Here is a 113,190-nt window from a genome sequence, read left to right as displayed (position 1 = left end):
CGCGGTCGTCACCTCACCCTCGGCGACGCTCGCCTTCGACTCGTCGTCGCCGGCGCGCAGGGCCACCTCGCCCCGGCCGCCCGCGGCCGCGGTCGAGAGGTACGTCGCGGGCGCGCCGGGCATCGCCGAGGGGCACACGACGGAGGCCGTGCTCAGGGACGTGCTGGTCGGCGGGTGGGAGTCCGAGGACTGCTCGTCGGCATGGACGAGCAGCAGGGAGGCCACGACGAGCAGCGGCAGCAGCAGGGCGAGCACCGTCGGCGTGTCGAGCTGGAGCCGGCTGCGCGAGGACCGGCGCCCGGGCGTGGTGCTGCTCATCGGCGTCGCCTCCGTTCACTGGTCGGTACGCAGTTCACCGCGATCACCACGAGCAGGATCGCCTGGAGCACGAGCAGCCCGATCCGCAGCCAGGAGCGCGGACCGTCGACCGCGTCCGGGTTCAGCGCGCGGTCCACCTGCCAGGCGCGGGTCGAGCGGTCCTCGGCGCTCGCCTGGGCGAGGCCTCCCGTGGCGTCGAGCGCGGAGGCGACGTCGCCGTCCGCCGGCGACGGCAGGACGACGTACTCGATGCCTCGTTCGGCGAGCAGGTCCACCACCGCGGGCGTGGGGCGCGACACGAGCGCGCGCACGGCCCGGGTGAAGCCGCTGTCCTCGGCGGAGAGGGCGATGACCTCGTCCTCGCCGAGCGTCACGCCGTCCCCGCGCCGGACGGTGTAGGTCAGGCCGCGGTCGACGTCGCCGCGGATCACGAGGATGCCGTGCTCGTCGCCGAGCATCGAGCTCTGGACCATGTAGGCCGGGATCCCCTCCCCGGCGGTCTCGTCGAGGCGGTCGTGGCCGCCGACGACGAACCAGCCCAGTCCGACGAGCGGGACGACCGCGGCGACGGCGACCACGGCGCCGCCGACCCACCGGCGCCAGGTGGCGACACCGGTCTCGCCGCGCTCGGTGCGGCCGCGGCCGAGCAGGCCGCCGGCGACCATGCTCTGGGCGCCGATCGAGGCGGCGACCACGAACGCGCCCTGGATGACCACCACGAGGAAGCCGAGACCCGCTCCGGTGCTCGTGGCGGCGAGGTCGAGGGTGAGGCTGCCCCAGACGACGGCGGTGACCGCCGCCACGGCGGCGACGATCCAGCAGACCAGCACCGGGATCCGGGTCGAGCGGGGCACCAGCGCCAGCACGGCCAGCACCGCGAGCACCACCCCCGGCCAGGAGGGCGCACCGAGGTCGCCGATCCGTCCGGCCAGCAGGTCCAGCGTGTCGACAGCGGCGACCGGCAGCCGGCCCGGCTCGAGGAAGAGGGCCTCGCCGGCCCCGTGCTGCAGCGCCGGCAGCCACCACGGCAGCAGCAGGAGCGGCACGGCACCCAGGGCCGCAGCGGGCGGACCCCAGGCCGAGCGGTCCCTCAGGGCCGAGCGGACCACGACGCCCGCGGCGGCGGTCACCACCAGGCCGAGGACGACCGCGAAGAACCACAGCCCGGGCGCGAACGCGGTACCGAGCGCGAGCAGCAGCGCCGTGCGCCAGGCAGCCCGCCAGCGCCGGTCGGCCTCCGGGTCGGCGAAGCCGAGGGCGGCATGGGCCAGCCAGGGCAGCACCGCGGCCACGGTGACGGCGCCGAAGCGCCCGTCGCCCCACGCCCCGCTGACCACCGGCACCAGCGCGTAGGTCGCCGCACCCCACAGCAGCAGCCAGCGGGGGGAGCCGGCCGGTGAGGCCAGTCGGCCGGCGACGCGCAGGAAGCGCCAGGCCCCCCACAGGCCGAGCGGCACCACCAGCACGAAGAGCGCCGTGACCACCGTTGACGGGCTGCCGCCGAGCAGGGTGGCGAGGGCCGCGAAGGGCAGCACGTACGCCGGTGCCGGGACCGCGGTCCCCTGCCCCAGCGGGTGCCACGACTCGGTCCACAACCCCCACCAGTCCCCGGCACTCGCCGGCACCGGTGACAGCCCGCCGCCGGCGAGGGAGTCGAAGGCCGAGCGGGCACCGACCACGGCCAGCACCACGAAGAGGGAGACGGCGATCGCCACCGGGTTGGTGAGGAACCGCGCCACGATCCCGGTGTCGTCGCCGAGCACGTCCTCGTCGTCCGGGTGGGCCGGACGACGGACCGCCGCCTGCGGCTGCGCCTCTGCCTTGGCGGCGCGGCGTCGCTCGGCGACGTCCTGCGCCTGGTTGGTGGCGGCCGAGAGCAGGTCGCCGAGGAAGTCGAGCCCGTGGCGGTAGGGCAGCCACGGTGGCGCGAGCAGCGGTCGTACGTCGGCGGGCGGGACCACCTGCCGCCCCTGTCGCGAACGACGGGCGGCGAGGATCTCGCGCGGCCTCCCGTAGAGCGACACCAGCGCCGCGAGCTCGTCGAGGGCCTCGCCGACGGAGCGCACCAGCAGGAAGCCGATCATCCGCAGGATGGTGCCGACGCCGAGGCGCAGCAGCTGGAAGGGCAGCGCGCGGGCGCGCGAGTTGACGAGCAGCGTGTAGAGCGCCGCCCGACGCTCCTGGTAGTGCGTGTGGCGGCCGGTGAGCGGCGTACGCCGGAGCCCGCGGTGCGCGGCCTCGGCGTGGAAGACGACGGCCTGGGGCACCACCAGGGTCTGGTGGCCGGCGGCCGCGGCGCGCCAGCCGAAGTCGAGGTCGTTCCCGAAGATGGGCAGCTGCTCGTCGAAGCCACCGAGCTCCTCCAGGACGCGGCGCCGCACGAGCATGCCGGCGGTGTTGACCGCCAGCACGGGACGAACCTGGTCGTGCTGACCCTGGTCGTACTCGCCGCGCTCGAGACCGGTCTCGCGACGACCGGTGCCGGAGATGGTCACCCCGAGCTCCAGGAGCCGCTTCAGCGAGGGCCACTCGCGCAGCTTCGGGCCGAGGACGTCGGCGTCCGGGTGCTCCTCGGCGGCCGCGAGCAGCGCGGCAAGGGCCCCGGGGTCGGGGTTCGAGTCGTCGTGGAGGATCCACACCCACTCGCAGTCCGCGCCCGAGGCGGTGAGCTGCTCGAGGGCGAGGCCCACGGCCCGGGGGAAGGAGGTGGAGCCGGGAGCCCGCACCACCTCACCGAAGGCGGACTCCAGCAGGGCGGCACTGCCGTCCTTGCTGCCGGTGTCCACCGCGACCACGCGCTCGACCGGAGCCACCTGGCTGCGCAGACCCTCCACCACGGCAGGGAGCCAGCGCTCCCCGTCATGGCTGACCAGCAGCGTCGCGACCGTCGTATGCACGACCAAGCACCCTAACGGCCGGGCCGTGCAGCGGGGTCGGCCCGGGTCGACCCGGACCGCCGCGTGTGCGCCCCGTCACCGGGACGCCCCCCCTACACGCTCAGACTGCGCGCTTCTTCAGCTTGCGGCGCTCTCTCTCGGAGAGACCACCCCAGATGCCGAAACGCTCGTCGTTCATCAGTGCGGACTCCAGACACTCGTCGCGCACTTCACACGTCAGGCAGACCTTCTTGGCCTCCCTGGTTGACCCTCCCTTTTCGGGGAAGAACGCCTCGGGGTCCGTCTGCGCGCACAGCGCGCGGTCCTGCCACCCCGCTTCTTCGGCGTCCCCGTCGAGGAGAAAGAGTTCTCTCACGGCACTCGCCCTTTCGACCCGGTACTGCACCCATCCCACCCGTGGCCCCTCGCGGGCCGAGATCCCTATCGGAAGAAACCGGGAGGACCTGCGAAGAACACTGTGGGAATTACATGCCTGTCGTACCCCTGAAGTCAAGCGGCGATCTGGTATGAGGAGCAACCACCCGAACGTGCTATTGCCGAAGGGCCCAAGGTCCTCGTGCGCCAAGATAGGCACATGCAGAAAATCACGGTGCTCTCCGGGGGCATGGGGGGCGCGAAGTTCCTCCAGGGGCTCCTGCACGGCATCTCGACCGGCGTCCTCCCCGGCGTGGCCGACGACGCGACCGTCACCGTCGTCGCCAACACCGCCGACGACATCTGGGTGCACGGCCTCAAGGTCTGCCCGGACCTCGACACGGTGATGTACACGCTGGGCGACGGCATCGACCCCGAGCGCGGCTGGGGCCGACGCGACGAGACCTGGAGCGTGCGCGCCGAGCTCGCGGAGTACGGCGTGGAGCCGACCTGGTTCGGCCTGGGCGACCGGGACGTCGCCACCCATCTCGTGCGCACCCAGATGCTCGACGCGGGGTACCCGCTCTCGGCGGTCACCGAGGCGCTCTGCCGACGCTGGCTCGGCGCGGTCCCGGGCGTCCGCCTGCTGCCCATGACCGACGACCGGGTGGAGACCCACGTCGCGATCGCCGACCCCGACTCCCCCAGCGGACGACGGGTGGTGCACTTCCAGGAGTACTGGGTGCGCCTGCGGGCCCAGGTCCCGGCCGAGACCGTGCTGGTGGTCGGTCTCGAGGACTCGAGCCCCGGGCCCGGTGTCATCGACGCGATCACCGACGCCGACCTCGTCGTGCTGCCGCCGTCCAACCCGGTCGTCTCCGTGGGGACCATCCTCGGAGTCCCGCGGGTCCGCGAGGCACTGACCTCGACCCGGGCCCCCGTCGTGGGGCTCTCCCCCATCGTCGGCGGCGCCCACGTCCGCGGGATGGCCGAGCAGATGCTGACCTCGATCGGGGTCGAGGTCAGCGCCGCGGGCGTCGGCCTCCACTACGGCGCGCGCAGCGACGGCGGGGTCCTCGACGGCTGGCTCGTCGACGAGCGGGACGCCGAGCAGGTCCCGCGGCTCGCCGCGGCCGGGCTCGCCTGCCGCGCCGTACCCCTGATGATGACCGACCACGACGCGACCGCGGCGATGGCCGCAGAGGCCGTCGCCCTGGTCACCGGATGACGCGCGGCAAGCACCGTCTGCTGACCGTGGTCGCCCCCGACGGGGTCCCCGAGGTGCGTGCGGGCGACGACCTGGCCGGGCTGCTCCTGCCCCTGGTCGAGCTCGCCGACGGTGACGTGGTGGTGGTCACCAGCAAGGTGGTGAGCAAGGCCGAGGGCCGGGTCCGACCGGGCAGCCGCGAGGACGCCCTGCCCGGTGAGACCGCCCGCGTGGTGGCCCGTCGCGGGCCGACGACGATCGTGCGCACCCACCACGGACTGACCATGGCCGCGGCCGGCATCGACGCCTCGAACGTCGAGCCGGGGACCGTCGTGCTCCTGCCGGAGGACCCCGACGCCTCGGCCGCGAAGCTCCGGGCCGCGCTGCACCACAGCGCCGGCGTCAACGTGGGGGTGGTGGTCACCGACACGGCCGGCCGCGCCTGGCGCGAGGGGCAGACCGACATCGCGGTCGGGGCCGCCGGCGTGCTGGTGCTCGACGACCACGCGGGCCGGGTCGACGCGCACGGCAACTCCCTGGCCGTCACCGCGCCCGCGGTCGCCGACGAGATCGCGGGCATGTGCGAGCTCGCCCAGGGCAAGCTCGGCGGCCGGCCCTTCGCCGTCGTCAGTGGCCGACCGGACCTGGTGCTGCCGGTGGGCGAGGACGGCCCCGGGGCCGGCGCCCTCGTGCGTCCCGAGGGGTCGGACCTGTTCGGGTACGGCGCCCGCGAGGCCGTCCTGCGCGCCCTGCGCGCCGATCCCGCCGACCGTGCTCCCTTCGGCGACCCGGCTCCCGCCGCGGACCTCGTCGCCGCGGTGCACGCGACCCTCGGGCCGGAGGTCGCGGTCATCGACGACGGCCGCGGCGGCCTCGTCGTGCAGCCGGGCCCGCGGGGCCCCGGAGCCCTGCGCGCACTCGCGTTCGCGCACGGCTGGGAGGCGGTGACGGAGGCCGGCGACGACGAATCCTCCGGTCGGGTCGGGTTGCGCCCGGCCAGTCCGTAGACTCTGCCGTCGAACATCGCCGGACCGCCCGCACGACCCCGAGGAAGCCGACCCGTGGCCAAGAAGCCCGCCAAGTCCGACCGCCAGGCGGTCATCGACCAGATCCGCAAGAAGCAGAAGGGCGATGAGCGTCGTCGCGGTCTCGCGATCGTCGGTGTCTGCGTCCTCATCGCGGTGCTGATCGTCGGCGCCGCGGCGTTCAAGCCGATCAAGGACTGGTACGACAACCGGAAGTTCGACAACGTCGCGCTCGCGGACATCGGCTCCCCGGCGTCGAGCTGCCAGAAGGTCGTCACCAAGAAGGCCAACGGCAACCAGGACCACGTCCCCACGGGCACGAAGGTCGACTACAAGCAGGCGCCTCCGGCCTTCGGCGCGCACTGGAACCAGGCGGGCGTCGCGCCGGCGCCGATGGAGCGCAAGCTCTACACCGACGACCGTCCCGAGCTCGAGTCGCTGGTCCACAACCTCGAGCACGGCTACACGATCCTCTGGTACGACAAGACCGTCGCCGACGACGACGGCGCCATGAGCGACCTCCGGGCCATCGCCAGCAAGTTCGAGGGGACCTCGAACTTCCGCGACAAGTTCATCGCGGCGCCATGGACGTCGGCCGACGAGAACGGCAAGACCTTCCCCGACGGCCAGCACGTCGCCTTCACGCACTGGTCGGCCGGCGGCACCGGTCAGTCCGACGCCTCCAAGCAGGTGGGCGTGTGGCAGTACTGCTCCGGCGTCAGCGGCGCGGCGCTGCAGACGTTCATGGACAAGTACCCCTACTTCGACTCGCCCGAGCCCAGCGCGATGTGATCGCCGGGCGCTCGCCCGACGACGAACAAGCAGCACCGGACGCCGGTCGCGCGACCTCCCTCAGCCCGCCCCGGGCTCAGGTGAGGTCCGTGCGGCCGGCGTCGTGCAGCCCGGCCACCACCTGCTTGACCTCCTGCGCGCGGGCCCGGGTGGTCACCAGGACTGCATCGGGGGTGTCGACGACCACGACGTCCTCGACTCCGACCACGGCCACCATCCGGCCGGACCGCGGCACCACCAGGCCGCTGGACGCGACCGCCTGCACGAGCGCGCGGTCGCCGAGGACCGTCGTACCGTCGCCCTCGCCGAGCAGGCCCGCCAGCGAGTCGAAGTCGCCCACGTCATCCCAGTCGAACGACGCCGGCACGACCGCGACCCGGCCGGCCTCGGCGGCGGGCTCCGCCACGGCGTGGTCGACGGCGATCCGCGGCAGGGTCGGCCACGTCTCCTCGAGACGTGCGGGATCGGCGGCGATCGCGCGGAGCGCGGCGGCGAAGTCCGGGTGCCAGCGCCCCAGCAGGTCGAGCAGCACCGTGGGCCGCACCACGAACATGCCGGCGTTCCACCGGTAGGCGCCGGTCGCGAGGTACCGCTCCGCCACCTCGGTCGACGGCTTCTCGACGAACGCCTGGACGCCCCGCACCCCCGGCAGGCCGGGCAAATCATCGGGACCGACGTGGATGTAGCCGAACGCCGAGGAGGGTCCGGTCGGCTCGATGCCGAGCGTGACCAACCAGTCCCGGCGTGCGGCCTCGACGGCCCGCGCCACCGACGTCGCGAACGCCTCGACGTCGGCGATCACGTGGTCCGCGGCGAACGAGCCCATCACCGCGTCCGGGTCCTCGCGCTCGAGCAGCGCCGCCGCGAGCCCGATGGCCGCCATCGAGTCCCGGGGCGAGGGCTCGGCGAGGACCGCCGTGGGGCCGAGGCCGGGCAGCTGCTCGACCACGGCGGCGCGGTGCGCCCGCCCGGTCACGACGACGAACCGGTCCTCCGCCATCGGCGCCAGCCGGGCCCAGGTCTCCTGCAGGAGCGACATCCCGCTGCCGGTCAGGTCCTGGAGGAACTTGGGTGAGGCGGCCCGTGAGAGCGGCCAGAGCCGCGTCCCGGCCCCGCCGGCGGGGATCACGGCCCAGAAGTGGTCGAGGGACCCGGTGGCAGCCATGGGCGCAGCATAGGTGGCCCCTACGCTCGTGCCGTGACCACCTTCAGCGCGCTGCTGTCCACCCTCCTCCGCGCCGAGCCCGGTCGACCCCTGGTGACGTGGTACGACCACGCGACCGGCGAACGGGTCGAGCTGTCGGTGACGACGTACGCCAACTGGGTGGCCAAGGCCGCCTCGCTGCTCGTCGAGGAGCACGACCTCGAGCGGGGCCAGGGCCTGCACCTGGATCTCCCCACACACTGGCTGGGGCCGGTCTTCCTCGGCGCCGCCTGGACGGTGGGCCTGGTCGTGACCGGGCCCGACGAGGCGGACGCGGTCGTCTGCGGCCCCGACGGTCTGGCGACCTGGGGGCCGCGCGCGGCCGACCTGCCCGTGCTCGCCTGCTCGCTGCTCCCGATGGGCGTGCGGTTCGCCGAGCCCCTGCCCCCCGGCGTGCACGACGTCGGCGTCGAGGTCTGGTCGCAGCCCGACGCCTTCACGCCGTGGGACCCGCCCGGCCCCGAGGACCCGGCACTGCCGGGCGTCTCCCAGGCCGAGCTGTGGCGAACGGCCGCCGCCGGGAGTCTCCTCACCGACGGCGGCCGTCTCCTGTCGGAGGCGAACCCGGCTTCCCCACCGGGGATCGCCTCCTTCGCGGAGCCGCTCGCACGCGGCGGCTCCGTGGTCCTGGTGTCCCACGCCGACCCGGGGCGGCTCGAGGCGACCTACGTCGCCGAGCGCGCCACGGCTCGCTTCCCTTGATCGTGGGCCAGGCTCCGGACCGGATCATCCGGCCAGGTCGTAGGCCCCCATCCCCTCGCCCAGGAACCGGCGCGGCGAGAAGCCCGTGGCGGTCCCCGGGATGAGCCACAGGTAGCCCGTCTTCCGGGCCCGGACGATGAGGTCCGGGTGCCCGGTCAGGCCCACGTCGCTGACCCCGACGACCCAGTCGTACGGCGACAGGTCGAGCCCGAGCGACTCCGGGCTCGTGAGGCCACCCGGCCCGTTGCCCGGGAACAGCGTCAGCTTCGACCCCTGGCGGAAGAGGCTGTCGGGAGCCCCGTCCCGGTTCCAGCGACCGACCGCAACCTGGCTGCCGGCCGCGATGCTGCCGTGGGCGACGTAGCTCGCCGCGAGGCCGTCGACGCCGTTGCCGGGATAGATGCGGATCGCGCCGCCCCGCGGCTGGCCCATCAGGTCCGGCCACCCGTCACCGGTCATGTCACCGACCGCGGCCAGCAGGCCGACGTCGCCGAAGCCCTTGCCGATCACGACGGCCTTGGCGAAGTGGCCCTCGCCGTCCCCGAGGCGCAGCTTGAGGTTCCCGTGGGCGTGGGTGCGCAGGATGATGTCGCCGTGCCCGTCGCGGTTCCAGTCGCCGGCGTTGAGCACCAGGTCGGCACGGCGCAGGCTCGCGCCCGTGACGATGGGCCGGGCCAGCTCCACCGTGCCGGCGTTGACGAGCAGCACCGGTCCCGCGCTGGTCCGGGCGACCAGGTCCGGATTCGCGTCGCCCGTCAGGTCGACGGCGGTGACACCCGTGGCGGCGGCGACGCGCGTCACCTCGCCCACCGGGTGGCCGAAGGTGCCGTCGGCCATCCCGGGCCGGATCACGGCGGGCTTGCCCTTCTTCGCCGCCAGGAGATCGGGACGACCGTCGGCGTTGAAGTCGCCGAAGCCGGTGAGCGTGGAGTACCCACCCCAGGCGCCCGGCAGCTGGACGGGCTTGCCCAGCCCGGTCCCTCCCGTGCCGGGGACGCGCCACAGCCGGCCGTCCCGGTCACGGGCGAGGAGGTCGGCGTGCCCGTCACCGTCCACGTCCCCGGTGGCCGCCAGCGCGTCGTAGCCTGCCCAACCCTCGGCCAGGACCTCCCGGCGGAACGCCCCGTTGCCGGCGCCGCGGTAGAGCTCGAGCCGTCCGTCGGACGTACGCCGCGCCACCAGGTCGTTGCGACCGTCGCCGTCGAGGTCACCCACGGCCGTGACGAGGTCCCGACCGACCAGCTGGTCGCTCGCCTTCACCGGGGCTCCGAAGCCCCCGGCTCCGTCACCGGGCAGGACCCGGGAGGATCCGTCGGACGAGCGTGCCACCAGGTCGCCCTTGCCGTCACCGGTCACGTCCGGAGTGGCGACCAGCGAGTCGCCGTCCGGGACGGCCAGCGCCGTCGGCGTCTGGAAGCCCGTCATGCCCCCGGTCGGGAGGATGACCGCCCGGCCGTCACTGGCGCGGCGCACGATCAGGTCGGGGTGTGACGTCGAGGCCAGGTCGGACTCCAGCTCACGCCCGGACCACCCTCGCTGGGCGGCCGCGGCGAGCTCACGGATCCGGGGCACCTTGGCGTAGAGGTAGCGGCCGGGGCAGGCCGTCTGGCCGGCGTCCCGGTGACCGTTGATCGCCTCGAACCGCGACGGGCCGACCTGCTGGCTGGTCGACGATGCGTCGACGCCGTGCAGCGAGAGCTTCCAGGCGAACAGCGCGCCGTACGCCTGGACCATCGCCTGGGAGGGCTGGTGGATGTCGTAGTTGCCGATCGCCGACATGGCGAAGGAGTAGTCGTTGTAGTTGAGCGTGTGCGCGCCCACGACCGGCCGGTCGATGCCGCCGTACCGTCCCTCCCAGATCCGCCCGAAGCGGTCGACGAGGAAGTTGTAGCCGATGTCGCTCCAGCCGCGCGAGCGCGTGTGGTACGCGTAGATGCTGCGGATGATGCCCGGCACCTCGGCCCGCGTGTAGTCGTTGGCGTTGACCGTGTGGTGCACGAAGCCGGCGTGCACCTCGAAGTAGTGCAGGGAGCTCTTGTCGCGCAGCGACTCGTCGGCGCCCCACTGGGCACGGGAGTAGATGACCGGTTTGGGGGTGTAGACCGCGGCCTGCAGGTCGAGCGCGTCGGTGCTGCCGTCGTCCGACGTCACCGTCGCCTGGGGCGCCGCTCCGGGCGATGCCACCTCGGGGGCCGCCGGCGCGGTGGCGCCGTCCGTCGCGCCGGTGTCTAGCGCCGGGGCCTCGGACTCGCTGTGGGAGGCCTTGCCCGGGTCGACGACCGCCATCTTCATGTCGGCCGGCATCTGTCCGTGCACCGCCTCGGCGCGCACCTGGACCTGGTCGACGTCCCCCACCAGCAGCGCGTCGGTGCCGGGCCGTGCGTGGCGCGCCTCGGCGCTGCCCGGGTCCGGCCCGTGGTCGGCGTCGTAGGCCAGCTTCATCCAGTCCGACCACTCCTCGCCGGTCCGGGTGCGGACCTCGAAGCTGAGGTCGGACTCGGGAACGTCGACACCGTGCTCCCAGGTGACACCGACGGCGCCGTACCCCACGACCGCCTGGGGGCGGCTGGTCAGCTCGGAGCTGCCCGGCAGGGAGCCGACCCGGGTGCGCGCCTGGAGGTGCGCGGCGTCGACGCGGGCTCCGGGGGGCGCGGTCAGGGAGTACTCCGTGACCGTCGGGTCCACGACCTGCGTCGGCACCACGGACTTGCGGGTCTGGGCGCGGGTGTACGCCGCGAACTCGGCCGCCACCGGACCGCGGGCCGCTGCGCCGGCCGAGGCCGACGGGGACTCCCGGACGACGTCGAGGGTGACCACGCTGGCGGCGGGGGTCAGGGCGGCGAGGACGACTCCGAGGGCCAGGATCTGCTGGCACGCGGTGATGAAACGCGTCTTGCTGGGTGGCATCGGCGGCAACTCTCAGTGCGGGGGAAGATTCACACGTTGCGCAACTTTCACATGAGTCACAGGGACCACGGAAGAGAAACTGAGTAACTACAACGGTGTAATTTCCACTCGACACGCCGTCGAATGCGAGATTTGTCAAGTCGAGGATGCACCAGCCGGGGCTCCCCCGTACGCAGGACACGCCAGGACGCCGGAACGCCGAGCCGGCGCAGGCTCGTGGTGAGCCTGCGCCGACTCGGCGTCCGTCGTCAGGTCCGGGTCAGATGTCGGCGCCCAGGTCCTCGTCGGAGTCCTCGGCGTCGTTCTCGTCGGGCTCGTTCTCGGTGCTGTCGTCGTCGTACTTGAGGTAGCGGATCCCCTCGTCCACGTCGCCGTCGAAGCCCACGCGGCCCTTCTCGAGCACGATCACGCGGTCGCACATCTTGCGGACCGAGCCGGCCGCGTGGCTCACGTAGAAGAGCGTGCGCCCGCTGTCGCGGATCTCCTTCATCCGCTCCATGCACTTCTTCTTGAAGGGCCGGTCCCCCACCGCGAGCACCTCGTCGGCCAGGAAGATGTCGGAGTCGACGTGGATGGCGACCGAGAAGCCGAGCCGCGCGAACATGCCCGAGGAGTAGTTGCCGACGGGTGCGTCGAGGTGCCGCCCGATGTCGGCGAACTCCACGATGTCGTCGAACTTGCGTCGGGTCTCCTGCTCGCTCATCCCGAGGATCGCGGCGTTGAGGTAGACATTCTCGCGCCCGGTCAGCTGCGGGTGGAACCCGGCACCGGTGGCGATCAGCCCGGCGATGCGCCCGCGCGTCATCACCGCTCCCTCGTCGGGTCGCATGATCCCGTTGATCAGCTTCAGGAGCGTGCTCTTGCCGGAGCCGTTGAGCCCCATCAGACCGATCGACTCGCCCTGCTGGACGCTGAACGAGACGTCGTCGAGGGCCTTGAAGTCGTCGCTGATGTCGTGGCCCTTCACCATGGCGACGGTCATCTGCTTGAAGGTGCGGTGGTAGCGCAGCGTGAACGTCTTGCTGACGTTCTCGACCACGATCGACTCGGTCACGACAGTCGCTCCGGAATCCGGTTCTGCAGGCGGGTGAAGACGATCTGGCCGATCACCAGGATCACGAGCGAGGAGAAGACGGCCATCACTCCGTGCTGGAACAGGTTCGCAGGCAGGTCGGTCTTCGCAGTCTCCGCGGGATCGGAGGTGGTGCCGACCCAGAAGGCACGCTGCATGAGGAGCACCGCGTCCGCGATCGGGTTCGCCAGGTAGGCGTCGACGTGGCCGTTGAACCGGTCGTAGACCTTGGTGTACGGGTAGATCATCGGCACGCCGAACCGCACGAAGTTGGTCAGGATGCTGACCGCGCTCGCGAAGTCGCGGAAGAACACGTTCGCGGCCGCGAACAGCAGCGACAGCCCGGTGCCCAGCAGCATGATGATGAGCAGCGCCAGCACGACGGCGACCATGCCCATCGGATCGGGCGACCAGCCGTAGAACAGGCAGGCGACCACGAGGATCACCAGCTGCGGCCCGACGTGGTAGAGCGAGACGAGCATGGACGCGACCGGGAACATCTCCCGCGGCATCGCCATCTTCTTCACCAGCGACTTGTTGCGCACGATCGAGCGGGTGCCCGCGTTGAACGTCTCGGTGAAGAAGTGGACGACGATCAGGCCCGCGAAGATGTGGATCGCGAAGTTCTGGACGTCCTTGTGCAGGTTCAGGATGAAGCCCATCACGAACCAGTAGATGAAGAACTGGGTCAGCGGGTTGATGTAGGACCACAGCAGACCCAGGAACGAGCCCTGGTAGCGCGCAGCGATCTCGCGCCGGACGAGCAGCTTGAGCAGGTAGCGGCGGCGGAAGACCTCGAGCAGCCCCTGGTTGGCCGAGGGGGCGGTCAGCGGTGCGTCGACGACCCGGGCCGTGCTCACGGCCTCACTCATCGAGCGTCCTCCGGGGCCGGCGACGCCTCGGACTGCGTCCAAGGCTGGAGAGTCGCGTCCCACGCTTCCGGCGAGGTGATGTCGCCGAGCCGGGCCCGGTACTCCTCGGCGAGGCGCGGCCACTCACGACGCAGCCGCTCGTGGAGCTCGATGGTCTTGAGGGTCAGCTCGCGGAACCGCTCCGGGTCGCGCTGGTAGAGCGCGGCCGAGGTGCCGTCGTTCATCGAGACCACGGCGGAGTCGTAGCGGGCCAGCCGGTACCACTTGGCGTCCATCGCCTTCACCTCGGCCTCGGGGAACTCGCGCGCGAGCTCGCGGGTGGCCTTGAGCTGCCGGATCGGCGCCAGGCCGGCGGTCACCAGCTGGGAGAGGCGGCTCGGGACCTCGGCGTCGTCCTTGCCCCGGCGCGGCGGCTTCTTGCGGCGCACCGGCGGGAACGCGTCGGGGTCGGCCTCCAGCCGCGCGTCCGTGAACTGCTTGCGGAACGCGTTGACCTCGGCGAGCTTGGTGGGCAGGTCGCGGTGGAGCTGCTCCGGGCCGGCCAGCACGTCCTCGAGGGCCAGGTGGCGCAGCTCGACCGTGGAGTACTGCATGGACACCAGGTGCTTGATCTGGTGGTTCAGGCTCTCCCGGATCATCCGGCCGCCCTTGGGGTACGGCGAGTGCAGCAGCGCCGCGACGAAGCGGTTGCGGTGATGGAAGTAGGCCTGCCAGTCCAGCGCGTCGTTCTTGTCGGTCCACGGCACGTGCCAGACCGCTGCGCCGGGGAAGGTCACCGTGGGGTAGCCGGCCTCCTTGGCGCGCAGGCCGTACTCGGAGTCGTCCCACTTGATGAAGAGCGGCAGCGAGAGTCCGACGTCCGCGAGCACCTGACGCGGGATCAGGCACATGAACCAGCCGTTGAAGTCCACGTCGACCCGCTTGTGCAGCCAGCGCGTCGACCGCAGGTTGCGGGCCGCGAAGTCCCAGTCGGGGAGCACGTCGGGGGGCGACTGCCACCAGAAGCGCCACGGCTGGATGATCTCGCCGAAGCTGTGCAGCCGCGAGCGTGAGAAGAGGCTGAACATGTGACCGCCCACGATCGTGGGGCGGCGGGCCAGGTCGCCGAACGTGATCGCGCGGATGATGCCCTCGGGCTCGCAGACGACGTCGTCGTCCATCATCATCGCGTAGTCCGCGGTGCCCTTGCGGACCGACTCGAGCTGGCCGCGGGCGTAGCCGCCCGAGCCCCCCAGGTTGCCCTGCTCGAGGACCCGCAGCGTCGAGCCCAGCAGGGCCTCGGCCTTCGCGAAGTCCGGGGAGTCGACGACCTTCTGGGTGCCCTGCTCCATCACGAAGACGGTGTCGAGGTAGGGGCGCAGCTGCTCGTCCTCGCCGAGCTGCGCGAGCAGCTTGGCGCAGAAGTCGGGGCGGTTCATCGTGGTGATGGCGATGTCCACGACGCCGTGCCGGGCCCGGTCCTCGGGCACGTCCGCGACCCATTCGGCCGACTCGACGAGCACGTCCTCGACGCCGGCGGTGACGTCGTACCAGTACCACCCGCCGTCGACGAACGGCTTGAGCGAGAGGTCGAAGGCGAAGGTGCCCTCCACCTCCGAGCCCGTGGTGGCCGAGTCGACGCGCTGGGAGCGGCCGTTCGCCATCGACTTGTAGACGGTGACCGAGGCCCCCCGGCCGACCAGCTTCACGGTCAGGGTGACGTCGGTGACGACCGTCCACCGGCGCCAGTAGCTGGCCGGGAACGCGTTGAAGTAGGTGCCGAAGGACAGCCGCTCCCCCACCGGGACGCGCAGGCAGGTGCGCGACTCGACCTGGTCGGGGTGGATGCGGGCTCCCGACGAGACGTTCTGCCGCAGCGCGGCGGCGTTCATCTCCTTGGCGTTGCGGTTGGCGCCGATCTCGTACTTGTCGGCGTCGAGGACCGCGGGCTCGGGGTCGACGTACAGCGGGAAGACATCGGTGTCACGGTCCAGCGGCAGGACCTGTCGCTGGAGCAGTCGGGTGGTCATTCTTCAACGCCTCCGCTCTGGAGGGCCGCGCCTTCGACGAAGTGCGGCTTGAGCTTGTTCTCGAACATGGACAGCGCCGAGCCGATCGCCATGTGCATGTCGAGGTACTTGTAGGTGCCGAGGCGGCCGCCGAAGAGCACCATCGGCTCCTTCTTCGCGAGCTCTCGGTACTTCAGCAGCTTCTCCCGGTCCTCGGCGGTGTTGACCGGGTAGTAGGGCTCGTCGTCGTCCTCCGCGAAGCGGGAGTACTCGTGGACGATGACGGTCTTGCCCGAGATGTAGGTGCGCTCGGGGTGGAAGTGCTTGAACTCGTGGATGCGGGTCCACGGCACGTCCTGGTCGTTGTAGTTCATGACCGCGCAGCCCTGGAAGTCGTCGACCTGCTTGACCTCGGCCTCGAGGTCGACGGTGCGCCAGGACAGCCGGCCCTCGGAGTTCCCGAAGTACTCGTCGACCGGACCGGTGTAGACGATCGGGACCTTGCCCTTGAGCTCGTCCGCGACGTCGAAGAAGTCCGTCTCGAGGCGGACCTCGATGTTCGGGTGGTCGGCCATCTTCGTCAGCCAGGCGGTGTAGCCGTCGACGGGCAGGCCTTCGTACTTGTCGTTGAACCAGCGGTTGTCGAAGTTGTAGCGCACCGGGAGCCTGGTGATGATGTCGGCGCCCAGCTTCGTCGGGTCGGTCTGCCACTGCTTGGCGGTGTAGCCCTTGATGAAGGCCTCGTAGAGGGGGCGGCCGATCAGGCTGATCGCCTTCTCCTCGAGGTTGGTCGCCTCGGAGGTCTCGATCTCGCTGGCCTGCTCGGCGATCAGGGCGCGCGCCTCGTCGGGGGTGTGGGACTTCCCGAAGAACTGGTTGATCAGGCCGAGGTTCATCGGCAGCGAGTAGACCTGGCCGTCGTACTGCCCGAAGACCCGGTGCTGGTAGTTGGTGAACGAGGTGAACCGGTTGACGTACTCCCAGACCTTCTCGTTCGAGGTGTGGAAGAGGTGCGCACCGTAGACGTGCATCTCGATGCCGGTCTCGGGGTCGGCCTCGCTGTAGGCGTTGCCGCCGAGGTGGTGGCGCCGCTCGAGCACGAGGACACGCAGGCCCAGCTCGGTGGCGCACCGCTCCGCGATGGTCAGTCCGAAGAAGCCGGAGCCGACGACGACGAGGTCGGGGGTGGACTCGGACAAAGACAAGGGGTGAACTCCTGACGGTTGGCGCGGCGGCAAGTCTAGCGACGCGGGGCCGGGCCCTCGGGGACGCGACGCATGGTCCGCGCCGACCCCATGGCCCGGATCACATTGCCCGCCTCCGCGCGTCCCCCGCGCACCGGGCTGAGCAGGACCACCACGGCGGCGATCAGGTAGGGCTTCAGCCTCACCAGGACGTTCTCGCCGTACCGGAAGTGGACCACGAAGAGGTTGCGGAACATGTAGAACCCCTTCCAGCCGGCGAGGTCGTGCTGCTGGTCGAAGTCGAGCTGGCGCACCAGCACGGCGTCGCGGATGCCCCAGATCCGGAACCCCGCGCGGCGGGCGCGCACAGCGAAGTCGGCGTCGTCGTAGAAGATGAAGAACGACGCGTCCGGGAACCCGATCGCGTCGACCACCTCACGGCGGACCATGAAGCCCTCGAAGGCGACGTTCTCCAGCTCGACGCGCTCGGGCATCGCCGCCCGGGTGCCGAAGTCGGTCTCGACCATCCCCGTCTTGGGCTTGATCGCGAGCGGGTTGTGCAGGTCGAACCGGGTGGCGGCCTTCTCGACCAGGTGACCGGCGGTGTCCTCGCGGACCGCCATCAGGCAGGCCTCGTCCTGGGCCATCAGCACCTCGAGGCAGGTCGGGGTCGGGACGACGTCGTCGTCCATCAGCCAGATCCGGTCGTGGCCGGCCTCGTAGGCCTTCTTCATCCCGAGGTGGAAGCCACCCGCTCCGCCGAGGTTGTCCTCGCTGTGGGTGACCCGCAGCGGCAGGTCGTCGCGGTGCAGCACCTCGGCGGTGTGGTCGGTGCTGGCGTTGTCGATCACGTAGACGGCGTCGACCGGCCGGGTCTGCGCGACCAGGCCGTCGAGCATCCGGGTCAGCAGGTCGGCGCGGTTGAAGGTCACGATGACCACCGCGACGCTCTCGCGGGCCCTCGGTGCGCCGAGGGCGGAGTCGTCTCGCTGGGTCATCGCAGGAACCTCTCGTGGCCGGTGAAGTCGCCGCGCAGCCCCGCCACCATGGCCCGGGCGCTGAGCAGCAGGCGGGCCGCGGACGGGCGGGTGAACGTGTAGAACCACACGGTCTTCGCCACGAACGCGAGGGCGTGCGGCCAGCCGCGGTACTCGCGCAGGTTCAGCAGGTTGTTGCGGGCCATGCAGTAGTGCTTGAGGTCGCTGGGGCTGTGGTTGTACGTCGTACGGCCGAACATCATCGGCGTGCCGAGCTCGCCCACGCTGGGGTGCCGGACCCGTGCGTCGACCACGGTCGCGACCCGACCTCCCGCGCGCTCGGCGCGGAGACGGTACTCGTGGTCGTCGCCCCAGATGAAGAACTCCGCGCGCGGCAGGCCGATCCGCTCGACGAGCTCGCGGGTGACCAGGACGCCGTTGAACGGGATCACCACGTCGCGGATCACCCCGTCGGTCGCCGCGGCCGTGACGTCGGCCATCCGGTGCACGACCCGGGTTCCGCCCGGCAGCCGGATCGGGAAGACCAGCCGGTCCGGCTCCGCCTCGTCCACCACGACCGGGCCCCAGAAGTCCAGGTCCCCGCTCCGGGTCAGCAGCGTGGCCAGGCACTCGGGATCGGGCAGCCCGTCGTCGTCCATTAGCCAGGCCAGGTCGGCACCTCGCTCCATCGCCCAGGCGAGCCCGTCGTGGAACCCGCCGGCACCGCCCCGGTTCTCGTCGAGGGTCCGGCCGAGCACCCGGGCACCCACCTGCGGCTCTCCGCCGGCACCCAGCGAGGCGAGCCAGTCCCCCGTGCCGTCGGTGGAGGCGTTGTCGACGACGAGGACCTCGTCGACCTCGGGCACCGTCCGCAGCCGCTCGAGCAGGCGCTGCAGCAGCTCGAGCCGGTTGAACGTGACCACCACGGCGACGATGCGGCGCGCGGGTCCGGTCGGGGGCTCGGTCACGGCCCACACCCTAGGCGGCGCGCCCCCGCCGGCACGAAACCACCCGCACCGGACCACCCCAGGCAGTGGTCGAGGAGCGAGCGCCAGCGAGCGTCTCGAAACCACCCCCCATCAGTTCCGAGGCGCTCGCTCCTCAACCACCGACAGCACCCTCCGGTTCCGAGGCCACCGACGGCGCTCCCCCGCTCTGGGGCAGGGGCAGGGCGTCACGCGTGGCTGGACGGGTTCAGCAGGCCGACTCGAGGTCCTCGGCCTGGTTCGCGGCGTACCCGTCGCTGAGCGAGCCCACCGAACCGCCGGTGACCACGCCGTTGCCGCCGCCGGAGCGCTTGTGCGGCTTGCCCGACTTCGGGGCGGTGCCCTCGGCCCGGTCGATCGCCTCGGTGACCTTCTTCTGGATCAGCGCGATGTCGGGATCGGCCGTGTTGATCATCGGCGGCACCAGCGACAGCGTCGAGATCTTCTGGCCCTTGGCCTTGAGCGCCAGCGCCATGAACCGGTCGACCTCGCTGGCGGGGATGTCGGTGGAGATCATCGCCGAGGAGGCGTCCGCGATCTTCTCGAAGTTGCGCACCGCCACCTGCGGGCTGACCTGGTCCAGCATCGCGCTCATCACGCACTTCTGGCGGGCCATCCGGGAGTAGTCGTCGGAGCCGTCACGGGCCCGGGCGAACCACAGCGTGTCGTGGCCGTTGAGCTTGCGCACGCCGGGCTGGATGTAGCCGGTGACGTCGGAGCCCAGGCCGCCGACCGGGATCGGCGCGCGGACGTTCAGCGTGACGCCGCCGACCGCGTCGACGAGGTCCTTGAACCCCTCGAGGTTGACCATCGCCCAGTAGTTGATCTTCAGGCCGGTGATCCCCTCGATGCCCATGATCGTGGCGTCCACGCCCGGGTTGTCGGAGTCCGGGAAGAGCTCGGTGTGGTCGCCGGCCCAGGTGCTGACCCCGTTGAGGTAGTCGGCGTCGAACCCGTGCGGGAACTGCTTGTGCATCACCGAGCCCTCGACGAACGGGAAGTTCGTCATGTTGCGCGGGAGCGAGATGAGGACGGTGCGGCCGGTGTCCTCGTCGATGCTGGCGATCGTCATCGAGTCCGGACGCAGGCCCCAGCGGCCGGCTCCGGAGTCACCGCCCAGCAGCAGGACGTTGTAGCGGCCGTCGTGGGAGTCGCTCACCGCGCCGTTGCCGAACATGCTGAGCATGAAGTCGCGCTGCACCCCGACCAGGTGCGCGCCGAAGAGGAGGCTGCCCGCGACCGAGAGGCAGAGGACGCCGTTCACTCCGACCACCGCTCGGCGGTGGTTCATGGCCAGGGTCAGCGGCTGACCGATCCGCCACGCGTCGACGAACAGGGCCGCCCAGCCGATCGCCCCGACCATGAGGCCGAGGCGCAGCAGGCCGAGCATCATGGTGTTCGAAGCCAGCCAGAAGGCGAGCTCGTGCCACATCAGGCCGACGAGCACGGTCATCACGAAGGCGGCGCAGAGCGCCAGCCAGATGCGCAGCGCGATCCGGCCGACCTTGCGGTTGCCCGCGACCAGCTGGGCGGAGCCCGGCAGGACGAGCGTCATGACCATGAGCGCCATCGCGCGGCGGAAGCGGACCCGGGCCGCCCGCTCGTCGGTGCTGGAGCGGGTGGGGCTCTGGCGGTCGTGCAACCCGGGGGAAGAGACGGGTGGCATCGAATGCCTCTCTGCTGGTGGTGCTGGGGTCGGGGACCCCTGGGGAAGGGTGGTGCTGCCCGCCAGTATCACCAGCCACAGGCGTCACAGTCCGTCACGACGCGCCGGAGGACCGCCCCTTCTCGATCTCGTGCCGCTTCGCGAGCCGGTGGGCCCGGCGGATCTCGGCCTCCCGAAGCCGGCGCTCCTCGTCGGGCGTCTCGGGCAGCAGGCCCGGCACGGGACGGGCCCGCCCGTTGGGGTCGACGGCCACGAAGACGAAGTACGCCGACGCGACGTGGAGCGCGTGGGCGTCGGGATCGTTCCACGGCTGGGTCTCGACGCGTACGCCGATCTCCATCGACGACCGGCCGGCCCAGTTCACCTGGGCGAACGTGCGCACGATGTCCCCGACGTGGACGGGCTCGAGGAACGCCATCTCGTCCATCGCCGCGGTCACGGCCGGACCGCCGCTGTGGCGTTGGGCCACCGCCCCGGCGGTCGAGTCGGCGAGCTTCATGATCTCGCCGCCGTGGATGTTGCCGAGCAGGTTCGCCTCGTTGCTCGAGGTGATGATCGCGAGCGACACCCGCGCGTAGGACGGGGGCAGTGCGCCGAGGGTTCCGGTGGACATGCCTCGCACGCTAGCGGTCCGGCGGGAGCGCCTCGTCGAGGGACCGTCGCAACCTGTTCCACTGCCGGGCCCACGCCTGCACCGGCGCCAGCGAGCGCTCGAGGACCGCGAGCTGGTCGTCGAGCACCGCGAGCTCGGCCTGCAGCGCCTGGATGCTCAGCCGCTTCGCGTGCACCTCCCGCACCAGCACCTCCACCTCGGCGGTGACCGGCGGCATCTGGTCGGCGAGCCGCCGCAGGGTGGTCAGCATCCGGTTGACCGTGGCCGGCACCGGAGCCGGGAGGGCGCCGATCGCGGTCCCTCCCACACTCGCCCCGACACTCGCCATCGCCTCCACCACGGCGCGGGTGCTGTCGACGAAGGCGTCGACGGTGCTGTGGAGCAGCCCGTGCTGCCCGGCGTCGGTCGGAGGCACGCAGCTCACCCGGCCTGCGCGAGCTGCAGGAGCGAGTCGATCTCGGCGCCGTACGCGACCAGCAGCTCCTCGGGGTGCTCGATGGTGCCGGCGTCGACCTTGAACCCCACGTGCACGTGGCCGTCGTAGGTGAAGATGCAGGTGCCGAGGGTCTGGTTCCCCGACTCGGGCGCCCAGCCGAGCATCGAGTCGATGCGGGTGCCCGCGAGGTACCGCGGTCCACGCGGACCCGGCACGTTGGTGGTGACCCCCGTGGCCTTGTCGGCGAAGAAGTCGACGAGGTAGCGCTCCAGCTCCTTGCCGGTCCGCCCGATCCCGCGGATCATCCCGAAGGTCAGGGAGGCCTCCGGGGAGTGCTTGATCTCGTCCATCCGGCGCTTGGTCTCGGCGAGCCGGGCGAACGGGGTGTCCAGGCCGGACGGCAGCTCGAGCAGCACCAGCGCGAAGCGGTTCCCCAGCTCCCGCGGGAGAGGCTCGTCCAGGGGTCGCACGTTGACGGGCACCATCGTGGGCAGGTCGGTCACCGCCCCGTCGTGGTCGCGGAGGTACGTCGCCAGCGCGCCGGCGAGGGCGGCCACGAGCACGTCGTTCACGGTCGTCCCGGTCCGGTGTCCCGCGGTGGCCACGGCCGCGAGCGGGATCGGGGGCGCCCAGACCACACGCTTGGTGACGCCGGGCGTGCCGTTCACCGCCGAGGCGGGGTTGCGGGTCAGGGTGAGCTTGGCGGCGATCGTGGTGGTCCGGCGCGCCAGGGTGAAGGCGTCCTCGGCGAACGACGGCGACAGCAGGTGCGGCAGGTCCAGCAGCGCGCCGCCGGCGGCGCCGACCGCGGACCCGACCAGGTGCGCCGCCGAGCCGACCGGCCCGTCGTGCCGCGACTCCCCGAGCAGGTCGTCGTCGGGCGGCGACGCATCCGGCCCGGCGTCGGTCATCGACAGCAGCACGCGCATCAGCGCGATCCCGTCCGCGAGCGCGTGGTGCAGCCGGGAGTAGAGCGCCGAGCCGCCTCGGTAGCCGTCGATCAGGTGCATCTCCCACAGCGGGCGGTCCCGCAGCAGCGGGGTGCTGACGTAGCCGTTCACGTGGTCCGACAGCGCCGCGTCGTCACCGGGCGGCGGCAGGGTGAAACGGCGCAGGTGGGTGGTCACGTCGAAGTCGGGGACGTCCTCCCAGTGGGGCGTGCCCAACGGCACCCGCGAGAGGACGGGGCGCTGCCCGAACACCGGGTAGCGGTCGAGCACCCGGGTCCGCATCACGTCGGCGAAGCGGTCCCAGTCCACCGGACCGGCACAGGTCATGAGGCTCTCGATGACCATCAGGTTGTCAGGCCGGTCCATGTTGAGCCAGATGGTGTCGACCGGGTCGATCGCCCTGCGCACGTCGGTCCCGGTCAGTCGGAGGAGCCCGGCTGCCGACCCTCCTCGGCCCGTCGTTCGTCCTCCGCCGCCCGGTGAGCGTGCCTGGCCTCGCTGCTCAGGTAGCGGTTCAGTCCGGCCCACAGCCTGGCCCGGTCGGCGCTGCTCCTCGTGGAGGCCGTTTCGCGTGCCTCCTTCTCGGTCCGCAGACGCTCCAGGTCACTCATCGTCGCTCCTCGTGTCGGCTCCCCCTGCACCTCCACCGTCCCGCCGGCACCGCGACGTCCACAGGGCCTTTGGGCCCGCGCGGCGGGTACGTCCGCCCCGGGCGGGCAGGACCCCCGGGGCGGAGGCTGGTCCGGTGGAGCGACTCACCCCGTTGGCCGATGCGTTCCTCGAGGCCGAGGACGTGGACCCGGGCGCGTCGCTGGCCATCGGGTCGCTCGCGATCTTCGAGGGGCCGGCGCCCACCTTCGAGGAGGTCGTCGACGCGATCGGCGGACGTCTGCCCCTCATCCCTCGCTACCGCCAGAAGCTGCGGACGGTTCCCCTGGGGCTCGCGCCGCCCGCCTGGGTCGACGACCCCGACTTCGACATCCGCGAGCACCTCCGCCCGGTCGCCGTCCCCGCTCCCGGCGGTCCCGCCGAGGTGGGTGAGCTGATGAGCGAGCTGATGTCGGTCCGGATGGACCGCAGCCGGCCGCTCTGGGAGTACTCGTTCTGGGAGGGCCTCCCCGACGGGCGGTGGGCGCTGCTCTCGAAGGTCCACCACAGCGTCGTCGACGGCGTCTCCGGCACCGACCTCTACCGGCTGCTCCTCGATCCCACACCCACGCAGCGCCCCTCGGTCCCGGACGGCTGGGACCCGGACCCCGAGGAGCCGCTGGGTCGGTGGACCGCCGAGGCGTTGCGCGAGCTGGTGACCTCCCCGCTGCACCTCACCGGGGCGCTGGCGCACGCCGCCCGCACCCCGCGCCGGATGGTGCGTACGACGGCACGCACGGCGACCGGGCTGCTCACCCTCAGCGGCGCCCTGCGCCCCGTGCACGCGACCTCGCTCAGCGGCCCCCTCGAGGGCGGCCGACGCTACGCGTGGACCACGGTCCGCCTCGAGGACCTGCGCACGGTCGGCGCGGCGTACGACGCCACGATCAACGACGTGGCGCTCGCCATCGTGACCGGAGGCTTCCGGCACCTGCTCCTCACCCGCGGCGAGGCACCGGACGCCCACGCGCTGCGCTCGCTGGTCCCCGTGTCGACGCGCAAGCCCGGCGAGGAGTCGATCCCCGACAACCGGGTCTCGCTGATGCTGCCGTTCCTGCCCGTCGACGTGGCCGACCCGGTCGACCGGCTGGCCGTGATCCGGCGCCGGATCCGCGGGCTGCGCGGCCACCACGAGCCGGAGGCGGGGACAGGGATCACCACAGCTGCCGAGCTGAGCCCCTTCCCGTCGGTCTCGTGGGGCCTGCGGCTGGGCTGGCGGCTGCCGCAGCACACGATCAGCACGGTGACCACCAACGTCCCGGGTCCCCGCACCCCCCTCTACGCGCTCGGGCGCGAGCTGATGGAGCTGCTCCCCTACGTGCCGATCGCGGACCGTGTCCGGGTCGGCGTGGCCATGTTCTCCTACCGGGACAGCCTCACCTTCGGCGTGACCGGCGACCTCGGCACCACCGCCGACCTCGACGTCCTCACCACGGGCGTCGACGAAGCGCTCGCCGAGCTCCTCGACCTCGTCCGGCGTGCCGGATGACACGGCGGTGGAGGCGCTCGCGATAGCGTCACCCGCATGGCTGACCGACCCCGCGGGAAGGACCGTCCCGACGACGGCTCGCCCGAGTTCAACTGGCTCTACGGCGGCAAGGGCTCGTCCGGCGACGACGACGCCACCCGAGCGGTCCCGCGTCAGCCCCGGCCCGAGGAGACCCGGGTCATGCCCACGGTGCCCCGCCCGGGCAGCACCTCGAGGCCTCCGGCCTCACCTCCCCCGCCCCGGCCGCCGGCCCCGTCGCGGGGTCCGTCCGGAGGGTCGGGACGAGGTCCGTCCCGCCGGCCGCGCTTCCGGGCGCGCTGGCTCCTGGTCCTGCTGCTGCTCTGGGTCGTCTGGCTGGTGGCGGTGCCGCTCTTCGCGTGGTCCAAGGTCGACAAGGTCGAGTTCGAGCCCAGCGGCGACCGTCCCGACGACCAGCCGGGCACGACGTACCTCATGGTCGGCAGCGACTCGCGTGCCGGGCTGAGCCCCGAGGAGCGCAAGGCGCTGGGCACCGGCAACGCCTCGGGCCAGCGGACCGACACGATCATGCTGCTGCACACCGGCAGCGGACCCAACCTGCTCATGTCCATCCCCCGCGACTCGCTGGTGGACATCCCCGGGCACGGCACCACCAAGATCAACGCGGCCTTCGCCTTCGGTGGCCCCAAGCTCCTGGTGAAGACCGTGGAGAACGCGACGGGCATCCGCATCGACGACTACGTCGAGATCGGGTTCGGCGGCGTCGTGGACGTCGTCGACGCGGTCGGCGGGGTCGAGGTGTGCCCCCAGACCGACATGAAGGACAAGCTCGCGAACCTCGACATCAAGAAGGGCTGCCAGGAGGTGGACGGCGCGACCGCTCTCGGCTACGCCCGCTCGCGTCACACCGACGCACGGTTCGGCGACATCGGGCGCGCCGCCCACCAGCGCGAGGTGGTCTCCGCGGTCGGCAAGAAGGTCGTCTCGCCCTGGACGGTGCTCAACCCGTTCCGCTACTGGAGGATCAACATGGCGGCGCCCGACTCCTTCGCCTTCGGCGAGGGCACCAGCCCGATCCGTGCGGCCATGTGGGTGACCGCGATGACCCGGGTGAACGGCGACAAGGGACTGACGTGCGGGGTGCCGATCGCCGACCTGGCCGTGCACTGGGACCCCGAGCGGTCGAAGCAGATGTTCGGCTACATCATCAAGGACAAGACCGACGAGATCCCGGACTCGCTCTGCACGCCGACCGGGACGCCGAAGTGACGGCGTACGAGACGCTGCTGTGGGAGGTCGACGCCGACGGCGTCGGCACCCTCACCCTGAACCGCCCGGACGCGCTGAACGCCTTCGACCTGACGATGGCGCGTGAGCTGGAGCGGTTCTTCCTCACCGACGCCCGGGACGACGCCGTGCGCGCCGTGGTGGTGACCGGGGCCGGGCGGGCCTTCTGCGCCGGGATGGACCTCTCCGCGGAGGGGAACGTCTTCGGCCTGGACGAGTCCGTGGCCCCGACGCCGGCGGACCTGCGTGCGCACCTGACCGAGGAGCCGTTCCACGACGGAGTGCGGGACACCGGCGGCCGGGTCACCCTCGCGATCCATGCGCTGCCCAAGCCGGTGCTCGCCGCGATCAACGGACCGGCCGTGGGGATCGGGGCGACGATGACGCTCGCCATGGACCTGCGGCTCGCCTCGACGCGGTCCCGGATCGGCTTCGTCTTCGGCCGGCTCGGCATCGTCCCGGAGGCGGCGTCGAGCTGGTTCCTCCCCCGCATCGTGGGGATCCAGCAGGCCCTCGAGTGGATCTACTCCGCCGAGGTCCTCGACGCGGAGACGGCCCTGGCGGGCCGTCTCGTCCGCTCGCTGCACGAGCCGGAGGAGCTGCTCCCCGCCACGCAGGAGCTGGCCCGGTCCTTCGTGGTCGAGCGCTCCCCTGTGGCACTCGGCCTGGCCAAGCAGCTGCTCTACCGCAACAGCGCGGCGGCGGAGCCGCTGGAGGCGCACCTCTCCGACTCGCTGGCGATGTTCTGGACCTCGATCGGCGACGGCAAGGAGGGCGTCGCCGCTTTCCGCGAGAAGCGCAGCCCGCGGTTCACGGGCCGCGCCTCCGAGCTGCCGACGATCTTCTGAGCGGCCTCAGGCGGCGGGAGCGGTCTCCTCGTCGAGCCGCTTGCGCAGGCGCGTGAGCAGCCGCGACAGCAGGCGCGACACCTGCATCTGGGTGACGCCGACCTCGGCGCCGATCTCGGCCTGGGTGGCGCCACCGAAGAAGCGCATCTCCAGGATCCGGCGCTCGCGCGGCGTCAGGCCGGTGAGCACCTTCTTGAGCGCGACGCGCGCCTCGGCGCTCTCGAACGCCGGGTCCAGGTCGCCCAGCCGGTCCACCGGACCGCTCTCCCCGTCGGCGAGCGGGGTGTCCAGCGAGACGGGCGCGAAGCAGCCGTTGGCCGCCAGGGAGTCCAGGACCAGCTCGAGGTCGACGCCGAGGTGCGCGGCGATCTCGCTGGGTCGCGGGGAGCGTCCCAGGCTCTGGAACAGCTCACCTTCGGCCGCGGTGATCTTGGTCTGCAGCTCCTGCACGGAGCGGGGCGGCCGGATCGTCCAGCCGAAGTCGCGGAAGTAGCGTCGGATCTCGCCACGGATCGTGGGGACCGCGAAGCTCAGGAAGTCGCTGCCGTGCGAGGGGTCGAACCCCTGCACCGCCTTGACCAGGCCCAGGTTGGCGACCTGGTCGAGGTCGTCGCCGGCGATGCCGCGGCCGTGGTAGCGACGCGCGATCTCACCTGCGACCTGCATGTTGAGCCGGATCACCTCGTCGCGGAGCGTGGTGCGCTCCTGCTCCGAGGATGCTGCGGCGGCCTCGGCGAGGAGCCGGGCCGTCTCGGCGCGCCGGTGGGCGCGGGCGTTGCTGGCCGGCGACGTGTCAACGGCGTCGGCCGGGGAGTCAGCGTGCGATGTCGCGACATGCCCCATCAGGACACACCTCCGATTGGAGTTGTCTGACGTGGCACGTTGTCTCGACCACTGTTCCCGATCGTGGCATGTCGCGAACATCCCCACAACACCCGCCGGGGTGAGGGAGCTCGGACGCCCTCGACAGGAGGAACACCCGGTTCTTACCCGCCGTCCCGAGCCTCAAACCGGCCGATTTCAGGGCTTTCCGGAGACACTCTCCCCAGCACCACGGTGGATCCTGTAGACGACTGCCGCGGCGACGTCGGCGACCCGCACGTTGGTGTCGTTGGACATCTTCACCAGCCGACGGAACGCCTCTTCGGCGCTGCAGCCGACCTGCGCCATCACGATGCCCTTCGCCTGGTCGATGGTCGCGCGCGAGGACAGCGCCTCACGCAGCTGCTCGATCTCCTCGGCCATCGCCTCGAGGTCACCGGCGGCGATCACCAGGGACCTGACGACCTCCTCGTTGGCCTCGTCCTCACCCTGGTGCCGGGCCATCGCGGCCCCGCGGGCCTCGAGGGCGCGCAGGGCGCTGGGACGCAGACCGGTCACGTCGTCGACGCGCAGCAGGATGCCGACGACGTCGTCACCGTCGTGGACCGGCGCGCCCACCGGCACCCAGTGGCGGGTGCGGTAGCGGGGCGGCTCCTGCTCCAGCAGGTCGTAGCGCAGCACCCCCAGGTGCAGCGGCCGCCGGGTCTCCAGCACCCGCTCGAAGGACGCCGCCAGCACCGGCTGGCCACCGGCCTCGGGGTTGTCCGGGAAGGCCTCGAAGAGGTTGATCGAGACCAGCTGCTCCTCGGACCGGTCGGTCACCCGCAGGTAGGCCGGGTTCGCGGCCCGGATGACGTAGTCGGTGTCGAGCAGGACCGCCGGGGCGCTGAGGGCGTCGAAGGCGCGGCTCCCCTCGAGGACCCGCGACCGACGGCTCACTCGGGGAGCCTTCGTGTCGAGATGAGGCGTTCGGCGACGACGTGCAGCTTCAGGTTGCGGTCCTGGGAGTAGCGGCGCAGCACCGCGAAGGCCTGGTCGGCATCGATCGCGAACCGCTCCATCAGGATGCCCTGCGCCTGGCCGATGAGTCGGCGGGCGTCGATCGCCCGCCACAGGTTGGCCGTGTCACGGGCGGACGCGAGCGCCACGGCGGCGTGCCGGGCGAAGATGTGGGCGACGTCGCGGTCCTCCTCGGTGAAGTGCCCCGGGCGGGTGTCGTAGAGGTTGAGGCTGCCGATCGTCGACGAGCTGGTGTGGAGCCGGATGCCGAGCATGCTGCGCACACCGGTGGCGGCGACGGCCGCGGCCCACCCGGGCCAGCGGTCCTCGGACTCGGTGTCCTCGACGATGACGCTGTCGGCAGGGTGCGTGAGCACGTCGAGGTCCGGCCCCTCCTGGTGCTCGAGCTGGACCAGGTCGAGCTTCGCCACGATCGGGTTCGTGGCAGCGACGGTCTCGACGCGGCTCTTGGCGTGCACGAAGATCACGCCGGCGTAGGCGCAGACCACGGACTTGAGGGCGTACTCGAGGACCCTGTCGACGGTCTCGTCCAGGCTCGGCTCGTCGTGGAGGGACAGCGCCATCGCGGCGAAGTCCTCGGCGTCCCTGCTCGTCACGGACGCCCTTCGCGGAGCGGCGGTCGAATGGCCAGCACGCTTGCGACTATACGCACGGATGTCCCGTCGGACAGCATGGGCGACCACCGCAGCGCTGCGTGAGACCTGCAGTGGTCGCCCAAGGTCGGCCCCCGTATCGACCTCGGACCGACGTCTGGCCGGACCAGGGTCGGAAGCCGTCCCGCCCGGGGGACGACCCCGACCCGGGCCCGTGGAGGTGCAGTACCCGCCGCCGCCGGCCGCATGCGCCCGGCGGCCGGTCTCTCCCGGGCCCTCGGGCCTAGAGCGCTCGGGCGAACAGGTCGCGCAGGGCGTCGAAGTGCCGCTCGGTGGCCTGCTCGTGGAAGATCGACGTGTCCGCCATCGTGTAGCCGTGCGGAGCGCCCGCGTAGATCTCGTTGGTGTGCTTCAGCCCCGCTGAGTCGAGGGCCGCGCCCAGCGTCTCGATCGCCTCCGGCGGCATGGAGCGGTCGCCGTCGGCGTGGCCGTAGACGAACTCGGCGCGCGCGTCGGCGATCCGCAGGTGCGGGCTGTCCGGCCCGTCGACGACCAGGCCGCCGCCGTGGAACCCACCTACGGCGGCGACCACGTCGGGACGCAGTCCCGCCGCGCGGGTGGCGAGCCGCGCCCCGAAGCAGTACCCGACGACACCGATCGGCGACCTCGCGTGCTCGAGCAGCGTGTCGACCCAGAGCGACGTGTCCGGGTCCGACTGGTCGGGGGTCAGCCCCGCCACCCGGTCCATCACCCCGCCGGCGAAGAACTTCTCGCGGTTGTCGGCGACCCTGAGGTCGGCGGTCGGGGCCAGCTCGGCCGCCCGCCCGTCGCGGTGGAAGACGTTGGGGGCGAGCACGACGTACCCCCACGAGGCGATCCGGTCGGCCATCTCCTCGATGCGCGGTCGCAGCCCGATCGCGTCCATGAAGAGCAGGACGCCGGGGTGCGGCCCGGGGGTCGCGGGGCCGGTCAGGTAGGCCTCGGCCGATCCGTCGGGAGTCTGGATCTCGATGGTCTCTCGCATGCGAGAGACGCTATCCACCCCACGGTGACCGCGGTTCCGGGCGCGGTGCCGGACCGGCTCGGACGGATCTTCGACGGGCGGGCCCGCACGCGGGCACAATGAGACGCGGGGTTCGAGTGGGAAGGTGCCCAGCGTGCAGCGCTACATCGACGAGCTCCACCTCGTGCAGGCGATCCGGCTCGCCGTCCTGGCCACCGACGCCGAGGGCATCGTCACGTTCGCGAACGAGGCCGCCGCGGAGGCGTACGCCGAGGAGGTCGCCGGGCTGCTCGGCCTGGACGTCCGCGGCCTGCTGGCTCCGGAGCCGGCCGCGGGCAGCACCTTCGACCTCCCGGCGGTCCTCGGCGGCGAGACCTGGCGGGGCGACCTGCCCGTCCGACGGCCCCGCGGCGACTGGTTCCTCGCAGCCGTCTCCGCCACGCCGATCCGCGACGGTGACGGGACGGTCGTCGGCGCCGTCGTCGTGGCGGAGGACATGACCGAGATCCGCGCCGCAGAGGCGGCGGCCGCCGCGAGCGAGCAGCGGCTGCGCCTGGCCCACGACGCCGCTGGGCTCGGCAGCTGGCACTGGGACATGGTGGCCGGCACCAACGTCTGGGACGAGCAGCTGGAGGCGATCTACGGCATGCCGCCCGGCGGCTTCGACGGCACCTTCGAGGCCTGGGAGGCGACGCTGCACCCGGAGGACCACGACCGGGTGCTGGCCGTCGTCACGGAGGCGATCGAGGCGCGGTCGTCGTACGTGCTGCGCAACCGGATGTTCTGGCCGGACGGGACGATGCGCTGGATCGAGGCCCACGGCAAGGTCACCACCGACGAGCAGGGCAACCCCACCGGCACGATCGGCTGCGTCCGTGACATCACCGAGCGGATGCTGCTGGAGGAGCGGGAGGCCGACGCCGCCGCACGCGCCCAGCTCCTCCAGGAGGTGACCGCCGACTTCGTCCGCGCCTGGACCCTCGACCAGGTCGAGGACGTGCTGCAGGCCGGCCTCGAGCGGGTCCGGGACATCGTCGGTGAGGCGGTCGCGCTGCGCGTCCCCGCCGACCTGGCGGGAGTGACCGGCAGTGCCTCGCTCCTCGCGGGCACCGACCAGCCGCTGCCCGTCGAGGACGTCCAGCTGCTCGAGACGCTGGCCTCGCAGTGCGCCATCGCGGCCCAGCGCGCCCTGCTCCAAGCCCGGACCGCCGACATCGCCGAGCAGCTGCAGTCGAGCCTCGCCGCCAGCCCGCTGCCGGCGCTGGACCGCTTCGAGCTCGCCGTGCACTACGCCCCCGGCGGCGACGAGCTGGAGCACGTGGGCGGCGACTGGTACGACGCCGTCGAGACGCCGGACGGCAGGCTCGCCCTCGTGGTCGGCGACGTGATGGGCCGTGGAGTGCGCGCGGCGACCACGATGATCCGGGTGCGCGCCGGGATCCGCGGCCTGCTGACGGTCGACCCCGCTCCCCCGGCGGTGCTCACCGCGGCCGACGAGATGATGACGCGCGACGCGCCCGACCAGTTCGTCACGGCCGCCGCGGCGCTGGTCGACCCGGCCACCGGCACGCTCGTCCTCGGCAACGCCGGCCACATGCCCGCCGTCGTGGTGCACACCGACGGGAGCACCGAGGCGCTGGGGGCGGCGACCGGCGTGCCGCTCGGCGTCGTGAGCCGTCGCGACCGCACCGTCACGACCGGGCACCTCGAGCCCGGCGCCGTGCTGGTCCTCGTGACCGACGGGGTCGTGGAGTCCCGCAGCCAGGACCTCGACCGCGGGATCGCGCGGCTGCGCGAGCGGGCGGCGCAGCTGCGGGACCGGCCGCTCGCCGACCTGGTCGCCGGGCTCGCGGACCTCGCGGACCCGACGTCCGGGGACGACGTCACCGTCGTCGCGGCGCGCCTGCTGTGAGGCTCAGAGCTCGGACTGGATCCCGGCGAGGAGCTGGCGGGCCATCACGATCCGCTGGACCTGGTTGGTGCCCTCGTAGATCTGGGTGATCTTGGCGTCGCGCATCATCCGCTCGACGGGGTACTCCCGGGTGTAGCCGTAGCCGCCCAGCACCTGCACCGCGTTGGTGGTGACCTCCATCGCGACGTCGGAGGCGAAGCACTTGGCCGCGGCACCGAAGAAGGTGAGGTCGGCGTCGCCGCGCTCGGAGCGGCCAGCGGCGGCGTAGGTCATCTGCCGGGCCGCCTCGACCTTCATGCCCATGTCGGCGAGCAGGAACTGCAGCCCCTGGAAGTCGGCGATCGGCTTGCCGAACTGCTGGCGCTCCTTGGCGTAGCCCAGCGCGTAGTCCAGCGCGCCCTGCGCGACGCCGACGGCCTGCGCGGCGATGGTGACGCGGGTGTGGTCGAGGGTCTTCATGGCCGTCTCGAAGCCGGTGCCCTCCGCACCGATCATCCGGTCGGCGGGGATGCGCACGTTGTCGAGGTAGACCTCCCGGGTCGGGCTGCCCTTGATGCCGAGCTTCTTCTCCGGCGCGCCGAAGGAGACGCCCTCGTCGGACTTCTCGACCACGAACGCGCTGATCCCCTTGGAGCGCTTCTCGGGGTCGGTCACCGCCATCACGGTGTAGAACTCCGAGACGCCGGCGTTGGTGATCCAGCGCTTCACGCCGTTGAGCACCCACTCGTCGCCGTCCCGCACGGCCCGGGTCTTCATGCCCACCGCGTCCGACCCGGCGTCGGGCTCGGAGAGGCAGTAGGAGAAGCCGCCCTCCCCCGCCGCGAGCCGGCCGAGGTACTTCTTCTTCAGCTCCTCGCTGCCGGAGATCTGCACCGGCAGGCTGCCGAGCTTGTTCACCGCCGGGATCAGGCTGCTGGACACGCAGGCCCGCGCGACCTCCTCGATCACGATGACGGTCGCCAACGCGTCGGCACCGGCACCGCCGTACTCCTCGGGCACGTGCGGGGCGTGGAAGTCGGCCGCCTGCAGGGCGTCGTGCGCCTCCTGCGGGTAGCGGGCGTTCTCGTCCACGTCGGCGGCGTACGGCGCGACCTTGGCGTCGCAGACCGCGCGCACGGCCTCGCGGATGGCCTGGTGCTCCTCCGAGAGGGCGTACATCGGGAAGTCGCTCATGGGCTGGATCGTACTTGTGGGTAACCGAGGGTGCGCGGTGAGGTGCACCTCATCCGGCCCCGGACATGCAGGACGCCCGGCCGGTGCACGAGGCACCGACCGGGCGTCCGACGAGCGTGGGACCGGTCAGGTCAGGGTCACTTGACGACCTTGACGACGACCTTGTCCGCGCTGCCACCGACGCTCGGGGTCCCGAGGTAGGTGACCTTGATCTTGTGCTTGCCCACCTTGAGGTTCTTGCCGAGGTTCAGGACGGCCTTGCCCTTCTTGAGCTTGGCACCGTCGAGCTTCTTCGAGCCCTCCTTGGCGACGACCTTCCCCTTGACGGGGCCGCCGATGGAGGCGCTGTCGACCGTCACCGGGATCTTGGCGGCCTTGCCCTTCTTCACCTTGATGACCTTGGGGGCCACGGTGGTGGTCGAGCTCTGCTTGAGCAGGTCGATGCTCGACAGCACCGACGGCGAGGCGTCCTTGAGGACGCACGTCAGCGTCGCCGAGTCGACGTCACCCTGCATGGTGGTGATCGAGAACGCCTTCGGCAGCAGCACGTCGTAGTGGCCGGGCTTGGGGGTCGTGAACGCGTTGTTGGCGCCGGTGGCGTTCCAGACGGTGTGGCCGTCCTGCTGCGCGAAGTCACCCTTGATCGGGGTGGTCACCGAGGCACTGCCCAGGCCGAACGCGAAGTCGTCCGAGCGGGCACCGGTCACCTGGGCGGCACCCAGCAGCGCGGCGGCGTCGTCCGGGACGGTGGACTGCACGGTGACGCTGAGCAGGCCCTTCGGGACGCCCGCGCCGGCCCAGTACTGCGGAACGGGCAGCTCGCCGGTGACGGTGGCCGTGAAGTCGCCGCTGTAGACGGCGCCCAGGCTGCAGGTGTACGTGTTCGACACCGTGGCCGCCTGCGCGGCGGTCGACGCGGCACCGACCAGGGCGCCGGCACCGAGCGCGGTGGCGACACCGGCGGTGACGAGACGACGACCCATGCGAGAAACGTTCATGAAGTGTGGCTCCCTCAAGCAGCTCAGTGGTGCTACCTCTCGGTAGCAAAAGACGCTGAACGCTAACGTCCCTCGCCGGAGGATGTTCGGGGAATGACAGAAGTCGTCGCGTAGTTTCTCCGGACATGGCTGACTGGCAGGACACCGAGTGGGTCCGGTTCATGCTCGACGAGTGCGAGACCTGGGCCGTGGTGGGGCTCTCGGGTGACCCGGGCCGCACGGCGTACGAGATCGCGGCGCTGCTCCAGCGGCGGGGCAAGCGCATCGTGCCGATCCATCCCACGGCGCCGGTCGTGCTCGGCGAGCAGGGCTACGCGACGCTGGCCGACGTGCCGTTCCCGATCGACGTGGTCGACGTCTTCCGCCGCTCCGAGGCGGCCGGCGAGTTCGCCGACCAGGCCGTCGCCGTGGGCGCGAAGGGCGTGTGGTTCCAGCTCGGGGTCGTCGACGAGGACGCCTTCCGGCGCACGACGCTCGCCGGGGTGCCGATGGTCATGGACACCTGCCCCGCCATGTGGAGATGAGCCGGCCGGGCGGCGACCTCGCCGTTCCCCCGGGCCCCGGCCTGCCCGACGGGCTGACCCTCCCGGCGGTCGAGCTGGTCGAGCGCTTCTCCCGCTCCCCCGGGCCGGGCGGGCAGTCGGTCAACACCTCGGACAGCCGGGTCGAGCTCGTGTACGACGTCGGCGCGTCGTCGGCCCTCAGCGAGGGTCAGCGCCGCCGGGCGCTGGGCCGGCTGGCCGACCGGCTCGTGGACGGCACCCTGGTGGTGGTCGCGTCCGAGCACCGCTCCCAGCACCGCAACCGGGTGGCCGCCCGGGAACGTCTCGCGGAGCTGCTGCGCGCCGCCCTCGCTCCCCCGCCACCGCCCCGGCGGGCGACGAAGCCGACCAAGGGGTCGCAGCGGCGGCGGCTCGAGGCGAAGCGCCAGCGCGGCGTCACCAAGTCGTTGCGCGGGCGGGTCCGCGGCGACTGACCGTCCCGACACGTCAGGAACGTGCCGGACCGTCCCTAGAAACCGAGCTTGCGGGCGGGCTCGCGGACGGCCCGACCCTTCTCCTGGGCGGCGGTCCTGAGCTCGGCCTGGAAGTCGATCATCTTCCGAAGCAGGGCGGGGTCGCCGGTCGCGAGGATGCGCGCGGCGAGGAGGCCGGCGTTGCGGGCGTTGCCGATCGCGACCGTCGCCACCGGCACTCCGGCCGGCATCTGCACGATGGAGAGCAGCGAGTCCATGCCGTCGAGGTACTTCAGCGGGACCGGGACGCCGATCACCGGCAACGGCGTGACGGCGGCGAGCATGCCGGGCAGGTGGGCCGCCCCACCGGCGCCGGCGATGATGACCGAGAGTCCGCGGCCGGCGGCCTGCTTGCCGTAGTCGAGCATCTCGTCGGGCATCCGGTGCGCAGAGACGACGTCGGCCTCGTGGGGGATGCCGAACTCCTCCAGCGCCTCGGCCGCCGCCTTCATCACCGGCCAGTCGGAGTCGGACCCCATCACGATGCCGACGCGGGGCCCCTGGACCGACGATTCAGTCATGCTCACTCGCTCTCGTTGCCGAGGTCACCGCGGAACCACGCGGCGGCGTGCCGCGCGCGCTCCAGGCAGTCCTCGAGGTCGTCGCCGTAGGCGTTGACGTGGCCGACCTTGCGGCCCGGGCGCAGCTCCTTGCCGTAGAGGTGCACGCGCAGCTGCGGGTCGCGCGCGAGCGCGTGCGGGTAGCCGTCGTACAACCGGCCGACCTCGGGGTCGTCGCCGCCGAGGATGTTCACCATCACCGTCCAGCGGGCCCGCGGCGCCGGGGAACCGAGGGGGAGGTCCATCACGGCGCGGAGGTGATTCTCGAACTGCGAGGTGACCGCGCCGTCCTGGGTCCAGTGCCCGGTGTTGTGCGGCCGCATCGCGAGCTCGTTGACCAGCACCCGACCGTCCGCGGTCTCGAACATCTCGACGGCGAGGATGCCGGTGACGTCGAGGGCACCGGCGATCCGCAGCGCGATCTCCTGCGCCTGGCCGGCGAGGTCGGGGTCGAGGTCCGGGGCCGGGGCGACGACCTCGAGGCAGATGCCGTCCTGCTGGGTGGAGGCGACGACGGGGTACGCCGCGGCCTGGCCGCTGGGCGAGCGGGCCACCAGCGCGGAGAGCTCGCGACGGAAGTCGACCAGCTCCTCGGCCAGCAGCCGCACCTCGGTCTCCTCGGCCGCGCGGAACGCCTCCTCGCAGTCGGCCAGCGACCGGACGAACCACACGCCCTTGCCGTCGTAGCCGCCACGGGTCGTCTTCAGCACGCACGGGAAGCCGAAGGCCTCGACGTCGGCGAGGGACCCCACGACGGCGTTGCGCGGACAGGGCACGCCCAGCTCGGCGAGACGCTCACGCATCACGGCCTTGTCCTGGGCGTGCACCAGAGCACCGGGACCGGGGTGGACCGCGACGCCGTCGTCGGCCAGCGCGTGGAGGTGCTCGGTCGGCACGTGCTCGTGGTCGAAGGTCACGGCCCGGCAGCCGTGGGTGACCCGGCGCAGGGTGTCGAGGTCGCGGTAGTCACCGACGACGTGGTCGGGGATCACCTGCGCGGCGGACACGCCCTCCCCTTCCGCCAGCAGGCGGAGCGGGAGACCGAGGGCGATGGCGGGCTGCGCCATCATCCGGGCGAGCTGGCCGCCGCCGATGACGGCGAGAGTGGGAGCGGGCTCGGACACGGGGCCAGCGTAGTGACCCCGTCAGCGGTGGGTGTCCCCGGTCTCGAAGCGCAGGCCCTGCCCACGGATCGTGGTGATCAGGCGCGGGCGACGGCTGTCGTCCCCGAGCTTGCGGCGCACCCAGCCCAGGTGCACGTCGATCGTCTTCGACGAGGTCCAGAACGTGGTGTTCCAGACCTCGCGCATCAGCTCGTCGCGGGTGACGATCTCACCGGCCCGGGACATCAGCGCGTGCACGAGGTCGAACTCCTTGCGGGACAGCAGGATCTCCTCGACCCCGCGCCACGCTCGGCGGCTCTCGGGGTCGAGTCGCACGTCCTGCACCTCGACCACGGCACCAAGGTAGGAACCAAAGCCGCCTCACGGAGCCGAAATCCCCGAAATGGGCCAGCGCAGTGGACCGCCGCCCGGCGCCGAGACCGGTTGCAGGCCCGGGACCGGCCCCGGGCCGCCTCAGTGGCGGCGTACCGCCACCGGCTCCACGAGGCCGAACCCGCGCACCGGTCGCGCGGGCAGCCGTCGGGTCTCGAACTGGTCGTCCGGGAGCAGTCCGGCGGTCTCGGCGTCGATGATGATGCGGTTGCGCCGGGCCACCGCCGTGAGCCGGGCGGCCATGTTGACCGGCGGGCCGAACACGTCGCCCAGGCGCATCACGACCGAGCCGCTGGCCAGGCCCACCCGCACGTCGGGCATCCGGGAGTCCCGCCCGATCACGTTGATGATCCCCTCGGCCGTGTCGTAGGCCCGGATCGGGTCGTCGTTCACGAACAGCACGGCGTCGCCGATGCTCTTGATCACGCGTCCGCGCTGTCCGGCGACCACGTCGGCGCACCGCGACTCGAACAGCTCGACGAGGTCGCCGATCCGCGCTTCGGTGAGCTGGTTCGAGAGCGCCGTGAAGCTGACGATGTCGGCGAACCCCACGGTCAGCTGGGTCGTGTGCAGGTCCTCCTCGTTGGCCCCCAGCGCCTCCACCCGGGCCACCGCGGCGGCCAGGTGGCGACGCCACGCGTAGAGCATGAGCTGCTCGAAGGGCCGGTTGAACTCCTCGACGATCCGCATCGCCGAGCCGACCCGGCTGCCGGTCGCCTGGTCGCCGGCCTCGAGCTCCTCGACGCGCTGGACCAGCGAGGCGACCTCCCAGTCGGCGAGCCGGGCCATGGTCTGCCCGACGGCCCGGGTGAGGTTCACCGCGAGGTCGAAGTCGATCAGGCCCGACTCCACGACGTCGGTCAGGGTCGAGACGGCCGCGGCGTCCGCGCGGGTGAACGCGGTCTCGACACCGTGCTCGGGGAAGCCCAGCGCCCGCCACAGGCGGCGCGCCTCCTCGATGGTCACGCCGGTCGCCTCCGACACCTCGGTGGCGTTGAAGACGAGCTCCTCGCCGAGGATCGCCTTCTCGAGGCGGTCGCGCGGCTGCTCGGGGTCAGGTGCCGTCATGCCCACGCGGGTCGTTGACGTCGTGGAGCAGGAGGTTCAGCTGGCGCTGGGTGTCCTCCACGTGCGGGATGTCGGGCAGCCGGACCTGGCCGTGGGTGCTCGCGTCGCTGATGATGAGCGTGCCGCAGCCCAGCATCCGGTCGACCAGCCCGAGCTCGCTGGCCACGTCGCTGATCCGCGAGAGCGGGATGTCGTGGCCGCGGCGGGTGATCACGCCCGTGCGGGTGATCAGTCGACGGCTGGTGAAGGTGTACGACGCGGTCGCCCACACCAGGAACGGGCGGAGGACGTACCAGACCACCCCGACCGCCACGAGGACCCAGACGACGAGGGTCACGACGTGCTGGTCGACCACGGTCTGGACGGCGACGCCGATCGCGAGGAGGAGGACCAGCGCGAGCACCGGCACCAGCAGCGCCTTCGGGTGCGTGCGGGTGCTGATGACGACGGTCTCGCCGTCGTTGAGCAGCTTGTGCGAGATGGCCACCACCGGATCATGTCACCTGGCGGCGTCAGCCGGTGACCGAACGCACGTGCACCACGTCGCCCGCGCCGACCGCGACCTCACCCGCCGGACCGTCGACGACGAGCCGGCCGCCCGCGTCGACGCGGGTGGCCCGGCCGGTCAGCGACCCTCCCCCGGGGAGGCCGACCCGCACCTCGCGGCCGACGGTCGCGCAGGCGCGCAGGTACGCCGCGTGCAGGGTGGCCGTCCCGCCCGCCTGCCAGGCGTCGTACTCCTCGCGCAGCGCGCCGAGGACGAGCAGCAGCACCTCGGTGCGGTCCGGTGCCGCCCCGGACTCGATCGCGAGCGAGGTCGCGGCCTCGATCGGCAGCTCGGCACGCGTGGTGCTGACGTTGATCCCGACGCCGACGACGGCGGCGGGCCCGGCCGTGCTCTCCACGCGCTCGACCAGGATGCCGGCCACCTTGCGCTCGCCGACGAGCACGTCGTTGGGCCACTTCACGTCGGCGGCGAAGCCGGCCTCCCGCAGCGCCCGGGCCACGGCGTACCCCGTCATCAGCGGCAGCCACGGCCACTCCGCCGGCGCCACCCCCGGGCGCAGCAGCACCGAGAACGTCAGGGCCGCCCGGGCGGGCGTCTCCCAGGTCCGGTCCAGACGCCCACGCCCCGAGGTCTGGTGCTCGGCGACGATGACGAGACCCTCCCCCGCCCCGGCGCGGGCGCGCTCGGCGACCAGGGCGTTCGTGGACGCTGCCGCGTCGACCACCTCGACCACCAGGCCGGGCGGGCCGGCGGCGAGCCGATCGGCGTCGAGGGATGGGCGCGGAGGCAGGTCACCGGTCATGGGCACTACATTGGCCCACGGACTTGACGAGGTCGACCAGGAGGCCAGCAGAAGTGAGCGCACAGCCGGGCGAGGGCACCGACGTCCCCGAAGACATCGACATCCACACCACGGCGGGCAAGCTGGCCGATCTGGACCGGCGGCTCGACGAGGCCGTGCACGCCGGGTCGGCCAAGGCGGTGGAGAAGCAGCACGCCAAGGGCCGCAAGACCGCCCGGGAGCGGATCGAGCTGCTCTTCGACGAGGGCTCGTTCGTCGAGCTCGACGAGCTGGCCCGGCACCGCTCGACCGCGTTCGGGCTGGAGAAGAAGCGGCCCTACGGCGACGGCGTGGTGACCGGCTACGGCACCATCGACGGCCGTCAGGTCTGCGTGTTCTCCCAGGACTTCACCGTCTTCGGCGGGTCCCTGGGCGAGGTCTACGGCGAGAAGATCACCAAGGTCATGGACCTGGCCATCAAGACCGGCTGCCCGATCATCGGCATCAACGAGGGCGCCGGGGCCCGCATCCAGGAGGGCGTGGTCTCCCTGGGCCTGTACGGCGAGATCTTCCGCCGCAACGTGCACGCCTCCGGCGTGATCCCCCAGATCAGCCTGATCATGGGTTCGTGTGCCGGCGGGCACGTCTACTCCCCGGCGGTCACCGACTTCACGGTCATGGTCGACGGCACCTCCAACATGTTCATCACCGGCCCCGACGTGATCAAGACCGTCACCGGCGAGGACGTCTCGATGGAGGAGCTCGGCGGCGCCCGGACCCACAACACCAAGTCCGGCAACGCCCACTACATGGGCACCGACGAGGAGGACGCGCTCGACTACGTCAAGGCGCTGCTCTCCTTCCTCCCCCAGAACAACCTCGACGAGCCGCCGGCCTACGACGACCCCGCGGACCTGGACCTCTCCGAGCTCGACGAGGCGCTGGACGCGCTGATCCCGGACTCCCCGAACCAGCCCTACGACATGCACGAGGTCATCGGCGCGGTCGTGGACGAGGAGGAGTTCCTCGAGGTCCAGGCGATGTTCGCCCCCAACATCATCGTCGGCTTCGGCCGGGTCGAGGGCCGCCCGGTCGGCATCGTGGCCAACCAGCCGATGCAGTTCGCCGGCACCCTCGACATCGACGCCTCCGAGAAGGCCGCCCGGTTCGTGCGCACCTGCGACGCCTTCAACATCCCGGTGCTGACCTTCGTCGACGTGCCCGGCTTCCTGCCCGGCACCGACCAGGAGTGGAACGGCATCATCCGCCGCGGCGCGAAGCTGATCTACGCCTACGCCGAGGCCACCGTCCCGCTGGTCACCATCATCACCCGCAAGGCCTACGGCGGCGCCTACGACGTGATGGGCTCCAAGCACCTCGGCGCCGACATCAACCTGGCCTGGCCCACCGCCCAGATCGCGGTCATGGGCGCCCAGGGCGCGGTCAACATCCTCTACCGAGGCGAGCTCAAGGACGCCGCCGACCCCGAGGCCAAGCGCGCCGAGCTGATCACCGAGTACGAGGACACCCTCGCCAACCCCTACGTCGCCGCCGAACGCGGCTACGTCGACGCCGTCATCTCCCCCCACGAGACCCGCGTCGAGATCGTCCGCGCCCTCCGCCTCCTGCGCTCCAAGCGCGAGACCCTGCCTGCCAAGAAGCACGGCAACATCCCCCTGTGAGGGCGCTCAGCGCCCGAACAGGGGGATGTTGCCTGGCTTCATGGCAGCCGCGCCGAGTCGGCGCAGGTTGACTGGAGGAGCGCAGCGGGGGAGGTCAACGTGCGCCGACTCGGCGCACAGGAAGCGGACGGCGAGACGAGAGGCAAGGGTGAGGGCAGATGTCTGACGAGGTAGTGGACCCGGAGAACGAACCCGTCCTCCGGGTGATCACCCCGAACGCCACGCCCGAGGAGATCGCGGCACTGGTGACGGTGCTGTCCTCCTTCGGCGAGGGCGAGGCACCGGCGCCGCGGCGCAGCCCCGAGTGGCAGTCCCACCACCGCAAGCTGCGAGCCAACCACCCCCACGGACCCGGCGGCTGGCGTGCCAGCGGCCTGCCGCGTTGAGGGCGACCCCGTCGTCGGCTTCTTGAGGAAAAACACGGCAGAACTTTGCGGTTTGGCCGTCGTGACTTGAGTTCGCATCCCCAGACTGGGGGATGAACCGGGCGGGCAGCTCCCTCCGGCCGACCTGACTGGAGACGAGGATCGTGACACCGGAAGACGTCGCCCCGGGCGCGGTGGTGCCGCCGGCGCGGATGCCCGACCCGGAGGCCTCCTACGTCCGGGTCCCCGACCCCACCCTCGCGGCGTACGCCGACCAGTTCCTCGACGAGGTCGACTCGATCCCGACGTACCGCCCCACCGTGGGTTGCGTCATCCCCGCCTACAACGAGGCCGAGACCATCGCGGGCGTGCTCGACTCGCTGCTCCAGCAGACCCGGATCCCGGACACGATCCACGTCATCGTCAACAACAGCAGCGACGACTCCGTCGAGATCGCCTCGCACTACGCCGGCCCGCACACCCGGATGACCCCGTCGGGCGAGCAGAGCACGGTCATCTACATCCACGACATCGGCAAGAACCCCGACAAGAAGGTCGGCGCCCTCAACTACGGCTACTCCCTGGTCGAGACCATGGACTACCTGCTCGGCGTCGACGGGGACACCACCCCCGAGCCGGACGCGGTCGAGCACCTGGTCAACGAGATCGCCAGCGACGACCGGATCGGCGGCATCTCCGCGATCTACAGCATCGACGACAGCGCCATGGACGGCCTGATGGCGAAGTTCCTGATCGCCGGGCAGCGGGCACAGTTCGCGGCCTTCAACATGCAGAACATGCTCAAGGGCCGCAACATGGCCGTGCTCGGGGGCCAGTTCTCGATCTTCTCCACCCAGGCGCTGCGCGACGTGATGCGCGACAGCCACCAGCGCACGCCGTGGGTCAACGACAGCGAGGTCGAGGACTCCCTGCTCTCGCTGCAGATCAAGAGCGCCGGCTACCTGACCAAGATCAGCGCCCAGGCGCGAGCCCACGTCGGTGGGATGACCACCCTGCGCTCCCTGGACGCGCAGCAGGTGAAGTGGAACTTCGGCGCGATCGACCTGATGTGGCCCGGTCAGCGCGGCGACACCCGTGGCCAGCCCTTCCACCCGAACCTGCGGCTGCGGTGGTTCGAGCACATGTCGATGGTCGTGAACATGACCACCCGCCTGATGTTCTTCCTGCTGCTCTTCGGCGCGCTCTCCATCCACGCGTTCGTCTTCCGGGCGTGGTGGCTGATCCCCCCGACCGCGGCCGTGCTGCTGAACTTCCGGGTCGCGCACTCGATGAGGTTCCGCAACATCAAGGACTACCTCTTCGTGCTGCTGCTGTTCCCCGCCGAGCTCTACATGATCATCCGGATGGGGCACTTCGTGCGCGCGTGGCTGAAGTTCTTCAGCCGCCAGCAGACCGACAACTGGGCCGCCCAGGCCAAGGCGGAGCGCGGCAAGGGCATCGCCTGGCTCTACCCGTTCGTGGCCCTCCTGCTGTTCTTCGTCGCAGCGGGCGTGGCGTGGGCGCAGGTCCCGATCCAGACCCAGTCGGACATCCTGGCGATCGGCTGGCCGATCCTGGGCGTGATCACCATCGCCCAGACCGCGTGGATGCTGCTGAAGTCGATGCGCCGCTACCGCGGCTACCAGGCATGAGAGGAACACCGATGACGAGGACCGGCAAGACTCGGGCCGCCCGTCTGGTCACCGTGGCGGTGCTGCTGGGCGTCCTGCAGGCAGCACTGAGCGGCTGCGGGGCCCTCGGTCTCGGCGGGGGCGACTCGACCGACGCCTCGTCGCCGAAGCCGGCCGTGGCCACGCCCGCTCCGTACGACTCGCAGTTCACCAGGGACGGCACCTTCCAGTCGCACGTCAAGGTGAACGGGCTCGACTTCGTCTACACGCTCTACCCGACCAAGTCGACGCCACGCACCAACGAGTGGTACCCGCGCGGCAACAAGTTCTTCTCGTTCACGTTCCAGGCCTACGACCTGAACCGGAAGCTGCGCGACCCCTTCGCGACCAAGCGGAAGGTCTACCTCAGCCACGTCACGGTGACCTCCCGGACCAAGACGACCGGGGGCGGCAGGACCCAGCACCCCTACGAGCTGGACGCCGTCGCCAAGGACGTCACGTTCGACCCGGAGCCGGTGACCACGCCCTACGGCATGATCATCACCTCACCCAAGGGCGCCTTCGAGCTGCGCAACCAGCGGATCGGTCCGATGTCCCTGGACACCCGGGGCCTCGACCTGATGTTCACCGCGACGGTCAACATCCAGCGGGCACCCGGCTCGAGCCAGTTCTACCGGCGCCAGATCAGGCAGACCGTCCCGATCGCCATCTTCGAGTCGAAGAAGCCCACCTCGGTCGCCTCGATCCCGGTCGACGCCAACTGACCGACGTCGGACATCATGAGGCATTCGCTCGGACAGGGGTGCTGATGGACGGACCGACACTCTTCCTCACCGTGGGGCTCCCGGGGACCGGGAAGACCACCGGGGCGCGGCGGCTGGAGGTGGACCGGCGAGCCCTTCGCCTCACGAAGGACGAGTGGGTCAAGGCCCTCTACGGGCACGAGAACCCGCCCTCGGCCCAGGCCGTGATCGAGGGACGGTTGATCGAGGTCGCGCTGCGCGCGCTCGAGCTCGGCACCAGCGTCGTCATCGACTACGGGCTCTGGAGCCGGGACGAGCGCTCAGCCCTGCGACAGGCAGCCGCGGACCGCGGCGCGGGCGTGGAGATCCACTACTTCGAGCTCGACCCGGCGGAGCAGCGCAGCCGGCTCCGCCAGCGCCAGGCCCGAGCTCCGCACACGAGCTGGCCGATGTCCGACGAGGAGCTCACGGAGTGGGCCACCAGGATCGACGTACCGACGCCCGGTGAGCTCGACGGCAGCGAGCCGGTCGGCGACCCACCTGCCGGCTTCGCAACCTGGGACGCGTGGCGCGGCCATCGCTGGCCGCCGGCCGTCTCCTGAGGCCCGGCCCGCTCCGGGACCGCGAAGAACCGCGCCGGCCACCGAGTCGGGCTCAGGCGGCCTCGGCCATCCGGTAGCCGACCCCGCGCACGGTCTCGATGTAGCGGGGCACCGCGCCGTCGTCGCCGAGCTTGCGCCGCAGGTTGGCGATGTGGACCTCGACGGACCGCTTGTCGGCCTCGTTGACGAAGTACGACGTGACGTACTGCTGCCCACGCATGGTGAGGACCAGGTCGGCCTTGCTGCGGACCCGGCGTCCGGTCCCGAGCAACGAGGCCAGCAGGTCGAACTCGGGCCGGCTGAGCTCGACCGCGCCACCGCCGACGGTGACGACCCGGCTCTCGGAGTTCAGCGCGAGATCGCTGAACCTCAGCCAGGCCCCGTCGACACGGGCCGCCCCGAAAGCGTGCGCCACCGCGACCACGGGGGTCGGAGCCGGCGCCGGCCCGACCGGCTGCTCGGGAGGCGTCGCGCGGACCGGTCCGGGCTGGAGGGGCGTCGGCTCGACCGGCTGCTGGACGCGTGGTGGCTGCTGCACCGGCTGCGGCTGCTCGACGGGCTGCGGCTGCTCGACCGGCTGCGGCTGCTGGACCGGCTGCTGGACGGGCTGCGGCGCCTGAGGCTGCTGCGGCGCTTCGGGCTGCCGCGCCGGCGCGGGCGATGCGTTGGTCAGCAGGTCGCGGGCAGCGGCGGCTGCCCACGACTCCGGCGTGGGCGGCGGCGGGGGTGTGGCCGCGGCGGGCTCGTCGCTCCAGCCCGAGGGGACCTCGTTGCGCGACCGGGGCCGGCGCAGCATCGAGTCGGCCCGGGCGCGCAGCTCGCGGGGTCGGAACGGCTTGACCAGGTAGTCGTCCGCGCCGGCCTCGAACCCCTGGACCACGTCGATCTCGTCGGCGAGCGCCGTGATCATGATCAGGTAGGTGCTGCTGAACTCACGCAACCGCTTGGCGACCGCGAAACCGTCCATGCCGGGCATGTTCACGTCCAGCGTCGTGATCAGCGGGTTGTGGGTGCGCACCGCCTCGACCCCGGTCGGACCGTCCTCCGTGACGATCGTCCGGAAGCCCGACTGGGTGAGGACGATGTCGATCAGGTCACGCACGTCGGGGTCGTCCTCGATGATCACGGCGACCCACTCATCCCCAGGCATGGGGTGGATGCTAACAATCCCCGGGCCCGTCACCACCCGGACTCGCTTGCCATCTCCAGAGCGCGTTGCGGCCAGAACTCCCCCGCGGTGGGGCCTCCGCCGCACTCACCATCGCTCTCGCCGGGGGGCTTGACCCACAAGAACGCGTCCAGGCGGCTGCCGTCGTCGACGTACCCGGGCTTGGTCCCGAAGGCCCGACCCGGGGGGTTGCACCAGTCGTCCGTCGAGCCGTTGCCGTTGCGTCCGGTGTCGATCACGTAGTGCCCGCCACCGCTCAGCTCGCTGACCCGCTCGGCGTAGGACTGCTCGTCCAGGTCGGTCTGGAAGTTCGCGACGTTGGTGGCGAACCCGCGGATCTTGCCGACGCCGACCTCGCGCAGCAGCCGTGCCATGTTGCTCGGCGAGACCCAGTTGGAGTGACCTCCGTCGACGTACGTCGTCACACCCGCGTCGCGCAGCCGGGCGACCGCGTCACCGATCAGCGCGACCCTGCCCTTCTCGTCACCGCAGGAGACCGCGGCCGCCAGGGCGTCCGGCTCGAGCACGACGACCGCGCTGTCGTGGTCGGAGGCCGCCGAGGCGATCTCCTGCACCCACGGGGCGTACTCGTCCTGGGCCAGACCACCCGCGGAGTAGCCGCCGCTGCAGTCGCGGTCCGGGACGCCGTAGACGACGAGCGTCGCGACCGCGTCCTGCTCGTCGGCCTCGGCCAGCACCGAGGAGACGTAGGGGCCGACCTGGCCGGCGGGATACTGCTCCGGGGTGAGCCAGATCCCCGACGGGACCGCGGCGAGGCGGCCGAAGACGTCGGCCGCCCGGTCGTCCCCGTCGGCGGTCGCCTGCCGGGCCGCCTGCGCGGCTCCCGAGTCCGGGTCGGCGAACCCGCCCTGCGCGGCGTAGCGGTCAAGGTCCTGCGGGTCGCGCTGCCACGGCCCGACGTGCTTGGCCCGGGCGACGAGCACTCCCCCGGCGGCCGCGACGACGAGGAGGACCAGCACGACGACGCCGACCAGCACGAGACCGCGGGGACGCGTGGACTTCGTGTCGGTCACCCGGCACCCCTTCGGCTCTCATGGCTGGTCGGGCGTCATCATGCCCGAGCCGGCGGCTCAGCCGCGTGACCGCCCGGGGGCGAAGAGCGCAGCCACCACCGCGACCGCCACGGCTGCGGCGCCGGTGAGCAGCGCGGGGCCGATGGCGCCGTCGTACCCCATCGGCGTCAGCTCCCCGCCGTTGCCGAGGAACACCGCGGTGAGCAGGGCGATGCCGAGCGCCACCCCGAACTCGCGCACCGTGGAGTTGGCCGAGCTCGCCACCGCGAAGTCGGACTCCGGCAGCCCGTCGAGCACCGCGGTCGCGGAGGGCGCGAAGGTCAGGCCCATGCCGACTCCGGCCAGCAGCAGCGGCGGCACGAAGGACCCGTACGCCGATCCGCTCTCGGTCAGCGCGGCGAACCACGCCAGCGAGGCGGTCTGGAGGACCAGGCCGGTCACGAGCAGCGACCGCAGCCCGGTGCGCCCGGCGATCGCGCCGGCGATCGGCGCCACGACCATGGGGGCGGCCGTCCACGGCAGGGTCCTCAACCCGGCCTCCAGGGGCGTGTAGCCCTGGACGATCTGGAGGTACTGCGCCAGCAGGAACACCGTGCCGAACATGCCGATCGTGAACGTCAGGCCGATGACGTTGGCCACCGAGAAGCCGCGCGACCCGAAGAGCCGCAGCGGGAGCACCGCGTGGCTGCGGCCGCGCGCCCACAGGAGGTACGCCGGCACCAGCGCGGCCGCGGCCACCAGCGGGCCGAGCACCCCGGCAGCGGTCCAGCCGTCGTCGTTGCCGTGCACGATCCCCCAGATCCCCAGGAACACGGCACCGCCGAGCAACCCGGCGCCCACCAGGTCCAGCCGCTGCCAGGTCCCGCGGGACTCCGGCACCGCGACGAGCAGCAGCGGCACGGCCACGAGCGCGACCGGCACGTTGAGCCAGAAGATCGCCTGCCAGCTGACGCCCTCGACCACCGCGCCCCCGATGACCGGACCGAGGGCGACCCCGAGACCGGACACGCCGCCCCAGATGCCGATCGCCGCGGCTCGCATCTGCGGAGGCACCGCGGCCGCGAGCAGGGTCAGCGAGAGCGGCATGATCGCGGCTGCCCCGAGCCCCTGGACGGCCCGCGCGGCGATCAGCGCCTCCGAGGAGCTGCTCAGTGCCGAGGCGATCGAGGCCACGGTGAAGACGGTGATGCCGACCAGCATCATCCGACGCCGTCCGAGCCGGTCACCCAGCGTTGCGGCGGTGAGCATGAACGTCGCGAAGCTCAGCGTGTAGGCGTTCATGAACCACGAGAGCTGACCGACCGACGAGCCGAGGTCGGCGCGTATCACCGGGAGCGCGCTGGTCATCACCAGGTTGTCCAGGGTGGCCATGAACATGGGCAGCGAGGTCGCGACGAGGGCGACCCAGAGCGGGACCCGCCGGGCGGCGGGCGCGGCGACCACCGCCGGGGCGGCCGGTGACTCGAGGACGGACATGGGAGCTCCTGCGAAGAAGGCATTGAATGATTACTTAGACCTCGACGATAAGTAATCGAGTGATAACCTGTCAACCATGACCTCCCGCACCACCGCGCCCGCCTCCCGGATGAGCGCCGAGGACCGACGCCAGCTGGTCCTCGACGCCGCGACCCGCGCGTTCGCCCGCCGCGGCTACGCCGGCACCAGCACCGACGCGGTCGCCAAGGAGGCCGGGGTCTCCCAGCCCTACGTGGTGCGGATCTTCGGCACCAAGCTGGACCTGTTCCTCGAGGTCTTCACGCATGCGACCGGCCGGATCGCGGCCGCCTTCCAGGGAGTGCTGGCCGAGCGCCCGTTCGATCCCGACAGCGAGGCCGACTGGGAGCGCCTCGGCGCGGCGTACACCGACCTGCTGGCCGACCGCGACTTCCTCCTGGTGATGATGCACGGCTTCACCGCCGCCGGCACCGAGGAGATCGGCGCCGCGGCCCGCGAGGGCATGGCGGGCATCTTCGACGTCATCCGCAGCACCGGGTGCACCGATGACCGGGCTCGGGACTTCATCGCGCAGGGCATGCTGCTCAACGTCATGATCGCCATGCAGGCCCCCGAGCACCGCGCGGAGTCCGGCTCGCTGGCGGCACTCACGGCCTGCGCGTTCGGCGACTCGCTGCCGCTCATCGCGGCGTCCACCGGCTCGGACGTGCCCTAGGCTCCCTCGCGTGCCCGCCCTGGTCCTCGCCTCCGCGTCACCCGCCCGCCTCGCGACCATGCGCAGCGCCGGGCTCGACCCGCTCGTGATCGTCTCCGGCGTCGACGAGTCCCAGCTCGACGGGCTGCCGCCCGCCGAGCTCGCGCTCCAGCTGGCCGAGCTCAAGTGCGCGGCCGTCGCGGCCCGCTCGGACCTCCCCCACCCCGCCCTCGTGCTCGGGTGCGACTCGGTCCTCGAGCTGGACGGTGAGGCCCTCGGCAAGCCGTCCGACGCGGCCGAGGCAGAGCAGCGTTGGCGCTCGATGCGCGGCCGCTCGGGGATCCTGCGGACCGGTCACTGCCTGCGGGAGACGGCCGGGGGCCGGGTCGTGGCGGCGACCGCGTCGACCACGGTGCACTTCGCCGACCTGAGCGACGACGAGATCGCGGCGTACGTCGCCACCGGCGAGCCGCTCCACGTCGCGGGTGCGTTCACCGTCGACGGCCTCGGCGGGGCGTTCGTCACCGGCATCGAGGGCGACCACCACAACGTGGTCGGGGTGAGCCTGCCGCTGGTCAGAGACCTGGTCGCCGAGCTCGGACACACGTGGACGAGTCTGTGGTCTCGATGACCGGCTCGCCCGGGTCCCCCAGCGGGGAGTGCGGCAGCGTCAGGTGCGGCAGGTGTGCCGGCCGCCTGAACACGAAGGTCCGGAACAGGTAGAACCGGGCCACCAGGCCGAAGAAGAGACCGATCACGTTGGCCGAGATGTTGTCGGAGTACGGGTCGTCGAGACCGAGGACGTTGCGGCTGATCCACAGGCAGCCGATCGGCAGCGACATAGTCAGGACGTTGATGACCAGGAACGCGGCCCGACCGCCGTCGGCGTGCCGCGGCGGCCGGTCGCGGAAGGCCCAGCTGCGGCTGCCGCGATAGCTGACGACCATGCCGACGGTGTTGGCGACGACGTAGGCCCAGATGACGTGGTCCTCGAGGAGGGCCCGGTGCGCGGTGTTGAACCCGTGGACCAGGAAGTTGAAGATCACCAGGGCCACGAGCGTGGCCGCGCCCCCCACCGCGAGGAACCGGCCGCCTTCAGCGAGAACCCGCTGCCACCGGCTGCCCATGGGCCCAAGGCTAACGAATGCACTACCGCATCACCGGCAGCACCTGCCATGTCGCCGCGCCGGGCGCGGCGCAGCTCAACCGGTGAAGAGTGTCACCGCCTTGCGGACGGTCTCCACCACGCCGTAGGCGAGCGGGATGCCGACCAGGGCCCAGGCACTCACGATGCGCGCGGTCATGCCGCGGCCTCCTCTCGCTCGGTGCGCCGGCCGGGTTCGTGGAAGCGGGAGTCGACCGGGCGAATCAGGAGGTTGGCGACCAGCCCCACGACCAGCAGGCCCACCATGGTCAGGAGACCCGGGCGGTAGTCGGCGGCGACCAGCTCGCCGGGCGTGCCCTGGGCGTCGAGGAACCTGTTGACGATCAGCGGCCCGGCCACGCCCGCTGCGGACCACGCGGTGAGCAGTCGGCCGTGGATGGCGCCCACCTGGAAGGTGCCGAACAGGTCGCGCAGGTAGGCCGGGACGGTCGCGAAGCCGCCGCCGTAGAAGGAGATGATCACCGCGGCGAGCAGGACGAACAGCGCGGTGGAGCCGGACCCGGCCAGCGCCAGCAGCAGGTAGAGGCCGATCCCGACCCCGAGGTAGAGGACGTAGATCGGCTTGCGCCCGATCAGGTCCGACGTGGTCGACCAGACGAAGCGACCCGTCATGTTGGCGATCGAGAGCAGACCGACGAAGCCCGCCGCGGCGGCCGCGCTCACGCTGGAGCCGTCGCCGTCGCGGAAGAAGTCCTGGATCATCGGTGCCGCCTGCTCGAGGATCCCGATCCCGGCGGTCACGTTGCAGAAGAGCACCACCCACAGCAGCCAGAACTGCGGCGTGCGCAGGGCGTTCCTCGCGGACACGCTGGCGGTCGTGACCAACGACTTCTCGGCCACCTCGGCCGGGTCCCAGCCCTCCGGCTTCCAGTCGTCGGCCGGCACCCGGACCGTGAAGGCGCCGAAGAGCATGAAGCACAGGTAGACCACGGCGAGCGTGACGAAGAGCAGCATCACGGCGTGCCCGTCGGGCACCGAGGTCGGGTCGGTGGCGTCGTACGACGAGTCGTAGAGCGCCATCAGCCGGGCACTGAGCGGGCTGGCGATCAGCGCGCCGCCGCCGAAGCCCATGATGGCCATCCCGGTCGCCAGGCCCGGCCGGTCCGGGAACCACTTGATCAGCGTCGAGACCGGCGAGATGTAGCCGATTCCGAGCCCGATCCCCCCGATGACGCCGTACCCGAGGTAGACCAGCCACAGCTGCCCGGAGCCGATGCCCAGGGCGGCGACGAGGAAGCCGACGCTCCAGAACAGCGCCGCCACGGTCATCGCCGCGCGCGGTCCGTTGGTGTCGACCCAGGTCCCGGCGACGGCCGCCGAGAGCCCCAGCATCACGATCGCGATCGAGAAGATGACGCCGACGGCGGTCAGGCTGGTGTCGAAGTGCTCGACCAGAGCCGTCTTGTAGACGCTGGTGGCGTAGACCTGACCGATGCACAGGTGCACCGCCAGCGCCGCGGGCGGGATCAGCCAGCGGCTGTACCCCGCTCCGGCGACGGTTCTCTCACGGGACAGGCGGGCAGGGACCACGAGACACCTCCGGTTGTATGACGGTGGTCATACCCGGTGGCCAACATTTCAATCATCTGCCGCCCGGGGCCGCCGTCAGGCCGAGGTGCCCGGCTCCAGGCGCGCGCCGGCCGCCAGGTTGCTCCCGGCGGCGACGGTCGACCCTCGCCCGACGAGCGTCACCCGGTCGGGACCGGCGTCGAGGTCGACGTCCGGCTCGCCGACGACGGCGGCGCCGATCTCGCACCCGGTGTCGACCACCGACCAGTGCACCCGCGCGCCGGCGCGGACCACGGTGTCCGCGAGGACCACGCTGTCGTGCACCTCCGCTCCCTGCTCGACCACCACGCCGGGACCCAGGACGCTGCGGTGCACCAGGCCCGCGACCCGGGCTCCGGGACTCAGCAGGCTGTCGGAGACGACGCCGCCGTCGAGCACGCGTGCCGGGACCCGCTGCGGCTGCCGGGTGAGGATCGGCCAGCCGGGCTCGGCCAGGACTCCGAGGTCGTCGTCCAGCAGGTCGTGGTGCGCGCGCAGGTAGAGGTGCGGCTGGCCGAGGTCGCGCCAGTAGCCGGGCAGCGCGTGGGCCACGGTCCGGCCCCGCTCGACCAGACGCGGAACCAGGTGATCACCGAAGTCGCCCAGGCCCGTGTCACCGGGGTCCTCACCGATCTCGTCGTCGGCCGAGAGCTCGCGGTGCAGCTCCTCGAGGACCTCCACCAGGACGCGGGCGTCGTAGACGAACACCTCGGTGGCCACGGTCGGGGTCCGGGGCTCCTCGGGCTTGTAGGCGAACCCGGTCACCCGCCCGTCCGTGGAGACCTCGACCGTCGCGTGGTCGCTCGCCTCGGCGAGCGGCACCTCGGAGGTGACGATGGTGAGCTCGGCGTCGTGCGCGTGGTGCGTGGCGATCGCGTCGCGGTAGTCGAACCGGTAGACGTGGTCGGCGCTCATCACGAGGACCAGCTCGGGGTCCAGGTCGGCGACCTGGTCGCGGATCCGGAAGAGCTCGTCCGCGTTGCCCCGGGCGAACCCCTCCTCGTCGAGGCTGCCTGTCCCCTCCTGGGGCATCAGCAGCCGCAGGCCGCCGCGCGTGCGATCGAGGTCCCAGGGCCGGCCGTTGGCCACCTGCTCCTCGAGCGTGGAGCCCTGGAACTGCACCGACAGCCAGACGTCGGTGACGCCCGAGTGGACGAGGTTGGAGAGCGGGAAGTCGACCAGCTGGTAGACCCCCGCGAAGGGCAGGGTGGGCTTGGCCCGCTCCCGGGTGAGGACGTCCATCCGGCCGCCGGCGCCGCCGGCCTGGACGATGGCGAGGACTCGCGAACGACTCATGCGGCATCCTCGCACGCGGCCGGTGACGCCCGGCCGGGCGTCACTCCACGGGCAGGCCGAGCCCCCGGGCGATCAGCATCCGCTGGACCTCGCTGGTGCCCTCACCGATCTCGAGCACCTTGGCGTCGCGGTAGAACCGCGCGACCGGGTACTCCTCCATGAAGCCGTAGCCACCGAAGACCTGGGTCGCGATCCGGGTCGCCGTGACGGCCGACTCGGTCGTGTAGAGCTTCGCGACCGCCGCGGCCTGCTTGAACTCCTTCATGGAGCCGCCGGTGCCGCGGTCCATGGCGTCCTTCATCGCGGCCGCGCGGTAGGTCAGCAGTCGGCTGGCGTGCAGCATGACCTCGAGGTCGGAGATCTGGAAGGCCAGGCCCTGCTTGCGCCCGATCGGGCCGCCGAAGGTCTGCCGCTCGCCGGCGTACTGCAGGCTCATGTCGAGGCAGGCCTGGATGCAGCCGACGGCGAGCGCGGCGATCGCGACGCGGCCGTCGTCGAGCGTGGCCAGGAACTGCGCGTAGCCGCGGCCCCGCTCGCCGAGCAGGTTCGCCTCGGGGACGCGCACGTCCTCGAAGCTCAGCGGGTGGGTGTCGGAGGCGTGCCAGCCGAGCTTGTCGTAGGGCTTCTCGGCGGTGAAGCCGGGCGTGCCGCTCGGGACGATGATCGTGGAGATCTCGGGCTTGCCGTTCTCCCGCGTGCCGGTGCGGGCGGTGACGGTGACGACGCTGGTGATCTCCGAGCCGGAGTTGGTGATGAACTGCTTCGAGCCGTTGACGACCCACTCGCCGCCGTCGAGCTCGGCCTTGGTGCGGGTCGCCCCGGCGTCGGAACCGGCACCCGGCTCGGTCAGGCCGAAGCCGGCCAGCCGCTCCCCCGCCACCAGGTCGGGCAGCCAGGTCTGCTTCTGCTCGTCGGTGCCGTAGGTGAGGATCGGGTTGATGCCCAGGCCCACCGCCGCCTCGAGCGTGATGCCCATCGACTGGTCGACGCGACCGATCTCCTCGATCGCGACGCAGAGGCTGGTGAAGTCACCGTCCTCACCCATGCCGCCGAACTCCTCCGGGGCGGTGAGGCCGAAGAGGCCGAGCTTGCCCATCTTCTGCACCACGTCGACCGGGAAGTGGTGGTCGCGGTCCCACTGCGCGGCGTGCGGCGCGATCTCGGCCTCCGCGAACTCGCGGACGCTGCGGCGGAACTCCTCGTGCTCACGGCTCAGCTCGTACGTCATGGGCGCCATGCTAGCCCGCTTGGTTAGCGTTTGTTAACCACGCGAGGACACCTCGCCCCTCAGCGGTACATCGACCCTCGTACGTCGCCACCGTTGCCGGGGCCGAGGGCGACCTCGCACTCCCCCGAGTCCGCCTCGCAACGCAGCGTCCAGGTCCTCCGGGTCGGCATCCCGAAGCCCTGGTCCGGGTCTCCGACGGTCGAGCCGGGCGTGGCGGTCGGGTCGAAGCTCATCAGCACGGTGTCGTCGGACTCCCACACCGGCGAGGCGGCGACGCGCCCGTCCGTCGGGACCTGCAGCCGGACGTGGTGGTCGAGGTCGCCCGCGGACTGCACCCAGAACCCGTCCCGGGTCTCCTGCACCACGCGTCGGCGGTCCGTGGACCAGGACGACCACCCGACGGGCACGACGTCGCGGGAGACGAAGCGCCGGTCGGGCGTGACCACGCCCTCGACCGACGTCGAGGTCTTCTCCCCCGTGTCGAAGTAGAAGCTGTCGCGCAGGGCCAGTCCGTCCGCCGTCACGTAGGTGGCGTTCCCACCCCGGGAGAAGGGCATCCCACGCACCCTCCCCATCGCACCGGAGCGGATGTCGAACACCCAGGTCTGCCCTGTGTTCTCGAAGTTGACCACGTAGACCCTGCCCAGCTCGTCGATGCCGGGGACCCACACCTGCCCGGTCGGCAGCTCGACCGAGGCGACGCGCGTCGCGTGGACCAGGTCGAAGACGAGCAGCCGACCGACGGAGCCGGCTGAGGTGATCCACGCGGCGTACCGTCCGTCCTGGCTCAGCGCGGGCACCCAGGGACCGGGCCGGCGAGGGTCGAGGAGGGTGAGCCGGCCGTCGTCGACGAGGCGGACCCCTTCGTCGTCGAAGCCGATGGTCGAACCACCCCGGTGCACGAGGGTCTGGCACCCCCCGGAGACCGGTGCACCCGTCCCCGTGACGAGGTCGGCACCGGTGCAGTAGGGGATCGTCGGCGGGGCACCCCGGGGCAGGTCCCGGAGCCCGAGGCCGGGCTCGGGGGCCGGGTCCGGCCCCCCGGCCGGTCCCGGGTCGCGCAACGACGAGAGCGACAACGCCGCCCCGACCCCGAGCACGAGGGCGATCACGGCCGCCGCGAGCAGGGCCCGGCGCCGGGCGGCGGAGCGGCGGCGTACGGCGAGCCGCCCGCGCGCCAGCAGGCCCGGCAGGTCGGGCTCGGGCACCGCGAGCCCCTCGGACGCGCGTGCCAGCGTGTTCCGCAGGTCCTGGTCCATGCTCACGACTCGCTCACCACCTCTCGGTCGCCGGCCGCCGCGATCCCCCGACGCAGCGCCCGCACGGCGTCGTGCGACTGTGACTTCACCGTCCCGACCGAGCAGCCCAGCAGGTCGGCAACGGCAGCCTCGGTGAGGTCCTCGTAGAACCGCAGCACGATGACGGCCCGCTGCCGCGACGGCAGCGCGCAGACCAGCGGCCAGAGCAGCTGGTGGTCGAGGACCCCCTGCTCGGGCGAGGAGCTCGGCAGGTCCGGCGTGCGGTCGCTGAGGACCTCTCGCCGTCGGGCCAGACGGCGGCGGCCGGCGACGGCGGCGTTCACCATCACCTTGCGGACGTAGGCGTCCGGGGCCTCCATCCGACGCACCCGCGACCACTTCACGTAGACCGTCTCCAAGGAGACCTGCAGCAGGTCCTCCGCCGCCGGCCGGGAGCCGGTCAGCAGGTAGGCCAGCCGGTAGAGCGTCGACCACCGCGCGGCGGCGAACAGTGCGAAGTCCTCGTCCTCGCCCATGCCACCCTCCTCGTCGCCCCTCGACCAGTGAAAGGTCGCCACGACGACGAAGGGTTGGGTGGCCAGGTTCGGTCTAGACCGGTCGGTCAGCCGGCGTAGGGAACGCGCTCCCAGCTCAGCAACGGGCGGCCGGGCGCACCCACGGTCACCCGCAGGTAGTCGGTGTTGTTCGACGAGCCGTCGACCGTCACCCGGGTCAGGTTGTCCGCCGCCCCGTGCACGCGGTACGTCGACAGCCACGAGGAGCCGGTCGCCAGCGGGCGGTCGGTGTTGTAGACGTGGCTGTCGCCGTCGAGGAGGTACACCGGGCCTCGGAACCGCGACGCCTCGTCGACCAGGGCCTGCACCCACGGCTGGAAGGCGCTGATGTCGTCCCAGGTGGGCGTGTACGTCGGGTCGAACATGTCGGCCTGCTGCATCACCACGACCCCTCGGTCGTGCCGCTCCCGCGCGCCGGCGAACGCCGCGCGGAGCTCGTCGACGTCGGCGGCCGTGCGCTCCGCGACGGCCCGCCGCTGCTCCGGGGTCGACTCGGTGTTGCCCAGTCCCTCCCACGGCTGCAGCCCGTTGTTGCTCCCGGTCACGTTCGCCGCCACGAAGGTGACGCCCGCGCGCCGGTAGGTGACGTTCTCGGGGAAGCCCCGGTCGGCCTGCGAGGCGACCGGGAACGGGTCCTGCCCGAGCGTGCGGCCGGGCCGGTCGAAGAAGACCTCGCGCACCTTCTCGAGCCGCTCGAGCGGGTCGTAGGCGCCGTTGTTGGCGCGGTGGCAGTCGGTCCACTCGTTGTCGCCCGGCGTGTAGACCAGCCCGTCCTCGAACGTGTCGAAGTCGCGGCGGATCAGCCGGAAGTAGTCGTCGCTGCAGACGGAGGAGCCGTTCTTGATGTCTCCCAGGTGCACGACCGACCGGACCGCCGGGTCCTCGTTGATCTGCTGGATCCAGCCGGGGAACGCCGCCAGCTGGTCCGCACCGTACGGCACGTCGCCGATCACGGCGAAGGAGTAACCGGCTCCGGGCTGGTCGGACCTGTCCCCCTGGCTGCCGACCCCGGCCTGCGCGGCCCCGCCGACCGCGAGGGCGAGGGTGAGGGTGGTCAGGACGGTGATGGTGCGCGCACGACGCATGGCGATCCTCCGAGGCAGACGACAGTGCTCCGACCGTGCCCGGTCCACGTGAATGGCCGGTGATCGCGGTGTGAACTGAGACAAAGGCGACGTCCGGCGAGGTGAGACCTCCGGAGACTTCGCGGGGGCGTGGCGATACTCTCCGCTGCGGAGACCGATCAGCAACCACCGTCAGAGCAGGAGTGCCAGGTGCCGGACAGCAAGCCTGAGGTCAAGCAGCTGCGGAAGGTGCTCGTCGCCAACCGCGGCGAGATCGCGGTGCGGGTGATCCGCGCCTGCAAGGACGCGGGGATCGGGAGCGTGGCGGTCTACGCCGACCCCGACCGCGACGCGCTGTTCGTGCGGCTGGCCGACGAGGCCTACTCCCTGGACGGGGCGACCCCGGCCGAGTCCTACCTGGACATCGCCAAGATCATCGCGCTGGCCGAGAAGTCCGGGGCCGACTCCGTGCACCCCGGCTACGGGTTCCTCGCCGAGAACGCCGACTTCGCCCAGGCCGTCCTCGACGCCGGGCTGACCTGGATCGGGCCGCCGCCGGCCGCGATCGAGGCGCTCGGCGACAAGGCCCGGGCCAAGCACATCGCGGTGAAGGCCAACGCCCCCCTCGCACCGGGCACCAAGGACCCCCTCGAGGACGCCGACGAGGCCGTCGCGTTCGCGCAGGAGCACGGCCTGCCCATCGCCATCAAGGCCGTCTACGGCGGCGGCGGCCGCGGCCTGAAGGTCGCCCGCACCCTCGAGGAGATCCCCGACGCCTACGAGTCCGCGGTCCGCGAGGCGGTCACCGCGTTCGGTCGCGGCGAGTGCCTGGTCGAGAAGTTCCTCGACAAGCCGCGCCACGTCGAGACCCAGTGCCTGGCCGACCAGCACGGCAACGTGGTCGTGGTCTCCACCCGCGACTGCTCGCTGCAGCGCCGCAACCAGAAGCTGGTCGAGGAGGCACCCGCACCGTTCCTGAGCGAGGAGCAGCTCACCGAGCTCTACGAGTCCTCCAAGCGGATCCTCAAGGAGGCCGGCTACCACGGCGCCGGCACCTGTGAGTTCCTGGTTGCCCAGGACGGCTCGATCTCCTTCCTCGAGGTCAACACCCGCCTCCAGGTCGAGCACTGCGTCTCCGAGGAGGTCACCGGCATCGACCTGGTCCGCGAGATGTTCCGCATCGCCGCCGGCGAGGAGCTCGGCTACGACGACCCCGAGATCCGCGGCCACTCCATCGAGTTCCGCATCAACGCAGAAGACGGCGGCCGCAACTTCATGCCCGCCCCCGGCACCCTCTCCGCCTGGAGCCCGCCCCAGGGCCCCGGCGTCCGCGTCGACGGCGGCTACGAGAACGGCGAGACGATCCCCGGCTCGTTCGACTCCCTGATCGCCAAGCTCATCGTCACCGGCCGCGACCGCACCCAGGCCCTCGAACGCTCCCGCCGCGCCCTGGACGAGTTCGTCGTCGACGGCATGCCCACCGTCATCCCCTTCCACCGCGCCGTGGTCTCCGACCCGGCCTACGTCGGCGCGTCGAACCCCACCGGCGAGGGCGAGTTCACCGTCTACACCCAGTGGATCGAGACCGACTTCGACAACCAGATCGAGCCCTACGGCGGCGAGTCCGCCGAGGCCGACGAGCCCGGTGAGCGGCACACGGTCGTCGTCGAGGTCGGCGGCAAGCGCCTCGAGGTCGTCCTCCCCGCCGGCCTGGGCGGTCTCGGCAGCGGCCCCTCGACCGGCAACGGCGGAGGCAAGAAGCCCAAGCGCGCCGCCGGCAAGAAGGCCGGCGCGGCCGCCGGCGGCGACTCGGTCACCAGCCCCATGCAGGGCACCATCGTCAAGATCGCCGTCGAGGAGGGCCAGGAGGTCACCGAGGGCGACGTCATCGTCGTCATGGAGGCCATGAAGATGGAACAGCCCCTCAAGGCCCACAAGTCCGGCACCGTCACCGGCCTGCAGGTCGAGGTCGGCGCCACCGTCACCAACGGCGCGGTCATCTGCGAGCTCAAGGACTGAGCGGGTCGTAGCCTCGGACTCGTGAACGCCCCCGCACTCCGGGACCCCGGTCAGCGGGTCAGTCCGCGGGCCCGGTCGATGTGGCGGGTCGGCGCCCTCGTGCAGAGCGCCGTCGTGCTCGCGGTGCTCCTGCTGGCCGGCCCGGTCTGGGGCTGGTTCGAGCTGCGGTGGTGGCACCTGGCGCTGGTGGTGGCCGCGCTCGCGGCGTACGCCGTGGTCGTGCCCGAGTGGCGCTACCGGGTGCACCGGTGGGAGGTCACCGACACCGCGGTCTACACCCAGACGGGCTGGTGGACCCGGGAACGACGGATCGCCCCGATGTCGCGGATCCAGACCGTCGACTACTCCGAGGGCGCTGTGGCGCGGCTGTTCGGGCTGGCCAGTGTCACCGTCACGACGGCATCCTCCGCCGGCGCGCTCGAGATCGCTGGGCTGGACCGGGACCGGGCCCGGCTGCTGGTCGACGAGCTCACCCTGAAGGCCGACGCGGTCGCCGGCGACGCGACGTGAGACCGCGATGAGCGAGCTCGCCCGCGACCGCCGGTGGCAGCGTCTCGACGCGCGGATGCTGCTGGTCCACCCCGTGCGGGAGCTGCTCCGGTTCCTCCCCGTCCTGGTCGGCCTGCTCCTCGCGGGCAACGCCACCGGCGGGAGCGACCTCCCGTGGCAGCTGGTGGGCATCGCCGTTCCGATCGGGCTCGGGGTGCTCCGCTACGTCACCACCAGCTTCCGGATCACCCCGGGCCGGGTCGAGCTGCGGCGCGGGCTGCTCAACCGACACCTCCTGTCGGCGCCCCTGGACCGGGTGCGCACCGTCGACCTGACCTCCTCCCCCATCCACCGGCTGCTGGGGCTCACCACGGTCCGGATCGGGACCGGAACCGCCTCCTCGGACGACGAGGACCGCCTCGACCTCGACGGCCTGCCGCTGGCCCGCGCCCGCCGGCTCCGCGAGGACCTGATGCACCTCGCCCCGACCGCGGACGGCGCCGAGCGCGGTCCGGCCGAACGCCTCGTCGTCTCCTTCGACCCCTCCTGGATCCGGTTCGCGCCGCTCACCAGCGCCGGCCTGGTGGTCGCGGCCGGCGTGCTGGGCGCCACGGCCCAGGGCATGAACACCTTCGGGCTGTGGGACCGGCTCGACAGCGGGGCACTGCTCGACGACACCACCGCCCTGTCGTGGTGGACCGTGGTGCCGGTCGGCGTCGTGGGGCTCGCGGTCGTCGTGTCCGCGCTCTCCGTGGCCGGCTACCTGGTGGCGAACTGGGGCCTCACCCTCAACCACGCGCAGGGCGTCTGGCACCTCCGCCGCGGCCTGCTCACCACGCGGGAGACCAGCCTGGACGACGAGCGCGTGGCGGGCGTGAGCATCCACGAGCCACTGCCGCTGCGACTGGCGGGCGGCGGCCGGGCCTCGGCGATCGTCACCGGCCTGGACCGCAGGCAGGAGGGCAGCTCGCTGCTCGTCCCGGCGGCTCCCCGCCCGGTGGTGCTCAGGGTCGCCCGCGAGGTGCTCGGCACCGCCGGACCGGTGGACTCCGCGCTGGTCGGCCACGGTCCGCAGGCGCGGAGACGGCGGTTCACCCGGGCACTCGGCCCGGTGGCCGGGGTCGTCCTCCTCGTGCTGCTGCTCGTCCTGCTCGCGGACGCCCCGGCCTGGCTGCTGGCCCCGGCGCTCCTCGCCGTCCCGGCCGCGCTGGTCCTGGCGCTCGATCGCGCTCGCGGTCTCGGGCACGCCCTGGTGGCGGGGCACCTGGTGGCCCGGTCGGGCAGCCTCGACCGCTGCCGCCACGCGCTCGACACGCGGGACGTCATCGGGTGGACCTTCCGGTCCACCTTCTTCCAGCGCCGGGCCGGCCTCTCGACGCTGGTCGCCACCACCGCAGGCGGCCGGCAGGCGGTGACCCTGCCCGACGTACCGGAACCGGTGGCGGTCGACCTCGCCGCGGCCGCGGTGCCCGGCCTGCTCGGGCAGTTCACCGCCTGAGCCGGGCGTGGCAACCCCGCCCGGGTGTCTCGCCAGTCCGGACGCCGAGCCACGGGACCCTCGGCGCCGCTAGCCTCGACGCCATGTTCTCCAAGGTGCTCGTGGCCAATCGTGGCGAGATCGCGATCCGGGCCTTCCGTGCGGCGTTCGAGGTCGGGGCGCGCACGGTCGCGGTCTTCCCCTACGAGGACCGGTGGTCCGAGCACCGTCTCAAGGCCGACGAGGCCTACGAGATCGGTGAGCACGGGCACCCGGTGCGGGCCTACCTGGACCCGGAGGCGATCGTGGCGGTCGCGGTCCGGGCGGGTGCGGACGCGGTCTACCCCGGATACGGGTTCCTGTCGGAGAACCCGGCCCTGGCCGAGGCGTGCGCGAACGCCGGCATCACGTTCATCGGGCCGACCGCCGAGGTGCTCACGCTGACCGGCAACAAGGCGCGGGCGATCGCCGCGGCCAAGGCGGCGGGTGTGCCGACGCTGGCCTCGGTGGCCCCCTCGACCGATGTCGGCGCCCTGGTGGAGTCGGCCTCGGACCTGCCCTTCCCGCTGTTCGTGAAGGCGGTCGCCGGTGGCGGTGGCCGCGGGATGCGCCGGGTCGACGACCCGGCCGACCTGCGCGAGGCCGTGGAGACCTGCATGCGGGAGGCGGAGGGCGCCTTCGGTGACCCCACCGTGTTCATCGAGCAGGCCGTGGTCGACCCGCGCCACATCGAGGTCCAGATCCTCGCCGACGGCGAGGGCAACGTGATCCACCTCTTCGAGCGGGACTGCTCGGTGCAGCGCCGGCACCAGAAGGTCGTGGAGATCGCCCCGGCACCCAACCTCGACCCGGACCTGCGGGACCGGATCTGCGCCGACGCGGTGCGCTTCGCCCGGGAGATCGGCTACCGCAACGCCGGCACCGTGGAGTTCCTGCTCGACCCGGAGGGCAACTACGTCTTCATCGAGATGAACCCCCGCATCCAGGTCGAGCACACGGTCACCGAGGAGGTCACCGACGTCGACCTGGTGCAGTCCCAGCTGCGGATCGCCTCCGGCGAGACACTGGCCGACCTCGGGCTCTCGCAGGACGACATCGTGCTGCGCGGCGCGGCGCTGCAGTGCCGGATCACGACCGAGGACCCGGCCAACAACTTCCGTCCCGACACCGGCAAGATCACGACCTACCGCTCCCCCGGCGGGTCGGGCGTGCGCGTGGACGGCGGCACGACCTACACCGGCGCGGAGGTCTCGGCCCACTTCGACTCGATGCTGGCCAAGCTCACCTGCCGTGGCCGCACGTTCGACAAGGCCGTGGAGAAGGCCCGCCGGGCGGTGGCGGAGTTCCGCATCCGGGGCGTGTCCACGAACATCGCCTTCCTGCAGGCCGTGCTCGAGGACCCCGACTTCGCGAGCGGCAACATCACCACCTCCTTCATCGAGACCCACCCGCAGCTGCTCGCGGCCCGCGGCAAGGGTGATCGCGGCAGCAAGCTGCTGCGCTACCTCGCCGACGTCACCGTCAACCAGCCGCACGGCCCGGCCCCGGTCAGCGTCGACCCGGTGACCAAGCTCCCCGACGTCAACCTCGACGTGCCCGCCCCCGACGGCTCGCGGCAGCTGCTGCTCGAGCTCGGTCCCGAGGGCTTCGCGCGGCACCTGCGCGGCCAGCAGCGTGTCGCGGTCACCGACACCACCTTCCGCGACGCGCACCAGTCGCTGCTCGCCACCCGGGTCCGCACCCGCGACCTGCTCGCGGTCGCCGGCCACGTCGCGAGGACCACCCCCGAGCTGTGGTCGCTGGAGGCCTGGGGCGGCGCGACGTACGACGTGGCGCTGCGCTTCCTCGCCGAGGACCCGTGGGAGCGGCTGGCCAAGCTGCGCCAGGCGGTCCCGAACATCTGCCTGCAGATGCTGCTGCGCGGCCGCAACACCGTGGGCTACACGCCCTACCCCACCGAGGTCACCGACGCCTTCGTCGAGGAGGCCGCCCGCACCGGCATCGACGTGTTCCGGATCTTCGACGCCCTCAACGACGTCGAGCAGATGCGACCGGCGATCCAGGCCGTCCGCAACACCGGCACCGCGGTGGCCGAGGTCGCCCTCTGCTACACCGGCGACCTCTCGAACCCCGACGAGAAGCTCTACACGCTCGACTACTACCTCGACCTCGCCGAGCGGATCGTCGACGCGGGCGCGCACGTGCTCGCGATCAAGGACATGGCCGGCCTGCTGCGCGCCCCGGCCGCCCGCACCCTGGTCACCGCGCTGCGCGAGCGGTTCGACCTGCCCGTGCACCTGCACACCCACGACACCCCCGGCGGCCAGCTCGCGACCCTGCTCGCGGCGATCGACGCCGGTGTGGACGCCGTCGACGCCGCCACCGCCTCGATGGCCGGCACCACCTCCCAGCCCCCGCTCTCGGCACTGGTCTCCGCCACCGACCACAGCGACCGCGAGACCGGCCTGTCCCTGCAGGCCGTCTGCGCCCTCGAGCCCTACTGGGAGGCCACCCGCCGGGTCTACGCGCCCTTCGAGTCCGGGCTCCCCTCCCCGACCGGCCGGGTCTACACCCACGAGATCCCCGGCGGCCAGCTCTCCAACCTGCGCCAGCAGGCGATCGCGCTCGGGCTGGGTGAGAAGTTCGAGCAGATCGAGGACATGTACGCGGCGGCCAACGCCATCCTCGGCAACGTCGTGAAGGTGACACCGTCCTCCAAGGTCGTCGGCGACCTCGCCCTGCACCTCGTCGCGGTCGGCGCCGACCCGGCCGAGTTCGAGCAGGACCCGGGCCGCTTCGACATCCCCGACTCGGTGATCGGCTTCCTGGGCGGCGAGCTGGGCGACCCGCCCGGCGGATGGCCCGAGCCGTTCCGCACCAAGGCACTCGCGGGACGCACCTGGAAGGCACCGGCCGAGAAGCTGACCGAGGAGCAGGCCGCCGGCCTCGCCGCCGGCGAGACGACCCGCCGCCGCACCCTCAACGAGCTGCTCTTCCCCGGCCCCACCCGCGAGTTCACCGAGTCCCGCGAGACCTACGGCGACGTCTCGGCGCTCGCGACCATGGACTACCTCTACGGCCTGCGGCACGGCGAGGAGCACGCGGTCGAGATCGACGAGGGCAAGACCCTGATCCTCGGCGTGCAGGCCATCAGCGAGCCCGACGAGCGCGGCTTCCGGACCGTGATGGCCACCATCAACGGACAGCTGCGCCCCGTCAGCGTCCGCGACCGCAACGTCGCCTCCGAGGTCGCCGCGGCCGAGAAGGCCGACCCCAGCCGGCCCGGCGAGATCGCGGCACCCTTCCAGGGCGTCGTGACCATCGTGGTCGCCGAGGGCGACACCGTGGCCGCCGGCGACACCGTCGCCACCATCGAGGCCATGAAGATGGAGGCCTCCATCACCGCACCCGTCGCCGGCACCGTCCAGCGCCTCGCGCTCCACGACACCCAGGCCGTCGACGGCGGCGACCTGGTGCTCGTGCTCGGGTAGCCGGTCCCGCCCGCGGGCGGCGCCGGCTCAGCCGCGGAAGGTGCGGCGGTACGCCGTCGGGCTGACGCCGACGCTGCGCTGGAAGTGCCGGCGCAGCGTGGTCGCCGTGCCCATGCCGCAGCGGGACGCGACCTGCTCCACCGACGCGTCGGTGCGCTCGAGCAGGTCCTGGGCCCGCACGACGCGCTGCTGCAGCAGCCAGTCGAGCGGCGTCAGGCCGACCTCGGCCCGCATCCGGCGCGCGAGCTGACGCGTGCTGAGCCGGGCCTCCCTGGCGAGGTCCTGCACGGTGAGCGGTCGGTCGAGGTTCGCCCGGGCCCAGTCCAGGGCCCGCTCCAGGCGGTCGGTGGCCCGCGGGTCCGGCGGCGGGGTGATGAACTGCGCCTGGCCGCCGGGACGGTGCGAGGCCACCACCAGTCGCCGGGCCAGCCCGTTGGCCGCGGAGGCGCCGTGGTCGCGGTGCACGAGGTGGAGGCACAGGTCGAGCGCCGCCGTCTTCCCGGCCGAGGTCAGGACCTGGCCGTCGTCGACGTACAGCACGTCGGCGCGCACCTGCACCCGGGGATGGAGCCGGGCGAGCTCGGGGGCGTGCATCCAGTGCGTCGTGGCGGTGCGCCCGTCGAGCAGCCCGGCCGCGGCGAGGACGAACGCCCCGGTGCACAGGGCCACCACCCGCACGTCGGCGGCGTGCGCGTCGCGGAGCGCCGCTGCCAGGTCCGGGTCCGTCGAGCCGTCGAGCACGTCGGTGGACGGGACCACGACGGTGTCGACCTCGGCCAGGCGCGCGAACCGGTCGGTCGTCGCGCCGGGGAACCACGGCGACGCAGAGCCGTCGGGGGTGCAGACGACGAGGTCGTACCACTCCCCGGTCGGGGCGAGGTCGGAGCGGTCGACCCCGAAGACCTCGGCCGCGATCGCCGACTCGTAGAGCATCGCGTCCGCGTGGAGGGCCAGTCCGACCACGTGCGTCATGTCCGAAAGTGTACGCATGACGTCGGATCGGTCACTCGTGCCGAGTCGGGAGGACTGGTGGGATCGGTGCCATGAGCAGAGACGTGGTGGTGTACGGCGCCTATGGGCACACGGGTCGATTCGTCGTCGCGGAGCTGGTGCGCCAGGGGTTGAGCCCGGTCCTGTCCGGACGTGACCGCGGGCGCCTCGAGGAGCTCGCCACCCGCTTCCCCGGCCTCGAGGTGCGGCCGGCGCAGGTCCGCGACGACGAGGCGTTGGCGCGCGCCGTCCACGGCGCCGCGGTCGTGGTCAACTGCGCCGGCCCCTTCCTCGACACCGCCCTCCCGGTGTCGGCGGCAGCGGTCGCCGCGGGGGCGCACTACCTGGACGTCTCCGCGGAGCAGCCCGCGGTGCAGGGCGTGTACGACGCGTACGACGCGCCCGACCGCCCCCTGGACGTCGCCGTCGTCCCGGCGATGGCGTTCTACGGCGGGCTCGCCGACCTGCTGGCGACGTCCGCGGTGGGCCAGTGGGACCGCGTCGACGCCGTCACCGTCGCCGTCGGGCTCGACCGGTGGTGGCCGACCGAGGGCACCCGGACCACCGGGCGCCGCAACACCGCGACCCGCCTCGTCGTCCGGGACGGCTGTCTCGTCCCCGCCGCCGACCCGGCACGGGTGCGCGACTGGGTGTTCCCCGATCCGCTGGGCCGACAGTCGGTCGTCGACCTCCCGTTCTCCGAGATGGTGGTGATGTCCCGGCACCTGCCGGCGTCGCAGGTCGACACGTGCCTGAGCACGGGCGCGCTGCAGGACATCCGGGACCCGGCCACGCCGGCCCCGGAAGCGGTCGACGAGAGCGGATGCTCGGCACAGCGTTTCGTCGTGGAGGTCGTCGCGCGCCGTGGGGACGAGGAGCGCCGGATCTCGGCCTCCGGCCGCGACATCTACGCCGTCACCGCACCGCTCGTGGTCGAGGCGACCCGGCGCCTCGTCGAGGGGCGTGCGAAGGTGCTCGGGGCGGGCGCACCCGGGGAGGTCTTCGACGCCGATGACTTCCTGGACGCGATCAGCCCGCAGCACCTGCTCGTCCGGCACGGGTGAACGTCACCGGACCGGCTGTCGGTCCCTCGCTCAGCGGTGGCCGGCGACGAGGTCCGCGGCGAGCCACGACCCGTCCGTCACCACGGGGCGGGTGGTGGCCCGGCCGCTGCGCTCCGCGACCTTGAAGGTCAGCCAGGTCGAGCGCAGCCCGAGGGCTGCCCGGAAGGTGTCACCCGAGACGGTCACGCGCTGCTTGCTGCCCACCAGGGTCAGCGAGCGCAGCCGGCCGCCCCAGTCGCCGTTGCCGTCCCGGTCGGTGACCACGATCTTGGTGAGGTTGCCCAACGCCGGCCAGGTGCGCTCCAGGTCGGCGTCGGTCAGCTTGACCGACCAGGTGTGCACCGGGTTGCCCGACCACCCGTCGTACGGGTCCTTGCGCGCCGGCAGGTAGGGCACCGAGCCGGCCGAGGTCCAGCCGCCCGAGCTGGCACCGAACTGGGTGAAGGCGGGCTCGCCCCCGGACAGCAGCGCCTGGTGACGGGTCGCGTCGACGGCCGCGTCCGAGGCCGGGTGCTCGGCGGTCACGCCGCCGTACACCTGGCAGGACGAGGTGTCGCAGATCTGGTAGTGCGAGCCGTGCGGGTGGGCGCGCTCGTACGCCGCGTAGGTGCGCGCGGCGACGGCCTGCGCGCGCACGGCGGCCGGGCTCCACAGCGCCGGCATCTCCAGCGGGACGACTCCCCTGACGTAGTCCTCCAGACGCACCCGGTTCACGGTGTCGCGGGCCGCGGAGCCGGCCGAGGGCGCCGCGGAGCGCAGCGCCCCGCGATAGCTCCGGTTGCCCGACGGAGTGACCAGGGTGATCGGCTTCCCGTCGGCGGCGAACTGCGCCTCGCCCGCCAAGGTCGCGAACGGGTGCCACGACTTCGTGAGGTAGCCGACCCGGCTCCCGGCGCCGTCGGGCACGATCCGCCACCGCGACGCGCCGTTGTCGGGCAGCTCGGTGCGGGTGCCGGTCGCGCGGTCACGCAGACCCAGCCCCTTGCGGGCGAGCACGACGACGTCGTCGGTCGTGTCGGCGGTGATCAGCACGTTCACCCGTCCCTTGGCGGTGCCCCAGCTCGTGCCGTCGTAGTAGAAGTCGATGATCTGCTGGTAGGACAGTCCCTCGCGGGCGGCGCCCTCGGCGCCGTACTGCGACATCCCGTGGCCGTGGCCGAACCCGTGGCCCTTGACGGTGATCGCGGCCTTCGCCGGCACCCGCCAGCTGTCGCCGGCGGCCTGCGCGGGCGCGGTGCTGGAGACGACTCCGAGGGCGGCAAGGGCGGCGAGGACGGCCGGCCGGAGCGTCTTCATGATGGCTGCTCCCGGGGGGCTGTGACGGCAGGGACGGGTGTGAACGATCAATCGCACCACGAGTCACTGCAGCCCCGCAATTCGCATCGATGAACTACAGATCTGTAGTTCGCACGAGCCGCTTCGCCCCCCACCGGACTAGGCTGACGTCGCTATGGGCGGGACCACGTCGGGGCGGCGGGGCAACGTGCCCGCGGAGCTGTCGAGCTTCGTGGGACGCCGGCGCGAGCTGACCTCGGTGCGCGAGGGCCTGGCCACGCACCGGCTCGTGACGCTGCTGGGGCCCGGCGGCATCGGCAAGACCCGGCTGGCCCTGCGTGCGGCCGCCGACCTGGAGCGCGACCTGCCCGACGGCGCATGGGTCGTGGAGCTGGCCCCGGTGCAGGATCCCGAGCTGGTGGCGGAGACGGCGGTCGGGGCCCTGGGCCTGCGGTCGGCGGACCGGGGTGGCCCCACCGAGCGTCTCGCCGCGCACCTGCGGGACCGACGGCTGCTGCTGGTGCTCGACAACTGCGAGCACGTCCAGGAGGCCGCCGCGGCGCTCGCGGCCGCGTTGCTGTCGTCCTGCCCCGAGCTCCGGGTCCTGGCCACCAGCAGGCACGCGCTGGCGATCCCCGACGAGCTGGTGCTGACCGTGCCGCCGCTGCCGATGCCCGCTCCGGGCCGGGTCGCGGCGTCCCCGGAGGCCCTGCTGCACTACGACGCGGTCCGGCTCTTCGTCGACCGGGCCACCGCGAGCTGGCCGTCGTTCCGGGTCACCGACGCCAACCAGGCCGCGCTGGCCGAGCTGGTCTTGCGTCTCGACGGGATGCCGCTCGCGATCGAGCTGGCCTCGGTGCGGGCCCGGGCGCTGACCGTGCAGCAGGTCCTCGACCGTCTCGACGACCGCTTCGCCCTGCTCACCCGGGGCAACCGGGCGGCGCTCCCCCGGCAGCAGAGCCTGCAGGCGCTGCTGGACTGGAGCCACGACCTGCTCGACCCGCGGGAGCGACTGGCCTGGGCGCGCGCGTCGGTGTTCCGCGGCGGGTTCGACCTCGCAGCCCTCGCGGGCGTCGCCTGCGACGACGACCTGCCCGAGGCGTCGCTGGCCGACGTCGTGGACGGGCTGGTGGCCAAGTCGGTGCTGGTGCGCGAGCCGGCAGACATCGGCGGCGCGGCGCGGTTCCACATGCTCGAGTCGCTGCGGGAGTACGGCGCCGCACGGCTCGCCGAGACCGGTGGCACCGCGGCGTGTGCCGCACGGCACCGGCGGTGGTACGCCGGGCTCGCCTCGACCGCCGCGGGCGAGCTCTTCGGGCCGGCCCAGGTCGACTGGTTCACTCGGCTGCGCGCCGACCAGGACAACCTCCGCGCGGCGCTGCACGGGCTGGCACAGGAGGACGATCCGGTCGCAGGCCTGCGGATGGCGGCCGCGCTGCAGCACCACTGGATCATGGTGGGTCGTTTCGGCGAGGGCCGGGCGTGGGTGGAGCGACTGCTGGCCCGGCTGCCGGCGCCGGCCGTCGACGAGCCCGCCGAGCGCACCGTCGCGCGGGCCGCGGGGCTGGAGGTCGCGGGCCGGCTGGCTGTGCTGCAGGGGGAGATCGACGTCGGCAGGCCCCTGCTCGAGCAGGCACTGGTGGCCGCGACGGCGGCCGCGGACACGACGTGGCGGGCGCACGCCCTGCACGGGTTGGCACTCGCCTCCGCCTTCTGGGGCGAGCCCGCCGCGGCGCTGCCGCTGCTCGAGGAGGCGCTGGCGCTGCACCGGGACGGCTCTGACCCCTTCGGTGTCCCGCTCGCACTGGTCCAGCTGGCCACGGTGCACGCGACCCTGGGCGATCCTGAGCGCGCGATGGCCTGCGCCGAGGAGTGCATCGCGCTGAGCGAGGGGGCGTCCGAGCGGTGGTGCGCAGCCATGGCCCGGTGGGTGGAGTCCCTGGTCCAGTGGCGGCTCGGGCACGCGGCCCGGGCGCGCACCCACGCCCGCGACGTGCTCCGGCTCAAGGAGCCCTTCGGCGACCGGATGGGCATGGCGATGTCGGTCGAGGTGGTCGCGTGGGCCGCCTCGGCCGACCGCCCGGCCGAGGCGGCCCGGCTCCTCGGTGCCGTGCAGGCCGCCCTGGACTCGATCGGCGCGAGCCTCTTCGCCCACCTGCACGAGGACCACGAGCGCTGCCTCGCCCGCACCCGTGCCGCCCTGGACGACACCACCTTCCGGCGGGCGTTCGAGGAGGGGACGACGCTGCGCTTCGACGACGCGGTCGCGCTCGCTGCGGGGCGGCGTACGCCGGCTCCGGCGGACGGGCACGACGCCGAGGTCCGGCTCACCCGACGGGAGCGCGAGGTCGCCGCCCTGGTGGCCGAGGGCCTGGGCGACCGCGAGATCGCCGAGCGCCTGGTCGTGGCCCGGCGCACCGTCGAGGGCCACGTCTCCCACGTCCTCGGCAAGCTCGGCCTCACCTCCCGGACCCAGCTGGCCGCGTGGGTGGCGGCGCGGCAGGCGGGCTAGACCGGACCGGGGTCCCGCACGGTTCCCGTCCCCCAAATGGGCCATGGGAGGAGGACAGCCCTGCCCAGGTGTGCACGATGGGGCGTGCGGGGGGTCGCTGCCTGGGGAGGGAGCACCGTTGCCCGCGAGGTCCTTGTTTCGTCGCGCCCGCTGGACGAGCGGCATCCTGGCCGGCGCGCTCGTCACCACTCTCGTCGCCGCCCTCGTCGCCGTGGGCGCGCCCGCGTCGGCGGGGACCGCACCGAACGTGCCGTGGTCGTCGTACCTGCAGGGCTGGACCGACGAGTTCGTGCCGACCAGCGACAACGACTGCGTCGCCGGCCGGGACAACTGCCTCAGGGCGACGCTCAAGGAGCTGGCGCGGATCGCCGACAGCACCGCGAAGGGCTGCTCGCACGACGCGGTCTTCGCCCGCGCCTACCTGCGGATGACGCAGACCTACGGCTGGAGCCGGGACGTCCCCGGCTACTACGAGGACGTGCCGTTCGCCAACCACCAGGACGCCGTCTTCGCGAAGTACTACACCGACGCCTGGTACGCCTACCGGTCGGGCGACCGCGCCTCGGTACCCGAGGCGTGGCGGATCGCCCTGGACGCCTCGCGGGACGAGCGGGTGAGCGGCACCGGGAGCCTGCTGCTCGGCATGAACGCCCACATCAACCGCGACCTGCCGTTCGTGCTCGCCGCCGTCGGGCTGGTGGCGCCCGACGGCTCGTCGCGCAAGCCCGACTACGACGCCGTGGAGCAGTGGCTCTACACCGCCACCGAGCCGCTGCTGGCCGAGTTCGCCGCCCGCTTCGACCCGTCGGTCGACGACGCGGACGACCCCTCCGGGCTCAGCAACCTCGCTCTGTTCCAGCTCGTGTCCGGGTGGCGGGAGGCCGCCTGGCGCAACGCCGAGGCGCTCGTGTCCGCGCCGACCCCGGAGGCCCGCGCCCGGGTCGCCGCGTCGATCGATGCGGCCGCCGCCGACGGGGCCAGGACGCTGCTCGCCACCCAGTCCTACGTCCCGCCGTTGACGTCGGCCAGGCCCCGGGACGCATGGTGTGCCGCTCACCATGACGACGCTCCCCCGCTGCCCTACGACTTCGGCGCGGCGACGTCGTACGGCTACTAGCCGACGACCTGCTCCCATGCAGCGCTTGCAGCAGCCAGTGCCTCGTCCGTGGCCGCCCCCGGGGCCGGCCCACCCGGACGAGCCCCTGGTGGGGCGCCGCCACGAGCTGGCCGACCTGAGACAGGCCCTCGGTGCCGCGCGCCTGCTCACGCTCACCGGGCCGGGCGGGATCGGCAAGACGACGCTGGCACGCGCGGCGGCGGCCGGCCACCACCGCGCGCACCGCGAGGACACGTGGGCGATCGACCTCGTCGACCTGGCCGACCGGGACCTGCTGGCCCACGCGGTGGCCGGTGCGCTGGGGGTCCGGCTGCCGTACGACGGCGCGGCCGTCGAGGACGTCGCCGCCGCGGTGGCCGACCGGGCCGGACTGCTCGTGCTCGACGGCTGCGAGGTCGTGCTCGGTGCCGCGGCCGACCTGGTGAGCGTGCTCCTGACCGCGGCTCCCCGGCTGCGGGTGCTGGCCACGTCCCGCCAGCGGCTCGGCGTGACGGGCGAGGTCGTCGTCCCGGTCGGACCCCTGACGGGCGATGAGGCACGGGTGCTCTTCGTCGCCCGGGCCGCCGCCGCGTTGCCGTCGTTCCGGCTCACCGAGGACAACGCCGCCGCGATCGCGGACATCTGCGACGCGCTCGAGGGGGTGCCGCTCGCCCTCGAGCTGGCCGCGGCCCGGATCCGGGTGCTCTCTCCCCATGACGTCCTCGACCGGCTCACCGACCGGCAGCGGCTGCTCTCCAAGGGCGCCCCGGGCGCACCGGCCCGGCAGCGCTCGCTGCGCGCCTCGCTGGAGTCGAGCGACGAGCTGTGCTCGCCCGAGGAGCGGCTGCTCTGGGCCCGCCTGTCGGTCTTCGCCGGCGGGTTCCCGCTCGAGGCCGCCGAGACCGCGTGCGCCGGCGACGGCATCGACGCGGAGGACGTGCTCGACCTGGTCGACGGGCTCCTGGAGAAGTCTGTGCTCACACGCGAGGACGACGGCGCGTCGTACGTGCGCTTCCGCATGTCGGAGTCGCTGCGCGAGTACGCCGCGGAGCGACTGACCGCGGAGCAGTGGCGGGCCGTGCGGGACGGGCACCTCGCGTGGTGCGCGGGCCTGGTCCGCGCCGGGGCGGCGTCGTGGTTCGGGCCCGGCCAGGCCGGGTGGTGCCGCATGCTCCGGCGCGAGCACGCCAACCTGCACGCCGCGCTGCGTCATGCAGTCGAGGATCCCCGGCACGCGGCCGGGGCCCTGGACCTGGTCACCGCGCTGGAGCCCTGGTGGGCGGTGACCGGGCGGCTGGGCGAGGCGCGGCACTGGCTGGGGCGGGCGGCCGCGGTCGCCGGGCCGGACCCGGACGTGCTCGCGCGCGCCCTCGCCATGGAGGCCTGGATGGCGACCCTGCAGGGCGAGCCGGACGTCGCCCGCTCGGCGCTCGCCGAGGCGTCGACCCTGCTCGCCAGGGACGCGCGCATCGTCGGCGATGCCACCCGGGCTCGCGTGCTCGTCGCAGGCGGCGTCGAGACCTGTTGGCGTGGCCACCCGGGCGAGGGAGTGGTGCTCCTCGAGCAGGCGGTGGCCGCCGCACGGTCGGCCGGCGACCCGGCGGTGGAGTCCTCGGCGCTGCTCGTCCTGGGCGTGTGCCGCGGCCTCGCGGGCGAGCTCGACGACGCCCGTGCGACGCTCCGCCGTGTCGTCGACCTGACCGGGCCTGCCGGGGTGGTCCACGCCCGGTCCCATGCACTGGCCGCGCTGGGGATGCTGGAGCTGCTGCACGGCGACGACCCGTCAGGAGCCGCCGACCTCGCGCGGCAGGCCCTGGTCATGACGACGGATCTCGACGACAGGGCGGCCACGGCGGTCGTCCTCGAGGTGCTGGCCCGGGTGGCGGCGGTCGAGCGACGCACGGAGCGGGCCGCGACCCTGCTCGGTGCCGCCGACGCACTGTGGCAGCACCTCGGGGTCGACCCCGAGGCCGTCCCGTGGCCGGCTGAGGGCCGCCGCCCGCGCGAGTGGCGCGCTGGGGTCGACCAGGACAGGGCCTTTGCAGCGGCGTTCCGGCGCGGGGGAACCCTCGCCGACGAGCAGGTGCTGGCCCTGGCCCTGGAGCAGGCAGCGGTCGAGGAGCCGGCGGTGGAGGAGGTCCCGCTGACGCGGCGGGAGCTCGAGGTGGCCGGGCTCGTCGGGCTCGGGCGCTCGAACCGGGAGATCGCCGACCAGCTGCGGATCTCCCAGCGCACCGTCGAGACCCACGTCGAGAACGTCCTGCGCAAGCTCGGTTTCGGGTCCCGGACCCAGGTGGCCGCCTGGGTGGCCGAGCGGGAGGCCCGAGCGAGATGATCCGGGCCGGCTCCGGCTGCTGACGGTCAGGCGGCGGTGCTGCCGGCCGGGGGCACCGCCTCGAGCCGATCGGTGATCCCGCACAGGCGCAGCAGCCGCCAGACGAACGGGCTGGCCCGGACGACGGCGACGGTCCGTCCCTGCGCCTCGTGGATCCGACGGAAGGCCAGCAGCGCGCTGAGGCCGCTGGCGTCGCAGAACGTGAGCTCTCCCAGGTCGACGAGGACCGTGGTCAGGTCGCGCCGCGCGGAGAAGTCGTCCCGGGGCACCTCGTCGACGCACGCGACGTCGAGCTCGCCGCCGAGGGCGAGGAACAGGCACGGGGACTCGGGGACCAGCGAGACCTCCAACATGCTGGGCAGCTGGGACGGCTCGTGCATCGCGACATCACTCCAAGGGACTCCACGTCGGACTCTGTCGTCATCGATGCTGGCCCACCGGCCGCGATCCGACCTCCGGAGGACTACGGAGTCCACTACGTGACTCCACCACGTGGCACGTCCGCAGGCAGCGATGAGTCCGGCGGGTGCGCGGGGTCTCAGCACTCATGACCTTCACGACCGCCCACGTGTCCATCTCGCTCGACGGCTTCGTCGCAGGGCCCGACCAGACCATCGACGACCCCCTCGGGCGCGGCGGACTGGCCCTGCACCAGTGGCACTTCGACGCGGACCTGCCCGGCCACGAGGTGGACGCGCGCTGGACGGAGTCGCTGCTGCGCCCGCGCGGCGCCTACGTCATGGGGCGCAACATGTTCGGTCCGGTGCGGGGCGAGTGGTCGTCGTACGACGGCGACTGGCGCGGCTGGTGGGGCGAGGAGCCGCCGTACCACGCACCGGTGTTCGTGCTGACCCACCACGAGCACGAGCCGATCGAGATGGCGGGCGGCACGACCTTCCACTTCGTCACCGAGGGCTTCGAGAAGGCACTGGAGCTGGCCCGGTCGGCCGGCGATGGGGACGTCGACGTGGCCGGCGGCGCCTCGACGGTCCGCCAGGCACTGCGCAGCGGCGAGGTCGACGAACTGACCCTCGACATCGCGCCGGTGCTGCTCGGCGCCGGCGAGCGCATCTTCGACGGCTCCGTCGACGTGCGCCTGGAGCCGATCGAGGCGGAGCACTCCCCCTTGGCCACGCACGTGCGCTACCGCGTCGGCGGCTGAAGGATCCGGCCGCTCACCGAGCGGCAGCGGCGCAGCGTCGCGTCGCTCTCGTCCAGCAGCCGCGCCGCCTCGACGAGTCCCCCACCGGTGCGGTGACCGACAGAGCTCACCCGCGCCGGTGCCGCCTCGGCCAGCCGGGCCGGCGACATCAGCACGACCCCGTCGACCCGCAGCAGCCGCACCCCGAGGACGCGGGCGAGGAGGTGGGTCTCGACCACGACCCCGTCCGAGAGGTGGTTACTCCCGTCCGGCCGGATCTCCATGCTGCTCCCGCCACCCGGCGGCCCGGGCGGCCAGGGAGCCTCCCTCGCCGTACGTCTCCAGCCGGCGCGCCGCCTGCTGCGCCAGCGCCTGGATCTGGTCATAGCGCTCCCTTCCCGCGCGGGCGCCGAGCACGAAGGCGACCCCGAAGGCGCCGATCGTGGACAGCCTCACGAGTCGCCCTGGCGCCGCCGGACGGCGCTGGCCGCGGCGCTGGCGACGGAGAGCGCCAGCATCGTGGCGCCGGCCGTGAGACCGGACCGGGCGACGCTGCGGCTGTCGACCTTGCCCAGCGGCTTGGCGACCTTCTCCCAGGTCGTCTCCTTGTGGAACAGACCCATCACGCACTCCTCCCGTTCGACCTGCTCGACCTGCTCGACCTGGCCGACCTGGTGCCGCCCGTGCTGATCGCGCGGAGCAGCTGCTGCTTGGTCATCGACGAACGACCGTCGACCTGCTGTGCGGCGGCGATGTCCAGCAGCTCCGCCTTGGTCAGCCCCTTCAGGTCGCCGGGCAGCTTCGGGTCCGCCACCGTGTGGGCGACCGCGGCCGCCGTCCTGGCCGTGCGTTCCTGCACCGCCTCGACCCGGCCGATCGCAGCCTTGGCCCCCTCGGCCTCCCGTTCCGCGTCGGCCGCGACCTGCTCCGCCTGTGCCCGGGCCTGCTCGGCGGCCTCGTTCGCCGCCTGAGCGGCCTCCTCCGCCCTCGCCCTGGCCTCCGCGAGCTGCTCGGTCGCCCGGCGGTAGGCCTCCTCGGCGTCCCGCTGTGCGGTCTCGGCTGCCTCCCGCGCCTTCGCCGCCCGGGCGTCGGCGGTGGCTCGCTGCTTCTCGACGACGGCTGCCGCCGCCTGCTCGGCATCCGCCCGTTCGCGGGCGACCTGCTCGTCGGCACGACGCCGGGCCTCTGCCTCCCTGTCCTTGACCGCGCTGCGCTGCTCCGCCTCGACCTCGCGCACCCGGGCCTGCTCCTGCTCCGCGACCCGGTCGGCCTCCGTGGCGAGCTCGTGGGCGCGCTGCGCGGCCGCCAAGGCCTCCTGCTCGGCCCGGTGCGCGTCGTCGGCCGCGGCCCGGGCGCGGGCCAGCCGGGAGTCGACCGAGTCGGTGCCCGGGAGCGCGTCCCTGACGGTCTGCCCGACGCTCCTGATGGAGTCGACGACACCGGGGTGCGCGTGGTCGTCACGGCCGTTCGTCCGACTGTCGCCCTCCGTCGACGTGATCGCCTTGCCGACCAGCCACGACGTGTTGCGGGGGATGTCCTTCAGCCCCGCCGCCAACGTCCCGACCAGTCCATGTCGTTCGCGCGTGGTGCTCATGCGATGCCCTTCCCTCCCTGGGAGCCGCGCCCTCCAGCACGGCCGACGTGTGGCACACGTCACAGTGGCGGCGTACCCGACCTCTGGAGGGGCATGCGCGGACCGGCTGGCACTGCAGGCGCTACCGCGGACTCACCCGCTTGATCTCGAAGATCGTCGAGCGCAAGCCGAGGTTCTTCCGGAAGCTGTCACCGGTGACCGTGCCCTGCCATCCGGTCGAGCTGGTCAGCTGTACCTCCTCGACCCGGCCGCCCCGGGAACCCCGGCCGTCGCGGCTCAGGACCTGAAGCCCGACGAGGTCCTCGAGGTTGTAGGCCTCCTCGATGTCACGGTCCGTCACCGTGACGGGCCACCCGTAGTAGTCCGACGACGGGCCCTCGTACCGGTCCTCCTGCGCCACCAGGTAGGGGAAGCGGTCATCGGCGACCGTCCAGCCACCGTCGCTGGCGGAGAACTGCGCGTAGGCGAGCTCGCCGTCGTAGGTGAGGACCCGGTGGGCGGTCCCGTGCACCGCATCGCGGCCGGGGCCCGTCTCGCCCGGGACGCCGCCGTACACCTGGCAGGCGGAGGTGTCGCAGAGGTCGTAGGCGACCCGGTGGGTGTGGGCCCGCTCGTACGCCGCGTAGGTGCGGGAGGCGACCGCCTGCGCCCGCAGCGCCTGCTGGGGCCAGTCCGCGCGCATCTCCCTCGTCACGACGCCGCGCACGTAGGCCTCCATCGGCACCACGTTGACCGTGATCCGGGTGCCGGACGCGCTCCGGGTCGAGCGCAGCGCGCCGCGGTAGGCGACGCTGCCGTCCGGCGTCCGCAGGGTGACCGGCTTGCCGCCGGCGCTGATCTCCGCGTCGCCCCTGAGCACCCGCCAGACGTGCCAGCGCCCGGTCCGGTAGGAGACCTCGCTCCTCGTCCCGACCGGCCGGATCCGCCAGCGAGTGGCCTTCGGCTCGTCGAGCCGGAACGACTTCCCCGACTTCAGGTTGCGCACGGCCAGCCCTGCCCGGTCGTCGACCACGAGATCCTTGTCGCGGTCCCCGCTGATCAGCACCTTGACCTTGCCGCCCTCGTCACCGAGCTTCGTGCCCGGGTAGTAGAAGCGCAGGATCTGCTTGAAGCCCAGGTTTTTCCGGGCGGCGCCGTACGCGCCGTACTGCGACATCCCGACTCCGTGGCCGAAGCCGTCGCCCTCGAGCGTGATCGTCGCAGAGTCCGGGATGTCGTAGGGGTCGTCGGCGGACGCCACGGACACGGGTGGGACGAGAGTGGCGGCGACGACGGCGACCGCCGTCAATGAGGCACGACGCAGGATCAGCATGAGCTCCCCCGAGCGGATCGAATCATGGTGGGCCAGCATCCGACCACGGCCGCCGGGTCCAGGCAAGCCGGATCGGGGCGCCCGGCTCAGCCGCGACCGCCGGCCGGCATCCGGTGGAGCGCGGTCGCCCGGATGGCCTCGAGCAGGGGGACGTGCTCGCGCGCGTCGCGGGTGGCGTGCGCGAGAAGTCGCTGCGCGACGGTCCCCCCGCCGGTCGCCAGGGCGACCTCGGCCGCGCGCCAGCGGCAGTACGCCGCGTCGTGCGGCCGGGTGAGCCGGTCCCACTCCCGCGCGGCGGCAACCCACAGCTCCACGGAATCGCCGCCGGCCACCCGGGCCCGCTCGGCGGCCCATGTGGCCGCCAGCGCCGGCCGGCACACGATCGCGGGGTGCGGGGCGAGCGGGTCGGAGACCGCCCCGGCGAGGAGCCCGTCGAGCACCTCGAGGAGGGCGCGCCGGGCCTGCTGCGTCGCGCCGCCGGCGGCGACGTCCGCGGCGGCCCGGGCCGCGAGCACCAGCAGTGCCCCGCAGTACGTCGCCGCACTGGTCGACAAGGCCTCGCGAGCAGTCGGGACCGCCCGGTCGAGCGCAGCGCGCGCCCGCCCGCACCACAGGTCGGCCTCGACGAGGTGCTCGACCACCTCGATCCGGTTGTAGAGGCCGTCGGTGGGGATCGCGGCCGCGAGCTCGAAACGGTGGGTGGCCTCCGCGAGCCGGCCGCGCAGCAGGTCGAGGTGGGCCCGCTCGTCGTGGTCCCCGGAGCGCAGGTGGGTCGGCTCCCCCTCGGTCAGTGGGTCGACCAGCTCGGCGGCGCGCTCCACCTGGCCCGCGAGCCGCATCGCCCGAGCCATGTTGTTGCGCAGCGCCGAGAGCGGCCACGTGTCGAGCTCCCACGTCGTCGCCGCCTCGAGGCCGGGTCGCGCGGCCGCGGCCACCTCGTCGGGCCCCGCGGAGGCCATCAGCAGGATGATCGTGTGGTTCACGGCGAGGTAGATCGTGCCCGAGGGGTCCGGCTCCGGTGGCTCCATCGCCACCGCTTGCTCGATGCGTTCCCGGGCGCGCTCCATCTCGCCGGCCATGGCGTCATACACCGCCTGGACCGACATCCGGATCCGCTGACCCGCCACGTCACCGATGGCGGCGCCGATCTCCATCGCCAGGGCGTTGGTAACGGCCCCCTCGGCATCGCGGCCGAGGGAGGAGAGCACGTACTCGCGCGCAGCGAGCGCGCGGACGTATCCCGGTGACGGGGGCAGCGCGGCGTAGATGTCGATCGCCTTGTCCAGCAGGCACAGCGCGCCCTCCGGGTCCCCCTGGTTGCCCTGGAAGCCGGCGGCGCGCCGGTAGACCTCCGCGGCGTCGGTGCTCCCGGGGTCCGGCAGCTCGCGCATCGCCTCCTCGGCCACGGCCCGGGCCGCCGCCACGTCGATGTACTCGAGGGCGTCCATGGCCGCGAGGTAGGCGTCCCAGCGCCGCACCCGGGGGGAGACGAGCGTGTGCACCCCTGCCGGCCACAGGTCCAGGACCCGGCGCCACTGCTCGGCCTCCTGGACGAACGCGAAACGCTGGCCCGCGGCGCGTGCGGCCCGGATCCGCCACACGATCTCCCGGCCCGGGTCCTCGGCGCGCTCCCAGTGGGCCGCGATCTCGGCCGGTGCACCGTCGGGTGACGCGGCGAGGACCCCCGCGATCCTGCGGTGCTCCTCGGCCTGCTCGTGCGGCAGCAGCCGTCGCCGGACCGCCTCGGCGAGGAGCGGGTGCCGCAGCCGAACGGCGTGGCCGAGGGTCGGGCCGAGCAACCGCCGGTCCGTCAGCTCGTGCAGGCCCGTTGCCAGCTCCGCGGCCGACAGCTCCGCCACGCCGGACAGCTGGGCGTCGGTCAGGGAGCGGTCGGCGACGCCGAGGGCGCGGGCGACGGCCCAGGCCGGGCCGCCGAGACCTGCGATCCGCCGGTCGAGCAGGTCACCCAGCAGCCGGGGCAGGTCCTCCCCGCCGTCCTGGACGGCGAGCTGCTCGGTGAACAGCGGCTGGCCCTCGCTGCGCCGGTGGATGTCGTTGACGAGGTCGGCGCTGACCGGCCGGGAGCCGAGGAGCGCGAGCTGCTCGGCGGTCTCGTCGAGGGTGAGCGGGCCGAGCACGATCGTCGGCACCGCCGGGAGCCGCCGCACGCGCACGCACCACTCGGACGTCGCTACCGGGGTGGCCGGGTCGTCGAGGCGCCAGGTGCCGACGACCGGGACCTCGGTGCCGCGCGAGAGCAGGTGCTCGAGCAGGTCGAGCGTGGTGGTGTCCGCCCAGTGCAGGTCCTCGAGCAGCAGCGCGAGCGGGCGCGACGACGCGAGCGCGTTCAGCGTCGCGACGACGGCGGCGAAGAGATGCTGCAGTGCCCACTCGTCGTCGGGGTCGGGCCCACCCCCGACGAGCGGCTCGATCTCGGGCAGCAACCGGCTCAGGGCTGCCGGGACGTAGGGCGGGCACGCGGCGAGGGCCTCGCGCAGCCACCGCCCACCGTCCAGCTCGTGGACCGAACGGAGGGCGTCCACCACGGGCAGCAGGGGGACGTCGGCGGAGAGAGGCAGGCAGGAGGCGGAAGCGACGTACGCCGGGCCCGCGTCCGCTGCGGCGGCGCTCACCAGCCTGGTCTTCCCGATCCCCGCCTCCCCCATGACCAGGAGGAGCCCGCGGCCGTGGGCGAGGTGCCGGCGCACCGCCGCCAGCTCCTCACGACGGCCGGCGATCGGCGCCGACGTGGCCGCGGGCGCGGTGCCGGCGTCAGGGCCGGTGGCCGCCAGCCAGAGCGCGTGGAACTCGGCGACGTCGCCGCGCATCGCCTCGACGACGAGCTCGAGCACCCCCCAGGACGGCAGGCGCGGAGCGGAGAACACGGCCGAGACGGTCGTGGGGCTGCAGCCCACCTCGCGCGCCAGCGCCCGCAGGCTCGGCCAGCCGGCCCGGTGGTGCAGCTCGTGCAGCGCGTCCACCAGCTCCTGGTGCGGACCCGGCGCCAGGTCGGGTCGGGACAGAGCTCCCATCGCGTCTCCCGTGGCTCTGGCGACCCCCTCAACCAGAGTCCCCTCGACTGGGGAAGGTGTCCATAGCCCGCCGTCCAATTGTGTCCATCCGCGTCAATCGGGCCCCTGTCGGACGGACGTTGGTGGACAAGCACGGAGAGGACGAGCCCATGTTCACCACACGCACCGGACGCACACGCGGTCTCCTGCTGGCCCTCGTGTCCGTCACCCTGGCCACCGTCGGGGCCGTGGTCCCCACGGCGACCGCGACCGCCCAGGCCACCCACCGGGGCGCCACCGCCAAGCCGGTCGCGCTCGAGATAGACCTGTACGTCGCCGCACGCAAGGCCGACTGGGCCCGCGACCGGATCGAGCGACCCGGCCTCTGGTTCTGACCGGCCGGCCCGAGCCGGTCCGGGGCCGGTCGGGCTCAGACCCGGTGCAGCCGCCGCGCCGCCTCGGCGATGGACCCGCTCATCGACGGGTAGACCGTGAACGCCTGGGCGAGCTGGTCCGCGGTCAACGACTCGGCGACCGCGATCGAGACCGGGTGGATCAGCTCGCTGGCCCGGGGACCGACCACCACTCCGCCGACCACGATGCCGGTGCCGGGACGGCAGAAGAGCTTCACGAAGCCGTCGTGGACGCCCTGCATCTTGGCGCGCGGGTTGCCCGACAGCGGCAGCATGACGACCTCGGCCTGCATCTCGCCGCTGTCGACCGACTGCTGGGACCAGCCGACGGTCGCGATCTCGGGCGCGGTGAAGACGTTGGAGGAGACCTTCTTCAGGTCCAGCGGGTGCACGGTGTCGCCGAGGAAGTGCCACATCGCGATCCGGCCCTGCATCGCGGCCACCGACGCGAGCATGAGCACGCCGGTGCAGTCGCCGGCGGCGTACACCCCACGGGCGGACGTGCGCGAGACCCGGTCGACCTTGACGAAGCCACCGTCGTCGAGGACGACGCCGGCCTCCTCGAGGCCCATGTCGGCGGTGTTGGGCACCGACCCGAGGGCCAGGATGCAGTGCGACCCCTGGACGGTGCGACCGTCGGTCAGGGTCACGGTGACGGTGTCGCCGCTCCGGGTGACCGACTCCATCCTCGACTTCGACAGCACGTTCATCCCGCGCCGGGTGAGCACGTCCTCGAGGACCTTGGCGGCGTCGGCGTCCTCGCCGGGGAGCACCCGGTCGCGCGAGGAGACGAGCGTGACGGGGATGCCGAGGTTCAGGTAGGCGCTGGCGAACTCGGCGCCGGTCACGCCCGAGCCCACCACGATCAGCTCGCTCGGCGTCTCGGTGAGGTCGTAGACCTGCTCCCAGGTGAGGATCCGCTCGCCGTCGGGCCGGGCCGTGGGCAGCGTGCGCGGCGCGGCGCCCGTGGCGAGGAGCACCGTGTCGGCCTCGAGGACCTGCTCGTCACCGTCGGCGCCGCTGACGACCACCCGGCCGGTCCCGTCCAGCCGGCCGCGGCCCTGGACGATCTTCACGCCGTCGCGGGTGAGCCGGCGCGCGATGTCGCCGGACTGGTCCGAGGCGAGCTGCTTGACGCGTGCGTTGACCCGGCCCAGGTCGACCCGGATCGTCGTCGCGGCGTCGCCCTCCTGGTCCTGGAAGGCCACGCCGAGCTCGGCGGCGCCGGCCAGCTCGCTCATCACCTCGGCGGTCGCGATCAGGGTCTTGCTCGGCACGCAGTCGGTGAGGACCGCGGAGCCGCCGATGCCGTCGGTGTCGACGATCGTGACGTCGGCACCGAGCTGGGCGGCCACGTGCGCGGCCTCGTAGCCGCCGGGGCCGCCACCGATGATGACGACGCGCTCGCTCACAGGATCATCCTTCTCGTCTCACTCGGTCTCGATACACCGCATCGCGGCTTCGTTCCTCGGCCGCGGCGGCACTCGACCTCTTCGGCCGACGCAGCCACCTCGCGGGCTCGGTGCCTGCTGGCCTCAGAGGTTGATCATGTGGCCGGCGATGCCCTCGACGGCCTCCTTCATCGCCTCCGAGAGCGTCGGGTGGGCGAAGATGTTGCGGGCCACCTCGTCGGCGGTCAGGTCCCACTGCTGGGCCAGGGTGAGCGCCGGGAGGAGCTCGGTGACCTCGGGCCCGATCAGGTGGGCGCCCACGATCTCGTTGTGCTCGGCGTCCGCGACGATCTTGACGAAGCCGACACCCTCGGCCATGCCACGCGCCTTGCCGTTGGCCGAGAACGGGAACTGGGCGACCTTGACGTCGTACCCCTTCTCCTTGGCCTGCGCCTCGGAGTAGCCGAACGACGCGATCTGCGGCTGGCAGAACGTGGCGCGCGGGATCATGTCGAAGTTGATCTCCATGGTCTCCGCGCCGGCGATCGTCTCGGCGGCCACGACGCCCATCGCCTCGGCGGTGTGCGCCAGCATGAGCTTGCCGGTCACGTCACCGATCGCGTAGACACCGGGCACGTTGGTGCGGCCGCGGGCGTCGACCGCGATGGCGCCGCGCTCGGTCACCTCGACGCCGGCCTTGTCGAGGCCGTAGCCCTCGACGCGCGGCGCGAAGCCGAAGGCCGCGAGGAACTTGTCGGCCTCGAGGACCTGCTCGTCCCCTCCGCCGGCCGGGGCGACGGTGACCTTCACGCCGCTGCCGGTGTCCTCGACACCCTTGACGGCGGTGGAGACGAGCACCTTCACGCCGAGCTTCTTGTACTGCTTGAGCAGCTCCTTCGACACGTCCGCGTCCTCGGTCGGCACCATCCGGTCGAGGAACTCGACGATCGTCACGTCGACGCCGAAGTTCTTCATCACGTAGGCGAACTCGACGCCGATCGCGCCGGAGCCGCCGATGATGATCGAGCCCGGGAGCGAGTCGGTGAGGATCTGCTCCTCGTAGGTGACCACGTTGTCCGAGAGCGTCACGCCGGGCACCAGGCGCACCTTGGCGCCGGCCGCGATGATCAGGTTGTCGCAGGTGTGCGACGTGGTGCTGCCGTCCTTGCCCTGGACGTCGACGCCGTGCTTGCCGTCGCGCTCACCGGTGAGGGTGCCCCAGCCGTCGAGTTCGGTGATCTTGTTCTTCTTCATCAGGTAGTGCACGCCCTTGGCGCTGGCCTCGGCGACGCCACGGCTGCGCTTGTGGGTGGTGCCGAAGTCCATGGTGGCGTCCCCGGAGATGCCGAAGACGTCCTTCTCGTGCGTGATGATGTGGGCGATCTCGGCGTTGCGGAGCAGCGCCTTGGAGGGGATGCAGCCCACGTTCAGGCACACGCCGCCCCAGTACTTCTCCTCGATCACGGCCACCGACTGGCCGAGCTGAGCTGCACGGATGGCCGCCACGTAACCGCCGGGGCCGGCACCAAGAACGAGAACGTTGAAGTGGGTCACGGCCGCCAGCCTATGAGTTGGGGCCGTGAGCGACCAAGGCAGGGACTAATCTGCAGCCCGTGACCCTGTACGCCGCCTACGGGACGAACCTCGATCCTGCCCGGATGGGCGAGCGCTGCCCCCACTCCCCGCTGCGGACCACCGGCTGGCTCGAGGGCTGGCGGCTGACCTTCGGCGGCGAGGAGCACGGCTGGGACGGCGCGCTCTCCACGATCGTCCAGGACCCGTTCGACCAGGTCTTCGTCGCGGTCTACGACATCACCCGTGACGACGAGCAGCGGCTCGACGGCTGGGAGGCGGCCGACCTCGGTCTCTACCGCAAGACCAAGGTGCGGGTCTCCACGCTCAGCGGCGAGATCGTCGTCTGGACCTACGTGCTCGACGCCTACGAGGGCGGCCTGCCCTCGGCGTCGTACCTCGGCGTCCTGGCCGACGCCGCCGAGGCCGCCGATGCCCCGGCCGACTACGTCGCCGCCCTGCGCCGGCGCCCCTGCCGCTCGACGGGGCTGTAGGGCTTTGTCGGAATCACCGGTGAACCGGTGACTCCTGACGTTCTCAGCCGTTGCAACACCCGAGAACATCAGGAGGTGGCTGAGAAGTCCCGGGTGGGCAGGCTGGTCAGGCCGCCTGGCCGACGGGGAAGAGCAGGTTCCTGATCCGCTGCGCCGTCAGCGCGGGCGTGTACAGGTCCGCCCAGGTGATCCGGATGCACCGCCAGCCCGTGAGCTCGCAGACCATCTCCTCGCGACGCTTCTCCCGGATGACGGCGTCCGAGGCGGTCTCGCCCTCGCGGAGCAGTCGTTCGTACTTCACCCGACCGTCGAACTCCAGGTAGACCCCGTGCTCCGGCCACGCGAAGTCGAGTCGGGCCACGACGTTCCCGAACCTGTCACAGACCTCGTACTGCGGGATGGGCCGGGGCAGGTGCTGGGAGAAGCACAGGTAGTCGGTCCGGGACTCTCCGAGGGACTCGATCAGCGGATTCGCGAGCCGCAGCACCAGGTCCGTGCGCAGCGTGTTGGGCCAGTGGTCCATCGACGCGTATCGGGCCTCGAGCTCCCCCGTGGAGGTGAGTCCCTCGTGGAGCAGGTGGTTGACGATGCCCAGGCCGGCCTCGACGTCCACGAGCGTCGTGATGTCGAGCGCCAGCCGGGTGGGGGTGGTCACGGGTACGCCGTTCAGCGTCGTCACGTCCTCATCCAGCAGCACGCCGCAGTGCTGCTGGATCCCACGCTCCTTCCGGCCGGCCTTGCCGTCCGGGCGGGTCACGTGGACCACGGAGAGGTCGACACCCCAGGTCGGGGCGTCGTACTCGTCGAGCGCCGAGACGTGCGACAGCACCAGGTCCGCCTTCGCCTGGCGCAGCACCGTGCGGGCGGTGACCGCGTGCCGGCCGCCCTCGTCGAGGGAGTCCCAGGCGGGGCCGTCGACGTACGCCCCGCGGCGGGGCTGTGCCCAGATGCCCTGACGCTTCTGCTGGGCTATCGCCCGATCGTTGAAGCCCTGCTCGATGAGCTCGTGGCGCAGCCAGATCGGGGTGTTGCGAGGGTCGTCCGCAGGTCGCATCTTCATGACACTGAGATGCCGCGTCCCGCGCGGCGTCACACCGGCGAACCGCAATCTGTGGAAAAGGTTCACGGGCCGGTGCGCGCACTTCTCAGCCAGCTCCTGATGTTCTCAGCCGTTGCACCGGCTGAGAACGTCAGGAGTCGCCGGTGCACCGGTTATTCATCCAGCCCACTCAGTCCCCCGCAGACGCGGTGTGGCAGACCGCCTCCACGTTGTTGCCGTCCGGGTCCCGCACGAACGCGCCGTAGTAGTGCTCGTGGTACTCCGGCCAGAGGCGGGGCTCGTGCAGCACCTCGGCGCCCAGCCCGCTGGCCGCCTCGAAGAAGGCGCGCACGGCGGCCGCGTCGGGGGCGGAGAACGCGATGTGGACCTCGCGGTTGGGACCGGACGCGGGGCCCTCGGCGGGCTGCTCGCTGATCCAGAAGACGGGATGGCCGGTGCCGTAGCCGATCGCGACCCCGAAGTCCATCAACCGGGAGTGGCCGAGCACCCCGAGGACCTTGTCGTAGAACGCGGCGGAGGCGGGGACGTCGGAGCAGTTGATGCCGAAGTGATCGATCATGCGCCGCATCCTGCCCATGCCGCCGCCGGCGCGCCACGGCCATTCGGTCCACGGTCCGCCGGTCACGGTTTCCGGCCGTCGAGCGCCCGCCACTAGAGTCGCCGCTTGTGACCGACCAGCAGACCACGCAGCAGACCTACCAGCAGCAGGCCCAGGAGGCCGCCGCGCGCCTCGCCGAGCTCACCGGCGTCGAGCAGCACGACGTCGCCCTCGTCCTGGGGTCGGGCTGGCTCCCGGCCGTGGACGCCCTCGGCGAGGTCACCGCCGAGATCGCCACCACCGACCTGCCGGGCTTCTCCGCGGCGGCGGTGGCCGGCCACTCGGGCAAGATCCGCTCGGTCCGCGCCGGGGACAGGAACCTCCTCGTCTTCCTCAGCCGCACCCACTACTACGAGTGCAAGGGCGTGCGCGCCGTCGTCCACGGCGTGCGTACGGCGGCGGCGGCCGGCTGCCGCACGATCGTGCTGACCAACGGCTGCGGCGGCCTGAAGGAGACGTGGACGCCCGGCACCCCTGTCCTGATCAGCGACCACATCAACCTGACCGGCAAGAGCCCCATCGAGGGTGCGAACTTCGTCGACCTCACCGACCTCTACTCCAGCCGGCTGCGCCAGCTGTGCCGCGAGGTCGACCCGTCCCTCGACGAGGGCGTCTACGTGCAGTTCCCCGGCCCCCACTACGAGACTCCCGCCGAGATCGGCATGGTCCGCGCGATCGGCGGCCACCTCGCCGGCATGAGCACCACCCTGGAGGCCATCGCCGCCCGCGAGGCGGGCATGGAGGTCCTCGGCATCAGCCTGGTGACGAACCTGGCGGCCGGGATCAGCGGCGAGCCGCTGAACCACGAGGAGGTCCTCGAGGCCGGCCGCGCGGCCGCGTCGCGGATGGGCGACCTCCTCGGACGGATCGTCCCGAGGATCTGATGCGCGTCCTGGTGACCGGCGCCGCGGGCAGCATCGGTCGGGTCCTCTCCGTCGGGCTGGCCGACCGCGGCCACGAGGTCGTCGGACTCGACCGGGTGCCGCCGCCCGAGGAGGGCTTCGACGGCCCCTGGCACCTCATCGACTGCGCCGATGCCGACGCGGTGGCGGCCGTGTTCGCCGAGGACCGGTTCGACGCCGTCGTGCACCTGGCCGGCAACCCGGGCGAGGCGAGCCTGCCGGACTCGCTGACCTCCCACGTCGTGACGACGGCCGCGCTGCTCGACGCGATGGTCGAGCACGGCGTGACGCGGATCGTCCACGCCTCCTCCAACCACGCCGTCGGCCACACGCCCCGGACCGAGCTGCTCACGGCCGTCGTACGCCCGCGACCAGACACCTTCTACGGGGTGGGCAAGGTCGCCGCCGAGGCGCTGCTCAGCCTCTACGCCGACCGGTACGGCGTCGACGCCGTCGCCTGCCGGATCGGATCGTTCCTCCCGGAGCCGGAGACCGTGCGCCACCTGGCCACCTGGCTCTCCCACGACGACTGCGTGCGCATGGTCGAGGCCGCACTGACGACCCCGGCACCCGGCTTCGCGGTGCTCTACGGCATCTCCGCCAACACCCGCGCCTGGTGGGACCTCGAGCCCGGCCGGCAGCTGGGCTACGCCCCTCAGGACGACGCCGAGGAGTTCGCCGACCGGGTCCCGGCCCGCGCCGGGGACGAGTCGGACGCCGCCCACGTGGGCGGCCCGTTCGCCACCGAGGCGTTCCACCGGCCGGCGCTCGAGCGCAGCTGAGCGCACCCGCCCGGCCGGGGCGAGTCATCCGCGACGGAGGATGCCACGCACCGAGGTGCACCGCAGGGTGGACGGGACGTCCATCTGGGAGGCAGCCGCCATGGGAGTCTTGAAGAGCAAGCGCGCAGAAGACCTGGAGCAGACACTGCTCCCCCGCTTCACCCGGTCGGGGATGACGGAGGTGCCCCGGCACCGGATCCCCGAGAACGCGATGCTGCCGCAGACGGCATACCAGATCGTCCTGGACGAGGTGAGCCTCGACGGGAACGCGCGGTTCAACCTCGCCACCTTCGTCACCACGTGGATGGACGAGGAGGCCGACCGGCTGTACGCCGACACGTTCGACAAGAACATGGTCGACAAGGACGAGTACCCGCAGACCGCCGAGATCGAGTCCCGGTGCGTGCGGATGCTCGGGGACCTCTGGAACGCCCCGCACGCGGCCGACAGCGTCGGCACGTCGACGACGGGCAGCTCCGAGGGCTGCATGCTCGGCGGGCTCGCGCTGAAGCGCCGCTGGCAGCAGGCCCGGCACCGGGCGGGGTTGCCCACCGACCGCCCCAACATCGTGATGGGCGGCAACGTGCAGGTCGTCTGGGAGAAGTTCGCGAACTACTGGGACGTCGAGCCGCGCTACGTCTCCCTCGAGGGCGACGTCCTGCACCTGACCGCGGACCGGCTGCTGGACCACGTGGACGAGAACACGATCGGGGTGGTGGCGGTCCTCGGCTCCACCATGGACGGCACGTACGAGCCGGTGCAGGAGATCTGCGCGAAGCTCGACGAGTACGAGCAGCAGACGGGGGTCTCGGTGCCCGTGCACGTCGACGCCGCGTCGGGCGGCTTCATCGCGCCGTTCGTGCAGCCGGACCTGGTGTGGGACTTCCGGCTGGAGCGGGTGGTCTCCATCCAGGCCTCGGGGCACAAGTTCGGGCTCGTCTACCCGGGCATCGGCTGGGTGCTGTGGCGCGATGCGGCGTACCTCCCCGAGGACCTCGTCTTCCACGTGAACTACCTCGGCGGCGACATGCCGACCTTCGCGCTGAACTTCTCCCGCCCCGGCGCCCAGGTGGTGCTGCAGTACTTCCAGTTCCTGCGCCTCGGCAAGGAGGGCTACCGGCTGGTCCAGCAGACCTGCCAGGACGTGGCCGTGCACGTCGCCGAGACCGTGCGCGCGATGCCGGAGTTCGAGCTCGTCTCCGACGGCCGGGAGCTGCCGGTCGTCACTTTCGCGGCCAGCAGCGCGACCACGAAGTACGACGTCTTCGACGTCTCCCGCAAGCTCCGCGAGAAGGGCTGGCTGGTGCCGGCGTACACGATGCCGCCCAACCGGGAGGACCTCGCGGTCCTGCGGGTCGTGGTGCGCAACGGCTTCAGCCACGACATGGCCGAGCTGTTCCTGCGCGACCTGCGGGCTGCCGTGGACTACCTCGACGACCTCTCGGCGCCGATGCCCCGCGAGGAGCAGGCACAGGGCTTCCACCACTGACCCCGCGACCTCACACCGGGACCGGCTCCTTCCGCAGCATCAGCAGCGCGCCGACCAGGAAGGCGAGCGCCCCCAGCGACGTGGTCGCGTTCGCGACCGCCGCGTCCACCTCCTCGGCGGTCGACGGGACCACGTACGCCGCAAGCGCCGAGATCCCGAAGAGGACGCAGCCGGCCAGGTTGATGCCCGCCATCAGGCCGGGAGTGGTCAGTGGCGCGCGCTGCCACCACGCACCCGCCACCGCGACGTACGCGAGCACGCCGGAGACGAGGAAGCACACCGAGCCGAAGGCGTCGGGCCGCCACACCACCTGGTCGTAGTCGGCCGAGCCGAGCGCCGTGTCGAGAGCCCGGTAGGTCGTGACGTTGAAGAACAGCGTGCCGAGCAGCTGCCAGCTGCTGCTCCACCAGTCGAGGTCGCGGGGTGGCCGACCGGGCAGCCACTGCAGCGTCGCGGCCGAGGTGAAGAACAGCGAGCCGACGAAGAACACCCCGGCGTCGACCGAGTCGCCGACGAGGTCGAGGAAGGTGGGGAGGGGCGCCACGAGGAAGCACGCGGAACCGACGACGAACAGCAGCGCCGTCCAGGTGCGTGCGGAGCCCACGGTCGTCTCAGGTGCGGTTCGCGGCGATCTCGCGCCCGTGCACCGTGATCGCCCAGATCACCAGGACGTCGACGAGGATCACCATCACCGACCAGAACGGGTACGCCGCCAGGAACGCCATGTTGACGACCGCACTGGCGCCGGCCGCCAGGACCCCGACGACCCTCGCCCACATCCGCGCCGTGAGCAGCCCCGCACCCGCCACGGCCACGACCAGCCCCAGCACCAGGTGGACCCATCCCCACACGGTGTAGTCGACGTGCAGGGTGAGCCCGCTCCGGCCGACGACGTAGTACTCGTCGCGGAAGATCGCCACCAGCCCCTGCACGGCGTGGAAGACGCCGAGCATCAGCATCATCGTGGCGGCGAACAGGATCCAGCCCATCCAGCCGGTCTGCTCCGGCTTCGTCCTCGTGTCGGCCATGGCGCGCTCCTCTGCCCCGGGGTGGCGTCCCCAGCCTCGCCGCGCCACGCGGTCCGGTCCTCATCCCCGGCGGGTGAGCGACCCCCACCCGACCCCACTGGACCTGGAGCGGGCTCCAACCCGGAGACTTGTCCCATGAGCCCCACCGCTGGCCTGTCCATCGCCGAGGCGTCGGCACGCACCGGCCTCACCGCCGACACCCTGCGCTACTACGAGCGCGACGGCCTGATGCTGCACCCGGTCGGACGCTCGGCGACCGGCCACCGCCGCTACACGGACCTCGACCTGCGGTGGATCCAGCTCATCACCCGCCTCCGCGCCACCGGCATGCCGATCCGCGACGTACGCCGCTACGCCGACCTGGTCCGCGAGGGCGACGGCAACGAGCGCGAGCGCCTGGACCTGCTGCGCGCGCACCGTCAGCTGGTGCTGGCCCAGCTCGCCGAGGTGCAGGACCACCTCGGCGCCATCGACGCCAAGATCGGCATCTACGTCGACAAGCTGGAGAACGCCGCACAGCCCACGCTTGACCTGGAGCGCACTCCAACCAGTTGAGTGGGGGCATGACCCTTCAGCAGCGCACTCTCGGAACGACCTCCTCCCTCACCGTCTCCGCCCTCGGCCTCGGCTGCATGGGCATGTCGGAGTTCTACGGCACCGGCGACGAGCAGCAGGGCGTCGACACCATCCACCGCGCCCTCGACCTCGGCGTGACCTTCCTCGACACCGCCGACATGTACGGCCCGTTCACCAACGAGCAGCTGGTCGGCAAGGCCATCGCCGGACGGCGCGACGAGGTCCAGCTCGCCACCAAGTTCGGCAACGAGCGCAAGCCCGACGGCACCCGCGTCGGCATCAACGGCCGGCCGGAGTACGTCCGCACCGCCTGCGACGCCTCGCTCCAGCGGCTCGGCGTCGACCACATCGACCTCTACTACCAGCACCGCGTGGACCGCAGTGTCCCGATCGAGGAGACCGTCGGCGCGATGGCCGAGCTCGTCGAGGCGGGCAAGGTGCGGCACCTCGGGCTCTCCGAGGCCTCGGCCGCCAACATCCGCAGGGCGCACGCGACGCACCCGATCACCGCCCTGCAGACGGAGTACTCCCTGTTCACCCGCGACCTGGAGGACGAGATCCTGCCGACGATCCGCGAGCTCGGCATCGGCCTGGTCCCCTACTCCCCTCTCGGGCGGGGCATCCTGACCGGCGCCATCACCGACCCGGAGGCGCTCGCCGCGGACGACTCGCGCCGGACGGCGTACTTCCCCCGCTTCAGCGGCGACAACCTCGACACCAACCTCGCCCTGGTCACCAAGGTCCGCGAGATCGCGGAGCAGAAGGGCTGCACGCCCGGCCAGCTCGCGCTCGCCTGGGTGCTCGCCCAGGGTGAGGACGTCGCGCCCATCCCCGGGACCAAGCGCGTGAAGTACCTCGAGGAGAACGTCGGAGCCGCCTCGGTGGAGCTCTCCGACGACGACCTCAAGGCACTCGAGGACGCCGTGCCGCGGGACGCGGTGGCCGGCGACCGGTACGGCGACATGAGCCACATCGACTCCTGACACACCGTCGACGCGGCCGCCCGCCACCCTTTCGGGGCCTGACGGGACGGCCGCGTCGTGGCAGGGTGACCTCGACCCTACGAGGGAGGTCGCAGTGGGCGAGACACGCCAGGAGCACGAGCAGCGCGACGCGAGCGAGGCGCTCGAGGAACGGCCGCCGCAGTCGGAGATCGAGGAGATCGAGGCCGAGCGCGAGCGCCGCCTCGCCCCGGAGAACCGACCCGAGAACGCCGAGGTCGACAACACCGACGCGGAGCTGCCGACGGTGCGGGAGTTCGAGGAGATGAATGCCGACGGCGAGCAGGAGGGCAGCGCGGGCAGCGCCGACCCCAGCGAGGTCTTCCGCGAGATGAAGCCCTCCGAGGACGAGGTCGCGGAGATCGAGGCCGAGCGCGAGCGCCGCCTCGCCCCGGAGAACCGCCCGGAGAACGCGGAGGTCGACAACACCGGCGACACTGATGCCACCGGCGACGCGGGGCCGGACGCGGCGAAGGACTGAGCGGTGACGACCTGGCAGCTGACCGTCGACTGCACCGACCCGGCCGCGATGGTGCGGTTCTGGGGTCCCGCCCTGGGGTACGTCGTGCAACCCCCGCCGGAGGGCCACGCCACCTGGAACGACTGGTACCGCTCGGTCGGCGTTCCCGAGGACGAGCTGGACCCCACCGGCGACGGGTCCGACCGGATCTGCGACCCGAAGGGCGAGGGGCCCGCCATCTGGTTCCAGGTCGTGCCCGAGCCGAAGACGGTCAAGAACCGCTTCCACTTCGACATCTACCCCGCGGGCCGCGACCGGAGCGTCCCTCTCGAGCAGCGTCGGGCGACGGTGGAGGCCGCCGTCGCGGACCTCATCGAGGCGGGCGCCTCGGTCCTGCGCCGCTTCCCCGACGACTTCGACTCCACCGTCCACGACCACTACTTCGTCACGATGCTCGACCCGGAGGGCAACGAGTTCTGCGTCTCCTGAGGTGCGGTGGTCGAGCAACGTGCCCAGCCCCCGTGACGGCGCACAGTCCCTGAGCACGCCGCCGGGCTTGCGGGTTGCTTCTGGTTGCTGTTGTTGGCAGCTACGGGGAGAAGTACGCCGTGGCTGGGGCGCGCTTCCCGGCCGTGCGGTCCGCGGTGGGCGGCGCGGGCCGCGGGTTCGCCCCGCCCTGCTCCGAAAGTTTTACCTTCGAATTTCGCCGGATGGGCCAGGAACCGTCCACAGGCAGGGACGGATGTCGGTCCCCTCTGAGACAATGGACACATGTTCGAAACAGACGCAAACTGGGAGCCGGTCGAGGTCGAGGACCTCGACGCGGACGGCCTGCTGGCGCTGCTCGAGCACAAGCGCACCGAGGCCCGCGCGGCTGAGCGCGCCAAGCTCCGTCTGGCCCTGCAGTGGTGCGTACTGCACCCCGCTACCGCGGACACCGGGGTCGCGACCTGGGGCGGACCCAGCGTCCTCCTGACCGACGAGTCGCTGGGTGGGGACGGGACACCGGCGGTCGCGGCGTTCGCGCCCGAGCCCGTCGCCGCGACGCTGGGGATCTCCACCACCGCGGGGATGGCGTTGATTGCGGACGCGCTGGACCTGCAGTTCCGGCTCCCTCGGATCTGGCGGCTCGTCCAGACCCTCGCGGTCGAGCCGTACAAGGCGCGGCAGGTTGCGAAGGCCACCCACCAGCTCTCGAAGGCCGCCGCGGCCTATGTGGACGAGCAGCTCGCACCCCGCCTCGCATCGTCTGGGTGGAAGGCGGTCGAGACGACCGTGGCGCACGCGATCGCCAAGTTCGACCCCGACCTCATCGCGGCGAAGGAAAAGAAAGGCAAGGCCGGCTGGCACGTCACCCTGCGTCACGACCACCCCGGCCGGTTCGACGGCACCAGCTACCTCGACGTCGCCGGCGACAGCCTCGACCTGACTGCCTTCCACGACCTGGTCTGCGACCAGGCCGCCCAGCTCAAGGCCCTCGGTGATGAGGACGAGCTCGAGATTCGCAAGGCCAAGGCGCTCGGCGTGATCGCCGCCCAGCAGGCCACCCTCGACCTCCTATCGGTCACCGGACAGCAGCCCGAGGTCCCCGCTGCCCCCGCGAAGCCAAGGCCGCCCAAGACCCGGCTCTACCTGCACCTCTCCCTGGCCGACCTCGCCACAGGCAGCACGACAACGGCCGGCGGTGCTGGCGGCGCTGATGGCGGCACCGTGGCCGGCACGGTCGAGCGGCTCGGCCCGGCGACCATCGACCTGATCAAGGACTGGGTCGGCCGCTCCCGCGTGACGATCCAGCCCGTCATCGACCTCGCCACCAGTCGGGCCGTGGACGAGCACGACCCGCCCCCGTGGATGAGCGAGCTCGTGATCCTGCGCGACGGGCACTGCGTCTTCCCCTGGTGCCCCGTCGACGCCCGGCACGCGGACCTCGACCACATCGAGCCGTACGTCCCGATGGACGAGGGCGGGCCGCCGGGCCAGACCGCACCCGACCTGCTCGCCCCACTCTGCCGGCGGCATCACCGAGCGAAGACCAGCCGCCGATGGCGATACCGGCGACGACCCGACGGCACCTACGAGTGGCACGGACCCCACGGCCGCAGCTACCTCGTCACACCCCACGGCACCATCCGACTCGACAACAACTGACAGCACGTGCAGCACCCGCAGGCCCGATCACCCGGCACCCACCGGGTCATCGGGCCTGCCGTGCTGCCCGGGGCCGGCCACGGACCCGACGTAGGGTCCGTGCGTGAGCCGGGTGATCTTCATGTGCGGCCCTTCGCGATCCGGGAAGTCGACGTACGCCCAACGCCTGGAGGGCCGAGGCATGGTCCGCCTCTCCTTCGACGAGGAGATGTGGCGTCGCGGGATCTCGACGGTGCCGCTGCCGGCGGACGTCCGCGACGACATCGAGGCCGGCCTGCGGGCCCGGCTGCTGGAGCTGGTCGCCGCGGGGCGCGACGTCGTGCTCGACTTCTCGTTCTGGTCGCGTCGGATGCGCGAGGACTACCGCCGACTGCTCGCACCGACCGGCGTCGTGCCCGAGACGATCTACCTCGCGACCGACCGCGAGACGGTCCTGGCCCGGATGCGGTCCCGACGCGGCAGCCACGCCGACGACTACGTGCTGCCCGAGGAGCTCGCTGCCCGGCACTTCGACCACTTCGAGCCGCCGACGCCCGAGGAGGGCCCGCTGCGGATCATCCGCTGACCGGCGACGTACGACGCGACCGCGCGGGGTCCTCACCGTCACGATGCCGAATCGCACCGACGGCGCGCGCCGCAGTAGCGTGCCGCTCATGACGACCTCAGACGTGGCTCCCCTGCTCGACCGCGCCCGCGCGTGGGTCGCGGAGGACCCTGACGAGCAGACCCGCGCCGAGCTCGAGCAGATCGTCGAGGCCGTCGCCGGCGGCGCCGACGCCACCGACCTGGCCGACCGGTTCGCCGGGACCCTGGAGTTCGGCACGGCCGGCCTGCGCGGCGCCCTCGGTGCCGGGCCGAACCGGATGAACCGGGTCGTCGTCACCCGCGCGGCCGCGGGCCTCGCCGCCTACCTCAGGGACAACGGCGCCGGACGCGAGGGCAGCGTCGTGATCGGGTACGACGCCCGGCACAACTCCGACGTCTTCGCCCGCGACACCGCGGAGGTCATGACCGGGGCCGGGTTCAAGGCCTACGTGCTCCCCCGCCCGCTGCCGACCCCGCTGCTGGCCTTCGCGATCCGCGAGCTGGGCTGCGTCGCCGGCGTGATGGTCACCGCCAGCCACAACCCGCCCCAGGACAACGGCTACAAGGTCTACCTCGCCGACGGCAGCCAGATCGTGCCGCCCGCGGACGCCGAGATCGCCTCCCGCATCGAGGCGGTGGGCGCCCTCGCCGACCTGCCGCGCGGCAACGCCGGCACGGTCCTCGACGAGCACATCATCGACCGCTACCTCGACACCGTGGCCGGCCTCGCCGGCGACGGGCCGCGCGACCTCGACATCGTCTACACCCCCCTGCACGGCGTCGGCGGCACGTCGGTCGCCCAGGTCCTCGAGACCGCCGGCTTCGCGGCGCCGCGCATCGTCAGCCAGCAGGAGCAGCCCGACCCCGACTTCCCCACGGTCTCCTTCCCCAACCCCGAGGAGCCGGGCGCGATGGACCTCGCCATGGCCCTCGCGGAGGAGTCCGGAGCCGACCTGGTGGTCGCCAACGACCCCGACGCCGACCGCTGCGCCGCGGCCGTCCCCGGCCCGCACGGCTGGCGGATGCTGCGCGGCGACGAGGTCGGCGCACTGCTGGCGTCCCACCTGCTCGCCTCCGGCAAGCAGGGCACCTACGCCACCTCGATCGTGTCCTCGTCACTCCTCGGCCGGATGGCCGCCGCGGCGGGCCAGCCCTACGCCGAGACGCTCACCGGCTTCAAGTGGATCGGTCGCGTCGACGGCCTGGCCTTCGGCTACGAGGAGGCGCTCGGCTACTGCGTCGACCCCGAGCACGTGAAGGACAAGGACGGTGTCTCGGCACTGCTGCTGCTCTGCGAGCTGGCGGCGGGCGCCAAGGCCGAGGGCCGCACCCTCACCGACCTGCTCGACGACATCGCCGCCGAGCACGGCCTGCACGCCACCGACCAGCTCTCGGTGCGGGTCACCGACCTCGCCGAGATCGGCGCCGCCATGGAGCGGTTGCGCAGCGCGCCGCCGACCTCGCTCGGTGGTCTCGCCGTGGTCGAGGTCGACGACCTGTCGCAGGGCTCGGCCGAGCTGCCGCCCACCGAGGGGCTGCGCTACCGCCTCGCCGAGGGCGGCCGCGTCATCGTGCGCCCGAGCGGCACCGAGCCCAAGCTGAAGTGCTACCTCGAGGTCGTGGTGCCGGTGAACCCCGAGGACGGGGTCGCGGCGGCGCGGATCTCTGCCGCGGGGCGGCTCGACGCCCTGCGTGCGGACATCAAGGCCGCCGCGGGGATCTGAGCCCGGAGGGCTCAGCCCACCAGCAGCGCCACGACAGCCCCGCCGAGGAAGACCGCCAGGCCGACGATCTCCGGCCACGCCCACACCTTGCGGGCGCCGGCGGCCAGGGCGGCCTGCTCCTCGGAGAAGCGGCGTACGCCGTGCTGGACGCGCGCGTCGTCGGCCAGCTGGAGGATCCGCTCCTCGACGAAGACGGGGTAGGACTCGACGGCCCTCTCGGGCTTGACGGCCCGGTTGTTCTTCACCGTCTGCCGCAGGGTGCGGCCGATGGCCGGCGAGACGAAGCGACGGTGGCCGGCGCTCACCGCGAGCACCTGGCGCACGGCCACCTGCTCGATGGCGGCCAGCGGGACCCACGCGGTGTGCAGCATGTTGCGCATCACCAGGTGCTCCCGCGTCGCCCAGACCCGGGGCCGGATCAGCGCGGCCCAGGCGAGGATGCCGAAGGCGACCGCGCCGAGGACGGTGGGCAGCGGGAAACCGCGGTCCCGCTCCACCACGCTGATCACCACGATCACGGCGGCGACGCCGATCGCGATCACTCCGGGGACCTTCCCGCTCGTCGCGTGGAACCGCTCGACGGTCTCGTCCACGCTCGTCTGACCCTGCGGGTCGACCACCTCGTGCTCCTCACCTCGATTGCCGCACACCGGCGCACCAACTCTATGCTGGGTCGGTGACAAGCTCCCCCACCACTGCCATGCCCACGGGCCAGGGGTCGAGTGCAACCGGTGCCCCGGTGGTGTCCGCCGACTTCTCCGACATCACGAGAACGAACGCGTCCCTCCAGCGGTTCCTGCACGGCCTGCCCGGGGTCGACCAGGTCGGCGCGGAGGCCCGCGCGGCCTCGCTCGGCACCCGCTCGATCAAGACGACCGCCAAGGAGTTCGCGATCGACCTCGCGATCCGGATGGTCGACCTCACCACGCTCGAGGGCCAGGACACCCACGGCAAGGTCCGCGCGCTGGCCGCCAAGGCGATGCACCCCGACCCGGCCGACCCGACCTGCCCGATGACGGCGGCCGTCTGCGTCTACCCCGACATGGTGGCAACCGCCAAGGAGGTCCTCGGTGACAGCGGCGTCAACGTCGCCGCCGTGGCCACGGCGTTCCCGAGCGGCCGTGCGGCCCTCGACATCAAGCTCGCCGACACCCGGGACGCGGTCGAGGCCGGCGCCGACGAGATCGACATGGTCATCGACCGTGGCGCCTTCCTGTCCGGCCGCTACAAGGACGTGTACGACGAGATCGTTGCCGTGCGCGAGGCCTGCGGCAGCGCCCACCTCAAGGTCATCTTCGAGACCGGCGAACTGCAGACCTACGACAACGTCCGCCGGGCCAGCTGGCTCGCGATGATGGCCGGCGGTCACTTCATCAAGACCTCCACGGGCAAGGTCCAGCCGGCCGCGACGCTGCCGGTCACGATGATCATGCTCGAGGCGGTCCGTGACTTCCGCGAGCAGACCGGCCAGATGGTCGGCGTGAAGCCCGCGGGCGGCATCCGCACCACCAAGGACGCCATCAAGTACCTCGTGATGGTCAACGAGGTCGCCGGCCAGGACTGGCTCGACCCCGACTGGTTCCGCTTCGGCGCCTCCACGCTGCTCAACGACCTGCTCATGCAGCGCACCAAGATGCAGACCGGCCGCTACTCCGGTCCCGACTACTTCACGCTGGACTGATCTCAATGACGAGCCCCTTCGAGTACGCCCCCGCCCCCGAGTCGCGCAGCATCGTCGACATCAAGCCGTCCTACGGCCTGTTCATCGACGGTGAGTTCGTGGACGGCCACGGGAAGGCCTTCAAGACGATCAGCCCCGCCACCGAGGAGGTGCTGGCCGAGGTCGCCGAGGCCAGCGACGCCGACGTGGAGAAGGCGGTCAAGGCCGCCCGCAAGGCCTACGACCGGGTCTGGGGCCGGATGCCCGGCCGCGAGCGCGCCAAGTACCTCTACCGGATCGCGCGGATCATCCAGGAGCGCGGGCGCGAGCTCGCCGTCCTGGAGTCGCTGGACAACGGCAAGCCGATCAAGGAGTCGCGCGACGTCGACATCCCGACCGTCGCCGCCCACTTCTTCTACTACGCCGGCTGGGCCGACAAGCTGGAGTACGCCCTGCCCGGAAATGTGAGTGGCGGCAGCACCCCGCTCGGCGTCGCCGGCCAGGTCATCCCCTGGAATTTCCCGCTGCTGATGCTGGCGTGGAAGATCGCGCCCGCCCTGGCCTGCGGCAACACCGTGGTGCTGAAGCCGGCCGAGACCACGCCGCTGACCGCGCTGCTCTTCGCCGAGATCTGCCAGCAGGCCGACCTCCCGGCGGGTGTCGTCAACATCGTCACCGGCGCCGGTGACACCGGTCGGGCGCTGGTCTCCCACCCGGGCGTCGACAAGGTCGCGTTCACCGGCTCGACCGAGGTCGGCCGCGCGATCGCGAAGGCCGTCGCCGGCACCGACAAGAAGGTCACCCTCGAGCTGGGCGGCAAGGCGGCCAACATCGTCTTCGACGACGCCCCGCTCGACCAGGCCGTCGAGGGCATCGTCAACGGCATCTTCTTCAACCAGGGCCACGTCTGCTGCGCCGGCTCCCGCCTCCTCGTGCAGGAGTCGGTGGCCGAGGAGGTCCTCGACCGCCTCAAGCGCCGCATGTCCACGCTGCGCGTGGGTGACCCGCTGGACAAGAACACCGACATCGGCGCCATCAACTCCGCCGAGCAGCTGGCCCGCATCCGTGAGCTGTCCGCCATCGGTGAGGCCGAGGGCGCCGGCCGCTGGTCGCCGCCCTGCGAGCTGCCCACCACCGGCTTCTGGTTCGCGCCGACGATCTTCACCGGCGTCACCCAGGCCCACCGGATCGCCCGCGAGGAGATCTTCGGCCCGGTCCTGTCCGTGCTGACCTTCCGCACGCCCTCCGAGGCGGTCGAGAAGGCCAACAACACGCCGTACGGCCTCTCGGCCGGCGTGTGGACCGACAAGGGCTCCCGCATCCTGCACATGGCCAACCAGCTGCGCGCCGGCGTGGTGTGGGCCAACACGTTCAACAAGTTCGACCCGACCAGCCCCTTCGGCGGCTACAAGGAGTCGGGCTACGGCCGCGAGGGTGGCCGGCACGGCCTCGAGGCATACCTGAAGGGTGGCGTGAAGTGAGCCGCATCGACGTTCGCAAGACCTACAAGCTCTTCATCGGCGGCGCGTTCCCGCGCTCGGAGTCGGGCTACTCCTACGTCGTCAACGACTCGAAGGGGGCCTTCGTGGCCAACGCCGCCCTCGCCTCGCGCAAGGACGCTCGTGACGCCGTCATCGCGGCACGCAAGGCCTTCGGCGGCTGGTCGGCGCGCACGGCCTACAACCGCGCGCAGATCCTCTACCGCGTCGCCGAGGTCATGGAGGACCGCCGCCCGCAGTTCGTGCAGGCAGTGGTGCAGTCCGAGGGGCTCTCCTCCTCGAAGGCCGAGAAGGTCCTCGACGAGGCCATCGACCGTCTGGTCTGGTACGCCGGCTGGGCCGACAAGATCACCCAGGTCGTCGGCGGTGCCAACCCGGTCGCGGGGCCGTTCTTCAACCTCTCCACGCCCGAGCCGACCGGCGTGGTCGCCGTGCTCGCTCCCCAGGCCTCCAGCCTGCTCGGCCTGGTCAGCGTGGTCGCCCCGGCGATCGTCACCGGCAACACCGTGGTCGTGGTGTCGTCCTACGAGCGTCCGCTGCCCGCCGTGACGTTCTCGGAGGTCCTCGCGACCTCCGACCTGCCCGGCGGCGTGGTCAACATCCTGACCGGCTCCGCCGCGACGGTGGCCCCGTGGCTCGCCTCGCACATGGACGTCAACGCGCTCGACCTCACCGGCATCGCCGGCGACGCCGAGCTCGCGACCTCGCTCGAGGTGGCGGCGGCCGACAACCTCAAGCGGGTACGCCGTGCCCCGGCCGCCGAGCCCGACTGGACCCAGGACCCCGGCCTGGAGCCGATGACGGCGTTCCTGGAGACCAAGACGGTCTGGCACCCCATCGGCGTGTGACCCGACGGTGCGTGCCCGTGTGATCGTGCTTGCCGGCCCCTCGGGGGCCGGCAAGTCCAGGCTCGCCGAACGACTCGGCCTGCCGGTGCTCCGGCTGGACGACTTCTACAAGAACGGCGACGACCCCACGCTCCCCCGCATCACGACGGGGGCGAACGCCGGCATCGTCGACTGGGACCACCCCGACTCCTGGCTGCACGGGGACGCCATGGCCGCCCTCGACCGGCTCTGCCGGGAGGGGCGCGCCGAGGTGCCGATCTACGAGATCGCCCGGGACGGGCGGTGCGGGTCGACCGAGCTCGAGCTCGGCGAGCACGACCTCTTCGTGGCCGAGGGCATCTTCGCCCAGCACGTCGTCCCGTCCTGCCGCGAGGCCGACCTGCTCGCGGCCGCGTACTGCGTGCGCCAGCACCCGGTGAAGACCTTCTGGCGACGCCTGACACGGGACCTGCGCGAGCGCCGCAAGCCCCCGCTCGTGCTGGTCCGGCGCGGTCTGGCCCTGATGCGCGACCAGCAGCGGGTCGTGGCCCGTGCGGTCGAGCGCGGCTGCCTGCCCGTGACCCCGGACCAGGCGTTCCGCGCGATCGCGAGCCTGCACCAGCCCGAGCCGGCGGGTGACTGAACGGGGCAGCCCCGACGGGTCCGGCGAGGTGTTCCGCCGGGCCCTCCCCCAGCCCGACCGGCGCTCCTGCGGTGCGGCCTCGCTCGTGGTGGCGCGGATGCTGGGCGACCCGCCCTACACCGCGTCCGTCGTCGGTCACGGCTCGTTCGGGACCGAGGTGCTGGCGCTGCACCGCCGGCTCACCTCCGGCCTCGACGCCCGGGGCCGGCTCCAGCTCCCCTGGCCACGCGCCCTCGGCACCGCGCCCTGGGCGGTCGCCCGGCACCTCGCCGCCCTCACCGGCAACCGGCACCGCGTCCGGTGGGTGCGCACCGGGCGGGCCGCGGCCGCGGACCGGGTCCTCGACCTCGCCGCCGCCGGCCGGCCGGTCGTGCTCTACGTGGGCAACCGGTGGCTCCCCCGCCACGTGGTCCTCGTCGTGGGGCGCGACGGTGACGGGCTCGACGTCTACGAGCCGGCGTCGGGCCGGTTGGTCTCCGTGAGCCGCGGGGCGCTCGCGTCGGGCCCTCTCGACCTCGGTGGGTGGGCCACGCCCTGGTTCAGCGTCGAGCCGCGAGCGCGGCGTACTCCGGCTTGATGACCCGGTCGATGATCGCCAGCCGTTCGTCGAAGGGCAGGAACGCCGACTTCATCGCGTTGATGGTGAACCACCGCAGGTCGTCGAGACGGTAGCCGAAGGCCTGCACCAGCGACCACATCTCGTCGGTCATGGAGGTCCGGCTCATCAGCCGGTTGTCGGTGTTGACCGTGACCCGGAAGCGCAGCTCGGTCAGCAGCCCGATCGGGTGCTCCGCGATCGACGTCGCCGCCCCCGTCTGGATGTTCGAGGCGGGGCAGAGCTCCAGCGGGATCCGCTTGTCACGGACGTACGCCGCGAGCCGGCCGAGCTCCACGCGCCCGTCGTCGTGCACGGTGATGTCGTCGATGATCCGCACCCCGTGGCCCAGCCGGTCGGCGCCGCACCACTGGATGGCCTGCCAGATCGACGGCAGGCCGAACGCCTCGCCGGCGTGGATGGTGAAGTGGGCGTTCTCGCGCTGGAGGTACTCGAAGGCGTCGAGGTGCCGGGTGGGCGGGAAGCCCGCCTCCGCCCCGGCGATGTCGAAGCCGGCGACGCCCCGGTCGCGCCACGACACGGCGAGCTGCGCGATCTCCATCGACCGGGCGGCGTGCCGCATCGCAGTGAGCAGCTGGCGCACCACGATGCGACCCCCGCTGGCCGCCACGCCCTGGTCGAAGCCCTCCTGCACGGCCGCGACCACCTCGTCGAGGGTCAGGCCCTGCGTCACGTGCTGCTCGGGCGCGTAGCGCACCTCGGCGTACACGACCCCGTCGGCCGCGAGGTCCTCGACGCACTCGCGCGCGATCCGGGTGAGCGCCGGACCGGTCTGCATGACCGCCACCGTGTGGTCGAAGGTCTCGAGGTAGCGCTCCAGGGAGCCGGAGTCCGCCGCGTCGGCGAACCACTGCCCCAGGGACTCCGCGTCGTCGGCCGGGAGCTCGTGACCGATCTCCCTCGCCAGCTCCAGCACCGTCGCCGGGCGCAGCCCACCGTCGAGGTGGTCGTGGAGCAGGACCTTCGGCGCCCGGAGCACCTGGTCGCGGGTGAGGACGGTAGGTTCCGTGGCGGAGGCGGCAGTCATGGCGTCATCCAATCATCGAAGCGCCGAACCGACGGAGGCAGACATGCGCGTCTTCACCACCCTGGACGAGGTCGCAGCGGCGGCCGGCGAGGAGATCGGCACCAGCGACTGGGTGACGATCGACCAGGAGCGGGTGAACAGGTTCGCCGAGGCGACCGACGACTTCCAGTGGATCCACGTCGACGTCGAGCGCGCCAAGGCCGGCCCCTTCGGCGGCACCATCGCCCACGGCTACCTCACGCTGTCGCTGCTCCCGCTGTTCGGCAGCCAGATCTTCGACCTGCAGACGCCGGGCGCCAAGCTCAACTACGGGCTGAACAAGGTCCGCTTCCCCACCCCGGTCCCCGTCGGCTCGCGGCTGCGGGCCACCTGCACCTTCACCGCGGTCACCGACGTGCCCGCGGGCAAGCAGGTCACGATGAGCTACGTCGTGGAGATCGAGGGCGAGCCGAAGCCCGCCCTCGTCGCCGAGTTCCTGGTCCTGCTGCTGCCCTGACCGGGCCGGCTCAGGAGATGCGGTCGATGACCAGCGGCGAGGGCTGGTACGACGTGCCGTCCGCGGCGATGTCGTAGCCACCCTCGAGCGAGGCCAGCGCCCGGTCGAACCGCTCCGGCTCGTCGGTGAGCAAGGTGAACAGCGGTGCTCCCGCGGTCACCTCGTCGCCGGGCCGGGCGTGCCAGACGACCCCGGCGCCGTCCTGGACGGCGTCGCCCGCCTTGGCGCGGCCCGCGCCCAGACGCCACGCCGCCATGCCGACCGCCATCGCGTCCAGCCGGGTCAGCACGCCGGAGGCCGGGGCCGCGACCACGTGCTTCTCCCGCGCCTCGCGCATCGGCGCGTCCGGGTCGCCGTCCTGGGCGCGGATCATCTTGTTCCAGACGTCCATCGCCGAGCCGTCGGCCAGCTTGTCGGCCGGGTCCACGTCGGTGACACCGGCGCCGGCAAGCATCTCGCGGGCCAGCGCCAGGGTCAGCTCGACCACGTCGGCGGGACCGCCGCCGGCCAGCACCTCGACCGACTCGGCGACCTCGATCGCGTTGCCGGCGGTCAGGCCCAGCGGCGTGGACATGTCGGTCAGCAGGGCGACCGTGCGCACCCCGGCGTCGGTGCCGAGACCCACCATGGTGGTCGCCAGCTCACGGGCCCGGTCGACGTCCTTCATGAAGGCGCCGGTGCCGACCTTGACGTCGAGGACCAGCGAGCCGGTGCCCTCGGCGATCTTCTTGGACATGATCGAGGAGGCGATCAGCGGGATCGCCTCCACGGTGCCGGTCACGTCGCGCAGGGCGTAGAGCTTCTTGTCGGCGGGGGCGAGCCCGTCGCCGGCCGCGCAGATGACCGCGCCGACCGACTCCAGCTGCGCGAACATCTCGTCGTTCGAGAGGGCCGCCCGCCAGCCGGGGATCGCCTCCAGCTTGTCCAGGGTGCCGCCGGTGTGCCCGAGCCCGCGGCCCGAGAGCTGCGGCACGGCCACGCCGCACGCCGCGACGAGCGGCGCCAGCGGCAGCGTGATCTTGTCGCCGACGCCGCCGGTCGAGTGCTTGTCGGCGGTGGGCCGCGAGAGCGTGGAGAAGTCCATCCGCTCGCCGGAGGCGATCATCGCCGCGGTCCAGCGCGCGATCTCGCGGCGGTCCATGCCGTTGAGCAGGATCGCCATCGCCAGCGCGGACATCTGCGCGTCGTCGACGGAGCCCTTGGTGTAGGCATCGATCACCCAGTCGATCTGGCTGTCGCTGAGCTCCGCCCGGTCCCTCTTCGCAGAGATCACCTCGACGGCGTCGTGCTGCGCCATGGCAGTCCTTCCGTTCCGTTCAGGTCAGTGGAGGTCGTCGGGGCCGAACGCCTGGGGCAGCACCTCGGCCATCGTGCGCAGCCCGCGCGGCGTCATCAGCACCAGCTCGTTGCCGCCCTGCTCGAAGAGCAGCTGGCGGCAGCGACCGCACGGCATGATCACCTCGCCGTCGCCGTTGACGCACACGAAGTGCGTCAACCGCCCGCCGCCGGTTGCGTGCAGCTGCGAGACGACCCCGCACTCCGCGCACAGCACGACGCCGTACGCAGCGTTCTCGACGTTGCAGCCCACGAGCATCCGCCCGTCGTCCGCGAGTGCTGCGGCGCCCACGTGGAAGCGGCTGTACGGCGCGTAGGCGTGCGCGGCCACCTCGACGGCGGCGTACCGCAGGGACTCCCAGTCGACGGCCGGTGCGTCGGTCACGGTCAGCTCTCCCGGGTTCAGTTCTTCGTGTACGGCTCGCCGTCGGCGGCCGGCGGGCGGACCCGACCGACGAAGCCGGCGACCGCGATGATCGTGGCGAGGTACGGCGAGGCGCGCAGCAGCTCCGGCGGGATCTTGCCGAGGAACGCCAGCTGGCTCTGCAGCGTCCACATGAAGCCGAAGAACAGCGCGGAGAGCGACGCCCAGACGGGGTGCCAACGGCCCATGATCACCGCTGCCAGCGCGATGAAGCCGTTGCCGGCCGAGGCGTCCTGGTCGAAGGAGCCGGTCGAGCCGACGGTGAACCACGCGCCACCGAGGCCGGCGAACACGCCGCCGAGCAGCACCGCCTGCCAGCGCACCCGGTTGACCTTGATGCCGACCGTGTCCGCGGCCATCGGGTGCTCGCCGACCGAGCGGACCCGCAGGCCCCACTTGGTCTGGAAGAGCAGCACCGTCACGAAGACCACGGAGACGTACATGATGTAGACCAGCAGCGTCTGGTTGAACAGCGTGGGCCCGATGACGGGGATGTCGGCCAGCCCGGGGATGCTGATCGGCGCCAGGATCAGCGGCTCGTTCAGGTAGGCCTTGATGTCGGGGTCGTCGGGGATCTGGCTCAGCAGGAAGCTGGTCAGGCCGGTCGCCAGGGCGATCAGCACGACACCGAGGACGACCTGGTTGACCTGGTAGCGCATCGCGAAGACCGCGAGCAGCGAGGCGATGGCGACGCCGGCGAGGATGCCGCCCACGAGTCCCATCTCGGCGCTGTAGAAGGCGCTGGAGGCCACCGACGCGAAGAACGCGCCGGTGAGGAACTGGCCCTCGATCGCGATGTTGATGACACCGGCCCGCTCGCACAGGCAGCCGGCCAGCGCGCCGAACACCAGCGGGGTCGCGAGCTTGACGGTGCCCGGCAGGGGGTTGGCGATCACCAGGGTCGTCTGGTCGGCGTAGGACCACACGATGAACCCGAGGAAGAACGCGACGCCCACCAGGATCGAGGCGATCGTGCCGACCACGCCCCGGGGGATCTTGTTGACGGCCGCGGCGACGAGGCCCAGCAGGGCCACGCCGAAGCAGGCCCACACGATGTTGAGGCCGTTGACCTCCGTGCCGCGGTCGTCCGCGGTCACCCGCTCGCCGGTGATGTACTTGACGGTCGGGTTCTCGATGTCGAGCGCGAACCACAGCAGCAGCAGCGCCACGATCGCGAAGACGACGACGAGCTTGACCTGGCGGCGTACGTCGGCCCGGTCCCTGACCGCTACGACGTCGGCCTGGCCGGCCTCGGTCACGACTGCGGCGCTCATCCGCCCCATCCCTTCGCCATCACGGTCTTGTTCTCCTCAGCGGTCTTGATGCGCATCAGCCCCTGCACCAGCGCGGGCGCGGCCACGAAGAGCACGATCAGCGCCTGGAGGATCTGGGTCAGCTCCTTGGGGGTGGACGCGGCGCTCGCCTGCATGGCCACGCCACCGACGCTCAGTGCGCCGAACAGCAGGCCCGCGAACACGGTGCCCAGCGGCGTCGCCCGTCCGAGCAGGGCGACGGTGATGGCGTCGAAGCCGATGGTGCCGGCCATGGTCGGGCTCAACGAGTCGTGGTGGCCCAGGATGCCCATGGTGGCGGCGAGGCCGGCCAGGCCGCCGGCGATGATCATGGCGGTCGTGTAGACGGCCGGGACGTTCATGCCCGCGGTGCGGGAGGCATCGGCGTTGGCGCCGACCGCACGCATCTCGAAGCCCAGCGTGGACCGGTTGAGGATCCACCAGACCAGGGCGGCGGCCAGGAAGGCGACGATCACGCCGAGGTGCAGGTTGCCGATCGTCGGGAACGTCGCGGAGTCGTCGACGGGCGGCGACTGGGTGTTGTCGCTGCCGGGGCGCTGGAAGGCGTTCTTGCCCAGGCAGTAGATCAGCAGCGCCGCGGCGAGGTAGTTCATCATGATCGTGGTGATCACCTCGTGGGCGCCGGTGCGGGCCTTCAGCACGCCCGCGATCCCGCCCCAGAAGGCACCCCCGAGGATGCCCGCGACCAGTGCGGCCAGCAGGTGGAGGCCCGGGGGCAGGTTCCAGGTGAACCCGACGTAGCCCGCGGCCAGCGCGCCCAGGATCAGCTGCCCCTGCGCACCGATGTTGAACAGGCCGGCACGGAAGGCGAGCGTCACGCCGAGACCGGCGCAGATCAGCGGGGCCGAGCGCACCAGCGTGGTCGAGATCGCGTGCGCCGAGCCGACCGAGCCGGTCAGCAGCGCCCAGTAGGACTCACCGACGGCCTTGGCGGCCTCGGAGAAGAAGTCCCACGGGTAGGAGAAGAAGTACGGCAGCGTCTCGAGGACGTCCTGGCTGGAGAAGGCGATCAGGACGGCGCCGATCAGCAGCGCCAGGATGATCGCGGCCACCGTCGTCTTGACGGTGGGCAGCCACTCGTCGGCGTTCAGGGGCCGGCGCTTGGCGGGCGCCGGCTCGGGGGCCGTCTGCTCGGGCTCGGGGGTGGTGCCCGGCTTCACGTCGGTGCTCATGCGGTTGCCTCTGCTGCCTCGGCCGGGCCGTGGGCGCCGGCCATCATCAGTCCGATGTCCTCGCGGGCGATGTCAGGGGTGACCGTGCCCACGATGCGGCCGTCGTACATGACCGCGATGCGGTCCGACAGCGCGAAGATCTCGTCGAGCTCGGTCGACACGATGATGACCGCCGTGCCCTTGTCGCGCTCGGCGATGATCCGCTTGTGGATGAACTCGATCGACCCCACGTCGACGCCGCGCGTCGGCTGGGAGGCGATGAGCACCTTCAGGGGGCGGGAGAACTCCCGCGCCACCACGACCTTCTGCTGGTTGCCGCCCGAGAGGGAGCTGACGGTGCTCTCCATCGACTCGGTGCGGATGTCGAACTCCTCGATGCGGTGCGCGGCGTTCGCCTCGAGGGCGTCGAGCCGCAGCGCCAGGCCGCGGGAGAACTCGTCGTTGCGGTAGAGGTCGAGCACGAGGTTCTCGCGCACGCTGAAGGCGCCGACGTACCCGTCGTGGGAGCGGTCCTCGGGGATGTAGCCGATGCCCTCCGCCAGGCTCTCGCGGGGGCCGTGCTTGCGGATGTCCTTGCCGTCGATGGTGATCTCGCCGGCGTCGGGCTTCACCAGGCCGAGCAGCGACTTGATCAGCTCGGTCTGGCCGTTGCCCTGGACGCCCGCGATGCCGAGGACCTCCCCGGCGCGCGCCTCGAAGGACACGTCCTTGACGACCTGGAAGCCGCGCGGGTCGACGACGGTGACGCCCTTGACCTCGAGCACGGGCGCGCCGACCTCGGCCGGCTCCTTGTCGACGGTCAGCTTCACCGAGCGGCCGACCATCATCTCGGCCAGCTCGGCCTCGCTGGCGCCGGGGTCGGCGGTGCCGACGACCTTGCCGCGGCGGATCACGCTGATCCGGTCGCCGATCGCCTTGACCTCGCGCAGCTTGTGGGTGATGAAGATGATCGAGGTGCCCTGCTTCTTGAGCTCACGCATGATCTCCATGAGCTCGTCGATCTCCTGCGGGGTGAGCACGGCGGTCGGCTCGTCGAGGATCAGCACCTTGGCGTGGTTGGCCAGCGCCTTGATGATCTCGACGCGCTGCTGCACGCCGACCGGGATCTCCTCGACCAGGGCGTCGGGGTCGACCGCCAGCCCGTAGGTCGAGGACAGCTCCCGGACCAGCTTGGCCGCGGCCGCACGGTTCAGGAAACCCAGGCCGCGGGTCTGCTCGCGGCCCAGCATGACGTTCTCGGCCACCGTGAAGACGGGGATCAGCATGAAGTGCTGGTGCACCATGCCGATGCCGGCCGCGATCGCGTCGCCCGGCGAGGTGAAGGTGACCGGCTCGCCGTCGAGCAGCAGCTCACCCTCGGTGGGCTCCAGCAGCCCGTACAGCATGTTCATGAGCGTGGACTTGCCCGCGCCGTTCTCCCCGAGGAGGCAGTGGATCTCGCCCGGCTCGATCGTGAGGTCGATGTGGTCGTTCGCGGTGAAGGACCCGAACCTCTTCGTCAGCCCCCGGATCTCCAGCTTCATCGTTCTCCTTTGAACGTGTGACTCCCGGCTCCCCGACGTGCGGGCACCTGATGAGCGTAGAACGCGAGAAGCCGGGTCGGTAACTTACCGACCCGGCCTCTGGCGTGTTCGAGCGGGTGTGTCGGTCAGCCGACCTTCAGGGTCCCGTCGATGATCTGCTGCTTGAGCTCCTCGATCTTGTCCTTGGTGTCCTGGTCGATGAGCGAGTCGGCGTCGTGGTACGGCGCCAGGCCGACGCCGTTGTTGGCCAGCGTGCCGACGTAGACCTCGTTGGAGAACTTCTTGTCGACCGAGTCCTTGATCGCGGACTCCACGGCGACGTCCATGCCCTTCATGACCGAGGTCAGGAGCACGTCGCAGTACTCGGCGGCCGAGACGCAGCCGTCGGTGTCGACCCAGATGGCGTGGATGCCCTTGTCCTTGGCGGCCTGCAGGCCACCGAGGCCGGCGGGACCGGCGACCGGGAAGATGATGTCCGCGCCCTGCTGGATCATGCCCTCGGCGACCGACTGGCCCTTGGACTTGTCGTCGAAGGTGTTGAGGAACGAGCCGTCCTTGCCGTCCCAGCCCAGGAGCTTGACGTCGGCGCCGTTGTCCTTGTTGAACTGCTCGATGCCCTGGCGGAAGCCCTCCATGAAGATGGAGACCGTCGGGATGTTCAGGCCGCCGAAGGTGCCGACGATGCCCGACTCCGACTGCGCCGCGGCGAGGTAGCCGGCGAGGAACGAGGGCTCCGCGGTGTTGAAGGTGAGGCCCTTCAGGTTCTTGGCGGGCTTCTCGTAGCCGAAGTCGACGATGGAGAAGTCGACCTTCGGGTTCTTCTTCGCGGCGGCCTCGGTGGCGTCACCGAGGAGGAAGCCGACGGTGGTGATCGAGTTGCAGCCCTGCTTGACCAGCGCGTCGATGTTGTCGGCGTACTCCGAGTCGGAGTTCGACTCGACCTGCGCGGTCTGGATGCCGAGGTCGGCCTTGGCGTCGGTCAGGCCCTTGAGCGAGGTCTGGTTGAACGACTTGTCGTCGAAGCCGCCGGAGTCGGACACCTCGCACGCCTTGAAGTCGGGGTGGCTCTCCGCCGGCGTCGAGGCGCTGGTCGACTCGGACGGAGTCGGGCTGCTGCTGTCGTCGGCGTTGTCCGACGGACGGCTGCCGCATCCGGCAAGAACAAGGGCAGCGATGCCAACCACCGCTGCGGTGCGTGCCGTCTTCTTCACGGCGCCCTCCTGGGGATATTCATGGGGTCACGGTGCATCAACTGGTCGCGACGCACGCCGAGTCACCCTAATAGGAGGCCCCCGCGTGCGCGTAGGCAATTGGTGACAGAAATCCGAGTTGTTATCCGTCAGTGACCAACGAGCCGACGGCGGCGTTCGCCAGCACCCGCGCACCCACCCCCGTGGCCCGCTCGTCGATGCGCAGGTTGCCCTGGTGGAGGTCGTACGTCGGGCCGCCGGGCGTGCGCGTCCCCAGCCGGGCCATCGCGCCCGGGACCTGGTCGAGCAGCCAGCCGAAGTCCTCGCCGCCGAGGCTCTGGTGCGCGGTGATCCGGCCCTGGTCGCCGAGCACGCGGCGTACCGCGCCGGAGAGGATCCGGTGGGAGACGACCTCGTTGACGACCGGTGGCACGCCCTGCTGGTAGACGACGTGGGCCTCGACCCCGTAGGGCCGCACGATGTCGTGGACCAGCTCGCGGACCAGGGACTCGCACTCGGCCCACGCGACCGCGTCGAGGATCCGCACGGTGCCGGCGACCATGCCCCGGTCGGGGATGACGTTGGCCGCGGCGCCGGCGTTGACGATGCCCCAGACCAGGCTGACGCCCGAGCGGGGGTCGAGCCGGCGGGAGAGCATCGCGGGCAGCTCGGTGGTCACCTTGGCCAGCGCGAAGGTCAGGTCGCCGGTCAGGTGCGGGCGGGAGGTGTGGCCGCCGGTGCCCTCGAGGCGGACCTCCAGCCGGTCCGCGGCGCTGGTCAGCGGCCCGAGCCGCAGGCCCACCTGCCCGAGGTCGACGCCGGGGTCGCAGTGCAGCGCGAAGACCCGCTCCACGTCCTCGAGGGCGCCCACGCCGACCAGGTGCAGCGCGCCGCCCGGCATGACCTCCTCGGCGGGCTGGAACAGCAGCCGGACCCGGCCGCGCAGCTGGCCGCGCGCGTGGATCTCGGAGAGCGCCAGGGCGGCGCCGACCAGCCCAGCGGTGTGCACGTCGTGGCCGCACGCGTGGGCGACGCCCGGGACGGTGCTCGTCCACGGGTCGGTCGTGGCGTCCTGCACGGGGAGCGCGTCGAGGTCGGCGCGCAGCGCGACGACCGGGCCGCTCTCCCCCATGTCGGCCAGCAGCCCGCCGTGCGGCAGCCGGGTGGTGCGCCAGCCCACCTTCTCGACCCGCGCCGCGACGATGTCGGTCGTCCGTCCCTCGGCCCAGGAGAGCTCCGGGTGCGCATGCAGGTCACGTCGCAGCTCGACCAGCTCGTCGTCGACGGCCGCCAGGGTCTCGTCGATGACGGCGGCGGCAGCATCCAGTGGATTGTCGGCGGGCATCGGCACGAGGTTAGTTCACCGGCCCTCGCCGGCGCCCACCTGTTCGTCGATCGGCCGCACGCTAGAGGGCGTTGAACATCACCAGCCGGCCCTCCGGCGGGTCGGCGAGCACCCTGGTCGTGGCGTAGACGTGCCCCTGCCAGAGCTCGACCGCCGCCGGCTGGATGGCCGTGCGCAGCGTCGTGACGTCGTGGGTGCCGTGCCGGACGACCGAGATCCGGCCGCCGAAGAGCTGGGAGACGTAGACGTCACCGGTGCTTCGCGAGACCGCGACGCCCACCGCACCGGCGATGCCGGTGGCGACGCGCGTGACATCACCCGTCCTCGGGTCGATGCGGTACACGCGTCCCTGCGGACCGAGGCTGCCGTCCTCGGGTCCGCCGGTCAGGGCGGAGACGAAGAGCATCCTGCCCGGGCCGACCTCGACGTCGGTGGGGACCGGCTCGAACCAGTACTTGAGCCCGACCGCGCAGTCGGGGAAACCGTTGGCCTGCGCCGCCTGGGCGGAGACGGTCACGCCCACGGCCGGCAGCACCGCAATCGTGCGCACCCGCCGGTGCCGGACCCGCAGGATCGCGTTGCCCGCGGCGTCGGCGACGTAGGTCCGCCGCCCCCTCACCGCCGTGCCGTAGGGGTGCGTCTCCACGATGCCGGTGTAGGTCGCGGGCGACTCTGCAGGGAACTGGGACGCGCAGTCCGCGTCGATGCGGCGGAAGCCGTAGGTCACGTCACCGTCGGGGTTGAGCCGGGCCTCGAACCCCTTGAGGCGGGCGATCGTCCGGACCCGTCCGTGCCGGTTGATCCGCTTCACGACCGCGCGGCCCGAGGCCTTGGTCACCCCGAACGTGACCCGGCCCCGGCGGTAGGAGACGGCACCGACCTCGTCGCCGTCGGCGGCCCGGTAGACCGTGCTCAGGCCTCCCCCGGGCGCCAGTCGGACCAGCCGGCCGGCGAAGCTCTCCGCGACGTACGCCGCGCCGTCGGGCGCGAAGGCCACGCTGAGCGGGCTGACGAGCTGCTTCGCGAGCGTGTGCCGCGGGAACACGGCACCCGAGGCGCCGGGGGCACCTGCGAAGGTGCCGCCCGCCGCGAGCGCGAGTGCAGCGAGACCGGCGGCGAGTCTGGTGGAGCGTGGCATGGGGGTCCTCCCGGGTGAGCGATCGCTGCACGGATCGTCGATCGCCGAGCGACCCCGGGGGTCGCGATCGGGGTGCGCATACCCCGGACCGGGTACGGCTCAGCCGCGGTCGTCG

The 113,190-nt window shown here is 72.1% G+C and carries 109 protein-coding genes (2 of these 109 running past the window's edge); 44 read left to right on the top strand and 65 right to left on the bottom strand.

The window, feature by feature from the left end:
- From ACZ43H_RS01995 to ACZ43H_RS01985, 3 genes are all read right to left on the bottom strand, one after another.
- Positions 1–318, bottom strand: partial view of a DUF5719 family protein gene (locus tag ACZ43H_RS01995; protein ID WP_464587337.1) — the beginning only. 1,074 nt of this gene lie to the left of the window's left edge; the window shows 318 of its 1,392 coding nt (coding positions 1–318); it begins with the start codon at positions 316–318; the stop codon falls past the left edge of the window.
- Positions 315–3,215 (bottom strand): glycosyltransferase family 2 protein, encoded by a 2,901-nt coding sequence (locus tag ACZ43H_RS01990; protein ID WP_464587336.1) that lies wholly within the window; start codon positions 3,213–3,215, stop codon positions 315–317. The genes ACZ43H_RS01995 and ACZ43H_RS01990 overlap by 4 nt, the downstream gene beginning before the upstream one ends.
- 100 nt (positions 3,216–3,315) lie before the next feature.
- Entirely contained in the window at positions 3,316–3,570 is a 255-nt protein-coding gene (locus ACZ43H_RS01985) for a WhiB family transcriptional regulator (protein WP_379179398.1), read from the bottom strand.
- Between the two features lie 219 nt (positions 3,571–3,789).
- On the opposite strand from ACZ43H_RS01985, the gene cofD reads away from it, so the two are divergent.
- From cofD to ACZ43H_RS01970, 3 genes are read left to right on the top strand one after another with little or no spacing between them, the layout of a single operon-like run.
- Positions 3,790–4,797, top strand: coding sequence for a 2-phospho-L-lactate transferase (gene cofD, locus ACZ43H_RS01980; RefSeq protein WP_464587334.1), 1,008 nt, complete (start codon positions 3,790–3,792; stop codon positions 4,795–4,797).
- Complete coding sequence (locus ACZ43H_RS01975; protein ID WP_464587332.1) at positions 4,794–5,783, top strand: coenzyme F420-0:L-glutamate ligase; 990 nt, start codon at positions 4,794–4,796, stop codon at positions 5,781–5,783. Before cofD ends, ACZ43H_RS01975 begins: the two co-directional genes overlap by 4 nt.
- A gap of 54 nt (positions 5,784–5,837) precedes the next feature.
- The gene (locus ACZ43H_RS01970; RefSeq protein ID WP_464587331.1) at positions 5,838–6,593 is read left to right on the top strand and encodes a DUF3105 domain-containing protein; all 756 of its coding nucleotides are present in this window, start codon (positions 5,838–5,840) and stop codon (positions 6,591–6,593) included.
- Positions 6,594–6,669: 76 nt separating this feature from the next.
- Here the strand turns inward: ACZ43H_RS01970 and ACZ43H_RS01965 are convergent, their stop codons facing one another.
- Positions 6,670–7,758 carry a mannose-1-phosphate guanylyltransferase gene (locus ACZ43H_RS01965; protein ID WP_464587329.1) on the bottom strand — a complete coding sequence of 363 codons (1,089 nt, stop codon included), beginning with the start codon at positions 7,756–7,758 and terminating at the stop codon, positions 6,670–6,672.
- 33 nt (positions 7,759–7,791) lie between these two features.
- Between ACZ43H_RS01965 and ACZ43H_RS01960 the strand changes: the two genes are divergently transcribed.
- Positions 7,792–8,499, top strand: a complete 708-nt coding sequence (locus ACZ43H_RS01960; protein ID WP_464587327.1) for a TIGR03089 family protein — start codon at positions 7,792–7,794, stop codon at positions 8,497–8,499.
- Between the two features lie 24 nt (positions 8,500–8,523).
- Here ACZ43H_RS01960 and ACZ43H_RS01955 read toward each other — a convergent pair whose 3' ends face one another.
- The 12 genes from ACZ43H_RS01955 to ACZ43H_RS01900 form a co-directional block, all read right to left on the bottom strand.
- Entirely contained in the window at positions 8,524–11,406 is a 2,883-nt protein-coding gene (locus ACZ43H_RS01955; RefSeq protein ID WP_464587325.1) for an FG-GAP-like repeat-containing protein, read from the bottom strand.
- Between the two features lie 259 nt (positions 11,407–11,665).
- On the bottom strand, positions 11,666–12,460 hold the full coding sequence (locus tag ACZ43H_RS01950) for an ABC transporter ATP-binding protein (protein WP_464587323.1): 795 nt from the start codon (positions 12,458–12,460) through the stop codon (positions 11,666–11,668).
- A complete protein-coding gene (locus ACZ43H_RS01945) occupies positions 12,457–13,350 on the bottom strand; it encodes an ABC transporter permease (protein ID WP_464587321.1) in 894 nt (297 codons plus the stop codon). Before ACZ43H_RS01945 ends, ACZ43H_RS01950 begins: the two co-directional genes overlap by 4 nt.
- Complete coding sequence (locus tag ACZ43H_RS01940) at positions 13,347–15,359, bottom strand: glycosyltransferase (RefSeq protein ID WP_464587319.1); 2,013 nt, start codon at positions 15,357–15,359, stop codon at positions 13,347–13,349. Before ACZ43H_RS01940 ends, ACZ43H_RS01945 begins: the two co-directional genes overlap by 4 nt.
- Positions 15,356–16,537, bottom strand: a complete 1,182-nt coding sequence (glf, locus tag ACZ43H_RS01935; protein ID WP_464590718.1) for a UDP-galactopyranose mutase — start codon at positions 16,535–16,537, stop codon at positions 15,356–15,358. Before glf ends, ACZ43H_RS01940 begins: the two co-directional genes overlap by 4 nt.
- A gap of 41 nt (positions 16,538–16,578) precedes the next feature.
- The gene (locus ACZ43H_RS01930) at positions 16,579–17,520 is read right to left on the bottom strand and encodes a glycosyltransferase family 2 protein (protein ID WP_464587317.1); all 942 of its coding nucleotides are present in this window, start codon (positions 17,518–17,520) and stop codon (positions 16,579–16,581) included.
- Positions 17,517–18,467, bottom strand: a complete 951-nt coding sequence (locus tag ACZ43H_RS01925; RefSeq protein ID WP_464587316.1) for a glycosyltransferase family 2 protein — start codon at positions 18,465–18,467, stop codon at positions 17,517–17,519. Before ACZ43H_RS01925 ends, ACZ43H_RS01930 begins: the two co-directional genes overlap by 4 nt.
- Positions 18,468–18,693: 226 nt before the next feature.
- Positions 18,694–20,151: an LCP family protein gene (locus ACZ43H_RS01920; RefSeq protein WP_464587314.1), complete on the bottom strand. Its 1,458-nt coding sequence runs from the start codon at positions 20,149–20,151 to the stop codon at positions 18,694–18,696.
- Between the two features lie 94 nt (positions 20,152–20,245).
- Positions 20,246–20,764 (bottom strand): acyl-CoA thioesterase, encoded by a 519-nt coding sequence (locus tag ACZ43H_RS01915; protein WP_464587312.1) that lies wholly within the window; start codon positions 20,762–20,764, stop codon positions 20,246–20,248.
- 10 nt (positions 20,765–20,774) lie between these two features.
- The gene (locus ACZ43H_RS01910) at positions 20,775–21,179 is read right to left on the bottom strand and encodes a hypothetical protein (protein WP_464587311.1); all 405 of its coding nucleotides are present in this window, start codon (positions 21,177–21,179) and stop codon (positions 20,775–20,777) included.
- A 5-nt stretch (positions 21,180–21,184) separates the two neighbouring features.
- Positions 21,185–22,558 (bottom strand): wax ester/triacylglycerol synthase family O-acyltransferase, encoded by a 1,374-nt coding sequence (locus tag ACZ43H_RS01905; protein ID WP_464587310.1) that lies wholly within the window; start codon positions 22,556–22,558, stop codon positions 21,185–21,187.
- Positions 22,559–22,569: 11 nt separating this feature from the next.
- Positions 22,570–22,761, bottom strand: a complete 192-nt coding sequence (locus ACZ43H_RS01900) for a hypothetical protein (RefSeq protein ID WP_464587309.1) — start codon at positions 22,759–22,761, stop codon at positions 22,570–22,572.
- A gap of 134 nt (positions 22,762–22,895) precedes the next feature.
- On the opposite strand from ACZ43H_RS01900, the gene ACZ43H_RS01895 reads away from it, so the two are divergent.
- Genes ACZ43H_RS01895 through ACZ43H_RS01885 form a run of 3 tightly spaced genes read left to right on the top strand, consistent with a single transcriptional unit; the run spans position 22,896 to position 26,401 of the window.
- A complete protein-coding gene (locus tag ACZ43H_RS01895; RefSeq protein WP_464587307.1) occupies positions 22,896–24,287 on the top strand; it encodes a wax ester/triacylglycerol synthase family O-acyltransferase in 1,392 nt (463 codons plus the stop codon).
- A 36-nt stretch (positions 24,288–24,323) separates the two neighbouring features.
- Positions 24,324–25,535, top strand: a complete 1,212-nt coding sequence (locus ACZ43H_RS01890; RefSeq protein ID WP_464587305.1) for an LCP family protein — start codon at positions 24,324–24,326, stop codon at positions 25,533–25,535.
- Positions 25,532–26,401, top strand: coding sequence for a crotonase/enoyl-CoA hydratase family protein (locus ACZ43H_RS01885; protein ID WP_464587304.1), 870 nt, complete (start codon positions 25,532–25,534; stop codon positions 26,399–26,401). Before ACZ43H_RS01890 ends, ACZ43H_RS01885 begins: the two co-directional genes overlap by 4 nt.
- A gap of 6 nt (positions 26,402–26,407) precedes the next feature.
- Here the strand turns inward: ACZ43H_RS01885 and ACZ43H_RS01880 are convergent, their stop codons facing one another.
- The 4 genes from ACZ43H_RS01880 to ACZ43H_RS01865 all read right to left on the bottom strand — a co-directional run bounded on the left by ACZ43H_RS01880 (position 26,408) and on the right by ACZ43H_RS01865 (position 29,860).
- Positions 26,408–27,244: a SigB/SigF/SigG family RNA polymerase sigma factor gene (locus ACZ43H_RS01880; RefSeq protein WP_464587302.1), complete on the bottom strand. Its 837-nt coding sequence runs from the start codon at positions 27,242–27,244 to the stop codon at positions 26,408–26,410.
- A 177-nt stretch (positions 27,245–27,421) separates the two neighbouring features.
- A complete protein-coding gene (locus tag ACZ43H_RS01875) occupies positions 27,422–28,162 on the bottom strand; it encodes an ANTAR domain-containing protein (protein WP_464587300.1) in 741 nt (246 codons plus the stop codon).
- The gene (locus tag ACZ43H_RS01870; protein ID WP_464587299.1) at positions 28,159–28,839 is read right to left on the bottom strand and encodes a GAF and ANTAR domain-containing protein; all 681 of its coding nucleotides are present in this window, start codon (positions 28,837–28,839) and stop codon (positions 28,159–28,161) included. The genes ACZ43H_RS01875 and ACZ43H_RS01870 overlap by 4 nt, the downstream gene beginning before the upstream one ends.
- A gap of 280 nt (positions 28,840–29,119) precedes the next feature.
- Positions 29,120–29,860, bottom strand: coding sequence for a dienelactone hydrolase family protein (locus tag ACZ43H_RS01865; RefSeq protein ID WP_464587297.1), 741 nt, complete (start codon positions 29,858–29,860; stop codon positions 29,120–29,122).
- Positions 29,861–29,984: 124 nt separating this feature from the next.
- Here ACZ43H_RS01865 and ACZ43H_RS01860 point away from each other — a divergent pair, with 124 nt between their 5' ends.
- Positions 29,985–31,751: a PP2C family protein-serine/threonine phosphatase gene (locus ACZ43H_RS01860; RefSeq protein ID WP_464587296.1), complete on the top strand. Its 1,767-nt coding sequence runs from the start codon at positions 29,985–29,987 to the stop codon at positions 31,749–31,751.
- A gap of 3 nt (positions 31,752–31,754) precedes the next feature.
- Here ACZ43H_RS01860 and ACZ43H_RS01855 read toward each other — a convergent pair whose 3' ends face one another.
- Both ACZ43H_RS01855 and ACZ43H_RS01850 read right to left on the bottom strand, forming a co-directional pair.
- Positions 31,755–32,924, bottom strand: a complete 1,170-nt coding sequence (locus ACZ43H_RS01855; protein WP_464587294.1) for an acyl-CoA dehydrogenase family protein — start codon at positions 32,922–32,924, stop codon at positions 31,755–31,757.
- Between the two features lie 137 nt (positions 32,925–33,061).
- Positions 33,062–33,907 carry a DUF6801 domain-containing protein gene (locus ACZ43H_RS01850; RefSeq protein ID WP_464587293.1) on the bottom strand — a complete coding sequence of 282 codons (846 nt, stop codon included), beginning with the start codon at positions 33,905–33,907 and terminating at the stop codon, positions 33,062–33,064.
- A gap of 140 nt (positions 33,908–34,047) precedes the next feature.
- Between ACZ43H_RS01850 and ACZ43H_RS01845 the strand changes: the two genes are divergently transcribed.
- Together ACZ43H_RS01845 and arfB are read left to right on the top strand one after the other, a co-directional pair.
- Positions 34,048–34,446, top strand: coding sequence for a CoA-binding protein (locus ACZ43H_RS01845; RefSeq protein ID WP_464587291.1), 399 nt, complete (start codon positions 34,048–34,050; stop codon positions 34,444–34,446).
- Positions 34,443–34,898, top strand: coding sequence for an alternative ribosome rescue aminoacyl-tRNA hydrolase ArfB (gene arfB, locus ACZ43H_RS01840; protein ID WP_464587289.1), 456 nt, complete (start codon positions 34,443–34,445; stop codon positions 34,896–34,898). Before ACZ43H_RS01845 ends, arfB begins: the two co-directional genes overlap by 4 nt.
- Before the next feature lie 35 nt (positions 34,899–34,933).
- On the opposite strand, the gene purE is transcribed toward arfB, so the two are convergent.
- The 6 genes from purE to ACZ43H_RS01810 all read right to left on the bottom strand — a co-directional run bounded on the left by purE (position 34,934) and on the right by ACZ43H_RS01810 (position 39,371).
- On the bottom strand, positions 34,934–35,458 hold the full coding sequence (gene purE / locus ACZ43H_RS01835; protein ID WP_464587288.1) for a 5-(carboxyamino)imidazole ribonucleotide mutase: 525 nt from the start codon (positions 35,456–35,458) through the stop codon (positions 34,934–34,936).
- 2 nt (positions 35,459–35,460) lie between these two features.
- Entirely contained in the window at positions 35,461–36,567 is a 1,107-nt protein-coding gene (locus ACZ43H_RS01830; protein WP_464590716.1) for a 5-(carboxyamino)imidazole ribonucleotide synthase, read from the bottom strand.
- Positions 36,568–36,642: 75 nt separating this feature from the next.
- Positions 36,643–36,954: a winged helix-turn-helix domain-containing protein gene (locus tag ACZ43H_RS01825; RefSeq protein WP_464587286.1), complete on the bottom strand. Its 312-nt coding sequence runs from the start codon at positions 36,952–36,954 to the stop codon at positions 36,643–36,645.
- Positions 36,955–37,074: 120 nt separating this feature from the next.
- The gene (locus ACZ43H_RS01820; protein ID WP_464587285.1) at positions 37,075–38,061 is read right to left on the bottom strand and encodes an adenylate/guanylate cyclase domain-containing protein; all 987 of its coding nucleotides are present in this window, start codon (positions 38,059–38,061) and stop codon (positions 37,075–37,077) included.
- Positions 38,048–38,548 carry a PH domain-containing protein gene (locus tag ACZ43H_RS01815; protein ID WP_464587283.1) on the bottom strand — a complete coding sequence of 167 codons (501 nt, stop codon included), beginning with the start codon at positions 38,546–38,548 and terminating at the stop codon, positions 38,048–38,050. The genes ACZ43H_RS01820 and ACZ43H_RS01815 overlap by 14 nt, the downstream gene beginning before the upstream one ends.
- Before the next feature lie 25 nt (positions 38,549–38,573).
- The gene (locus ACZ43H_RS01810) at positions 38,574–39,371 is read right to left on the bottom strand and encodes a biotin--[acetyl-CoA-carboxylase] ligase (protein ID WP_464587281.1); all 798 of its coding nucleotides are present in this window, start codon (positions 39,369–39,371) and stop codon (positions 38,574–38,576) included.
- Positions 39,372–39,424: 53 nt separating this feature from the next.
- Between ACZ43H_RS01810 and ACZ43H_RS01805 the strand changes: the two genes are divergently transcribed.
- From ACZ43H_RS01805 to ACZ43H_RS01785, 5 genes are all read left to right on the top strand, one after another.
- Positions 39,425–41,032, top strand: a complete 1,608-nt coding sequence (locus ACZ43H_RS01805; protein ID WP_464587280.1) for an acyl-CoA carboxylase subunit beta — start codon at positions 39,425–39,427, stop codon at positions 41,030–41,032.
- 158 nt (positions 41,033–41,190) lie between these two features.
- Entirely contained in the window at positions 41,191–41,418 is a 228-nt protein-coding gene (locus ACZ43H_RS01800) for an acyl-CoA carboxylase subunit epsilon (protein ID WP_464587278.1), read from the top strand.
- 143 nt (positions 41,419–41,561) lie between these two features.
- Complete coding sequence (locus ACZ43H_RS01795; RefSeq protein WP_464587276.1) at positions 41,562–43,049, top strand: glycosyltransferase family 2 protein; 1,488 nt, start codon at positions 41,562–41,564, stop codon at positions 43,047–43,049.
- Between the two features lie 11 nt (positions 43,050–43,060).
- A complete protein-coding gene (locus ACZ43H_RS01790; protein WP_464587275.1) occupies positions 43,061–43,792 on the top strand; it encodes a hypothetical protein in 732 nt (243 codons plus the stop codon).
- A gap of 44 nt (positions 43,793–43,836) precedes the next feature.
- Entirely contained in the window at positions 43,837–44,373 is a 537-nt protein-coding gene (locus ACZ43H_RS01785) for a P-loop nucleotide/nucleoside kinase family protein (RefSeq protein WP_464587273.1), read from the top strand.
- Positions 44,374–44,425: 52 nt separating this feature from the next.
- Here ACZ43H_RS01785 and ACZ43H_RS01780 read toward each other — a convergent pair whose 3' ends face one another.
- The 3 genes from ACZ43H_RS01780 to ACZ43H_RS01770 are packed head-to-tail and all read right to left on the bottom strand — an operon-like array spanning position 44,426 to position 48,051.
- Positions 44,426–45,523: a response regulator transcription factor gene (locus ACZ43H_RS01780; protein WP_464587271.1), complete on the bottom strand. Its 1,098-nt coding sequence runs from the start codon at positions 45,521–45,523 to the stop codon at positions 44,426–44,428.
- A 29-nt stretch (positions 45,524–45,552) separates the two neighbouring features.
- Complete coding sequence (locus ACZ43H_RS01775) at positions 45,553–46,575, bottom strand: glycoside hydrolase family 6 protein (RefSeq protein ID WP_464587270.1); 1,023 nt, start codon at positions 46,573–46,575, stop codon at positions 45,553–45,555.
- A gap of 57 nt (positions 46,576–46,632) precedes the next feature.
- The gene (locus ACZ43H_RS01770) at positions 46,633–48,051 is read right to left on the bottom strand and encodes a DHA2 family efflux MFS transporter permease subunit (RefSeq protein WP_464587268.1); all 1,419 of its coding nucleotides are present in this window, start codon (positions 48,049–48,051) and stop codon (positions 46,633–46,635) included.
- A 76-nt stretch (positions 48,052–48,127) separates the two neighbouring features.
- On the opposite strand from ACZ43H_RS01770, the gene ACZ43H_RS01765 reads away from it, so the two are divergent.
- Both ACZ43H_RS01765 and ACZ43H_RS01760 read left to right on the top strand, forming a co-directional pair.
- Entirely contained in the window at positions 48,128–48,745 is a 618-nt protein-coding gene (locus ACZ43H_RS01765; RefSeq protein ID WP_464587266.1) for a TetR/AcrR family transcriptional regulator, read from the top strand.
- 58 nt (positions 48,746–48,803) lie between these two features.
- A complete protein-coding gene (locus ACZ43H_RS01760) occupies positions 48,804–49,355 on the top strand; it encodes a Maf family protein (protein ID WP_464590714.1) in 552 nt (183 codons plus the stop codon).
- On the opposite strand, the gene ACZ43H_RS01755 is transcribed toward ACZ43H_RS01760, so the two are convergent.
- The 8 genes from ACZ43H_RS01755 to ACZ43H_RS01720 form a co-directional block, all read right to left on the bottom strand.
- The gene (locus ACZ43H_RS01755; RefSeq protein WP_464587265.1) at positions 49,300–49,851 is read right to left on the bottom strand and encodes a GtrA family protein; all 552 of its coding nucleotides are present in this window, start codon (positions 49,849–49,851) and stop codon (positions 49,300–49,302) included. The genes ACZ43H_RS01760 and ACZ43H_RS01755 overlap by 56 nt on opposite strands.
- Positions 49,852–49,926: 75 nt before the next feature.
- Positions 49,927–50,028, bottom strand: a complete 102-nt coding sequence (locus ACZ43H_RS01750) for an MFS transporter small subunit (RefSeq protein WP_464587263.1) — start codon at positions 50,026–50,028, stop codon at positions 49,927–49,929.
- Entirely contained in the window at positions 50,025–51,419 is a 1,395-nt protein-coding gene (locus ACZ43H_RS01745; RefSeq protein ID WP_464587261.1) for an OFA family MFS transporter, read from the bottom strand. Before ACZ43H_RS01745 ends, ACZ43H_RS01750 begins: the two co-directional genes overlap by 4 nt.
- Before the next feature lie 75 nt (positions 51,420–51,494).
- Positions 51,495–52,733, bottom strand: coding sequence for a glucose-1-phosphate adenylyltransferase family protein (locus ACZ43H_RS01740; RefSeq protein WP_464587260.1), 1,239 nt, complete (start codon positions 52,731–52,733; stop codon positions 51,495–51,497).
- Between the two features lie 40 nt (positions 52,734–52,773).
- A complete protein-coding gene (locus ACZ43H_RS01735; protein WP_464587258.1) occupies positions 52,774–53,961 on the bottom strand; it encodes an acyl-CoA dehydrogenase family protein in 1,188 nt (395 codons plus the stop codon).
- A 59-nt stretch (positions 53,962–54,020) separates the two neighbouring features.
- Complete coding sequence (locus tag ACZ43H_RS01730) at positions 54,021–55,226, bottom strand: hypothetical protein (RefSeq protein WP_464587256.1); 1,206 nt, start codon at positions 55,224–55,226, stop codon at positions 54,021–54,023.
- Positions 55,223–55,735, bottom strand: a complete 513-nt coding sequence (locus ACZ43H_RS01725) for a SigE family RNA polymerase sigma factor (protein ID WP_464587255.1) — start codon at positions 55,733–55,735, stop codon at positions 55,223–55,225. Before ACZ43H_RS01725 ends, ACZ43H_RS01730 begins: the two co-directional genes overlap by 4 nt.
- A gap of 86 nt (positions 55,736–55,821) precedes the next feature.
- The gene (locus tag ACZ43H_RS01720; protein ID WP_464587253.1) at positions 55,822–56,859 is read right to left on the bottom strand and encodes a metallophosphoesterase family protein; all 1,038 of its coding nucleotides are present in this window, start codon (positions 56,857–56,859) and stop codon (positions 55,822–55,824) included.
- 189 nt (positions 56,860–57,048) lie between these two features.
- Here ACZ43H_RS01720 and ACZ43H_RS01715 point away from each other — a divergent pair, with 189 nt between their 5' ends.
- From ACZ43H_RS01715 to ACZ43H_RS01700, 4 genes are all read left to right on the top strand, one after another.
- The gene (locus ACZ43H_RS01715; RefSeq protein WP_464587251.1) at positions 57,049–58,857 is read left to right on the top strand and encodes an acetyl/propionyl/methylcrotonyl-CoA carboxylase subunit alpha; all 1,809 of its coding nucleotides are present in this window, start codon (positions 57,049–57,051) and stop codon (positions 58,855–58,857) included.
- 21 nt (positions 58,858–58,878) lie between these two features.
- On the top strand, positions 58,879–59,367 hold the full coding sequence (locus ACZ43H_RS01710; protein WP_464587250.1) for a PH domain-containing protein: 489 nt from the start codon (positions 58,879–58,881) through the stop codon (positions 59,365–59,367).
- Between the two features lie 7 nt (positions 59,368–59,374).
- Positions 59,375–60,844, top strand: a complete 1,470-nt coding sequence (locus ACZ43H_RS01705; RefSeq protein ID WP_464587248.1) for a PH domain-containing protein — start codon at positions 59,375–59,377, stop codon at positions 60,842–60,844.
- Between the two features lie 83 nt (positions 60,845–60,927).
- The gene (locus ACZ43H_RS01700) at positions 60,928–64,314 is read left to right on the top strand and encodes a pyruvate carboxylase (RefSeq protein WP_464587246.1); all 3,387 of its coding nucleotides are present in this window, start codon (positions 60,928–60,930) and stop codon (positions 64,312–64,314) included.
- Positions 64,315–64,341: 27 nt separating this feature from the next.
- Here ACZ43H_RS01700 and ACZ43H_RS01695 read toward each other — a convergent pair whose 3' ends face one another.
- Positions 64,342–65,286 carry a GlxA family transcriptional regulator gene (locus ACZ43H_RS01695; protein WP_464587245.1) on the bottom strand — a complete coding sequence of 315 codons (945 nt, stop codon included), beginning with the start codon at positions 65,284–65,286 and terminating at the stop codon, positions 64,342–64,344.
- Positions 65,287–65,357: 71 nt separating this feature from the next.
- Between ACZ43H_RS01695 and ACZ43H_RS01690 the strand changes: the two genes are divergently transcribed.
- Positions 65,358–66,368: a saccharopine dehydrogenase family protein gene (locus ACZ43H_RS01690; RefSeq protein ID WP_464587243.1), complete on the top strand. Its 1,011-nt coding sequence runs from the start codon at positions 65,358–65,360 to the stop codon at positions 66,366–66,368.
- 30 nt (positions 66,369–66,398) lie between these two features.
- On the opposite strand, the gene ACZ43H_RS01685 is transcribed toward ACZ43H_RS01690, so the two are convergent.
- Entirely contained in the window at positions 66,399–67,664 is a 1,266-nt protein-coding gene (locus tag ACZ43H_RS01685) for a SpoIID/LytB domain-containing protein (protein WP_464587241.1), read from the bottom strand.
- Between the two features lie 154 nt (positions 67,665–67,818).
- Here ACZ43H_RS01685 and ACZ43H_RS01680 point away from each other — a divergent pair, with 154 nt between their 5' ends.
- The 3 genes from ACZ43H_RS01680 (at position 67,819) to ACZ43H_RS01670 (ending at position 73,586) form a co-directional block, all read left to right on the top strand.
- Positions 67,819–70,155 (top strand): ATP-binding protein, encoded by a 2,337-nt coding sequence (locus ACZ43H_RS01680; protein WP_464587240.1) that lies wholly within the window; start codon positions 67,819–67,821, stop codon positions 70,153–70,155.
- A gap of 118 nt (positions 70,156–70,273) precedes the next feature.
- A complete protein-coding gene (locus ACZ43H_RS01675) occupies positions 70,274–71,272 on the top strand; it encodes a DUF5995 family protein (RefSeq protein WP_464587238.1) in 999 nt (332 codons plus the stop codon).
- Positions 71,273–71,360: 88 nt separating this feature from the next.
- A complete protein-coding gene (locus tag ACZ43H_RS01670; RefSeq protein ID WP_464587237.1) occupies positions 71,361–73,586 on the top strand; it encodes an ATP-binding protein in 2,226 nt (741 codons plus the stop codon).
- Positions 73,587–73,612: 26 nt separating this feature from the next.
- Here the strand turns inward: ACZ43H_RS01670 and ACZ43H_RS01665 are convergent, their stop codons facing one another.
- Positions 73,613–73,966, bottom strand: a complete 354-nt coding sequence (locus tag ACZ43H_RS01665) for an STAS domain-containing protein (RefSeq protein WP_464587235.1) — start codon at positions 73,964–73,966, stop codon at positions 73,613–73,615.
- A gap of 167 nt (positions 73,967–74,133) precedes the next feature.
- Between ACZ43H_RS01665 and ACZ43H_RS01660 the strand changes: the two genes are divergently transcribed.
- A complete protein-coding gene (locus ACZ43H_RS01660) occupies positions 74,134–74,748 on the top strand; it encodes a dihydrofolate reductase family protein (RefSeq protein ID WP_464587233.1) in 615 nt (204 codons plus the stop codon).
- On the opposite strand, the gene ACZ43H_RS01655 is transcribed toward ACZ43H_RS01660, so the two are convergent.
- From ACZ43H_RS01655 to ACZ43H_RS01630, 6 genes are all read right to left on the bottom strand, one after another.
- On the bottom strand, positions 74,730–74,966 hold the full coding sequence (locus tag ACZ43H_RS01655) for a hypothetical protein (RefSeq protein ID WP_464587231.1): 237 nt from the start codon (positions 74,964–74,966) through the stop codon (positions 74,730–74,732). The two genes, ACZ43H_RS01660 and ACZ43H_RS01655, sit on opposite strands and share 19 nt — an antisense overlap.
- Positions 74,967–74,985: 19 nt before the next feature.
- Positions 74,986–75,183, bottom strand: coding sequence for a hypothetical protein (locus ACZ43H_RS01650; protein WP_464587229.1), 198 nt, complete (start codon positions 75,181–75,183; stop codon positions 74,986–74,988).
- Positions 75,180–75,350: a hypothetical protein gene (locus ACZ43H_RS01645; protein WP_464587227.1), complete on the bottom strand. Its 171-nt coding sequence runs from the start codon at positions 75,348–75,350 to the stop codon at positions 75,180–75,182. The genes ACZ43H_RS01650 and ACZ43H_RS01645 overlap by 4 nt, the downstream gene beginning before the upstream one ends.
- Positions 75,350–76,321 carry a Rho termination factor N-terminal domain-containing protein gene (locus ACZ43H_RS01640; RefSeq protein ID WP_464587226.1) on the bottom strand — a complete coding sequence of 324 codons (972 nt, stop codon included), beginning with the start codon at positions 76,319–76,321 and terminating at the stop codon, positions 75,350–75,352. Before ACZ43H_RS01640 ends, ACZ43H_RS01645 begins: the two co-directional genes overlap by 1 nt.
- A gap of 121 nt (positions 76,322–76,442) precedes the next feature.
- Positions 76,443–77,567 (bottom strand): SpoIID/LytB domain-containing protein, encoded by a 1,125-nt coding sequence (locus tag ACZ43H_RS01635; RefSeq protein ID WP_464587224.1) that lies wholly within the window; start codon positions 77,565–77,567, stop codon positions 76,443–76,445.
- Between the two features lie 152 nt (positions 77,568–77,719).
- Entirely contained in the window at positions 77,720–80,665 is a 2,946-nt protein-coding gene (locus ACZ43H_RS01630) for an ATP-binding protein (RefSeq protein ID WP_464587222.1), read from the bottom strand.
- A 149-nt stretch (positions 80,666–80,814) separates the two neighbouring features.
- Between ACZ43H_RS01630 and ACZ43H_RS01625 the strand changes: the two genes are divergently transcribed.
- Positions 80,815–81,039, top strand: a complete 225-nt coding sequence (locus ACZ43H_RS01625) for a hypothetical protein (protein WP_464587221.1) — start codon at positions 80,815–80,817, stop codon at positions 81,037–81,039.
- A 35-nt stretch (positions 81,040–81,074) separates the two neighbouring features.
- Here the strand turns inward: ACZ43H_RS01625 and ACZ43H_RS01620 are convergent, their stop codons facing one another.
- Positions 81,075–82,469, bottom strand: coding sequence for an NAD(P)H-quinone dehydrogenase (locus ACZ43H_RS01620; protein ID WP_464587219.1), 1,395 nt, complete (start codon positions 82,467–82,469; stop codon positions 81,075–81,077).
- 123 nt (positions 82,470–82,592) lie between these two features.
- Positions 82,593–84,002: a dihydrolipoyl dehydrogenase gene (lpdA, locus tag ACZ43H_RS01615; protein ID WP_464587217.1), complete on the bottom strand. Its 1,410-nt coding sequence runs from the start codon at positions 84,000–84,002 to the stop codon at positions 82,593–82,595.
- Between the two features lie 59 nt (positions 84,003–84,061).
- On the opposite strand from lpdA, the gene ACZ43H_RS01610 reads away from it, so the two are divergent.
- Positions 84,062–84,514, top strand: a complete 453-nt coding sequence (locus ACZ43H_RS01610) for a gamma-glutamylcyclotransferase (RefSeq protein ID WP_379179181.1) — start codon at positions 84,062–84,064, stop codon at positions 84,512–84,514.
- Positions 84,515–84,620: 106 nt separating this feature from the next.
- Here ACZ43H_RS01610 and ACZ43H_RS01605 read toward each other — a convergent pair whose 3' ends face one another.
- A complete protein-coding gene (locus tag ACZ43H_RS01605; protein ID WP_464587215.1) occupies positions 84,621–85,568 on the bottom strand; it encodes a hypothetical protein in 948 nt (315 codons plus the stop codon).
- A gap of 175 nt (positions 85,569–85,743) precedes the next feature.
- Positions 85,744–86,133, bottom strand: coding sequence for a VOC family protein (locus tag ACZ43H_RS01600; protein ID WP_464587213.1), 390 nt, complete (start codon positions 86,131–86,133; stop codon positions 85,744–85,746).
- A gap of 107 nt (positions 86,134–86,240) precedes the next feature.
- Here ACZ43H_RS01600 and ACZ43H_RS01595 point away from each other — a divergent pair, with 107 nt between their 5' ends.
- From ACZ43H_RS01595 to ACZ43H_RS01585, 3 genes are all read left to right on the top strand, one after another.
- On the top strand, positions 86,241–87,056 hold the full coding sequence (locus tag ACZ43H_RS01595; RefSeq protein ID WP_464587212.1) for a purine-nucleoside phosphorylase: 816 nt from the start codon (positions 86,241–86,243) through the stop codon (positions 87,054–87,056).
- Positions 87,056–87,856: an NAD-dependent epimerase/dehydratase family protein gene (locus ACZ43H_RS01590; RefSeq protein ID WP_464587210.1), complete on the top strand. Its 801-nt coding sequence runs from the start codon at positions 87,056–87,058 to the stop codon at positions 87,854–87,856. Before ACZ43H_RS01595 ends, ACZ43H_RS01590 begins: the two co-directional genes overlap by 1 nt.
- Before the next feature lie 100 nt (positions 87,857–87,956).
- Positions 87,957–89,345: a glutamate decarboxylase gene (locus ACZ43H_RS01585; protein WP_464587209.1), complete on the top strand. Its 1,389-nt coding sequence runs from the start codon at positions 87,957–87,959 to the stop codon at positions 89,343–89,345.
- Positions 89,346–89,355: 10 nt separating this feature from the next.
- On the opposite strand, the gene ACZ43H_RS01580 is transcribed toward ACZ43H_RS01585, so the two are convergent.
- Positions 89,356–89,949: a hypothetical protein gene (locus tag ACZ43H_RS01580; protein WP_464587207.1), complete on the bottom strand. Its 594-nt coding sequence runs from the start codon at positions 89,947–89,949 to the stop codon at positions 89,356–89,358.
- 7 nt (positions 89,950–89,956) lie between these two features.
- A complete protein-coding gene (locus ACZ43H_RS01575) occupies positions 89,957–90,373 on the bottom strand; it encodes a DUF7144 family membrane protein (RefSeq protein ID WP_464587206.1) in 417 nt (138 codons plus the stop codon).
- Positions 90,374–90,508: 135 nt separating this feature from the next.
- On the opposite strand from ACZ43H_RS01575, the gene ACZ43H_RS01570 reads away from it, so the two are divergent.
- The 7 genes from ACZ43H_RS01570 to ACZ43H_RS01540 all read left to right on the top strand — a co-directional run bounded on the left by ACZ43H_RS01570 (position 90,509) and on the right by ACZ43H_RS01540 (position 96,867).
- Entirely contained in the window at positions 90,509–90,928 is a 420-nt protein-coding gene (locus ACZ43H_RS01570; RefSeq protein ID WP_464587204.1) for a MerR family transcriptional regulator, read from the top strand.
- An 8-nt stretch (positions 90,929–90,936) separates the two neighbouring features.
- Complete coding sequence (locus ACZ43H_RS01565; RefSeq protein WP_464587202.1) at positions 90,937–91,932, top strand: aldo/keto reductase; 996 nt, start codon at positions 90,937–90,939, stop codon at positions 91,930–91,932.
- A gap of 94 nt (positions 91,933–92,026) precedes the next feature.
- Positions 92,027–92,431 (top strand): hypothetical protein, encoded by a 405-nt coding sequence (locus tag ACZ43H_RS01560; protein WP_464587200.1) that lies wholly within the window; start codon positions 92,027–92,029, stop codon positions 92,429–92,431.
- A 3-nt stretch (positions 92,432–92,434) separates the two neighbouring features.
- Positions 92,435–92,899, top strand: coding sequence for a VOC family protein (locus tag ACZ43H_RS01555; protein WP_464587199.1), 465 nt, complete (start codon positions 92,435–92,437; stop codon positions 92,897–92,899).
- Positions 92,900–93,181: 282 nt separating this feature from the next.
- Positions 93,182–94,558 (top strand): HNH endonuclease signature motif containing protein, encoded by a 1,377-nt coding sequence (locus tag ACZ43H_RS01550; RefSeq protein WP_464587197.1) that lies wholly within the window; start codon positions 93,182–93,184, stop codon positions 94,556–94,558.
- 103 nt (positions 94,559–94,661) lie between these two features.
- Positions 94,662–95,123 (top strand): P-loop nucleotide/nucleoside kinase family protein, encoded by a 462-nt coding sequence (locus ACZ43H_RS01545; RefSeq protein ID WP_464587194.1) that lies wholly within the window; start codon positions 94,662–94,664, stop codon positions 95,121–95,123.
- Positions 95,124–95,211: 88 nt separating this feature from the next.
- Positions 95,212–96,867, top strand: coding sequence for a phospho-sugar mutase (locus ACZ43H_RS01540; protein WP_464587192.1), 1,656 nt, complete (start codon positions 95,212–95,214; stop codon positions 96,865–96,867).
- Positions 96,868–96,878: 11 nt separating this feature from the next.
- On the opposite strand, the gene ACZ43H_RS01535 is transcribed toward ACZ43H_RS01540, so the two are convergent.
- Entirely contained in the window at positions 96,879–97,487 is a 609-nt protein-coding gene (locus tag ACZ43H_RS01535) for a hypothetical protein (RefSeq protein ID WP_464587191.1), read from the bottom strand.
- 56 nt (positions 97,488–97,543) lie between these two features.
- Between ACZ43H_RS01535 and deoC the strand changes: the two genes are divergently transcribed.
- The 5 genes from deoC to ACZ43H_RS01510 are packed head-to-tail and all read left to right on the top strand — an operon-like array spanning position 97,544 to position 102,073.
- A complete protein-coding gene (deoC, locus tag ACZ43H_RS01530; protein WP_464587189.1) occupies positions 97,544–98,548 on the top strand; it encodes a deoxyribose-phosphate aldolase in 1,005 nt (334 codons plus the stop codon).
- Between the two features lie 5 nt (positions 98,549–98,553).
- Positions 98,554–100,008, top strand: a complete 1,455-nt coding sequence (locus ACZ43H_RS01525; RefSeq protein ID WP_464587188.1) for an aldehyde dehydrogenase family protein — start codon at positions 98,554–98,556, stop codon at positions 100,006–100,008.
- Entirely contained in the window at positions 100,005–100,874 is an 870-nt protein-coding gene (locus ACZ43H_RS01520) for an aldehyde dehydrogenase family protein (RefSeq protein WP_464587186.1), read from the top strand. The genes ACZ43H_RS01525 and ACZ43H_RS01520 overlap by 4 nt, the downstream gene beginning before the upstream one ends.
- Positions 100,875–100,881: 7 nt before the next feature.
- On the top strand, positions 100,882–101,496 hold the full coding sequence (locus ACZ43H_RS01515; RefSeq protein ID WP_464587185.1) for an ATP-binding protein: 615 nt from the start codon (positions 100,882–100,884) through the stop codon (positions 101,494–101,496).
- Complete coding sequence (locus ACZ43H_RS01510; RefSeq protein ID WP_464587184.1) at positions 101,489–102,073, top strand: cysteine peptidase family C39 domain-containing protein; 585 nt, start codon at positions 101,489–101,491, stop codon at positions 102,071–102,073. Before ACZ43H_RS01515 ends, ACZ43H_RS01510 begins: the two co-directional genes overlap by 8 nt.
- Here the strand turns inward: ACZ43H_RS01510 and ACZ43H_RS01505 are convergent.
- A complete protein-coding gene (locus ACZ43H_RS01505) occupies positions 102,036–103,139 on the bottom strand; it encodes an adenosine deaminase (RefSeq protein ID WP_464587183.1) in 1,104 nt (367 codons plus the stop codon). The genes ACZ43H_RS01510 and ACZ43H_RS01505 overlap by 38 nt on opposite strands.
- A gap of 43 nt (positions 103,140–103,182) precedes the next feature.
- Here ACZ43H_RS01505 and ACZ43H_RS01500 point away from each other — a divergent pair, with 43 nt between their 5' ends.
- A complete protein-coding gene (locus ACZ43H_RS01500) occupies positions 103,183–103,635 on the top strand; it encodes a MaoC family dehydratase (protein ID WP_464587181.1) in 453 nt (150 codons plus the stop codon).
- A gap of 10 nt (positions 103,636–103,645) precedes the next feature.
- Here the strand turns inward: ACZ43H_RS01500 and ACZ43H_RS01495 are convergent, their stop codons facing one another.
- The 9 genes from ACZ43H_RS01495 to meaB form a co-directional block, all read right to left on the bottom strand.
- Positions 103,646–104,932: a thymidine phosphorylase gene (locus ACZ43H_RS01495; protein WP_464587179.1), complete on the bottom strand. Its 1,287-nt coding sequence runs from the start codon at positions 104,930–104,932 to the stop codon at positions 103,646–103,648.
- 24 nt (positions 104,933–104,956) lie between these two features.
- Positions 104,957–105,355 carry a cytidine deaminase gene (locus tag ACZ43H_RS01490; protein ID WP_464587177.1) on the bottom strand — a complete coding sequence of 133 codons (399 nt, stop codon included), beginning with the start codon at positions 105,353–105,355 and terminating at the stop codon, positions 104,957–104,959.
- A gap of 17 nt (positions 105,356–105,372) precedes the next feature.
- Positions 105,373–106,668, bottom strand: coding sequence for an ABC transporter permease (locus tag ACZ43H_RS01485; RefSeq protein WP_464587176.1), 1,296 nt, complete (start codon positions 106,666–106,668; stop codon positions 105,373–105,375).
- Positions 106,665–107,879, bottom strand: coding sequence for an ABC transporter permease (locus ACZ43H_RS01480; RefSeq protein WP_464587174.1), 1,215 nt, complete (start codon positions 107,877–107,879; stop codon positions 106,665–106,667). The genes ACZ43H_RS01485 and ACZ43H_RS01480 overlap by 4 nt, the downstream gene beginning before the upstream one ends.
- A complete protein-coding gene (locus ACZ43H_RS01475; protein ID WP_464587172.1) occupies positions 107,876–109,402 on the bottom strand; it encodes an ABC transporter ATP-binding protein in 1,527 nt (508 codons plus the stop codon). The genes ACZ43H_RS01480 and ACZ43H_RS01475 overlap by 4 nt, the downstream gene beginning before the upstream one ends.
- 125 nt (positions 109,403–109,527) lie before the next feature.
- Positions 109,528–110,613 (bottom strand): BMP family lipoprotein, encoded by a 1,086-nt coding sequence (locus ACZ43H_RS01470; RefSeq protein ID WP_464587170.1) that lies wholly within the window; start codon positions 110,611–110,613, stop codon positions 109,528–109,530.
- A gap of 121 nt (positions 110,614–110,734) precedes the next feature.
- On the bottom strand, positions 110,735–111,937 hold the full coding sequence (locus tag ACZ43H_RS01465) for an amidohydrolase (RefSeq protein WP_464587168.1): 1,203 nt from the start codon (positions 111,935–111,937) through the stop codon (positions 110,735–110,737).
- 61 nt (positions 111,938–111,998) lie between these two features.
- Complete coding sequence (locus ACZ43H_RS01460; RefSeq protein WP_464587166.1) at positions 111,999–113,075, bottom strand: ScyD/ScyE family protein; 1,077 nt, start codon at positions 113,073–113,075, stop codon at positions 111,999–112,001.
- 99 nt (positions 113,076–113,174) lie between these two features.
- Positions 113,175–113,190, bottom strand: the 3' end of a protein-coding gene (gene meaB, locus ACZ43H_RS01455) for a methylmalonyl Co-A mutase-associated GTPase MeaB (RefSeq protein WP_464587164.1). The gene runs 986 nt beyond the window's last position; only the last 16 of its 1,002 coding nucleotides appear in the window; its start codon lies beyond the right edge, outside the window; it ends in the stop codon at positions 113,175–113,177.

The sequence above is a fragment of the Nocardioides sp. DN36 genome, from assembly GCF_055380375.1.
This window is presented reverse-complemented; position numbering and strand designations above follow the sequence as displayed.

Excerpts from the sequence above, each read along its gene's own strand:
- ACZ43H_RS01505 (WP_464587183.1), bottom strand. The coding sequence starts at position 103,139 with ATGACTGCCGCCTCCGCCACGGAACCTACCGTCCTCACCCGCGACCAG.
- ACZ43H_RS01785 (WP_464587273.1), top strand. The coding sequence starts at position 43,837 with ATGGACGGACCGACACTCTTCCTCACCGTGGGGCTCCCGGGGACCGGG.
- ACZ43H_RS01740 (WP_464587260.1), bottom strand. The coding sequence starts at position 52,733 with ATGAGTCGTTCGCGAGTCCTCGCCATCGTCCAGGCCGGCGGCGCCGGC.
- ACZ43H_RS01915 (WP_464587312.1), bottom strand. The coding sequence starts at position 20,764 with ATGTCCACCGGAACCCTCGGCGCACTGCCCCCGTCCTACGCGCGGGTG.
- ACZ43H_RS01680 (WP_464587240.1), top strand. The coding sequence starts at position 67,819 with ATGGGCGGGACCACGTCGGGGCGGCGGGGCAACGTGCCCGCGGAGCTG.
- ACZ43H_RS01725 (WP_464587255.1), bottom strand. The coding sequence starts at position 55,735 with ATGGGCGAGGACGAGGACTTCGCACTGTTCGCCGCCGCGCGGTGGTCG.
- ACZ43H_RS01830 (WP_464590716.1), bottom strand. The coding sequence starts at position 36,567 with ATGATGGCGCAGCCCGCCATCGCCCTCGGTCTCCCGCTCCGCCTGCTG.
- ACZ43H_RS01540 (WP_464587192.1), top strand. The coding sequence starts at position 95,212 with ATGACGACCTCAGACGTGGCTCCCCTGCTCGACCGCGCCCGCGCGTGG.
- ACZ43H_RS01850 (WP_464587293.1), bottom strand. The coding sequence starts at position 33,907 with ATGGGTCGTCGTCTCGTCACCGCCGGTGTCGCCACCGCGCTCGGTGCC.
- ACZ43H_RS01575 (WP_464587206.1), bottom strand. The coding sequence starts at position 90,373 with ATGGCCGACACGAGGACGAAGCCGGAGCAGACCGGCTGGATGGGCTGG.
- ACZ43H_RS01790 (WP_464587275.1), top strand. The coding sequence starts at position 43,061 with ATGACGAGGACCGGCAAGACTCGGGCCGCCCGTCTGGTCACCGTGGCG.
- ACZ43H_RS01780 (WP_464587271.1), bottom strand. The coding sequence starts at position 45,523 with ATGCCTGGGGATGAGTGGGTCGCCGTGATCATCGAGGACGACCCCGAC.
- ACZ43H_RS01760 (WP_464590714.1), top strand. The coding sequence starts at position 48,804 with ATGCGCAGCGCCGGGCTCGACCCGCTCGTGATCGTCTCCGGCGTCGAC.
- ACZ43H_RS01605 (WP_464587215.1), bottom strand. The coding sequence starts at position 85,568 with ATGCGACCTGCGGACGACCCTCGCAACACCCCGATCTGGCTGCGCCAC.
- ACZ43H_RS01865 (WP_464587297.1), bottom strand. The coding sequence starts at position 29,860 with ATGCGAGAGACCATCGAGATCCAGACTCCCGACGGATCGGCCGAGGCC.
- cofD (WP_464587334.1), top strand. The coding sequence starts at position 3,790 with ATGCAGAAAATCACGGTGCTCTCCGGGGGCATGGGGGGCGCGAAGTTC.
- purE (WP_464587288.1), bottom strand. The coding sequence starts at position 35,458 with ATGACTGAATCGTCGGTCCAGGGGCCCCGCGTCGGCATCGTGATGGGG.
- ACZ43H_RS01640 (WP_464587226.1), bottom strand. The coding sequence starts at position 76,321 with ATGAGCACCACGCGCGAACGACATGGACTGGTCGGGACGTTGGCGGCG.
- ACZ43H_RS01930 (WP_464587317.1), bottom strand. The coding sequence starts at position 17,520 with ATGACCCAGCGAGACGACTCCGCCCTCGGCGCACCGAGGGCCCGCGAG.
- ACZ43H_RS01585 (WP_464587209.1), top strand. The coding sequence starts at position 87,957 with ATGGGAGTCTTGAAGAGCAAGCGCGCAGAAGACCTGGAGCAGACACTG.
- ACZ43H_RS01570 (WP_464587204.1), top strand. The coding sequence starts at position 90,509 with ATGAGCCCCACCGCTGGCCTGTCCATCGCCGAGGCGTCGGCACGCACC.
- ACZ43H_RS01465 (WP_464587168.1), bottom strand. The coding sequence starts at position 111,937 with ATGCCCGCCGACAATCCACTGGATGCTGCCGCCGCCGTCATCGACGAG.
- ACZ43H_RS01690 (WP_464587243.1), top strand. The coding sequence starts at position 65,358 with ATGAGCAGAGACGTGGTGGTGTACGGCGCCTATGGGCACACGGGTCGA.
- ACZ43H_RS01720 (WP_464587253.1), bottom strand. The coding sequence starts at position 56,859 with ATGCGTCGTGCGCGCACCATCACCGTCCTGACCACCCTCACCCTCGCC.
- ACZ43H_RS01475 (WP_464587172.1), bottom strand. The coding sequence starts at position 109,402 with ATGAAGCTGGAGATCCGGGGGCTGACGAAGAGGTTCGGGTCCTTCACC.
- ACZ43H_RS01630 (WP_464587222.1), bottom strand. The coding sequence starts at position 80,665 with ATGGGAGCTCTGTCCCGACCCGACCTGGCGCCGGGTCCGCACCAGGAG.
- ACZ43H_RS01625 (WP_464587221.1), top strand. The coding sequence starts at position 80,815 with ATGTTCACCACACGCACCGGACGCACACGCGGTCTCCTGCTGGCCCTC.
- ACZ43H_RS01495 (WP_464587179.1), bottom strand. The coding sequence starts at position 104,932 with ATGGCGCAGCACGACGCCGTCGAGGTGATCTCTGCGAAGAGGGACCGG.
- arfB (WP_464587289.1), top strand. The coding sequence starts at position 34,443 with ATGAGCCGGCCGGGCGGCGACCTCGCCGTTCCCCCGGGCCCCGGCCTG.
- ACZ43H_RS01695 (WP_464587245.1), bottom strand. The coding sequence starts at position 65,286 with ATGACGCACGTGGTCGGACTGGCCCTCCACGCGGACGCGATGCTCTAC.
- ACZ43H_RS01480 (WP_464587174.1), bottom strand. The coding sequence starts at position 107,879 with ATGAGCACCGACGTGAAGCCGGGCACCACCCCCGAGCCCGAGCAGACG.
- ACZ43H_RS01965 (WP_464587329.1), bottom strand. The coding sequence starts at position 7,758 with ATGGCTGCCACCGGGTCCCTCGACCACTTCTGGGCCGTGATCCCCGCC.
- ACZ43H_RS01975 (WP_464587332.1), top strand. The coding sequence starts at position 4,794 with ATGACGCGCGGCAAGCACCGTCTGCTGACCGTGGTCGCCCCCGACGGG.
- ACZ43H_RS01660 (WP_464587233.1), top strand. The coding sequence starts at position 74,134 with ATGACCTTCACGACCGCCCACGTGTCCATCTCGCTCGACGGCTTCGTC.
- ACZ43H_RS01765 (WP_464587266.1), top strand. The coding sequence starts at position 48,128 with ATGACCTCCCGCACCACCGCGCCCGCCTCCCGGATGAGCGCCGAGGAC.
- ACZ43H_RS01590 (WP_464587210.1), top strand. The coding sequence starts at position 87,056 with ATGCGCGTCCTGGTGACCGGCGCCGCGGGCAGCATCGGTCGGGTCCTC.
- ACZ43H_RS01945 (WP_464587321.1), bottom strand. The coding sequence starts at position 13,350 with ATGAGTGAGGCCGTGAGCACGGCCCGGGTCGTCGACGCACCGCTGACC.
- ACZ43H_RS01645 (WP_464587227.1), bottom strand. The coding sequence starts at position 75,350 with ATGGGTCTGTTCCACAAGGAGACGACCTGGGAGAAGGTCGCCAAGCCG.
- ACZ43H_RS01460 (WP_464587166.1), bottom strand. The coding sequence starts at position 113,075 with ATGCCACGCTCCACCAGACTCGCCGCCGGTCTCGCTGCACTCGCGCTC.
- ACZ43H_RS01525 (WP_464587188.1), top strand. The coding sequence starts at position 98,554 with ATGACGAGCCCCTTCGAGTACGCCCCCGCCCCCGAGTCGCGCAGCATC.
- ACZ43H_RS01900 (WP_464587309.1), bottom strand. The coding sequence starts at position 22,761 with ATGAGTGACCTGGAGCGTCTGCGGACCGAGAAGGAGGCACGCGAAACG.
- ACZ43H_RS01705 (WP_464587248.1), top strand. The coding sequence starts at position 59,375 with ATGAGCGAGCTCGCCCGCGACCGCCGGTGGCAGCGTCTCGACGCGCGG.
- ACZ43H_RS01800 (WP_464587278.1), top strand. The coding sequence starts at position 41,191 with ATGTCTGACGAGGTAGTGGACCCGGAGAACGAACCCGTCCTCCGGGTG.
- ACZ43H_RS01665 (WP_464587235.1), bottom strand. The coding sequence starts at position 73,966 with ATGCACGAGCCGTCCCAGCTGCCCAGCATGTTGGAGGTCTCGCTGGTC.
- ACZ43H_RS01485 (WP_464587176.1), bottom strand. The coding sequence starts at position 106,668 with ATGAGCGCCGCAGTCGTGACCGAGGCCGGCCAGGCCGACGTCGTAGCG.
- ACZ43H_RS01855 (WP_464587294.1), bottom strand. The coding sequence starts at position 32,924 with ATGAGCGACTTCCCGATGTACGCCCTCTCGGAGGAGCACCAGGCCATC.
- ACZ43H_RS01550 (WP_464587197.1), top strand. The coding sequence starts at position 93,182 with ATGTTCGAAACAGACGCAAACTGGGAGCCGGTCGAGGTCGAGGACCTC.
- ACZ43H_RS01565 (WP_464587202.1), top strand. The coding sequence starts at position 90,937 with ATGACCCTTCAGCAGCGCACTCTCGGAACGACCTCCTCCCTCACCGTC.
- ACZ43H_RS01920 (WP_464587314.1), bottom strand. The coding sequence starts at position 20,151 with ATGCCACCCGTCTCTTCCCCCGGGTTGCACGACCGCCAGAGCCCCACC.
- ACZ43H_RS01890 (WP_464587305.1), top strand. The coding sequence starts at position 24,324 with ATGGCTGACCGACCCCGCGGGAAGGACCGTCCCGACGACGGCTCGCCC.
- ACZ43H_RS01755 (WP_464587265.1), bottom strand. The coding sequence starts at position 49,851 with ATGGGCAGCCGGTGGCAGCGGGTTCTCGCTGAAGGCGGCCGGTTCCTC.
- ACZ43H_RS01600 (WP_464587213.1), bottom strand. The coding sequence starts at position 86,133 with ATGATCGATCACTTCGGCATCAACTGCTCCGACGTCCCCGCCTCCGCC.
- ACZ43H_RS01750 (WP_464587263.1), bottom strand. The coding sequence starts at position 50,028 with ATGACCGCGCGCATCGTGAGTGCCTGGGCCCTGGTCGGCATCCCGCTC.
- ACZ43H_RS01845 (WP_464587291.1), top strand. The coding sequence starts at position 34,048 with ATGGCTGACTGGCAGGACACCGAGTGGGTCCGGTTCATGCTCGACGAG.
- ACZ43H_RS01735 (WP_464587258.1), bottom strand. The coding sequence starts at position 53,961 with ATGACGTACGAGCTGAGCCGTGAGCACGAGGAGTTCCGCCGCAGCGTC.
- ACZ43H_RS01685 (WP_464587241.1), bottom strand. The coding sequence starts at position 67,664 with ATGAAGACGCTCCGGCCGGCCGTCCTCGCCGCCCTTGCCGCCCTCGGA.
- ACZ43H_RS01770 (WP_464587268.1), bottom strand. The coding sequence starts at position 48,051 with ATGTCCGTCCTCGAGTCACCGGCCGCCCCGGCGGTGGTCGCCGCGCCC.
- ACZ43H_RS01880 (WP_464587302.1), bottom strand. The coding sequence starts at position 27,244 with ATGGGGCATGTCGCGACATCGCACGCTGACTCCCCGGCCGACGCCGTT.
- ACZ43H_RS01820 (WP_464587285.1), bottom strand. The coding sequence starts at position 38,061 with ATGACGGCACCTGACCCCGAGCAGCCGCGCGACCGCCTCGAGAAGGCG.
- ACZ43H_RS01940 (WP_464587319.1), bottom strand. The coding sequence starts at position 15,359 with ATGACCACCCGACTGCTCCAGCGACAGGTCCTGCCGCTGGACCGTGAC.
- ACZ43H_RS01955 (WP_464587325.1), bottom strand. The coding sequence starts at position 11,406 with ATGCCACCCAGCAAGACGCGTTTCATCACCGCGTGCCAGCAGATCCTG.
- ACZ43H_RS01810 (WP_464587281.1), bottom strand. The coding sequence starts at position 39,371 with ATGACCGGTGACCTGCCTCCGCGCCCATCCCTCGACGCCGATCGGCTC.
- ACZ43H_RS01500 (WP_464587181.1), top strand. The coding sequence starts at position 103,183 with ATGCGCGTCTTCACCACCCTGGACGAGGTCGCAGCGGCGGCCGGCGAG.
- ACZ43H_RS01700 (WP_464587246.1), top strand. The coding sequence starts at position 60,928 with ATGTTCTCCAAGGTGCTCGTGGCCAATCGTGGCGAGATCGCGATCCGG.